Here is a 115,343-nt window from a genome sequence, read left to right on the forward strand (position 1 = left end):
ACCCTGAACTGAGCGCATTGGGAGAATGGGCATACGGCCAGTTTGGCGCAGTCACGGGCGGCAACGGGTTCCAACGGCCCAGGAAAGTCTGGAACCTGCTCACTACTTCCGAATTGAAGCAGGATCAATCCAAAACATACAAACAAGTAGCGCAATCGTGGCTTTCGGACATTGAAGTGCTCACCGCCCGTTCTGACAACGGCCTGTACCTCGCCACGCACGCCGGCCACAATGCGGAAAGCCATAACCATAATGACGTCGGTGATTTCATCGTGTATGCCGACGGCGAACCGGTGATCGTCGATGCCGGGCGCGGCAATTATACGGCGAGGACGTTTTCCCCGAAGCGGTATGAGCTCTGGTTTACGCAATCGAAATACCACAATCTTCCCGTTATTAACGGATTAGGACAGCCAGCCGGGAAGCAATTCAATGCACGGAATGTAAAAAGTAATGTAACTGAAAAAGAAGTGTCGCTGGCCATGGACATCGCGCCCGCGTACCCGCAGGAAGCAGGGGTGCAAAACTGGAACCGGCTCGTGAAGCTCAACCGCAGCAAAAATGCAGTGGAAATCTCCGACGATTACGCGTTGAAACAAAAGCCCGACTCATTGCAGCAGATATTCATGACCGTCTGCAAAGTCGATACCGGCACACCGGGCAAAATCATTCTGACCACTTCCGGTAAAAAAGCGGTATCGCTCTCTTATGACCCTAAGAGCTGGACGGTTTCCACCGAACTTCCCTCCACCGAAGGCATGGAATACAACAGCTTTAAAACCAAATGGGACGGCGCACCGGTCACGCGCATTGTCCTCACCAGCAAGACGTTGAAAGCCAAAGGCAAACACAGTTTCATTATTACTAAATCCTGAACAGGCCTCATGAATTTATCCCGCAGAGATTTCCTCATTAACAGCGCCCTCGCCGGCAGCATGATCCCTTCCCTGGCGCAAGAATCGTTTGCAGGCCCCGCCAACGTCGCGGCGGGCGATCTGAAAGTCAATATTTTTTCCAAACATCTGCAATTCCTGAACTACCAGGATATGGCCGAAGTGGCGAAAGAACTTGGTTTCGATGGCATTGATCTAACCGTGCGTCCAAAGGGCCATGTGTTGCCTGAAAAGGTAGAAACAGACCTGCCATTGGCCGTGGAAGCGATGAAAAAAGTGGGTTTGGCGCCCCAAATGTTCTGTACGGCCGTCGAAGATGCAACGAACCCGGTTGCCAAAAAACTACTTGAAACGGCGGCCAAACTCGGTTTCAAGTACTACCGCATGAACTGGTACAAGTACAATGAGCAGAAAGCGATCCCCGAACAGCTTGGTGAGTTCGGCAACAAAATGGCGGGACTGAGTCAGCTGAATGAGCAACTGGGCATTTATGGCTGCTATCAGAATCATTCGGGTAGAATGGTGGGCGCGTCGATGTTCGAGATCTGGAATATTCTTCAAAAGGCCAATCAGAAGACGATGGGCGCGCAATACGACATCCGCCACGCTACCGTGGAAGGCGGCCTTTCGTGGCAAACCGGTTTCAACCTGATCCGTCCGCATATCAAGACAATCGTGATCAAGGATTTTTATTGGGAGAAAAACAATGCGGGGAAATGGGCGGTGAAGAGTGTGCCGCTGGGCGAAGGAATGGTGGATTTTAAAACCTATTTCAAACTGCTGAAAGACCTGAAAGTGGATGTACCGATCTGCCTGCACCTCGAATACCCGCTGGGCGGTGCCGATCAGGGCGCGTTTCAGATTACTGTGGACAAAAAAGTGGTTTTCGACGCGATGAAGCGTGATTTACAGAAACTGAAAGAACTCTGGGCAGCCGCTTAACAATCCGCCGCATTCATGAAATTAACGCCCATTCTCCTGTCGGCCTCATTCGCCGCGCTGTGCGGTTTTGTGATCAGCACGGATTCCACCGACCAGAATTGGTCGGAATACAATGGTAACGGCGCAAGGAGCCACTACTCGACATTAAACCAGATCACAAAAGATAATGTAGCACAACTCCAAGTCGCCTGGACCTACGCGTCCGGCGGTGCAGATACGGCGCGTAATCGCACCCAAATGCAATGCAACCCGATCGTGATCGACGGCGTTCTGTATGGCGTATCGGCGGGAATTCAGGCATTCGCTGTGAATGCCGCTACCGGCAAGGAGTTATGGAAAACGAATGTGAAAGACAATGGCGGTACGCTGAGCCGCGGCGTCACCTATTGGTCGGACGGGAAGGAGAAACGCATCTTTTTCGGAGCGGGGAAATACATTTATGCATTAAATGCCACCGATGGCTCGCTCATTCAGTCTTTTGGAGAAAACGGGCTTATTGATCTCCGGATAGGCCTCGAACGTCCGGGCGCCGACGACTACATTACTCCGAATACCCCTAACACCATTTACAAAAACCTGCTGATCACCGGCGCGCGCGTGAATGAAAATGAAACCGCCCTACTAGGCGATGTGCGTGCCTATGATGTGCGTACGGGAAAGCTGGCCTGGACGTTCCGTACCATTCCCGCGAAAGGGGAATACGGCTCTGAAACCTGGCCTGCCAATGCACGAGCGCATTTTGGCGGCGCCAATGCATGGGCCGGTATGGCTATCGATCGCGAACGGGGCATTGTTTACATTCCTACCGGCTCGGCGGCTTATGATTTTTACGGCGGCAACCGGCCCGGCAATAATCTTTTTGCCAACTGCCTCATAGCCCTCGACGCCGCAACCGGCAAACGCCTCTGGCATTTCCAGCTCGTCCACCACGACATCTGGGACCGCGACCCGCCCTGCCCGCCTAACCTCGTGACCGTCACGCACAAGGGCAAGCGCGTAGATGCGGTCGTGCAGGTAACCAAGCAGGGGTACGTCTTCGTTTTCGACCGTGTTACCGGAAAGCCATTGTTTCCAATTAAAGAAACCGCCTTCCATTTCCCGGCCATCGAAGGCGAGAAAGTGAGCGCCACGCAACCTATTCCCACATTACCGCTCCCATTCACGCGCCAGACTTTCAGTTCGAAGGACTTCAACCCATTCGTATCCGACCGGGATTCGCTCGCCGGGTTGCTTTCCAAAGCCAAAACCGGCAGCGCCTACATCCCGATCACTTCCAGCATGACCATCTTCTACCCCGGCACCGACGGCGGCGCACAATGGGGTGGCGCAGCGACCGATCCCGGCGGAATCATGTACGTTCCTGCCAAGGAAATACCTGTTTACACGTCTCTCGTTAAAAAAGAAATCCCCAAAACTACCGCAGGCGTAACCGGTGCGCAACTGTACCAGATCAACTGCGCCGCCTGCCACGGAGCCGACAAAATGGGTAATCATGACGGCTCCTACCCCTCGCTCGCCAACCTCGAAAAACGCCTGAAACCCGCGCAAATAGAAGCGATATTGCAAAGCGGCCGCGGTATGATGCCATCGTTCACGCACATTTCCGACGCCGAACGGAAAGCGATTATTGCTTATCTCAGCAATCAGGATAGTAACGAAAGCATTCAAATCGATTCCAAAACACAAGTTCCCTACCAGCACACCGGCTACAACCGCTGGTACGACCGGAACGGCTACCCGGTAAGTCAGCCGCCCTGGGGCACATTGACAGCCATCGACCTCAATACCGGCCAAAGAAAATGGCAGGTACCGCTCGGCGAATACAAAGAACTGACCGCCAAAGGCATCCCCCCGACCGGCACCGATAACTACGGCGGCCCGCTTGTCACCGCCAGCGGCCTGATATTCATCGGGGCCAGCCGCGACGAGCAGTTCCGGGCATTTGACAAAGAGACAGGTAAAATATTGTGGCAAGCTACTCTACCAGCCGCGGGCTACGCTTCTGCAAGCACCTATTCGGTGAATGGAAAGCAATATGTCGTCATAGCATGTGGCGGCGGGAAGTTGAATACGAAATCGGGAGATCGGTATGTGGCGTTTGCGCTGCCCTAGTGAATATTTCTTGACAGGAAATGTCGCCAGGCATACAATGTAGAAAGTTACAAGCTTGGCACAGACGTTAGAAATGCCCTTGGGCATATAATATTGGTAGCAAAACCAGCACGCCGCCCTTCGAAAAATGCCCTTGGGCATGTTACGGCAATGCATCGCTTTTGTATTTGTTGTTGCATCCCTGACGGGATTTTGGCGTCGATTGTAGCTCGACGTTGCTACCAATATTACATCGCTACGCGATTATGTTGGTGATGATATCGTCATTGTATCTGAAATCTAAGTGCAATGCAGTCGCCGAAATTTTCTTTTTCTCCGTTGTCATGGCAAATCGCGTTGATGCTAGTCAAATACAATGTAATGCATTAATCTCCTGTCAATCCTAAACATCCTGCACAAGTGCCTTGCCCAGTTTTCGGGGAAGATTACCTTTGTGACAAAGCAAAATCTAAAACTATGCCTTCAAAAATTCTCAATGTCGGTTTAATTGGCTTCGGCCTTTCGGGGCGGTATTTTCACTCGCCGTTCCTGAGTACCAATCCGAATTTCAAGATCAAAACGGTGGTCGAGAGATCCAAAAACGAGGCGCAGGAGTTCGACCCGACGATCGGCAATGCACGGTCGGTGGAAGAGCTGCTCAGCGACGAGGAGATCGACCTGGTTTTTATATGCACGCCCAACGATACGCATTTCGAGTATGCGATGGACGCCCTGCAAAACGGCAAGCACGTCGTGATCGAAAAACCGTTTTCGGCTACCGAAGATGAGGCCCGTCAATTGGTAAAAGTGGCCAAAGAGAAAGGCCTGATATTGACCGCCTACCAGAACCGCCGCTGGGATTCCGACTTCCTGACCATTCAGAAACTGCTCGACGAAGGCAAACTGGGCGATGTGATCGAATACGAATGCCGCTACGACCGCTACCGCGAGGCGGTTGCCGGCTCATGGAAAGAGCGCGCGGTGCCCGTGGGCGGCAATGTATATAACCTCGGCCCGCATTTGATCGACCAGGCATTAGTGCTCTTCGGCGAGCCCCAAACAGTTACCGCGGATATCCGTATCGTCCGCCCGAACAGCGAGATCGACGATTATTTCGACATCCGCTTGGGTTATGCCGACAAATCGGTGATCGTGAAATCGAGCCTGATGGTGTATGAAAACCACTTACGTTATGTGCTGCATGGCACGAAGGGTTCATTCATTAAAGGCGGCCTGGATCCTCAGGAAGAAACTTTGCGTAAGAATGTGCTGCCTACCGAAAAGCCGTGGGGAGTGGAACCGGAAGATCGCTGGGGTAAGCTTTACAGCTCGGACTTTACCGGCATTGTGGAAAGCGAAGCGGGTGACTATATGCCGTTTTACCAGAATGTGTACGACGCTATCGTAAACGGAGCAGAACTTGCCGTGAAGCCCGAAGAAGTATTACGTACCTGCCGCGTGATCGACCTCGCATTCCAGAGCAGCAACGAAAAGAAAGTATTGGCTTATTAAACGGCCGTTATAAAATAGCAAAAGGCAGTCCGAAATATCCGGACTGCCTTTTTTATTGCCAAATTAGTAGGCTTATGTTATTTGATAACCGCTGTTACCTGACGTTTTGTTTCAGTCGAGATCGCGAATGGCTTTGTAGAGATTTCGCTGCCATTGTTGATTACGAAGCTGTAATTTCCGTCTGCAAGGTTCGACAGGTCGAAGATCTTAGTGTAGTTTTCAGACTTAGGAATCGATGTGCTGTAAACGATTGTTCCTGTGTAGTCTTTGATAACCAGTGAAGATCTTTCTTTTACGCTTTCAAGAGACAATTTGAATTTCAATTCTGCACCTGAAACCAGCTCGATAGAAGCGTTGTTTTCTTTTACTTTGTCAGCAGCGATTGAAAGATTTGCAGTTGATACTCCCACCAAAACTGCGATTGCCAAGATAGTCTTTTTCATTTTATTCTTAATGTTTTAATGTCTGATTCAATGTTACCAATTTGCACTTTTCAGGCATCTACCTGTTCAAGTTCTCTGAGCTTTCGGATGTTCTTCGCTTTTGCTCTTTGGACAATACAAAGGTACCCAACATTGTGATTAAAAGTCAATAAGGGCGATTTAGACAAGCCAAAGTTCTTTTTTCAATGGTGGGTAAATATTGGAATAATACTATGTTTCTAGAAAAAGTACAGCAAGTCGTTTGAAATTTGCCAGTTCTATTGGAATAGTACAAATTACTAAAATTGCACTATTTCTATATATTAAAATAGTATACTTAGTTGGTAGGTTTTTGTGACAAAGACACGAAGAAACACGAAGCACCTGAATTCGTGTTTCTTCGTGTCTTCGTGGCAAAAAAATCTGCAACCAGTTAAAGTATTTCCGAAAGCCAGCCGTCTACCCATCTGTAATAGCATTAAAAGTCCGTTTGTCGCAGAAAAAGCCAAATATCATCCAGACCGTCGCATCCTATGGCAAGCAATTGCTGGGGTTCATCCGGCAGCGCGTGAATACCGATGAGGATGCGGAGGACATTTTGCAGGATGTCTGGTACCAGCTGAGCACCGTGCCGGAGATCGAGGCGATAGAGCAAATGAGCAGTTGGCTGTTTCGCGTTGCCCGTAACCGGATCATCGACAAATACCGCAAACAAAAGCCGGAATCCCTCGAAGATCATGGCTATGAAGACGAGGATGGCGAATTTCATTTCAAAGACATCCTGCTCGCCGACGACAATACACCAGAAACCGCCTATTTGAAGGACCTTTTTTGGGAGCAATTGAACATTGCCCTCGACGAGCTTCCGGAAAATCAGCGGCAGGTTTTTATCTGGAACGAACTCGAAGATCAGACGTTCCAGGAAATCGCCGATCGTACCGGAGAGAATATCAAAACATTAATATCCCGCAAGCGCTACGCCGTCCGCCACCTTCGCGAGCGGCTCGAAAGCGTGTACCGGGAGTTTGTAAATTATTAAATTTGTTGACCATGATGAACCCGCAAAACAGAGGTAGGAGGTTTCGGCTTGCGCTACCGGTTTTTATCCTGATCGCAGCCCTCGGTCTCGGCGCTATTGTACAATGGCTCTGGAACGCCATTCTGCCCGCTGCCGCCAACTTTAACACCATTACCTACTGGCAGGCGGTAGGGTTGTTTATCCTGTGCAAAATACTGTTCGGAGGCTTCCGCGGGGGGCCAGGTCACCACCGGCATCACGACAAATGGCAAAGATTCAACCGGCGTTTCGGGCGTGGAGGGCGTGAAGAAATCATGGCCTGGAAGAACAAATGGATGCAAATGACCGACGAGGAGCGGCGGCGCTTCCGCCAGGAGATGCGTAATCGTTGGCGAAAACCACCTGAGAATATGTAATGTATACCAAACCCGGCCCGCCAGCCGGGTTTTATTTTTTACTGGACTTTTAAAGTATTTCTCCCGACTGTACGTCTGCAATGATGTAGGCGCAAACGACGCGCCGTTATTCATCAAAACCAGACAAAATCATGTTCATCGTCATTCTAAAATCGATAGGGGCCGCGGTCCTGGCGGGCTTGTTTCTGCTAGCGCTCCCGTTCCTGATATTCAAAGCTATATTCTTCTTTTTCTTCGTCGGACTAATTTTCAGGCTGTTCGCAGGAAGAAGCCGCTACCGCAGATGGCGGCATTACCATTCGGGCTATTATGGTTATCCAGAGGCCGGTTTCGGTGGCCCGCAGCGGGAATACCTGGCCGATCCGTTTGGTCCGGCACCTCAAAAAGTTTAAAACAATATTTCATCCAACAAACAATTAAATACCATGTGTGATAACAGATTCGGACGTCGCGGCTTTGGAATGCGCCACGACCATTATGGCCGCAACTTTGGCCCGCAGCGCGAGTTCCGCGTACCGGTGAACATCGTCAAAAACGATGATAGCTACGAAATGCTCATCTTCGCGCCCGACCGCAACAAGGAAGATTTCAAAATCAATGTGCAGGGATTGGAACTCACCATTTCCTATGAACTGAAAGACAACCTGGGCGAGAAGCGCAACTGGGTCAGGCAGGAGTTCAGCAAAAGCTCGTTCCAACGGACATTCATGATCGACAACACCGTCGATACGGAAAATATCAGCGCACAATATATCAACGGCATCCTGCAACTTACGCTGCCGATTGTGCCCGGTTCGGATAAGCCTGCGCAGGAGATCAATGTAAGTTAAGCTATTTAAAATACTTCATCAACGAAGAAAGCCCCTGCATAACCGCAGGGGCTTTTCTGATTACAAACGCTTAACAAATACTGGTTTTAACTAACCAAAAGTCATTTATACGCAGGGTCTTGTGTGAGCGTAGCCGCTCCCGCTTTGTACGACCGGTCGATGGCCTCCTGCGGAATAGGGAAAAACTCGTTCTTGCCTTTTGTGAAGGTCGAACCCTTTTTGTAAACTCTCTTATTACCTTCTACTGCCGCGTAGGCATTCAATACCTCCGCCGCAATGCCCCAACGTTGGAGGTCGAAGAAACGGTGGCCTTCCATCGCGAATTCAAGCCGGCTTTCGAAGCGGACTGCTTTACGCGCGACAGCCGCGTCTGCCCAGGCCTGATCATAAGTTTTGATCACATAGTTTGCCGCAGGCTCATTCAACACAGAATAATCGTCCCTCGATTTTGGTCCTTGCACCGCTTTTTTCACAAAACCAGCCGGATTCATTGCCCGTGTACGCACCTGGTTCACCAATTTCCGTGCATTTTCGAGGTTACCCAGCTCTACGTCGCATTCAGCCAGCCAGAGCAGGATCATGCCGTAGCGCATAATGCGGTAGTTGTTGCTCGAAAGGTTACCCCAGCCATTGATACCAAAGCCCGCTTTCTCTGAAATGTGTTTTTTGGGAGAATAAGGTCCCGCGTAAGTCTGGTCGCGGATGAAGTCGCTGCCGTGGATTTTGAAATCCTTGAAAAGAATGCCGCGGCGACCGACTGTCTGATCGAGGCGCGGATCGAGTGTTCCCGTATACGGCTCGAAAGGATCGCTGTATTTCAAACCCTGGTCGTTTTTCACGTCGCTTTCGTTGAAATTATCCAGCATCGGAAGGCCAGCGGCAGTCGTTTTAAATGCATTCACGAGGTTCTGAGAAGGCTGATAAAATCCGCAACAGCCCCATGGGTCAATGTAAGGGTGAGCCAAACCCACGCCCGCGTCGGCCGCGTCACCGGATGCGCTCGAAACGGCATACTGGATTTCGAAGATCGATTCGGCATTGTTACGGGTCGCGATCAGGAAGTTATCTTCGAACTTCGGAGCGAGCGAAAACTTGCCCGATGCGATGATTTGTTCCAGAATAGGTTTCGCTTTTTGCAAAACAGCCACATTAGCCGCACCGGTGGAGACATTCCAGCCCTGGTACATGTAGGTTTTGGCGAGAAAAGCGAGCGCAGCCCATTTGGTAGGACGTCCTACCTGTGATTGTGCTTCGGGAAGCCCTTCCGACGCCGCTTTGAAGTCGGCCTCGATCATCGGCCATACGTCCTTGTCGTTAGGCACCTTGGTACTTTCCAGGTCGTCGAGTTTGTAAATCGTCTCGTCGATGTACGGGATGGTTTTCCACATTTTCTTCGCCTCGAAGTGAAACAGGCCGCGCAGGAACCGTGCTTCGGCGATGATCTGCTTTCTGCGGGTATCGCTTACCTCTGGCACTTCCGCCAATGTATTAATCACATCATTGGTACGGGCAATGCCTTTGTACAATCCGCGCCATTTGTTTTTGATGTGGTTGTTGGTAGGCTGAAAGTCCCATTTCTCGATAAACGATTGCTCCGGCTGGTCACCGGCGTCGGTACCTTTGTAGGAATCATCGGAAGCAAGCCCGCCGAAAACCCAGCTCTGAATGTCGTTGTTCCACGAATCCTGACCGTCGAGGCCTTGTCCGTCGATCATCGCGTAGGCGCCCACGAGCAAGCCTTCCACACCCGAAGGTGTTTTGAGGGCCGTCGGGCTGTATTGTCCCTGCGGATCGCGGCTCAGGAATGAGTCTTTGCAAGCAGAGACAATCCCGATTGCCAGCCCCACCGATAGCATGTATTTTACAAGTCTTGAATTCATATATATTGAATTTTTAAGATCAGAAGAAAAAAGAACCGGTTTTCAGAACGACACATTAAGGCCCACCAGGAATGTCCGCGACACGGGCATATAGCCGCCGTCGAAGCCCAGCGTGCGGTCTTCGCCTGTCTGGATTTCGGGGTTCAGACCGCTATATTTCGTAACTGTGAACAAATTCTGCCCCTGCACATAGATCTGCGCATTGCTGAATCCGATTTTTGCAGCGACCGGCTTAGGCAAACTGTAAGTGAGCTGCACGTTTTTCAGACGGAAGTAGGTGCCTTTTTCAACAAAATAGCTGGAAGGACGGCTGCTGATCTGGTCATCCGCATCCATAATGGGCACGGTACCCTCTTTGTGTGTCGGCTGCCATGCATCGTACAACGCACGTTTGGCGCGGTTACCCTGGAATGTGTTGAAATCGGTGAAATAACGCAGGTAGCTGAAAATTTCATTACCCACCACACCATTACCGAAAACGGTCAGATCAAAGGCTTTGTAGCCGATATTCACATTCACACCGTATACAAAATCAGGGTGCGGGTTACCGATAACAGTCCGGTCGTCGTCCGTAATTTTACCGTCGCCATTGGTGTCCGCCACTTTGAATTTACCAGCCTTATTATAGGTACCGTAAGGCGCCCAGGCTTTGGCTTCTTCGTCGGACTGGAAGATTCCGAGCACTTTATAGCCGTAGTAGGACGAAATTGGAAGCCCCGCCTGTGTGAGCGTCACCGCAGGTACGCGTGAACCGGCACCGAAGTATTTGGTATTCTCGCTTTCATCGAGTTTATCCACCGTGTTGCGGTACATAGAGTAGTTGACAGACGCTCCGTAGCGCAGATCACCTTTCATGGCGGTGTTGCGGTAGGAAAGCCCGAGGTCGATACCCTTGTTGGTCATCTGGCCTACGTTGAACGAAGGCGCGCTTGCATCACCGGCTGTAAATGTAATCGGTGTCGAGAAGAGCATATCCGTCGTCTTACGGTTCCAGAAGTCGAGTTCGAGGGTTAACGCGTCGTTCAGGAATGTCGCGTCGAGCCCGATGTTGTTGGAAGTAGTGGTTTCCCATTTCGCATTCGGGTTACCGAATGAAGAAGCGTCATAACCGATGGTCGGCTGACTTCCCGATCCGTCGATCGGATAACCTGCGTGGAAAATATCGGCGCGGTAAGTGGTAAAGGCATTGTAGTCACCGATTTTCTGGTTACCCGTTTTACCCCAGCCGTAGCGCAGCTTCATGTCATTGATAAAGCTTAACGATTTCATAAAGTTTTCATCCGACAACCTCCAACCCACGCTGAATGCCGGAAATACCGCGCTTCTGGAAGCCTGCTGGAAACGCGAGGAAGCATCGTTCCGCAAAATGAACTGGAACAGGTACTTATCCGCAAATGCGTAGTTAACCTTTCCGAACTGCGAATAGAGGCTGTAATCGCGGTTCACGCCACCATAGTTAGTCGCTTTGGTCGCATCACCGAGGTTCAGATAATTGATAATAGACGGTATTTCAAATGCATAACCCGAGCGCGCGGCACCGAATTCTTCGGCAAACTCGCGGATCGCTTCAATTCCCACGTACGCATCCACTTTATGATTTGTACCGAAGTTATGGGAATAGCTCAAGGTATTCGTCCAAACCCATTGATAGGAATATTTACTAGTTGATCTTGACTCGTTGTTGAAGCTACCTTCCACATATTCAGGGTTGGCGCGACCTATGTAACGCCCACGTTCGCTAACCCCATCAATACCAAGGCTCGTTTTGATCGTCAGATTGGGAATAATGTCAAATTCACCATACACATTACCAAATGCACGCAGCCGGTAAGTCCTGTTATCCTTTTGCCGGTAAAGCGTCGAGTATGGATTGGAGTTGTTACCCAGGTTTGCACCACGCGAACCGGCAAAATTGCCTTTGATATCATAAATAGGTAGCAAGGGGTGGTGCTTAAAGCTACCCGAAACCGCATTTTGTTCATCATTATTACCAAAACCTCCCTTTCTGTTATCGAACGATACCGCCAGGTTCTCCCCTACGCGAAAACGTTTGTTGGCAGTCGAGAACTCGGTATTGGCGCGGACGGTGTAGCGGTCGTAACCGATAAATTTCACGACACCGTCCTGGCTGAAATAACCAACCGATAATGCATAACGACTATTTTCGGTACCGCCGGTTGCGGATAGCTGGTAATTTTGAATGGGTGCCGAGCTAGTCAGTTCTTTCCACCAATTGGTATCTGCTGCTTTCGTAATGGCATAAATATTGCCCGGTACGAGGGAATATTTGGCGGGATCTACGTCTGGCGTACCCTCCTTGCCTTTGCTCGGAAATACATAATCCGGCACGGTCACCTCGCCATTCGGACCGAATGTGTACTGCCCGTGGGAAGGTGTTTTACCTGCATATTTGTCTGCTAGATAGAGGTACTCACCCAATTCCTTCGCATTCAGCGCCTCTACGTCGTTATAAGCCTTCTGTGTTCCATAATAAGCATTAAAGGAAATCACCGGCTTACCGATTTTACCACGCTTGGTCGTGATGATTACCACCCCGTTCGCCGCGCGTGAGCCGTAAATGGAGGCCGAAGACGCGTCTTTCAGGATTTGGATCGTTTCGATGTCGTTGGGGTTGAGGTTACCCTGGTTTTCGGTAGGTACGCCGTCGATAATGAACAGCGGGTCGTTGTTACCAATCGTACCGAACCCCCGTATACGCACGGTCGCGTTTCCGCCCGGCGTTGCGTCGTTCACAATGTTCAAACCCGACGCGCGACCTTGCAGCTGTTGTGCAAATGTCGTGGCCGGAACAGACTGCAAGTCCTTCGCATTCACGGTAGTTACCGACCCGGTAATGTCCCGTCGTGACTGCGAACCATAACCGGTCACAATCACCTCTTCGAGTGCACTTACGTCACTGGTCATCGAAACATCGATGATAGTCCTGTTGCCAATCGCCACGTCCTTGGCCGTATAGCCGATAAATGAAAAAACAAGGATTTGAGCGCTGGAAGGCACTTTAATGGAATAATTGCCGTCCGCGTCGGTGGTGACCCCAATGGTCGTCGAACCTTTTAGTGTGACAGAAGCTCCCGGCAAGCTCGACCCGGATTGCTCATCCACGACCTTTCCGGTAATGGTGATATCCTGTGCAAACGCTGTTAGGGAGATGAGAAATAGGAGCACGCAAAAAAGCAGCCTGCTTCCCAGGTGAAGGTAGTTTTGTTTCATCGTATTTAGTCAGGTTAATATAGTAACGCATCCCAAAAATATTCATTTGTAATCATTAAATAATCTAATAACTACAAAATATATTCAATCCAATATACAATTGTACTATTTTAATCAAATAAGTGAATCAGGATTGATCTTTTCCAAGAAACGCACCAGCAGGTTAAATGATTTTTAATCCAATTTTAATCTCTAACATTATAAGTGTCACACCTACAAATAACACTAAATCAAGCATTTAATGTAAAAAACAGGTTACAAACTGTTCGAAACGTTAGACAAGACGAGAAGATAAAATATCTGGATCGGCCGACTCGGGAGATAAATGGCTTAATTTCAATTAATTTATATAATTAACTTAAATATCCATATTAATTAATCTCACACTAAGCGTTTAAAATTGGAAAATTTATATTTCAATAAAAAAGCCGCTGCGGTGAGTCAGCGGCAAAATAGTATTGGAATTGAAATCTATTTCGAATGTCGGCGGGACTATTTCAACTCCCTCTTAACTCCTTTCGAATTGGTAACGGTTACAGATGATACGTAATCCGGCAAGAACAATGCGTGGCTCGATTGTGAAAGGAATGACGAGCCGTACCCCGGCTCTTCCTTCCGCGATTTACCGTTCTTTAAATGCACCAGCACCGATGTTTCGCCCGCACCCAGCTCGACCTTTCGCATTGGCCTTGCTGCTCTGTGAAAACGCAGCAAATTACGATTTTGCGAGGTTACCGAAAGCCAGTTGCCGCCCGTTGAAGCCACGCGCACAAGCCCCTTCATGTTGCCCGCAGCCATATAACCGCTTTCCGAAATGCTCAGCGGGCGGAAACCGCCCTTACCGTCACCTTTGAGGATGAGGCCGTACATGGCGTCGTAGCGCCCCACCGACACCTCCGAGCCATAATCATTCCCCGAAATCATCACATCGAGGTTCCCGTCCTGATCGAAATCATCGGCGATCATACCGAAAAGCGGGGCAAACTGCGCCTGGATGGGCAACTCGCGAATGGCAAACTTACCGCCGCCCTGGTTTTCGATGTAACTGCTTCGCATCCAGGTAGCCGACAAATGCAATGCGTCTTTCAATTCTTCCGGTTTCAGAATATCCGGCAACCGCGATTCCGCAAACTTCCCGTATTCCTGGAAGCGCTGGCGCACCTGGATCACCTGCTTGCCCATATCGTCGCGTGTGTTGTAGGGAAACTCCTTGTAGGTATCATCCTCAGCTTTGTAGAAAACCGTCGGGATGGCGTCGAAATAGCCGTCGTTGTTGAAATCCTTCGCATATACGCTCACGGGGCGACTTTCGGAAGCCCTGGTAAGCGTGTTTGTCCCGAGGTTTCCGCCGATGTAGTCCATATCGCCGTCGTTATCGAAATCTCCGGCGACAAGGCTTCCCCACCACCCTTTCTTCGCATCGAGGCCGGTAGCAACCTTTTTGAATTTGCCTTTATCGTTTTTCAGGAAAGTCAATGGCATCCATTCGCCCGCGAGCAGGAGGTCCGTCCAGCCGTCGTTATCATAGTCCGTCCAAAGTGCGTCGCATACCAGGCCGATACCTGCCAATTCCGGAGCAACTGCATTCGTGACGTTGGAAAAACGCACATTACTGCCATTGGAATCATTGCGTAAAATATAGCTAGAAACCGGCTTTGGATATTTCCCCGCTTCCACCCGTCCTCCAACAAACAAATCCAGATCGCCATCCCGGTCGTAATCGACGGCTTTTACACACGAACCATTCACCAGGAATGCAGGCAATGCGGCCGTATCGCGGGTAAAATGCCCCTTCCCGTCGTTGAGATACAATGCATTTTTCAATGCATCAGACCCTTCCTGCAACTCGTAGCTCCCGCTGACAATATATAAATCCAGATCCTGGTCACGGTCGGCGTCGAAAAGCAGCACGCCCATGTCCTCGGAAGGCTTCTCAAAGCCTTCCGGCCCCGGCAATAAGTCGGCAACCGAGAATTTTCCATCCGGCTTTTGAAGCAAAAATCTTCCCTTATGCAGGCTTGCACCTCCTACGAACACATCTTCCAGTCCATCCCCGTTCACATCTCCTGCCGCAAGTGCCGGCCCGAATTGTGACATTTTGTGCGGCAGCAGCTTCTGCACATTGAAATCAATGATATCCATTTCCTCGTGGCGGTACGGCACATTCAACTCGCCCGTAATATCGGTAAACAGCGGTGCGGCAGTTGGCTTGGCTGGCGTCGGCACCAGCGCCGCGTCTTTTTCCCTCACAACCAGCACCTGATTGCCCCGTACATTTTTCAGAACCTGACTTTTCCCGCCCGGCCACGTAATTTTCACTTCCTGCAAAGTCTTTTCTTTGCCTAAACCGAAATGCAAAACCGGCTCAACGGTCGACAGATAGCCACGGTAAGGCGAGTTTTCAGCCACCTGTTTTTTTCCATCCGCGTAGGTGATTTCCGCAATCGCGCCAATCCCCGCACCATTGTAACGATCCCCTTTAAACGCAATGCGCAAATAGTTGCTTTCCGCGGGTTTCAGCTGAATCCTGTTGTTGCGGTAAACCATCGCGGAATCATTGATATTGTTGACAATGTAATCCAGGTCGCCGTCATTATCCAGATCCGCATATGCAGCCCCGTTCGAGAACCCGGGTGTTTCGATGCCCCAGTCGGTGGTGACGTCGTCGAATGCGAGGTTACCTTTGTTTTTAAATGCAAAATTCCTGATCCTGACGCTCGGAATGTAGTCCAGCATCATCATGGAGGCCATGATGCTCGATACTTCGTTGCGATAAGCAATGAAGTCGAGGTCGGTAATGTCCCTGGGGAAGCCGTTTGTAATGATAATATCCCTCAGGCCGTCATTATCAAAATCGGTCACCATCGGCGTCCAGCTCCAATCGGTTTCGGCAATGCCGCTCAGCAACCCTATTTCGCTGAATACCGGCGATTTATCTCCCTGCACGGGGCTTCCCATATTGAGTTGCAGCGTATTTCGGGCTACCTGGTACTGGTAACCGAAAAGGTCGTTATTCTGGTAAGTCACATAGCTGTTCGCAGGCGTCATCATTTTCTTTCTACGGTTAGTAGCCGGCATCATATCCACGGCCACCACGTCTACCAGCCCGTCGTTGTTGATGTCGGCCACATCGTTACCCATTGCCGAATGCGAAGTGTGCTTAAAAGAAGTCGGCGCCTGATCGGTAAATGTGCCATTCCCATTGTTGATGTAAAGAAGGTCGTTGGTAAGGTAATCGTTGGTAATGTACACGTCCTTCCAGCCATCCTGGTTCACATCCGTCACATTGATTCCCAGGCTGTAACCTTCGATCAGGATGCCCGCTTCTTTGGATACATTGGTAAAAACCGGGTGGTTCAGCTTTGCGTCCCAGTCGTTGCGGTAGAGCCTGTCCGTGCGGCGCGACGAGCCGTCGACGATCTTCTGGTGGTATTTATTGGGAAAATTGTTGTCGTCCATTTCGTTCACGATCAGGAACAGGTCCAGGTCGCCATCGTTATCATAATCAAAAAACGCCGCATTAGTCGTGTGCGTCGTGTCCGCGATCCCGTATTCTTTACCCATTTCTTTGAAAACCGGCACTTTATCCTTCCCAAGGCCCTGGTTTACATAGAGCAGGTTCTCACGCTGCTGCGCTACCTCCCGCACGGACGCGCACACGTAGATATCGAGCAGGTTATCATTATTAATATCTACCAATGCCACACCTGTCGACCATTTGTTCTTAGGCGCAACGCCGGCTTTTTCCGTCACATCCTCGAATTTGAAATCCCCTTTGTTCAGATACAGCCTGTTCGGAGCGGTATTTCCCGTGAAATACACATCGGGCAGGCTGTCGTTGTTGAAATCACCCAGGGCCACGCCTCCTCCGTTGTAGACGTATTCAAATGCCAGGATGTTCATCGTATCGTTTTCAGCGATCCGGTTCGCAAACTGGATACCTGTTTCACCGGCGGGCAGCTCGGTAAAAGTTTTGAGTTCTTTTTTGCAGGATACGAGCAGGACCGAGCCCACCAACAGAGGAAGTAAGCGCTTAATGAACATTTGCCAGGTGCAATAAATTAGTAGAATCAGGATATTTCGAAATTAAGAAAAGGAGATGGTAAATACATACCATCTCCCATAAATTAGTTAGGTTATAATAATTTAAAAACCGGGGTTCTGCTTCAAAACATCGGCGCCTTGAAGGTCGATCTGCCCCTGTGGTATCGGCAATAATTCGTATTTAGCTGCAAACTTCGCGCTACCTAATGCACCTGTGAGCTGTTTCGATTCGAACGTCAGGTATGCATTCAACTCCTTATCGGCCACGCCCCAGCGCACGAGGTCGAAGAAACGGTGGCCTTCCAGGTTCAATTCAAGCTTCCGTTCAAACCGGACAGCCATGCGCGCCGCTTCTTTGTCAGTCCACGCAGTTTTATAAGTACTGATCACGTATTTCGCCGCAGGGGTAGTGCCCTTCATTACGAAACTTTGCGGATTAGCGGCACGCGTGCGCACCATATTCACATATTCGCGCGCTTTTTCGAGGGTACCAGCCTCCACTTCCGCCTCCGCGGCCATCAGCAGCACATCTGCAAAACGGATTACAGCATAGTTAATCGCCGTGTAGCCGGGCGTCCAGGAGCTGTTGTCCTGCAACGAACCTACATCGGTTTTGTAGTAAGCAAATTTTTTCGGGCTGTATGGGCCACCATTCGCCTGATTACGGATCCAGTCGGCACCGGGGTGATCGATCCAGTCGAGGAACGGAATTCCGCGACGGCCCACCGAGTGGTCGAGGCGTGGATCGAGGTTACCGGCATCGGGGGTGAATTTATCTTTGGAAAGCAAACCCATATCCGACGCCACTGCATTCTTGTCTGAGTTGTATGAACCGTCGAGCAGCGGCAAACCATTGGCGTCGGTGCGGTGCGAGTTCACCATTTCAAAACTCGGTTGAAAGAAGCCGCAGCAGTTACCCGGACCATTCGCACCGGTGTTGTAGGGCCAGTTAAGGTCAAATTCAGGGTTTGCATTGTTTACGCTACCCGTGTTGGCGGCTGCCTGGACGGCGAAAATGGATTCCGCATTGTTGTCATTCGAAGCCCGGAACGCATCGGCATACTTGGGCACCAAGGCATATTTTTTACCGTTGGTGGTCTGCCCGCTGGCGATGATCTGGTCGAAAAGCGTTTTGGCTTCCGGAAATTTTTTCTGGTAGAGAAGCGCTTTGGCGAGATAAGCTGCGGCCGCCCATTTGTTGGCACGCCCTACTGCATCCTGGGTTTCCGGCAGGTTATCGAATGCAAATTTGAAATCTGCCTCGATCTTCGGCCAGAGGTCCGCGTCGTTTTTCACCTTTTCGATCCCTGCGTCGTAATCCACGGATTCATCTACATAAGGTGTGTTGCCAAATGCTTTTTTCAGCTCGAAGTAGTAATGCCCACGTAAAAAACGCGCCTCCGCGGTGATCCGCGTCTTGGTCGCATCTGTCACTTCGGCATCGGCCTTGGCTATGAGGCGGATCACCCCATTGGCACGGGAAATACCTTCGTAGTTGCCCTGCCATTTCTCAGAAATCACGCCCTGTGTGCTCTGATACTCATAGCGCTGGATCGGGTTGATGTCGCTGTAATCGCCGGGGTCGGTACCTTTATTGGCGTCGCCTCCGCGGATACTTCCCCAAACCCAGTTGCTCGGACTCGCCATCCGGCCGCCCGCACCTTTGCCATTGATCTGGCCGTACACGGCGATCAGCGCACCTTCAAGCCCTTTTGTAGAGGTAAGAAGCCCTTCGCTCACCGCGCCCGTTGCCGGTTTTTCCAGAAAACTTTCTTTGCAGGAGAAAAACACCGTCATCAGAGCGGTGATAATCACCATACTATTGGTTAATATCTTTTTCATCAGTTCAGAATATTAATGATTCATTCAATGTAGAAACTGCCTGTTTGTTGACTAAAAACCGAGGTTTACACCGAAAACCCAGCTTCTTGTGACAGGATAGTTACCTACATCGATCCCGAATTGCGTGTCCGCATTACCGCCTACGCCGGGGTCGAGACCCTGGTATTTGGAGATCGTGAAAATGTTGTTGGCTGAGGCGTAGAATCTCAGTTTCTGCATTTTCAGTTTGGCCAGCAAAACCTTGGGCAGGTTATAGCCCAATGAAATATTCTGCATTCTTACATAATTGCCGTTTTCCACATAAAATGAATTGGCTTGCGTATTGGTACTGAAATTGGAAGCGCTTTCAAAAATGGGGATGGTAGCACCGGTGTTCGAAGGCGACCAGGAGTCTTTCACCCTTTCGCTGATGGCTGCGCCGGCAAATGAAGGATAGAAGTCGGTGAACCATTTCGAAGCATTGAAAATCTTGTTGCCCACCGAAGTGTACATATAAGTTTCCAGCTCGAAATTCAGGTACGTCAGTTTCAGGTTCAAACCGCCTGTGAATTTCGGAACCGGGCTGCCGAGATACTTACGGTCATCGGCATTGATGAGGTTATCACCATTGATATCCTCGTAACGGAAGCGGCCAATGCCTTTACCATCCTGCGCGGGCGCGCGGTCCACTTCTTCCTGGGTCTGGAACAGGCCCGTCACATTGTAACCATAGAATGCAGAAAGCGAATAACCGAGCTGGTTACGGATCGGTTGCAGTCCGCGGTAACCAGGGTTGATACCCGACAGGTATTTGTCGCCGCCCAGATCTCCGATTTCGTTTTTGAGGACGCTACCCGTCACGTTCAGTTCATAGCCGAGTTTGCTGCCGGCTTTGCCTTTGGTAATGACCTGGAAATCGATACCCTTGTTGGTGATCGTTCCCGCATTCACGTACGGGGGCGTCGCGCCCGAGCCTACCACGGCAGGTATACCTTTCTGGAACAGCAGGTCTTTGGAATCTTTCTGCCACAAATCGAGGATCAGGTCCAGTTTGCCATTGAAGAATGTCGCGTCAAAACCGATGTTTTTCGTTACACTGGTCTCCCATTTGGCATCGGCATTGCCGAGTTTGCTGCGGTAGTAACCTTCGGCAGCGCTGGTATTGGAGCCGGTAATGTCGTAGGCCGATGTTCCGATACCCGCCGAGTAAAGGCTGTACTGGTTGTCGGGACGAACGGCGTTGGAGTTACCCATTGTACCGTAACCTCCGCGGATTTTCAGGTCGCTCAGGAACGTAACACCTTTCATGAAGTTCTCCGAAGTAACCCGCCAGGCCACCGACACCGCCGGGAAGACCCCGTAACGATTCGCAGCACCGAAGCGTGACGAACCATCGCGGCGCAACACCCCGGAAACGATATACCGGTCATTGAATATGTAGTTCAAACGGCCGAACAGCGAGTAGAAAGTCACGCCGTTATCGAGCTGGCTGTTGGTCACTTTCGACGACACGTTCGACATGTTCACATAATTAATGTCGTTCGAGAACGGGTTCAGACCGGATGCCTGCAAATCGCGGCTTTTACCGGTATTCAATGCTTCCTGGCCGATCAGCACGTCCACATTGTGCAGCCCGAATGTCTTGCGATACTGTGCAGTATTGGTCAATGTCCACGCAAAACGATAGCCCGAACCTTCGCTGTAACCTACTGCCGAGTTGTTTTCGGAGTTCTCGTACTGCCGGCGTGAATAGCCCCAGTAAGTATAGTTGTTATACTGCCCCCCGAGGCTCGACCGCAATGTCAGGTTTTGGATCGGATCGAATTCCAGGTAAACATTACCAAAGCCGTTGGCATTGAATGCATTGTTGTTTTTCAAACCGTCCCGGGTAGCTACCGGGTTTCTCGGGTTGTTGAAACCTTTTGCCGCCGTTCCCGCATAGCCGCCAAACTCGTCGTAAACCGGGATAATCGAAGGCATCCGGAATGCGCTGAGAATGTCGTTTTCGTCATTCGCTACGCCCTGGCCGTTATTCAATCCACCAATACCCAGCACCTGGCGGTAAGTACCCTGGATGTTTTCCCCGAATCTCAGGTTTTTCAGGATATTAAATTCCGTATTCACCCGGAAAGTGTAGCGTTTGAAACTATTGCTTAACAGAATACCCTGTTGATCCTGCAAACCCAATCCCACAAAGTAGCGGCCGTTTTCACCGCCGCCCGAGAAGCCCAGTGAATGCCGGGTAACCGGCGCCGTTCTCGTGATCGCGTCGTACCAGTCGGTACCGGCACGGTTTGCTCTCACCACCTGATAAACCGTTCCTGCCGTAGGATCAACGTTGTATTTTTTGCGTTCTGCCGCCAGATCGACATTACCTGTCACCCCATACGTTCCGCCCACCATCAGGTAGTCGGGGATCACGGGCGTTGCGCCAGTGCCGAATTGGGGGTGCGTCCAGTTTTTGTCGCCCGGTTTCCAGCCCGAATTGCGGAATGCATTCCAGGTCCAGTCGGCAAAATCCGTCGGGTTCATCATTTTCTGGCCGTCGCCAGGGGTCGTAAAACCGACCAGACCATCGTAGGTAACGCTCAGCTTCCTGTTACGGGTACCTTTCTTGGTTGTATAAACGACCACGCCCGCTGCGGCCCGCGCTCCATAGATAGATGCTGCGGCAGCATCCTTCAACACGGTGGTCTGGTCGATATCGTCGGGATTGAGGAAGTCCGTGGAACCCACAGGCACCCCGTCCACAATATACAAGGGCTCATTTGCCTCGAAAGAACCGAATCCGCGCACACGTATCTGGCTGTTGGTACCGGGCTGGCCATTCGTGATCACCGTCACACCCGCCACGCGTCCCTGCAATTGCTGCTCCACGTTTCCGGATGGAACCGCGGTAAGGTCTTTCGCTTTTACGAGCGCTACCGACCCGGAAGTTTCACGGCGTTTGTCGGTCGTATAACCGGTCACCACCACTTCTTCCAATGCCGCTACGTCGTCTTCCATTTTCACATCGAGCACCGATTGGTTTCCCACGGTGATCTCCCTCGTCTTGTAGCCGACAAAGCTGATGATAAGCACATCATTGTCTGATCTGACATTCACTGCAAAACGCCCTTCCGCATCTGTATTCGACCCGATCTGCGTACCTTTTATCAGAATGGTAGCTCCGGGAATTCCTGTGCCAGCGGGATCTGTTACAACGCCAGTCACCCTCCGATCCTGTGCAATAGCTGAGAAAATTGTTAAAAAAAGCAGGAGGAAAGTGAGGCAATCCCACCGGGGATTCTTGTAGATTATTTTCATTTTTTCTAGTTAGGTTAATATTTTATTAGGCATATCAAATTTATCACTATTTGAGCAAATAATTATACATATAAAGTATATGATTTTATTTTTTGACAGAATAGTACTAAAAATGGATAAAATAGTGTCACTAGAAATCACTATTGGTTACATATTGTCTTTGACAGCAAAAATCACCTTAATCGATTAAAGTGCTCAATATTGTACAATATTATCCTATATTAATTATTTAACGGTTACAACAATGCAAGAAGCAACCATGCTTTTACTTGTGTGAATGCATTAACTCACAAAGAAATGAGTTCGCCAGGCAGAAGCTACGGGAATGACTATACGCAATGAGAACCGAAGTCACTCGTCGCGTTTCCAGTCGGCGGGGAGAAGGCTGGAAAAACGGTCGTTGCCGAGGTCGCCGGCGATTTCAAAACCCATCGGCATCACTACCCAGCCTTGCGGCGTCGTGACCATGTAGCCTTGCGGAAATGTGATCTGGGTGTAAGCGTAGGGCATATCGGCATACGGCGACCGGCCGTGCCTGTTCATATTGAATACTTCCAGCTGTGTAAGCGAAACCACCAGCCGCTCGGTAGGCAACTCGCCGGGGCGCACCAGGCGCATTCCACGTACAGGCTCTATCCGGTTGTGCACGTGATTAGCAATCGTATTGTACCCATTCACGCTCCTCACCGATTTGAAAATGCGGAGCGAATCGGGAATCACCTGGAAAACTTTGAAGCCCTGTTCCTGCAAGCTGTCGGCTACCATGCTTGTCAGCAAATGTTTGAGCGAGCCTTTGTAGGCTTCCTTTTGGTTAGCCCGCCACAGTTTGCGTTGCGCATCGTCTTTAGGTACGAGCAGCTCGAACCGCGTGGCGCCGCCATAGTAGACCTTTCCATTGAAATAATCGAAGTCGTCCAGGTCCTGGTGAATGCGGTAGCCCAATGCATAGTTTTCGATGATCAGCGGCTTGACAGTTTGTGCCCCAAGGTGCCCGTCGTCGTCTTCCGAAATCCGCAGTGCTTCCGGGTTCAGCACTTTGCACAACTTGCTGAATTTACCTTTTCCAAGCAGCTCACGGATAATGATTTTCAAATGCTTTTCCCGCTTTTTGTTCTTTTTCGCTACAATAGTCACACCTTTTAGCTCCTGGCCTTCCCGCAGTTTGAAAACTACGGTTTTCGTGCCCGGCTGCTCGAAACGGAGCGTTTGCTTCACCGTTTCATAGCCGAGGAACGACACCACCAGTTCAAGGTTCCCGACTGCCAGATTGGGCAAACGATAGTTACCGTTTTCGTCGGAATTCGTTCCTATGGTTGAATTATTGATAAAAACATTGGCAAAAGGCAGCGGTTTACCGGTTTTCTCATCGGTAACCTTGCCGGTAAGCGTCACAGTCCCTGCCTGCTGCGCGTACGTGCGTGTACACACGAGGGTAATCATGACCAATATCAGCAAGTAACGGGTAAGGGATATGCAATTCAGGACCGGGCGCATCGAATGTTCAAAGCTTTAAACCTCAAAGATAAATCAGGAGTTTGTAAACTTTGAACTGGTACCCGAAATACCCGGTGTACGTTGCATATCCCTTGTACTTCCCTACGGCTTCGTTTTCAATGTAGCGGTCTTTTGCGACGAGGCGAATGCATTTTCAGCAATCACTTCCGCAAAAATCGTAACCGTCTCATTCTTGCCTTTGGGCGCCGTAACCGGCACTTTCATGACATAGTTGCGAAGCTCGGCGTCGTATTTCTGAACGCCCGCGGGCACGGTAGCCAGCAGCGTCTGCGTGCCGGTTGCTGTGGGTGCCGAGTACACCTTAAACTCTTTCACAGCCACTTCCGAGGTATATTCGATATTCACATTCACAGTACTGAGTGAATCGACAGTCGTGGTGGTTTGCAGTACTCCTGCCGCATTGTAAACCTTCGCATCGCCCAGCCACACCACGGCTATCTGCGCCACTTTGCCATCGCTGACGAGCAGCTCTTCAAACAAATCGGGCTCTTCGTAGCAACTAGTGAGCAGCAGCGGGGCCGCCAGGCAGGCAATGATATATTTCAGGATCAGTTTCATATTGTTTCAGTTAATGGAATGCCTATTTAGTGATCAGCCACATTTTTACTTCCGGGTCTTTCTGGTTGGCCAGCACGGTTTTGGAATTGCGTGTAATCTCCGTATCGGGATATTTCATGCGCTGAATGCGCTGGCCCTGCAAATCGGGGTTCACGTTTGCAGGCATCGGGAAGTCGAAGTAATCGTATTTGCGGATGTCCGTCCAGACATCGCCGATCAGCAGCATCGATTTAAACTTCTCGGTCACAATCTGCTTTGCCGTCAGTTTGGCAGCGCCTACGTTTACCTTCGGATCTTTCAAAAACTGATCGATATCCGATTGCTCCACGCCCACCTTCTTCATATTGGCCGCGATCATTTCCTGATAGGCCGCATACCCGGCCGCCGACGTACCCGCATTACCCTGCTGGGCCAACCGGGCTTCCGCCTCGATGCCTTTCAGTTCCGAGTAGGTCATCATCACCAGCGGAGAATTAATGGTCGAATGCCAGGCCTTGCTATTCAGGTCGACCGTGGAACCGCTGCCTGAGCCCGGAATAACTCCCGAGTATACCGTTTGATTGTTCTTCAACCCGATCACTTTCGTCAAACGCGGGTCGGTAATGCCCTGCGTGGTGCCATTGAAAAGATCCACGACCGTATTGGTGAATGTGACTGAAAGGTTGCCGGTCGTATTCGGGATTGCCACTTTGCTGTACCACGGGCTCAGGTTTTTGGAATTGTATTGCAATTGAAAATCATCCTCATTACCCTTCATTCCTTTATCTAATGCCGCCAACACGGTTTGCGCGGCTTGCTGGGGATTGCGTACCGAGCCATGCCAGGCGTAGCGGGCGCGCAGCGAATGCGCCAGCCGGGTCCATTTGGCGAGATCGCCCTGGTAGATGAGATCGTCCTGGCCGGGCTTGGTACCTGTGTTGCCGCCGAGCTCGGTCACGGCCTCATCCAGCAGCTTGTTAATAGTTGTATAAATCTGCTCCTGCGTGTCGTACGCGGGCGAGAAGTTCTTTTTGTCAGCCTCGCTGTACGGCACGTTCTCCCAACTGACGGTTGCGATGCCGAGGTTGTAGGCCGTCAGCACTTTGGCAATCCCCACATACGCGGGTGAGCCTTCCTCCTGCCCTTTTTTGATAATCTCATTGAGCTGCGGCAATGCATAAAGATAGAGGTTCGACCAGCCTAATGTGTTGTCCGTCTCGGCATAGGTATCGATACCGTTGGCACCCAGTGCGCTCCCGAGCTGCTGCGCGTACTGGCAAGCCACAAATGCCTGCTGGAAACTCGCCTCGCCGGTGTAGAATTGCGCAGTCGGCAGGAGCTCCTGCATGGTAGCGTCGCCTTTGAGAGTTTCATCGGTGTTGACATCCAGGAACTTGTCGCAGGCCGTCAGCAGCAAGCCCAGCAACGGCAGTATTTTGAATATGTATCTGAAATTTTTCATGTTTTCTAGAAATTGACATTAACCCCCAACTGGAAACTGCGCGTAGCCGGATTGTTCCGTCCTACAAAACCGATGATATTGGTCCCGGAGCCGAATGTGAGCGCTTCCGGATCGTACCCGCGGAAAGGCGTATTCAGAAACAGGTTGGTACCCGTAAAGTTGAACCGAACACCGCCCTTGAACACCGATTTGGCCAATGCCGCTTTCGGAATAGCGTACGAAAGGCCCACCGTCCGAAGCCGGAACCAGGAGCCGTCCTGGATATTGAACTGGGCTGAATTGCCCATGTACCGCGCCGTCGACGGGTTGTAGAATGCATCATCCAGCACCACCGACTTGGTATTGGGCACATAGGTCACCGAGTTATCGGCGCCTTTTTGCTCTACTACCCCCTTGAATACCACCCGCTCGTAGCGCCTCTCGGTAATCGCGATCGACCCCGCACGAAATGCATTTCGTTCACCGAGATCGACCACGTCGCCGCCCTGCCGCCATTCGAGCAGAAAGGAAAGGCCTATTCCCCGGTAGTTGAATGAGTTGGTAAGGCCGGCGGTCCAGTCGGGCAATGCATTGCCCCAGGGCACGGTTACCTGGCTGGTGAGCGGGAAGCCATTCGACTGAATGAGCAACTGGCCGTCCGGCGCGCGCAGGTAGTCGAGTCCCCAGAGCTCGCCGAGTTTGCTGCCTTCCCGCACTTTCAGCACACCGCGGCTGCCATTATCGAAATAGGAAATTTCTTCGAGCTCATCCGGCATTTCGATTACCTTACCCGACATTTTTGTGAAATTCAATGACATATCCCATGTAAAGCGGGCCGTCGCCACCGGCTTGAAAGTCGCCAGCAATTCGACGCCCTTGTTACGGATCAAACCGATATTGGTATAATAAAATGAATATCCCGACACATTCGAAACCGGCGCACGGACGATCTGGTCCTTGCTGTCCATTGTGAAATAAGTCGCATCGAGCATCAGCCTGTTCCTGAAAAACCGCAGTTCGGTACCGAATTCAATGGAAGTGGTACGCTCGGGCCGGAGGTTGTCCGCAGCGGTGGTGGATCGGCGAATGTAGCCCGGCACCGTATTTCCGAACGGAAAGTTGTCGGCGAGCTCGTAATACACGCCTATCACGTACGGGTCTGTACCCTTGCCCACCTGCGCCCACGAGGCGCGAAGCTTTCCGTAGCTGAGGATATTGTTTTTTGGGAGATTTTCGGTAAAAATGTAACCGGCGCTGAATGAGGGGTAAAAGAACGAGTTATTGGCCGTCGGCAGCGTGGAAACAATATCGTTCCGGCCGGTCGCATTCAGGTAAAGCACGTCCTTGTAACTCAGCTTGGCATCCGCGAAAAAGCTCACGATCCGGTATTCGAGCGGTGAGTAGAAGCGCTTTTGCTGGTTCCGGTAGCTGGCGATCTCGTCGGTGAACGGCGCTTTCCAGCCTTCTCCGCGTTCATAGTAGCTATCCGGCCGCTTGCTGCCCACCACCGAATTGCCGACCATCAGCGAGCCGTTCCAGTTTTCGTTGAGCTGCTTCGTGGCCGTTACATATAAGTTGGAGTTGATTTCGCGGTAGTTGATATTTTCTTCGATTAAAAAGCCCTTCACCGCCGTACCCACATCGAAAGTACTGTCAACCTGCCGCTTCCGATGCTCGTTGAATGCATCCATGGTGACCTGGTACTTGGCCGAGAGCCAGTCGGTAATGTTGTAATTCAATGTTATGTCGGCGATGTAGCGGTTCACGGCATCGACGCGCGGACTCTTTTTGACGAGGTAAACCGGGTTATCCGTAAAGCCCGGCAGCAGGTTTTTGTAAGATCCGTCGGCATTCAGGTAATCGTTTACGTCGTAGGTATTCGGCCAGTAGGACAATGCGCTGAATATCGATTTATCACCGGCAGGCGGGCGTTTCCCATCGGAGCGGATGTAGTTGAATGAGCCTGACGCCGAGAAGCGTTTGGTGAAATTATAGGTACCGGCAATTTTCGCGGAAGTTCTTTCGAAATGCGTAGCCGGTACAATGCCCTGCTGGTAATTGTGCGCCGCGGAGACGTAAATGTTGCCCTTCTCGCTTCCCTTGGTCAATGTAATGCTGTTGTTGGTACGGAAGCCTGTCTGATAAAATCCCCGGAAATTATCGTAAATGCGGTCGGTGGTGTTACCGATGACCGACGGCCCGAACGACTGGTAGGGCGTCCGCTGGCGCACTTCCGTAGGCGAAATAAACTCCCCGAAACGCCCTTGCAGGAAGCGTGTTTGAATGTTGGGTGACTTGCCGAGTACGTCCACCCCGCCCGACAGCGATACCGAAACATTCAGCTTACCCGATTTTCCACGCTTGGTGGTGATGATAATGGCGCCATTGGAAGCGCGCAGCCCGTAAAGTGCCGTCGCCGCCGGACCTTTGAGTACCGAAATACTTTCGACATCGTCGGGGTTAATATCCGCAGCGCGGTTGGTGTTGGCAAATTGCTCGGCCGCGCCTGGTGAAGCGGAGCCTGCGCTCGGCAGCGGGCTCCCCGCCGTGGTGGCATTACTGATGATAATGCCGTCGATCACAAAGAGCGGCTGGTTGTCGGCGCTTCCGCTGAGCGAGGTAATGCCCCGGAGGATGATATTCACCCCCGCACCCGGCGCGCCGCCCGAGCCCGTGATCACCGCACCGGCAATCTTGCCCTGCAATGCGGCAACCATATTCGGATTACCCGATTCTTTGATTTCATCGGCCCGAACCGACTGCACCGAATAGCCGATCGCCCGCTTTTCCTGCGTCTGCCCGAGAGCGGTCACTACCACCTCGTCGAGCATGGATACATCCGCTTCCATTCGCACATTTACATTCGCCCGTTGGCTGCCCAATGCAACCTCCTGCTTTTTGAAACCGATAAAACTGAATACTAATACGGCTCCCTGCCCAGCCTGTAAGGAGTATTCTCCCTTTTCGTTGGTGGAAGTCCCCTGCGAAGTTCCTTTGACGCTCACGCTGACACCGGGTATCTCTACCCCGCCCTTGTCCGTGACTCTCCCGGTCACCGACGCGTTTTGTGCCTGCACCAAATTACAGCATAATGCGATCAGCAGGCACAGCAACTTCAAGTTGTTGTGAAGTAGTTTTTCCATCATAATTAGTTAGGTGACGTTACATGATACTTGTAAGTTACTATCCATTCTTTAAAAAGTATCACTTTAAGTTTCATCAAGACAACAAAGAGTAACATATCGATTAGCCTGCGGCACGATTTCAAGTGTGTGTTGTACATTATTCTTTTCAAATTTTTATTGAAAAAATATCTTCACTAGAAAAATAGTTTGTTAACTATAAAAATAGTTTCAATATTTACGACATGGAACTTGAAAAGCTGACCAACAAGGAGGAAGAAGTCATGCAGGTGCTATGGAAGCTGGGCGCCGCATTTGTGAAAGACATGCTTCCGGTTTTCACCGAACCGAAGCTTCATTACAACACCGTTTCGACCATCATCCGGAATCTGGAAGAAAAGGGTTATGTATCGCACCGGCAGTTCGGCAATACGTATGAATATTTCCCGGTCGTGAAGCAAGAGGATTACCAGAACCAGTTTGTGCTGGGCAAGGTCGTTGGAGGCTATTTCAACGATTCTTACAAAGACCTCGTGGCCTATTTCGCGAAGCAGGAAAAAGTGACGCCGGACGATCTGCGCGAGATTATCCGGATGATCGAAGAAGGAGCGTAGAGTTTTGATGTACCACATTAATCCGCCGACTTATGCTGATCCCTTACCTTATGAAAGTCAGCCTGGTGCTTGCTGTGCTCACCCTGGCGTACCGCTGGCTAATCCAGTTTGAAACATTCTCTAAACTGAACCGCGTGCTGCTATGGCTCAACGCATTGGCTTCGTGGACATTACCATTGATCAGCCTTCCCAGCTGGGGACCATTGGAAATGCAAACAGAATTTCACCATAGCATACCGAAAGTGGTAGGAAAGCTGCCGATACTCGCTGAGCCGATCACCACCATTCAATCGCAATCGGTCACAGCAACGGCGGAAACGGCAATGCGTCAAATGACAGCAGCCGATTGGATCAATGCCATTTACCTCTCGGGCATGTTATTAATGGCTGTTTTCTTGCTATTCCAAATGGGGCGACTGTTAATTATCGTTGCAAAAGGCTGCAAAGAAAAGTACCCGGGCGGTGCTTCCATCCTACATGTGGCCGGCGCTTCGCCTTTCTCTTTCTTTAAATGGATTGTTCTGGACCTATCGAAACATTCCGGCAACGAATTGCGCAATATCATCGCGCACGAGACGGAGCATGCGCGGCAGTGGCACAGCGCGGACCTTTTGCTGGCTGAAATACAGCGTATTTGTTTGTGGTTCAACCCATTTGCATGGATTCATCAAAAACTGGTACAGGAAAACCTCGAATACCTCGCCGACCGCGCCGTGCTGGACAATGGTTTTGAGAAAAAACAATATCAATACAACCTGCTTAATGCAGTCATGCACGCACATAAGCTGCCGCTTACCAATTCATTTGCCCAGTCATTACTCAAAAAGCGCATTAAGATGATGAACCGGAAACCTTCGCATTACCTGGTTTGGGGCAAATATGTGGCCGTATTGGCATTGATCTATGTTTCATCCGCATTCGTGGCGCCGTATCGCGAGGAAATTGTGGAGCTGGCGCCGGAGGTGATCAGGCCGATTGTGAAACCGCTGATCGGAGAAGTGATCGCCCCAGCAGAAACGGCCGAAGATTCGGTTACGAGTACCGTAGCAAAAGAGGAAGTCAGCCCGGTTCCGTTACACGCGCAACTTGCCGGTGAAGCGTCTGATACTATTCAAAGTGCACAGCTCAAAGTAAAAGGCGTGCTGATCGTAAATCAAACTTTGTATTGGGCTATCACGCCGATGATGAACTGGGAGGATATCAATGCACTCAGGGCGGAAGTTCAAAAGTTCGGACAGGAGTTTCAGATCAATCAACTGCAATTCGATCCATTACAAAAATACATTACCGACGTATCCGTTCGCATCGACGCAAAAAATGGTTCCGGAACGGGAGAAGAACATGGCGAAGCTGAATTTGCCCCTATGAAAGGTTACTCGGGATATATATCCGGGCAGGGAATTGGAATGGGGCAACTTCCTCCCGATCCGCTCAGCAAGACAATGGAGCAGGATTACCAGCAGGCCGTTGCAATCGCGAAAAAGAATGAAGTAGCCTATTTCGAATACAAGCTTGGCAAGGGCCTGGGAGGTCATACCGCAACCACATTTACGCGCCAACTTCTCACGGGGCCGTCGGCCGAAACTTTTTACAACAAGAATGGCTTTGGCAAATCGGCTGAAAATACGTTGCGGATATCAGAATACCACAAAAACGCAACCTTCTACCTGAATACAAAGCCATCCACATTTATCGAACTAAATGAAGTTCCGTTTTCAAAGATCGAGCGGGTGACGCTGCTGGAAGACAATGCCAGGCGGAAATACATCGTCGTTTATACCGAATAAAGACAGAAGGCGGCCCATTCGAGCCGCCTTCGTATTTTATCTACCCCATTAATAAGGTACTATTTCAAATTCAGCTCCTCGCCGATCGCTTTCACTTTGTCTTTCAACGAAGCGTAAACGCTGTCGAAATCCTCGTTCTTTTCCAGCGCAGCGCGTACGCCCACGTAGAACTTGATTTTCGGCTCGGTACCGGACGGGCGGCAGGTGAATTTCGTGCCGTCTTCGGTGAAGAATTGGAGCACATTCGACGATTCGATACCCATTTCGCCTGACGGGATTGACGTCGTTGCATTGGTTTTGAAATCGGTCGTGGTCAATGCTTTGTAATCGTCCATGCGCACTACCGGCGATCCTGCGATGGTTTTCGGCGGGTTAGCGCGGAAATCCGCCATCATTTGCTGGATTTCGTCAGCACCCGATTTGCCCTTTTTGGTCAGCGAGATCAGCCCTTCGTAATAGAAACCGAACTGTTTGTAAATTTCCATCAGCATGTCGAACAGGCTCAGGCCTTTGTCTTTGGCATAAGCCGTCAACTCGGCGATCATCGCGCAGGAAGCGATCGCGTCCTTGTCGCGCACGGCATCGCCGATGAGGTAACCATAACTTTCCTCACCGCCGCCGATAAATTGCTCCTGGCCTTCCTTCTCGCGGATTACCTGGGCAATGTATTTGAAGCCGGTGAGCGTGTTGTAGCATTTCACATCGTAAGCTGCCGCCATCTTGTCGATCAGGTCGGTGGTAACGATGGTTTTACAAACGAACTGGGTTCCTGTCAGTTTGCCGGCGTCTTTCCAGGCATTCAGGAGATAGTAAATGAGCACGCTGGCGGTCTGGTTACCGTTCAGGAGCTGGATTTCGCCGTGGTGGTTTTTCACCGCGATACCTACGCGGTCGGAATCCGGGTCGGTACCCATTACCAGGTCCGCATCGATTTCCTTCGCCTTTTCAACGGCTTTGGACATGGCCTCGCTCTCTTCCGGGTTTGGGTAAACTACCGTCGGAAACTGGCCGTTGCCTTTCGGTTCTGCCTGTTCTTCGATCATCGTCACCGCTTCGAAACCCATTTTCGCGAGCAACTGCGGCACCAATGTCACACCGGTTCCGTGCAAGGGCGTGTAAACGATTTTGAGGTCCTTCTGGCGCTCCAATGCACCTTTCGAAATCGAAAGTGAAAGGATGTGGTTGATATATTTCTCGTCCACTTCCGTACCGATTTTAGTAATTTTCGAGGCATCGCCGTCAAATTTCACCTGGTCGATCGACGTGATCGCATTGACTTCATTGATAATGTTGGTATCGTGCGGCGCCACCACTTGTGAACCATCATTCCAGTAGGCCTTGTAGCCGTTATATTCTTTCGGGTTGTGCGAAGCAGTTACCACTACCCCGCTTTTGCAACCCAGCAAACGGATCGCGAATGAAAGCTCGGGCGTAGGGCGCAGACCTTCGAAAAGGTATACCGAAATGCCGTTAGCCGAAAAGATATCGGCGATGATTTTCGCAAACTCGTCCGATTTGATGCGGCTGTCGTAAGCCACCGCAACACTTTTTTCCTCGTTCGGGAATGCCTGGTTGAGGTAATTGGCCAAACCTTGCGTCGCGGTACCCACAGTGTAACGGTTCATGCGGTTGGAACCGATGCCAATCAGCCCCCTCAAACCACCTGTTCCGAATTCGAGGTCTTTATAAAATGCATCCGTCAGTTCAGTATCGTTGCCTTCATCGATCAGTTGTTGAATGGATTGTTTCGTATCGATATCATAATCACCGTTGAGCCAGCTGCTCACTTTGGTCATCACATTCGGTTCCAATTTTGCAGTCATAATCAGTTTTAAATAGAATTAATTGAGAGTATTAAAAGATTTGTGTGCCGTCCTATTTATCGATTTCCACCGGTTCCTTCTCGATCGCCGAATATTGCTCCTTGGCTGTTTTGTGGATCAGCTCCGCAACGAGGCCTGTCCAGCCCGTTTGGTGGCTTGCCCCGCAGCCGCGGCCATTATCGCCGTGGAAATATTCGTAAAAAAGAACGTGATCGTTGAAATTAGGGTCTTTCTGCATTTTCTCATCCTGACCGTACACCGCGCGCCTTCCTTCCGAATCCTTCTTGAAAATGTCGATCAGGCGGCAGGCAATGGCCAATGCTGCTTCTTTGATCGTCGTGAGGTTGCCGGAATTGGTCGGGTATTCGATCATGAAATCCTCGCCGTAGTAGGTGTGGAACTTCATCAATGAGTCGAAAATGAGGTAATTGAGCGGGAACCAGATCGGGCCCCGCCAGTTGGAGTTACCACCCATGATGTCGGTCAATGCCTCGGCAGGCGTGTAATCTACCTGCAAAACCTCGCCATTGATATAAAACTTGTAAGGATTTTCCTCGTGGTATTTGGACAATGCCCGCACGCCGTAATCCGACAGGAATTCGCTCTCGTCGAGCATCCGTTTCATGATCATTTTCATCCGGTGGCCGCGCAGGATCGATAGCAGCCTGTTTTCCCCTTTGCCGGATTCAAACCAGCGGGAGATCAGCCGCGCCAGGTCGGGACGGTTCGCCAATACCCATTCCACACGCCGTTTGAAAACCGGTAGCTTGTCAAGATTTTGAGGATCAAGAATTTCCACGGCAAAAAGCGGTATCAAACCTACGATCGAACGGACTTTCAAAAGAATGCTCTGGCCATTCGGAATGTGGATTACGTCGTAATAGAACTGGTCTTCCTCGTCCCAAAGGCTGATCGACGAATTTTTACCTCCAATCGACTCCATCGCACCCGCAATGTGCAGGAAGTGTTCAAAGAATTTGGAAGCCATATCCTGGTAAACGCCATGCACCAGCGCGATCTCTACCGAAATGCGGAGCATATTCAGCGTGTACATCGCCATCCAGCCCGTCGCATCGGCCTGTTGCAGCTTTCCGCCGAACGGCATAGGCGTCGACCGGTCGAATACCCCGATGTTATCGAGCCCTAGGAAGCCGCCGCTGAATATGTTGTTACCGGTATCGTCCTTCTGGTTTACCCACCAGGTGAAGTTGAGCAGCAGTTTATGGAATATCTTTTCTAAAAATTCAATATCCCCTACCCCGTTGTTCTGCTCACGATCGATTTCGTACACTTTCCAGGTCGCCCAGCCGTGTACGGGCGGATTTACGTCGGAGAAGTTCCACTCGTACGCGGGTATCTGCCCGTTCGGGTGCATATAGTACTCGCGCAGGAGGATTTCGAGTTGTCTTTTGGCAAAATCGGCATCCACACGGGCGAGCGGCACGCAATGGAAAGCTAAATCCCAGGCGGCAAACCACGGGTACTCCCATTTGTCGGGCATTGAAATGATATTCGCCGCGTACAAATGCTTCCAGCCTGAGTTACGGCCCCATTTCCGGCCCTGGTTCGGCCCCGGTTGCGCGGGATCGCCTTTCAACCATTCATATACATTATAATAGTAGAACTGCTTGCTCCAAAGCATCCCGGCGTACGATTGGCGCTGGATCGAGCGTAGATCGCTATCCGCTACGTCGCGCTGCAAATCGTCGTAGAACTCGTCGGCTTCGCGGATTCTCTTGTTGAAAAGATCTTCAAAACCGCCGAATGGCTCCGAAATCGAATGGTTTACAAACCGTAAACGAAATGTAAAACTCTCGCCGCCTTTAATGGTTTTGGTAAAACGGGCAGCCGCTTTGGTACCGATATTGTTCGGATTGACGGTATTCGATTTCTGTCCGCTGACAATATAATCATTGATACCGTCCTTCGGATAGGCCGTATTATTGGCCGTACCGTAGAGCTTTTTGAAATTGGTTTCGTTCTCGCAGAAGAGCAATTCATCCGCACCGTCGAGGTAAAGGTTGTATTTCCCGTGTTTGCGGTGCGTTACTTCGATCAACCGGTTAGAAATACCGTTCATGATCGGCTTGTAGTTGAATGCTTCGTACCCCCACGACCAGGTGTTGCGGAACATGATTTGCGGCAATACGGTAATCGGCGCTTCTTCCTTGCCACGGTTAAACACCGTTACCTTCATCATAATATCCTCCTCATCGGCCTTGGCGTGCTCGATGAAAATGTCGAAATATTCGTCGTTATCGAACACACCCGTGTCCATGATCTCGTATTCCGGATCCTGTTTGCCACGTCGCTGGTTTTCCTGACGCAGCTTGTCATAAGGAAATAGCTGCTGCGGGTATTTGTACAGCATTTTGGTGTAGGAATGCGTGGGCGTGCTATCGAGGTAATAATACATCTCCTTCACATCCTCGCCGTGATTCGACTCCCGGTTGGTCAATCCAAAAATCCGCTCTTTCAGTATTTTGTCCTTATGGTTCCAAAACCCGAATGAGAGACATATATGTTGCTTGTTATCAGAAAAACCACCGATTCCGTCTTCGCCCCAGCGATATGCTTTGGAGAGGGCCATTTCATGGGTAATATAGTTCCAGGCGTCGCCGTTCCCGCTATAATCCTCCCTTACCGTGCCCCATTGGCGCTCCGACAGGTACGGCCCCCATTTCTTCCATCCTTTGTTTTCCTTTTGAAGACTTAACCTTACTTTTTCAGCTCCTTGTGCCATTAATCCGTCAATTTTTCGAAAGGAATGAATTTCAATAATTACCCAATTTAGAAAACCGGTTTTCAAAAACACCAGAAACCGGCAGAAAATTGAAAAAATTTAACAAACCGGCAGGTGGTTATCAGCGGCTGCAAAATTATGCATAAACCACTCATAATGAGCCACTACAAGTAACCTTCGAATACTTAAATTACAATGCAGGGTTTTCGATTCGGGTAATGTCATAGGAAACTTCGCCTGCATAAAAACGGGTCAGCGCAGCCGCCTTTTGCGAGGTTTCGACCAGCAGCGGATGGCGTTCCGCGTGCAGCAGCTCTTCCACATCCGCAACATACTCTTTGAACATCAATGGATTGGGCAGCTGGTAAAACTGGCCGTCGGTGGCTTTCAATACCGGTACCGGCGTTACTGTTCCACCTGCATTCAGCAAACCGTAGCGGCGCCGCGCTTCGATGTATGCTTCGTCGGTAGCATCGAAAACGATTTGCTCGGCCGGTTTGCCGGCAGCGATGTTGGCTGTAATGCGGGCGTCTAGCTTAGCGAGCAAGGCGCGGAGTACCCACGTGTGCTTGCCTGTACGTATGCGCTCGCGCAGGGACTGGCGCACGAGGTAGGTCAATGCCTGGGTTACGTTTAAACCAATCTCCGCCATTTGCTTGAAAATGAAGGAGGTTGGCGACATGCCGGGTATCGTGTTCGGGTCGTGGAGCAGGATGGTACCGTTTTCGGTGAGGAAACCGTCGATGCGTGCGCAGGAGTCGATGCCCAATTGCTGGAATGTCGCGACGATCATCTGCTGGATCTCCTGGTTCTTTTCGAGCGTGGTTCCTACCGGCGTACGTTTACGGCTGGCGCCGGGTTTATACTTTGTATTAAAATCAAAAACCTGCACCAGTTTGATCACCTCGCTCGGCGGCAATGCCAGCGGCGAACCGTCGTCGAACTGAATGCAGCCGCACGAAAACTCCTGTCCATTCACAAACTCTTCCACCAGCACCTGATCTTCCGCATTGGAGCTGCTCAGCAATGCCTGGTTATTTCCTTCTGAAAAATAGATTTCCAGCTCGCTGATCAATGTCGTGGGATGGTAGATTGTTTTACCATTTAAAATGACCGGAAATCCGATTCCTTCGTCCAGGTTAGCTATTTTTTGCCCCCAGGCGAGTTTCTCAGCCTCATCCAGCTCTTTCCACGTTTCAGCATTCAGCTCGATCTGGAAAAAGCACTGGTTCACAGCCGCCACGAATTCTTCCAGCGAATCGTCCTTCACGATGGCCACGCCGATCGACGAGCCTTGGTGCGGCGCCTTGATCACCAGCGGTAGCCCCAAATGCTTTTTCAAAACCTGGAACAGCAACGGGTAATCCTGCGGAACCCACTGGCTGTATTTGAGTGTCCAGCTTTTCTTCTCCTGCCCGTTTACGAGGGCGATCATTTCATTTTGCAATATTTTATCGATACCAACCGCGGAACCCATCAAACCGGGACCGCTGTACGGGAGCTTGTACCATTCCAGCAAACCCTGTATCGCCCCGTCTTCACAATCGGGGCCGTGCATAGCCAGGAATACGAAATCGAAATGTTGTTTGAATTCGGCAGGACTGATCTCTTTCCCGATCTCAGCGGGAATGCCGGCCGCCGCCAACTCCGGGAAGGACTCGACGTACGTTTTGAAGCCGTCTTTTTGAATGCCCGGCGCAGGGTAAAATTCCCGGATTTCGGACGAATACATCAATTCCTTTTGCAACAGGATAAACCTGCCGAAACTGTCTACAAAAACCGGCACGGGCTCAAAAAGTGACTTATCGAGGTGTTCAAATGCTGTTTTACCGCCTGCAAATGATATCTCCCTTTCGCGGGAAGGACCTCCAAAAAAAATTCCGATACGCATGTCTGATGTTGCTGATTAATGCATTCCAATGATGGCCGCAATATAGCTGACTAATCGGGATGAATCAATTTCCGGCTATTCAACGCGCAGATTTAAACGCAAAAAGCAGCTTCCCCTTCAGGAAACTGCTTTTGACCAATATTTGCTACGTGTTTTCCGCCGTTATGCCAGCTCAGGCACATTCGAGGAAACCACCTTGTTAATGTAAGGCACTGCCTTGCGGATCGATTCTTCCAGACCAGCGCGGAAAGTCATGGCGCTCATCGGGCAGCTCTGGCAGGAACCTTGCAGTTCCAGCTTCACAATCAGGTCGTCCGTCAGCTCCACCAATTTCACATCACCTCCGTCTGCATGCAGGTAAGGACGCACCGTTTCGAGCGCCTGCTCGATCAATTCTATGGTTTTTTCTTTTGAATCCATTGTTAAAAAGTCTGTCTGCTAAGATGCAAGATTATATCCAAAAAGTCAAATCATTCAGTTACTAACTGCTAAACCTGGATTTCCACGGCTTTCGTTTTCTCACGCGACGCATTGCGGATGGCTATCTGCTGCGCCAATGCCTCGGCCGCTTCCATGAATGCATCGTTCACGATCGGGTTGGTATCCATTACGGCAGGACGACCTTCGTCACCTGCCTCACGAATGCTCTGTACCAACGGGATCTGTCCGATCAATGGTACTTCGAATTTATCTGCCAGCGCCTGTCCGCCTCCTTTACCGAAAATATGGTATTGGTGATCCGGCAGCTCTTCCGGCGTGAACCAGGCCATGTTTTCAATGATACCCAGCACCGGCACATTGATTTGCGGCTGCTTGAACATCGACAAACCTTTGATCGCATCCGCCAGGGCCACTTTCTGAGGCGTCGTTACCACCACCGCACCGGTTACGGGAACGGTTTGTACCAATGTCAGGTGAATGTCGCTGGTACCGGGAGGCAGGTCGATCAAAAGGTAATCCAGATCGCCCCAATCGGTATCGCCGAAAAACTGGCGCAATGCCTGGCTTGCCATCGGTCCGCGCCAAACTACTGCGCTGTCCGGCGGTGTGAGGAAGCCGATCGACATCATTTTAATGCCATACTGGCGGATCGGGTTAATGTAATTTTTGCCGTCTTTCGGTGTGATCGTCGGCTGCATATCTTCCGCGCCAAACATCACCGGGATCGACGGGCCTGAAATATCCGCATCGATAATACCCACTTTCGCGCCGGAGCGGTGCAATGCCATCGCGAGGTTGGCCGTCACTGTCGATTTCCCTACCCCACCTTTGCCGGATGAAACCGCGATCACGTTTTTCACGCCGGGAATCAGCGGGCCTGTGTGGCGGGTCGTGGTTACATTCGCTGTGAGCTTGATAATCACTTCTACCTCCGGGCTCAGATGCTCGTGGATCGCATTCTCGCAATTTTTCCGGATCAGTTCTTTAAGAGGGCATGCGGGGGTTGTAAGCACTACCGTAAACCTAACCTGGTTTACACCGATTTCTATATCCTGGATCATACCGAGCGTCACCAGATCCTTTTTAAGATCGGGCTCTTCGACAGTACTCAATGCCTGCAATACTTTGTCTTTATTGATTGTAAATTCTCCCATTATTATGGTTGGTACTTTGACTATATTATGCAACACGAAATAGCGCCGATGAGTTTGTCACATTCCCGGAAATTCTCCGATCCTGCGCTCCACTTCCTCCATTTCGCCGGAAACATCAATATTTCGTGAAAGCGCATTGAGCCGTGCCCACAACGATTTCAGCATTTTCAGATGTCCGGGCGTGTGGCCGTGCAGCGGCCTATGCGCCAGCGTGTCGCGAACGGACGCCCATTCGCTCATGAATTTCACTGAACCGGCATCGATATAATTTCGTGCAAATGCATTGAAAATGTATTCTTCCGCGACGCTGCTCGGATGGATCATATCTTCCTTATAAAAGCGGTAATCCCGCAATTCGTCGATCATTATCTCGTACGACGGGAAGTAGTCGACGTGCTTGTATTTTTCGGAAAGCCGGTGGCAAACGAGCCGCAATGTCGATTTACTCACCTGGTTGAGCGGAAGCGTGTCACGCGTGTGCCGCACGGGGCTCACCGTAAGCATGATGCGCAGCTTGCGGTTGTAGGGTATCAGCTTTTGTATTATTTGTTCAAATGCGATCGTGATCTGATCGAAATGCAGGAGCTCTTTGATGAAACGGTCGCTGGGAACCTTGTGGCAGTTTCCGACGATCAGGTTGGTTTTCCGGTGACGGTAAGCATAAGCCGTGCCTAGTGTGATCACCAGCAAATCTGCTTCTGCGAGGAATTCGCGGATTTCGTCCAGCTTATCCGAAAGCTGCGCATCCAGCGCGCCCTGCCCGTTTGCCCATTGCGAAGAATGGAAATCGTGGTGCAGCCAGATATGATCCGGGGTTTGCAGGAACAATGAAGGATTAGGTCTCTTCTCCTCCACCGCGCTATCCAGGATTTTGCAAATGGTAAGGGGATTAAACACCGTACCCAACGAGTTATTGAGCACATCAAACTTGAAATCAGCCAGTTGCCCACCCAGCACTTCGGCAAAACAGGAGCCGATGGTCAGTATTTTGGTTTGATGATCAATCTTCCAATCAGGGGCATCCAGGGCAACTTCCGTACTCAACTTAATATCCTTCATTACATAAAAACGACAAGCGAACCACAAAATTAAGCATGAAAACCACACGATTTCACTAAATGCTGTGGTTTAGCAATTTATAATTTGGGTTATAGGATTTTTTTATATGTTTGGCGCAGAATATCAGGCACACTATAAATCGTTTAATGTATGGGTGAAGGGAGCTATCCGTTTGAGATCAGCGTTGACGGGCTGATCTATAAATTTGAAAGTATAAGTACGAAAAGAACAATCGTAAAAACTGTTTCATTTGAGCGAATTGGTAACAGCAATGTATTCAACGTGGCATTGCTTGGTCCCTTGGCAAACGGTGCATTTAGTGATCAGGTGGAAAGTAGAAACGGCGACCTCCAAACAGTGCTGGCCACAGTCTTTCAAATAATCTGTGATTTCTTGAACCAGTTCCCTGACTCCATTGTCAGTTTTCGTGGGAGCGACACTCGCAGGCATAGGTTGTACAGGATTGCCATTTCGCGTGAGCTCGACAACGTCACTGGGAAATACGAAATATACGGCACCACGGCAAGCCAGGAAGTGGTTGTCTTTACGCCGAATGTAGATTACGAACATTATTTTATCAAAAAATTATAGCTATGAACAAGCGACAAGACTTCAAACTGACCCCGGAACAACAGAAAGTAGTTGATGAAAAAGTAAGGGTCCTTGGGGAGGCCGTCAAAAACATTGACTTCAATAACCTACCAAAGCGCGAAAACCATCCAGATAATTCCAAACCAGCGGATGGTTCAAAACATACCCAAAAGGCATAAAGCTGTTTCATAACCTTTTAGGAGACCATCACATTGTTTCGACGACTCACATTAGCGGCATTCATCACAGCAATTTCAACAGCTGTCAGCTGCGCCCAGCCCACCGAAAAGCCAAAGGCAACTACGCCCCAATACGAATTCGCCCCCACCCCATCCTGGCAGGACGAATTTAACACGCCCGGCAAGCCCGATGCCGCCAAATGGAGCTACGACCTCGGCGACCATGGCTGGGGAAATAATGAGCTGGAAAACTATACCGATAAGGTTGAGAATGCCAAAGTCGAAAACGGCAATCTGGTAATCACGGCCATTAAGGAGCCTTCGGGTAAGCAGCAGTATAGCTCTGCACGGTTGATTTCGAAGGGTAAGGGAGATTTTACCTATGGCAAATTCGAGATCCGCGCGAAATTACCCAAAGGACGCGGCACGTGGCCTGCCATCTGGATGCTGGCGAGCGGAAGCGAATATGGTAACAAAGGCTGGCCGGATAATGGCGAGATCGATATTATGGAGCACGTCGGATTCGATCAGGACAAGTTGCATGGGAATATTCACACGAAGGCATTCAACCATGCTATCAAAACGAACAAGGGTAACAATATCGTCGTGAAGGGTCTCTCGGAGGATTTCCACGTGTACACCTGCGAATGGACGCCCGAGGCCGTCACAATCCTGGTGGACGGCAATGCCTATTTCACCTTCAAAAAAGAAGTCAACTACCAATGGCCGGAATGGCCGTTCGACAAGCCTTTTCATTTAATTTTAAATATCGCAGTCGGAGGTAACTGGGGTGGGCAAAAGGGCGTGGATGACAGCATTTTCCCGCAAAAAATGGAGGTCGATTACGTGCGCGTGTACCCGCTTGTGACGAAGTAGCGGCTTTGAAAATCCAGTGCCCGGAAGTATCTTGCACCATGGATCATTTCGTTGTTTCGGCCAGGAAGTATCGTCCCGTCACCTTTGATTCGGTGGTGGGTCAGTCACACATCACTACTACATTAAAGAATGCCATTCGCACCAATCACCTCGCACAAGCTTTCCTTTTCTGCGGTCCCCGCGGTGTAGGGAAAACGACCTGTGCGCGGATTCTTGCTAAAACCATCAACTGCCAGAACCTGGGCGACGATGTAGAAGCATGCGGTGAATGCGAATCTTGCGTGAGCTTCCAGAACAACGCTTCCTTTAATATCCATGAGCTCGATGCGGCTTCCAACAACTCGGTAGAGGACATTCGTAACCTGATAGACCAGGTGCGTTACCCACCCCAAACCGGCAAGTACAAGATCTATATTATCGATGAGGTGCACATGCTCTCGCAGGCTGCATTCAATGCATTCCTGAAAACATTGGAAGAGCCGCCTTCGTACGCGATTTTCATCCTGGCTACGACGGAGAAGCATAAGATTCTTCCAACGATCCTGTCGCGCTGCCAGATCTTCGACTTTAACCGCATTCAGTCGAAAGACATTGCACACCATTTAGCGGATATTGCCAAAAAAGAAGGCATTAATGCCGAACACGAAGCACTCGAACTGATCGGCCAGAAAGCCGACGGCGGTTTGCGGGATGCGCTTTCGATGTTCGATTTGAATGTGACGTTTTCTACCAACAACCACCTCACCTACGCGGCGGTGCTGGAAAACCTGCACATTCTGGATTATGATTACTATTTCAAAATCACCGATGCGCTTACAGCCGGCAGCATTGCACGCTCGCTGGTGCTTTTTGATGAAATACTCCGGAAAGGATTCGACGGGCACCTGTTTGTGATCGGCTTGCTGGAACACTTCCGGAACCTGCTAGTGTGCAAAGACCCCGCGACGGTTACCCTGTTGCAGGTTTCCGAATCGGCCGAGCGTAAATACCTCGAACAGTCCCTGATGGCCGATCTCAGCTTCCTGCTTTCGGCGCTGAGCATTACCGGGCAATGCGATATCAATTATAAATCGGCGAAAAACCAGCGGTTGCATGTGGAGATCTGTCTCATGAAACTCGCCAATTTGCCCCAGGTTCTTCAACTTCATTCTCTTGCAGCCGTTGATGAAACGGCAAAAAAAAAAGTTGAGCCCCAACAATCCCTGAACCAATCAGGCGCGGTGGCACCGGCAGTTGCAGCACCAGCCCCGCAACCCGCCGCACCGACTAACGGCCAGCCGTCGAATGGCAATGCCTACGCGAATGCGCCCGCACAACCCATAGCCGCATCACACCCAACAACACCACAGCAGAGCGCTCCCCAGCAAGCAGCACCTCAGCAAGCTGCTCCATCGAGACTCAAGACAACCGTTTCACTCACCCAGTCGCTCACGCCGCCTACGCAGCAGCCTGCAAAGCAAACTAATGCCGAGCCTTCGACAGATTATGCATCGGTTCCAAACGGAGCGAAAAAGGAAGAGTTGACGCTCGCAAACTTGCAACGTTTTTGGTACGAATTCTCTCAGAAACGCCTGCAAACCGGCAATTCCACGACGGAGCAAATCACATTGAACCGTGAAATTCAGCTGAACGGCAGCACAATCGAAATTGCGCTCGATAATGATCATCAGCAGGATGCGGTAATGAATATGCGGTATGAGTTGCTGGGTTTCCTGAAAGCACGGCTGGACGCGTCGAAGCTGGACATTAATCCCCGTGTAGCGCCCCAGGAGGTGAACAGGCTCCCCTACACACCGGCCGAGAAATTCAACTTCATGGCTGAAAAGAACCCCTATCTACTCGAATTGAAGCAGGCGCTGGGGCTGGATGTGGATTTTTAATACTTTGAAGATCTTGCTTTCAGAAAAGTGCTGTGCAAATGCAGCACTTGCGGTATCAGCTCGGAAGTATCATCGTTGTTAACAATATAATCGGCTATCTCTCGCCGGGAGTCATCCGAAACCTGCCGCTCGATAATCGCCCTGATTTCCTGCTCGGTACGTTTGTCGCGTTGCAATATTCTTTGAATGCGCAACCCGACCGGCGCTTCCACTACCACCACATAATCCACCGAATTGGCCTGTCCCGCTTTCGCCATGATGGCCGCCTCCTTTACCACGTAAGGAAGTCCTGCATTTTGCGCCACCCAATCTTTGGTATCGCGCAGCACAACCGGGTGGATAATGGCATTCAATGCTTTAAGCAAAGGCTCATTATTGAAAACACTGGACGCCACAAACCGTGTATTGTAAAGCCCTGCGCTATCATAAGCTTCCGGCCCAAGCAAAGCTGTCACCTTTTCGCGAATTTCCGGATCGTTATTGGTAAGCCATTTTGCACGGCTATCGGCATAGTAAATAGGAACATCCAGGCATTCGAACAGCCTGCAAACCATACTTTTGCCAGAACCGATCCCACCGGTGACACCTATCAAAAGCGGAAGTTCCATGCGGTCGTCAGTCAAATGAGGATTAAACTATTCCTGCGGCGGGGCAGTAAGGAATTGGGCCACTTCGAAGCTCACGTACACGTCGCGGTGGCTCACTTCTACGAGCGGGGAAACCGGGAGCGGAATGGGCAGGCTTTCGTCGTAATTGTTCTGGATTTTCGGTGTCGGTACGCGTACTTTGATCGTATCCGGGAAAGTTTTGATCAGCGAAACCGGCCCGTCGACCGAAATAAGCGACGGCGAGACATTGATAAAGCTGGAAATCACATAACCTTCACGCACATCGATGCCCACGCTATCCACGCGGATTGGAATGATTTTCCTGATTTTGGGCTCGAAATTCAGTTCAAATGTATCGGCCACCACATAGTTGACGTGCAGGTTCGGAAACATGTCCGTAATCTGGTCGGTAAGTGTGGTAGAGTTGATGAAGCTCGATACAGTCGGGTTCTGGACACGGTACACAACCGGATTGGCATTGAAATTCAGCCACGACTTTTGAAGCAAAGTCCAGCCATCCCCTGTTACATTCACCGAAATCCGTTTGGGAAGCGGCTGCATCGGCACATAAGCTGAATTATCGTACTCGATCGATAACGGGTAATTCAGCTTTAGAGAATAATTCTCTTTGTTGAGAACATTCATTAACCAAAAAAAGGATGCTGCAAGCAAGCATCCTATGAATGTTTTGATCTTGTTCTGATTGGGTGGGACTTGACTCACAACAATGATTAGTTTTACCCGGCAATGGTACGCGAAATAGCTGATTTCTCGACCGTTAGCTTCACTCCTTTATCCAACTCAAGCGTAACCGTCGCTTCTTCCACAGTGTAAACTCTCGCGTGGATACCGCCGATCGTTACCACCTGGTCGCCCTTTTTCAGGTTATTAAGCAATTCTTTCTGTTCCTTTTGCTTTTTCTGCTGCGGACGGATCATGAAGAAATAGAATACCCCGATGATGCCGACCCACATTACGACCTGATAAATCATACCTTGTGAGCCGCCGGCTGCTTGTGCTAAAATAGAATAATTCATTGTAGTAGATGGGTTGTAAAAATGTTACTTCTTCGCCGTTACCGAATCAGCTGCTACCGGCTGCGGTGCCGCATTTACGATGCCTTTCAGCCTCAATTCGGTATTGGCCGGGTCGGTATTGGCATAAACAGTGATTGTTTTAACCTGCGGACCTGCCTTGTGCTTACTATCGAAACGGACTTTGATACTCGAAGTCTGGTTTGGTTCGATCGGGTCTTTCGGCCATTCTGGCGTCGTGCACCCGCATGATGAACTGATATTGTTGAGGATCAGCGGGTATTCGCCATCATTGCGGAATTTGAATTCGTGCTCCACAATGGCGCCTTCCTGGATCGTCCCGAAATCATATTCGGTGCTATCGATCAAAGCAAAAACAGGCAGTTTTGAATTTGCCTGTTTTTGTTCACCATTCTTTTCATTTTTGGAGCAGCCAGAAAAAGCCACCGCTAATCCCAGAAACGCGAAAAGGGCTATTTTTTTCATAGGTCATTCACTGGCCTGGCCCTTGATCTGCGCCATCAGGCGATCCACATCTTCCAGCAATTTTTCAGCTTTCTCGCGGGCATCGTTCACCACACGTTCGCCTTCTGTTCTGGAAAAGTTATCGGGCTGGTCTTTTTTATCAACCAGGTCCTGGATGACCTCTTGCAGTTTTTCACGGTATTTGGACAGTCTGTATGTGAGTTGTGTCCTCAAAACCTCCCCCTTGTCGGGAGCATAAAGGATACCCAATGCTGCGCCGGTGGCACAGCCTGTCAGGAAAGCGATTAAACTATTACTCGTTTTACTCATGGTTTCTGCTGTTTTTTGCTGCAAACGGGTGTCAGCTCATGTATTTATAATGGCTTCCAAAAATTGTTCCATTATACCCGGCCCCAATTTCGGCAGCTTTTACTTATTATCAATCAATCCACGCCCGCTTTTTCTGATCACGCCTTCTTTGGCAAGTTTCACCGAAAGCACGTCCAGGACGCCATTCACAAACTTACCACTTTTTGGGGTACTGTACCTTTTTGCGATCTCAATAAACTCATTAATGGTGACTTTCACGGGGATACCCGGAAAATGAATGAGCTCGGCAAGGGCTGTTTTGAGGATAATAAGATCTACCAATGCGATCCTTTCCAGCTCCCAGTTTTTCAGCTGGTCATCCAGATAAACATCGTACTGGTCGCTTTCCTTCACCACGATTTTGCAAAGTTCTTCCACAAATGCCCGATCTTCTTCCCAATCCTTGGTCAGAGGTGCAAGCTGAAATGTATGTGCTAAATCGGCAGTACGCAAAGTTTTGATCGCAAGGCTGCGGATCAGCTCGCTGTGGTCTGCCCAGTAAAGGTCGCGTTGTTCGAGGTAATCGAGTGAAACCTCGTGTTTGAGGATAATCTGACGCAGAATGTGCTGAATGAGCTCCTGGTCCTCCTCCGGCGTATGCGTCGCCGATTTGCAATATGTTTCGTAGGTTTCGTCCTTCCGCAAACCCTCCCGGTAAATCTTCCGGATAAGGTTCATTTCGTTGGTCCAGTTGATACCGCTGCGGATAATCTCCTCTTCCAGCGCCTTATCTTCCTGCAAAACCTTGATCACCCGGTTGGTATCCAGTCCTGAATCTTTCGGGAATGGCGCCTCGGGGTCTTCGTACCTGCGCTCGCGGTCGATTTTTGCCTGGTGTGCTAGTTCAATCAGCATCGACAGGATTCTGATAAAGTCGACGTAAATCGTCTCCGTTTCATTCAAAACCCTTCTAACGAGTTTTTCTCCATCCGTATTCGTCTGCCGGTTGTATGCTTCATAGGCCGATTGGGCCACTCTCAGCACCCGATCGGGAAGTTCTTCGTCGCCGTTCGGCTTACCATTCTTGATAAACTCGTCGAGCGTCATGTTCGCGAGCCGCTTCATGCCCGAGAGCTTCTTTTTGTCCTGAAACTCCATCGAGTTCAAGTCGGGAGCAAATGCCTCTTCAATCTGATCGAGTGCCAGTAAACGGTTCGCATCGGCTGTAAGTTGCCGCGCATAAAGTGCCTGAACCGCCTTGGTTCTTAGTAATCTTCTATTCAGCATAAGCCGGAATACTATTTGGATAAAAGGTACAGTAAATCAAAGAACGTGTCTGCATGTATTGCAAGGCCATTCTGTGCTGTACCCCGCATGGATTGTTTTTAAAATCGACCGCAAAATTAGACTATTTTGTTCACAATCGGAAAATTGGGACGCGTCGTTTTAATTTTGCAACGTTTTGGTAAAATAGGATGTTGGCTAGAAAGCGTCCAGCACGGCTGATCAAAATCTGAACCGGTGAAAGCATTAAAATCTCTCAATAAATATTTGTGGAAATATAAATGGTACCTCATCCTGGGTATCATTTTTACGATCATCTCGAACCTTTTCGGCATTATCCCCGCCCAGCTCGTGCGTTATGCGCTCGACCTGGTGATCGAGACATTGGATATTTATTACCTCTACAATGGCGTATCGCTGCAAAGTGATATGTATGACATTTTTGCGTTCAGCATTCTGCTCTACGGCTTCCTGATCCTGCTCATGGCACTGCTCAAAGGGATATTCCTTTTCCTGGTGCGGCAAACGATCATCGTCATGTCACGCCACATCGAATTCGAGCTCAAAAACGATATTTACAAGCATTACCAGACGCTTCCCGCCGCCTTTTTCCGCCGCCACAGCACGGGCGACCTTATGGCGCGCATTTCGGAAGATGTCAGCAACGTCCGCATTTACGTCGGCCCGGCACTGATGTACGGCATTAACCTCATCGTGCTGTTTTTCCTGGTGATCTCTTATATGGTCTCCGTCAGTCCGAAGCTGACGCTCTACGTGCTACTGCCATTGCCTGTACTTTCGGTGAGTGTATACATAGTCAACAGCATGATTATGAAGCGTTCGCAGGAAATTCAAAAGCAACTTTCCGCATTATCGACCTATGTACAGGAAGCATTTTCAGGTATACGCGTGATCAAATCCTTCGTACAGGAGGACCGGTCTTATACCAATTTTCAAAAGGAGGCCGAAGTTTTCAAAAACAAATCACTCGGTCTTACCAAAGTCGATGCATTCTTCTACCCGATGATTGTCCTTTTGATAGGTCTGAGTAACATCCTGGTCATTTTTATTGGTGGTCAGGAAATTATCAACGGCCGCCTCACACCGGGTAACATTACCGAGTTCATATTGTATGTGAATATGCTTACCTGGCCGGTAATGGCATTGGGCTGGACTACGAGCCAGATCCAGCGCGCCGCATCGTCGCAGCTCAGGATCAATGAATTTTTGGATGAAAAAACGACGCTGGTATCTGAGAAAAACGTCAGCAGAACTGTGAATGGCAAGGTCACCTTCCGCCACGTTGGCTTCGTTTACCCCGATTCGGGCATTAAAGCGTTGCATGATTTTGATCTGACAATCGAAGCGGGTGAAAGCGTAGCAATCCTCGGCACGACGGGCTCGGGAAAAAGTACATTAGCGCATTTAATGTGCCGCCTTTACGATCCTACCGAAGGCCAGATCCTGATCGACGACATTCCGATGAAGGACTACGAAGTCCGCGGCTACCGTCGCCAGATCGGTTACGTCCCGCAGGACGTGTTCCTCTTTTCGGACAGTATTCAGAACAACGTCCGGTTCGGCACGGAAGATATGCCTTTTGAAAGGATAGAGCAGGCTGTGAAAGACGCCGATTTGTATAACAACATCAAAGACTTCCCGCAAGGCTACGAAACCATGCTCGGCGAAAGGGGCATTACGCTTTCCGGTGGCCAGAAACAACGCCTTTCGATCGCCCGCGCCATTGCCCGCGACCCAAAAATTCTTGTCCTCGACGACTGTCTTTCAGCGGTAGATACCAACACCGAGAACATCATCCTCAACAACATGAAGCGGATCATGGACCAGCGCACTTCCGTGATCATTTCACACCGCGTCTCCTCCGCTAAGCTCGCCGATAAAATCGTAGTTCTGGACGACGGCCGCATTGTCGAACAAGGCACTCATGCAGAGCTCATGGCATTGAATGGCGCTTATAAAGAACTGTATGAGAAGCAGTTGATCTCAGAAGAGGTGTAAATTACTTAATCAGCTTCTTCATTTCCTGCCGCAATTCCCGCATTTCCAAATGCAGGCTTTGCAAACTCACTTCCGTTTTATCTTCTTCCAAACCGAAGGATAATTTGCTATTCACCTGCCATACTTCGCGGATCTCGTTGCGGTCGACGCGGATCGGAGCGTAATCGGGGTTCAGCGAAATGAGGTTCACAAAAGACGAATCCTTCTCTTTCCGGATCTTTTTGACCAGCACGCTGTCGACCGTCACCACTACATACATATACTTGTCATTCAGCGTGTCCCAATCATCAACCGCGCGCGCCCAGATCCATTCACCCGACTGCAACGCGGGCGTCATACTGTCCCCATCCACCTGAAAACCTCTGAATGTAGCATTGCGGTATTCCGGCAGCGGGATCGTGAAGGCAGGCAATGCTTCAAACCATTGAGCGTCGCCAATATTGTTGGGATAACCGGCGGCAGCCTTCGCGCTGACCAGCACAATGTTATCCTTACCGGCCTGATCGACCGTCACAACCTTTGGATTGACGAAGACCTTATCCGCATAAAGGTACTTCTGCGGACTATCCCCAAACAGCCAGAGCGGATTGATATTGTATTTTTTGAGCAGCTCTTTCACTACCTGCCCGGGTATGCGCGTACGCCCGCGTTCGATGTCCGCAGTGGTGGCGCTGATCCCGAGTTCTTCGGCAAATGCCGCCTGGGTCAGATTGAGCTCCTCCCTGATTTGTTTGAAACGCCTGAATTCTTCATCAATAGCCATAAGCATGTGCGATGATTACCGGTTGACAATGTCTTGACTCCTCAAACATACAAAATATTTTGGAATATTTCCTTTTACTAAATGGATATGATCCATATATTTGGATTAAATCCATAATTTTGTAAAAACTCCAAACAGCAGTGGACCGTGCGATATTACATTTTGACCTGGATACCTTTTTCGTATCCGTAGAGCGCAAGCAGGACAGCCGGCTTGAAAACAAGCCCATTCTCGTAGGTGGCACCGGCGACCGTGGCGTGGTGTCGGCTTGCAGCTATGAAACGCGGCAGTTTGGCGTGCATTCGGGCATGCCCATGAAGATGGCCCGTATGCTCTGTCCGGAGGCGACGGTCATTCGCGGGAATGGGGAAACGTATTCCAGGCACTCGAAAGAAGTGAGCGAGATCATCAGCCAGAATGTGCCGGTGTTTGAAAAAGCGAGTATCGATGAGTTTTACGCCGATTTGTCGGGCATGGAGAAATATTTCGATTGCTACGGCATGGCCACCGACCTGCGGAAACGCATTATCCGGGAAACCGGCCTGCCAATTTCGTTCGGGCTATCGACCAACAAGCTGGTATCCAAGGTAGCGACCGGGGAAGCTAAGCCGAACAATCAGCTTAAAGTAGACCCCGGTACGGAAAAGACATTCCTGGCGCCGATGGAAGTACAGAAAATACCGATGGTAGGCGAAAAAATGGATCAGACGCTTCGAAACCTGGGAATTAGGTACGTGAAGACGATCCAGGAAATGCCGATGGAGATCATGGGACAGGTGCTGGGTAAAAACGGCATCGCACTCTGGAACCGCGCCAACGGGCTCGACAACTCTCCTATTGTCCCATTTCACGAACGCAAATCGATTTCCAGCGAGCGGACTTTCGGGAAGGACACGGGTGATGTCCGAAAAATGCGGGAAATGGTACGGGCAATGGCGGAAACGCTGGCGTTTCAGTTGCGTACGGGCGAAAAGCTCACTTCTTGTGTTTCGGTCAAAATCCGGTATTCCGATTTCAACACTTTCTCCAAACAGCTGAAAATCGCCTACACCTCGGCTGATCATGTGCTCATTCCGCATATCGAACGGCTCTTCGACCAGCTTTACAACCGGCGGATGATGGTGAGATTGGTAGGGGTCAGTTTCAGCGACCTGGTGACGGGAAACTATCAGATCAACCTTTTCGACGATACCGAAGAGCGGCTGAACCTCTACCAGGCTATGGATTACATTAAAACCAAATACGCGTACAACAAAGACGGCGACCAGATCCTGACCTGGGCCAGCACAATGGGAATCTCGGACATCGGCGCTATGGGAAACTCCTTCAACGGCGAGCCGCCTATTATCCCGGCGCATAGGAATGCCTAGCGACGTTTCCTTTAAATACTCATGTTACTCAACTGCCACTCTTATTTCAGCCTTCGATTCGGGACGATTCCTGAGGATGAACTTCTTGCGCTTTGCAGGGAGAATGGGTACGACTGTGTCGCGCTGACGGACATTAACAACACGTCGGGGTGCCTGAACTTTATCCGCATGGCGCCGAGGTTCGATATCAAACCTATTATCGGGATCGATTTCCGGAACGGGGTAACGCAGCAGTTTGTGGCATTAGCCAAGAATAACAGTGGTTTCCAGGCATTGAACACCTATTTGTCGGCCCAGAAATTGGCGGATGCCCCATTCCCCGACCGCGCGCCGGAGATGGAGAATGTGGCATTTATTTATCCTTTTGAAAAGATCAACAAAGAACGCCGCGAGCAGTTCCGGCCTAACGAATACATCGGCATTTCGATGCAGGAGCTGGATAAACTGCATTATTCGCCGCTGCACCGCTTTATGGACAGGCTGGTGATCCAGCAGCCGGTTACGTTTCGAAACAAAAAAGATTTCAATGCACACCGCTTGCTGCGCGCGATCGACGGTAATACGCTATTGAGCAAGCTGGCTGTTTCCGAAACCGGCAAAGAGAACGAGCAGATCGTACAGGCGAAAGTCCTGGAATATCATTTCAAACAAAAAGACTTCCGCGCGATCCTTGAAAACACCCGAAAGCTGATGGACGAATGCAATATCCGTTTCAGTTTCGGCAACGAACGCGAGCATCAGAACCTGAAAGTGTTCAGCAAAAGCGAAGAGGAAGATTTCAAACGGCTGAGATCGATGAGCTACGAGGCGCTTGGTTATCGGTATGGCGACAATATCACCGACGAAATTTTCGACCGCATTGCCAAAGAGCTAGACATGATCCGGCAACAGAATTTCGTACCGTTTTTCCTGGTCAACCAGGACATTGTGAACTACGCCCGCCGCAAGGGCTATTACTACGTCGGCCGTGGGAGCGGGGCGAACAGCATTATCGCCTATTTACTCAACATTACCAATGTCGACCCTATCGAGCTGGACCTGTATTTCGAGCGGTTTATCAATTTGCATCGCAAAAACCCGCCCGATTTCGACATCGATTTCTCCTGGCGCGATCGCGAGGATGTGACGCGCTATATTTTTGATACTTATGGCAAAAATGGTCAGGCGGCATTGCTGGCGACGTACAGCACTTTTCAGCACAGTTCTGCCGTACGCGAGCTTGGAAAGGTATTCGGTTTGCCCGCATATGAGATCGATGCATTGAGCAACGGCAAGTACGATCCTAAAAAGCTGGATCAGCTTTCCGGGCTGGTCGTCCGGTACGCCGATTACTTTCAAGGTAACAACCAGCCGAACCATTTGAGCATTCACGCGGGCGGCATCCTGATTTCGGAGCGGCCAATGCATTATTTTACGGCAACCGACGTCCCGCCGAAAGGCTTTCCGACGACGCAGTTCGATATGGTGATCGCGGAAGATGTCGGCCTGAACAAATATGACATTCTGGGTCAGCGCGGGTTGGCTAAGATCAAGGAAACACTTGAAATCATCCGTTATAACCGGCCGGAAGCTGCTGACTTCGATATTAATGACGTAAGAAAATTCAAAACCGACCCGAAGATCAATGACCTGATCCGGCAGGCGCAATGCATTGGCTGTTTCTACGTGGAATCACCGGCCATGCGGATGCTTTTGAAAAAACTGGAAGTGGACAACTACCTCGGACTCGTGGCGGCGAGCTCCATTATCCGGCCGGGCGTGGCCAAAAGCGGTATGATGCGCGAGTACATCCTGCGCCATCGCCATCCCGAAAAACGGAACGAAGCACACCCGCGCCTGCTGGAACTGATGGAAGAGACTTACGGCATAATGGTGTACCAGGAAGACGTGATCAAGGTGGCGCATTACTTTGCGGGCCTTACGCTCGGGGAGGCCGATGTGATCCGGCGCGGCATGAGCGGCAAGTTTCGCGGGCGCGAGGAGTTCGAGCGGGTTAAGAAGAAGTATTTCAAAAACTGCCGGAGCAAGGGTTATGATGAGGAAATGACTATGGAAATCTGGAACCAGATCGCCAGTTTCGCCGGATTTGCATTCGCCAAAGGGCACTCCGCGTCGTATGCCGTCGAAAGCTACCAGACATTGTTCCTGAAAGCCTATTTCCCGTTGGAATTCATGGTAGCCGTTCTCAACAATGGCGGCGGCTTTTACGCGCCCGAGCTGTACATACACGAGGCGCGCATGCTCGGTGCGCTTGTACATGCGCCCTGCGTAAACCACAGCGAAGCGCAGGCGACCATCGAAGGCCATGAAATTTACCTCGGTATGCAGTTTTTGAATGCATTGGAGGCCAAAACCATTGAAAAGATCCTTAGCGCACGTACACAAGACGGCCCGTTCACCTCGCTGAACGACTTCCTGGACCGTGTACCTATTTCGATCGAACAATTGACGATCCTCATCCGGATTGATGCATTCCGGTTTACAGGTATCGGCAAGAAAACGCTGCTTTGGAAGGCACATTTCCGGCTCAGTACCACGCCTGTGAAGGTACCGCAAAAGCAATTGTTCCACACAGAAATCAAAGATTTTGAACTGCCTGAGTTCCATTCCTCTATTCTCGACGATGCTTATGACCAGATCGAGCTGCTCGGCTTTCCGCTTTGCAGCCCGTTCAATCTGCTCAAAAATGCATTGCCGAAAAGCGTCATGTCGCGCGATCTGCATGATTACGTGAACCAGGAAGTGGTGCAATACGGCTATCTGGTGGCGCTGAAAAATACCCGAACGGCGCGAGGCGAGTCGATGCAGTTCGGCACGTTCCTGGATTATGAAGGGCAATTTATCGATACCGTGCATTTCCCTACGGCTGCCGCCAAAGTGAATGGATCGGTGAAGGGTGTTTACAAAATCCGCGGTGTGGTGACGGAAGAGTTCGGTTTTTTAACGGTGGAAGTAGCGGAAATTACACGGATGGAGTCGGCCGAGCGGTAGTTCCGCGCCTGTTGCACAGGGGAGCGACTTCCAGAAGTAATTCCATAAAAAGCCATATCAACAGGCCGTTACGGATATTCAGCGTAACGACCATTAGCAATTGTTTTGAAATGAGGTGATAATAATGTCCGGGAAATATCAGGATCGTGAGCATCAATGCAGCCATGAAGATCAGCGACGCCCTGAACCTGCAAAAGGGTATCAGCGGTAACAGCCAGATCAGGTACTGTGGCGAAAGGACTTTATTGAGCAGTATGAATAGCAGTATTTGTGCCGCCGCCGCTGCATTCAATTGCCGGAATGTAATGCTGCCGCCCGCCGAAGATATCTTATAGAATGCAAAACAGAGAAAAATCGCCATCCCTACGAAGCAGGCCGGCATAACCAAATTGATACACTTTAAAACAAGGCCCGATAGCGGCGTAACGAGGTGCATCGCTCCGAAATTATGCGCTACATCGAGCTCGACGATCCCTGTCTGCTCTAAAAGCAACAAAATACCACCGGCAAGGCTCTCGATCTGAATGCCGCGCAGCAGGTGGTAGCGCATAAAATCCGGGGCGGTGTCCATTTTAGCCCAGGCGATGCAGCCGAAAATCAATGCGCCCAGACAACCGGCACCAGCGGCTAATCGAAGCATTTTCCTTAATTCACTATTGAACAAATAATATAGCCCAAACACCGGAAACAATACAATGCTGTAAAGTTTCGCAGCCACGGAGGCGACCAGCGACATTCCCGAAAAGAACGGTTTACCTGAAACGTAAGCCACGGCAAGCGTCGTCAGCATTGCCGGGAAAGGGTCAAAGCGAAAAAGGAACACCGGAAAAGCGAAAAGCGTCGCGATCAGGAAGCGGGGAAGCGCTTTGCCGCCGGCGTCCGACTTGGCTATAATTCGCGCCATAAGAGCGCCCAACGCGAGGTTTTGCAATACAAACCAGCAAACATAGCTTTCAAACGAGCCTCCCGCCAGCTGGCTCAAAATACCCGGAAGTAGAATTGGAACAAGTGAAAAAACGGGGTAATCGACGCGAAAATCACGAAATGGGATTTGCCCGTCCAACATTTTCGAGGCGACGCTTTGATAAAAAGCGAGGTCCTGGATGTGGCTGTGAAAGCGAAAAAACAGGTAGTAGCTTTCCAGTGCCAGGTAAACCAGCACCACCAATAGCGCGAGAACGTGGCGCGGGCTTTTGGTAAGGTATTTTCTGAGCACAGCATTGTGGGCGACAAGCTGCACGCCGGGAATCTTGAATTCAGACATAAATCGGACGTGTTGCGGGGGTTACATCCTTCGGGTAGTGGGTATGCAAATTGATTATGCAGCCAGAATACTTCTCCGGTTACATTTCCGTTTTTAGTCTGTTTTTGAAGAATCGTATAAAACTAGCAACTTCCGGTTATTTTACAAACTATTCATTGTTAAGCCATTATGACAATACGTAACACACTCGCATTATTCGCAGCCGTATTTATCTGCTCATGCTCGGGCAAATCCGGTTCAGAAAACAATGCATCCGACGATACTTCCTCGATCAAAAGTACGATCGCAATAGGTCCAACTAACCAATGTTTTGCGTATCAAGTCCGGAAGGATTCGGCTTTTCTTAACCTCGAAATCGCGGGCCAGCGCGTTTCCGGCAAGCTTTCCTATGCTATTTTCGAAAAAGACCGCAACGAAGGGAAACTGAGTGGAACAATGTCGGGAGATACGATTTTTGCGCATTATACATTCGCATCCGAAGGCACACAGTCGGTGAGGGAAGTGGTGTTTCTGAAAACAGGCCAGAATTGGGTGGAAGGTTTCGGCGATGTGAAAGATTCAGCCGGGGTAATGATTTTCTCGGATCGGTCGAAACTGGATTTTAAGAAAGGTCTCAGTTTCAAGCCTGTTGAATGTCCGTCGGCTGAATAATTTTTAAGGTTGTTGCCATACCGTTGTCAATGAATGGTTATTTATTGCCGTCATTATCAACCTGAAACCACGACAGCCATGGAAAAACTGGATCTTGCCAAACAATTCAAACATTACTACACCGCGAAACCGAAACCCGAACTGGTCGACATTGAAAAAGCGCAATACCTGTCCATTCAGGGCAAAGGCGACCCATCCGGCGAGGAATTTAGTCAGAAAATCCAGGCGATTTACCCGGTCGCTTACGCATTGAAATTCGCGTTCAAAGCAAAAGGTAAGGACTTTGTGGTGGCCAAACTGGAAGGTTTGTGGTGGTACGACGAGAGCCGTTACCAGAATGCAACCATCGACAACGCTCCCCAGACCATTCCGCGCAGCGAATGGGAGTACCGGCTGCTGATCCGCATTCCGGATTTCATCACGCAAAAAGATGTCGAGTCGGCGGTGGCAGAGTGCTACGCTTCCAAAGGCATGACGGAAATCAGGGAAGTGTCGTATTTTGAAATGGAAGAAGGGAAAGCTGTGCAAATGCTTCATACCGGCCCGTTCGATACGGAACCGGCGACTCTGGCAAAGCTGATGGAGTTTATGACGGCGCACAATCTGGGGCGGAATGGGCTGCATCATGAAATTTATTTGTCGGATTTTCGCAAGACCTCGCCCGACAAATTAAAAACCATTTTGCGCGAGCCGGTTAAATAGATTATTTCAATATCTTTCGCCCCTCCTGAATTCATCAAATTTAAAATCAGAAAAATGAAAAAGGCGTTCATAGCATTATGCTTGGCCGGATGGGGTGTGGTTTCTGTCGCGACTGTACACGCGCAAGGCCTGAGCACTCAAAAAATCCCTCTCGATCCCAGTGTAAAAACAGGAAAACTGAAAAACGGAATTACCTACTACATTAAAAAGAATGCGGAACCGAAGAACCGGGCGGAGCTCCGGCTGGCTGTAAAAGCGGGTTCGGTGCTGGAAACCGATGCGCAGCAGGGGCTGGCGCACTTCATGGAGCACATGAATTTCAATGGTACCACGCATTTTCCCAAAAATGAACTCGTCAATTTCCTGCAAAAAACCGGGGTCCGTTTCGGAGCGGATTTGAATGCTTATACCGGCTTCGATGAAACTGTTTACATGCTTCCCATCCCGACCGACTCGGCCGGCTTGCTCGAAAAGGGCATTCAAGTGCTGGAAGATTGGGCGAATGGCGCATTGCTCGATCCTTCCGAAATCGAAAAAGAGCGTGGTGTGGTGCTCGAAGAATCACGCATGGGCCGCGGCGCACAGCAGCGTATGCGCGACAAATTCCTGAAAGTAATCCTCAACAACTCACGTTACGCCGAGCGGCTGCCGATAGGGAAAGACAGCATTCTGAAAAGCTTCAAGCCGGAGACGATCAAGGCATTTTACCAGGATTGGTACCGTCCGGATCTGATGGCCGTCATCGCGGTAGGTGACTTCGATGTCGCGAAAGTGGAAGCATTGATCACACAGAAATTCGGTTCCATTAAGCCGCCTGTTAATCCTAAAAAACGCATTCGCTACGATATTCCGCTCGACGGCTCCACGAAAGTGGCGATCGTAACCGATTCTGAATATCCGCAGAACCTCATCCAACTAATTTACAAACAGCCTAGTGTCAAGGAGAAGTCGTTGCAGGATGTGCGGAACGACTTTGCGCAGGAGCTGTACAATGCCATGATGGGCCAGCGTATGCAGGAACTGACCCAAAAGGCCAATCCGCCATTCCTGTATGGGGCCAGCCAGTATGGCGATTTCCTGGGAAACCTGGATTCCTACACCTCCATTGCGCTCGCCAAAGACGCTGCTTCGATGAAAACCGCGTTGACGACCTTACTCGAAGAGAATGCAAGGGTTCAGAAATTCGGTTTTACGCAGCCCGAGCTCGATCGTGCTAAAAAGGACTTTTATAATGCCGTCGAAGAAGATTACAAAGAGCGTGACAAGACGAAATCGGCCAACCACGTGCAGGAATATTTGAACCATTTCCTTCACGAGAAAGCATTCATGGGCGCCGAGGCATATTTCGAATTTGTCAAGAAGCATCTCGACGGCGTAACGCTGGCGGAGATCAATGGTCTTGCCAAAAAATACATTACCGATAAAAACAGGGCCGTGGTCATTATGGGGCCTGAAAAAAGCAAGGACGCGCTTCCCACAGAAGCGGAGATCCGCACATTGCTGAATGAGGCCGGCAAGGATGTAACTGCTTATGTAGACGACGTTGTCGATGCACCGTTACTGAAAGCGGAGCCTACGCCCGGCAAAATCACAAGCGAAAAGACGCTCGACAAACTGGGCGTCACCGAACTTACGCTTTCAAACGGGGTGAAGGTTTTGTTGAAACCCACCGATTTTAAAAACGACGAAATCCTGATCAAAGCGACGGCGAAAGGCGGCTATTCCCTTTTCCCCGATGAGCGCGAAACGGGTATTTTTACCAGCTATCTCGTACAATCGGGCGGTGTGGGGCCCTACAACCAGACACAGCTCCAAAAATTCCTCGCGGGCAAGACCGCCAGCGCGGGCCCGTACGTGAGCGAGCTTACGGAAGGCATTGGGGGCAATACCAATCCGAAGGACCTCGAAACCACCATGCAGCTGATCTATGCCTATTTCACGGAACCGCGGAAGGATGCCGATGTGGTAACCGGCATATTGGCCAACCAAAAGGCCTATCTGGAAAATATGCAAAAAACATTGACCCCGGAAAAAGTTTACTCAGACTCCCTGAATGCGGTACTGACAAGCCACAATCCGAAACGCCAGCCGCTGAAACCCGAGAGCGTCGACAAAGTGAGTCTCGACCGGGCATTTGAAATTTACAAAAACCGCTTCGCCGACGCGTCCGATTTTGTATTTACAATTGTAGGGGCATTCAAACCGGAGACCATCAAGCCATTGATCGAGAAATACCTGGGCAGCCTGCCATCCAGCGACCGCGACGATACGTTCAGTCACCCGAATATTTACCCGCCGAAAGGCCGTGTGGAGAAGGTGATTTACAAAGGATTGGAGCCAAAAAGCCGGGTAACTCTCGTTTCTAGCGGCGAATATGACTATAACCCGGAGAACAACATCCAGATCGAAGCATTGCAGGAGATTTTGCAGATTAAACTGATCGAATCGCTGCGCGAGGAGGAAAGCGGCGTGTACGGTGTGAGCGTTTCAGAAGGTACCGACAAATTCCCGACCGGTCATTACAGGTTCTCCATCGGCTTTGGCTGCGCGCCCGAGAATGTGGACAAACTGGTAAAAAGGGCGCAGGAGGAGGTCAGCAAGATCAAAACAAATGGTGCGGACCAGAAGGATATTGAGAAATTCGTGGCCGAAACCCAGCGCAAAACAGAAACCGCACTCAAAACCAACGGCTTCTGGCTCGATTACCTCGACGATAACACATTCCTCGGCGACGACCTGAATGAAATCTTCGAACAGGACCGGTTACTCAAATCGGTAACCGTGGCAAGTACCAAAGCCGCAGCGCAGAAGTATTTTAATGATGACAATTTCATCAAAGTGGTGCTGATGCCCGAGAAGAAGTAGTTGGCCCTGAGACTTTGGCTATCCCGGCCACACATGATACCCATATATACAAAGCGGACCCGGAGCATTGCCCCGGATCCGCTTTGTGTTGTACCTGTATCTGATATGATGCTACGCTACCTTCCGCAGTCCCTGGATCAGAGATTCCAACCCATTCATCTTGATTTCCAGCATGGTACCGAGCAGCATGCCCAGCTTGCCGGATGGAAAACCCTCGCGGTAGAACCATTCGAGGTAGGATACGGGGAGGTCGGCGATGACGCAGTCCTTGTATTTGCCGAAAGGCATTTTGTAGTTAATCAGATCTTTGAGGATCTCGCTGTTCGGATGTGTTAACTCTTGCATACGCATGGTTTCACGCCTCGTTGCCGGCGCGAAGTTTAAAAATCAGGTTGGTTTTTAAATCAAATAATTCCTTTTCTAGCCCTACCGGATAGGTATGCGGGTTTACAAATCTTTTAATTCCCTTATAAAAATGTGCCAGCTGCTGTTGCAAACGCGCCCGCGTGTCGTGTACGGACGGCAATTTGTAGATCAGCTGACCTTTCGCGAAAACGGGGACGAGCAAATCCTCGTAATGCACTGACTCGTCGAATGACCTATTTTTTGTAAAATCATACGGATCCACCATCGTCGCTTTGCCGATCAGCGGCGTTTCGGTGTTGAATATCATATCGGACACAAAACCATTCGCATCCCTGAACCGCCGAACCTGCTGAATGCCAGGCGTCGATACCTTGATCGCCTGCTCCGACAATTTCAGTTTGTAATCCCACTCGCCGGATTCCGTACGGATCGCCGCGAGCTTAAAAACTCCGCCCAATGCCGGCTGATCATAAGCCGTGACGAGTTTTGTACCGATTCCCCACACATTTATTTTCGCTCCCTGGATTTTCAGGCTGTCCATAATGTATTCGTCGAGGTCGTTGCTGGCCACAATATTGGTCTTTTCAAAACCGGCTTCGTCCAGGATTTTCCTCGCTTCGATGCTCAGATACGCAAGGTCGCCCGAATCGAGGCGGATACCACCCAGGTCGTGCCCTTGTGCGCGGAGCTGCTTTCCTACTTCCACCGCATGGCGCACGCCGTTAAGGGAGTCGTAGGTATCCACGAGCAAAGTCACATTGTTGGGCATGTGCTTCGCGTAGGTTTCAAAAGCTTCCAATTCGCTATCGAACGACATTACCCAGCTGTGCGCATGCGTGCCCTTAACGGGAATGCCGTACAATTTGCCCGCCAGTACATTGGAAGTGGCATCAAATCCACCGATATAGGCCGCACGGCTGGCTGTGACGCCTCCGTCTGGCCCCTGGGCGCGGCGCAAACCGAATTCGAGCAAAGCATCTTCCTTCGCGACCAGGCGCATGCGGGCGGCTTTGGTGGCCACGAGCGATTGGAAATTAATGAGATTTAAGAGTGGTGTTTCCAGTAATTGGCATTGCAAAATCGGCCCCTGAATGCGAAGGAGCGGCTCATTAGGAAAGACTACGGTGCCTTCCGGAATGGCGTCGATGCTGCATTGAAGCTCCATTTTTCGCAGGTAATCGATGAAACCGTCGTCGAAAAGCCGGTTACCGTCGCTGCCGGTGAGCGAGGCAATGTAGGCCAGGTCCTCGTCATTGAAACGGTATTCCTGTAAATATTCGATCACGCTGCTTAGGCCGGCAGCAACGGTAAATCCGCCCTGAAAAGGGTGTTTTCTAAAATAGAGGTTAAAAACCGCCTCCTGCTCCGCCTTGCCCGATTTCCAATAGCCGTAGGCCATAGTGAGCTGGTACAAGTCCGTCAAAAGGCTCATCGACGTGTCGTATAGCTGGTTGATCATTTCCCCGTGAGGTTGGTGTCTAAAAGCCGCGTAGTTACTAAATAATCGGCATTATAGCTACCAATAATGATTTACCAGCCCGATCATTGACCGAATGGCACGCCGTCAGTTTACGCTTTCCAGCGAAGGAAACTGCTGCGTCCACATGCCGTGATACTTGCCCTTCTTCGACATCAGCTTCTTATGGCTTCCCTCTTCGATGAGTTTTCCCTGTTCCAAAACCACGATTTTATCCGCATTCATCACGGTACTCAACCGGTGGGCGATGAGGATAATCGTCTTCTGCCGCTTGCGCAATGCCTGTACCGCCAGCTGGATATGCTGCTCCGATCGTGAATCGAGCGAGGACGTTGCTTCATCGAGGATCAATATCTCGGGGTCGCGGTAGAGCGCGCGGGCGATCGCGAGGCGCTGGCGCTGCCCGCCCGAGAGACTGGTACCATTCTCGCCAATGTAAGTATTGAAGCCATTGGGCAGGTTTTCGATGAATTTCATGATATCCAGCTCCTGGCAAATAGCGATGATCTTCTTCATATCCGGCTCAAACTCCCCTACCGCGATGTTGTTGATCACATTACCCGCAAACAAATGCACATCTTGCGGCACAGCCCCTACCATTTGTCGCAGGCTGTCATTAGTAAGGTATTTAATATCAAAACCGCCGATGTGAATGTTGCCTTTTTCAATACTGTAAATATTTTGAAGCAATGCGAGCAATGTCGTTTTACCCGAACCGCTCTCTCCGACGACAGCCGTAATTTTACCTTTTGGGATCGTCAAGTCCAGCCCTTCGAACACTGTTACCCGCGTGCCGTAACGGAAATGCACGTTTTTGAAATGAATATCCCCGATCATATCCGGCGTCATCACCGCCTTGTTCTCATAAGATTCGCGCTCGATATCCATGATTTCAAAAAGCCTGTCGGCGGCGATGGACGCGTCCTGGATAATCTTGTTCATACCGATCAGGCTCGCTACGGGCCCGGTGAAATAGCCGATGATAGCGTAAAATGAGAGCAGTTCACCAGGTGTAATAATGTTATGCAAAACAAAAACCGACCCTGCCCAGAGCAGCACAATCGTGAATGCGCTGGAAACAAAACCGCTGAAATCACCGATCCACAGGGAATTGGTATTGGATTCGTAGACCGAACGCAGCATACCTACAAACCGCGTTTCTGTACGCATATTGGTAAAATCTTCCAGCCCGAACCGCTTAATCGTACTCACCGAATGGATCGATTCCACGAGTTGCGCTTCCAGCTCCGCCGAGCTTTCCATCAATTTCCGCTGCGTGGCTTTGTTCATGCGATTGGAGAAGTAATAAATCACCGCGTACAACGGCACCACGCCGAGCATGATCAGCGCAAGCTTCCAGTAATATGTAAACATGAGCGCGAACGAAAACAGCAGGATGAATATATTCACCGCAAACCCGATGAGCACATCATTGATAAACACCCTGATCTTCACCGCATCGTTGATCCGTGAAATAATCTCCCCGACACGCATATTGTCGAAAAACTGCTGCGGTAGGCGGAGCAAATGTTTATAGTAGCCCAAAATCAGCCGCGCGTCGATCTGCTGGCCGGTTTTAATGGTTAAAATGCTTTTGGCATGATTGATCACCACCCTGAACAGCAGGATACCGATCATTACCACGCCCATCAGGTTAAGCAGGTTGCGATTACCTTCCGGCAACACATTATCCACTATTTTTTGCAGGAAAATGGAGGTCGAAAGGCCAAGTATCGTGTAAATGATCGCCCCGAGCAACACTTGTAGCAATGTCGACCGGTGCGGCATGAGCAGGTACCAAAACCGTTTGGTAACAGAAATCTTTTCATCACCCTCCATAAACGAATCTCCTGGCTGCACGAGGATCAGTACGCCCGTCCAGATGCTCCGGAACTCTTCATGCGACATCTCGATCAGTTCGCCCCGTGCCGGGTCCATCACCTCTACCATGCTCGCATTCACGCGGTATACCACCACATAATGATGCAGAATGCCCTTGATAATTACGTGTGCGATCACGGGTACGGGTACGTGCGGGAGCTGTTCGAGGTCGGCTTTTACGCCTTTTGCATTAAAACCCAACTTGGTTGCAGCCTCGATGAGCCCCAGCACATTCGTGCCCTTTTTATCGGTGGAAGCGTATTGACGGATGCGTGCGACGGGAATCGTAAGCTTATAGAATGCGGCCGCCGACGCCAGGCAAGTGGCGCCGCAGTCGGTGAAGTCATGCTGCTTCATGATCACCGATCGCAGGTTTCCCCTGCCGTTTAAAAACGGCAGTTTTCGCATTAATACAGCCCAAAAATGTGATATGGCGGCTGCTATTCGATGGAGTACCGGGTTTTTCATAGGACTCAGTTCAGCGGTGGTGTGTCGGTAGTGGCGATGAGATTCGGGTTCAGCCAGTCGTCGGCTTTGTCGTAGAGCAGCTGGAATAATGTGCGTTCGGTTACGAGGAAACGCGCTTGCAGCGTCATACCCTTTTTCAATTTTCCGACGTAACCGTTTTTGAGTGTCAGCGTGTTTTTGTCCAGTTTACAGCGGACTTTGAAGAATGGCGGTTCTTTCCCATTGGTATACACGTCGTTGGAAATCGAAATAACCTTTCCGGTTACGAGGCCCCATTGGTTGTAATTGTATGCATCTACCTGCAAGCGCGTCTTCGTGCCGGGGTGAATGAGCCCGATGTCTTTCGGTAGCACGTACATTTCGGCCACCATGGCCTCATCAGGTGATATCTCGGCCAATAGCTCGTTGGCCGTAACAATACTCCCGGGCTGTAAACCTTTCAGTTGCTGGATCGTGCCGCTGATCGGCGCTTTCACCTCATAGAAATCCTTTTCGCGCAAGTACTGCTGGTCCTGTGATTCCAACTCGCGGGTTTTCATGCGCAATTGGGTAAGCGCGGCTTCCCAACGGGCTTCTTCCTCCTCCATAATCGTTTTGATGCGGCTGGTAGCAGAGCTGTGCAGCAATACCGCGCGGTCATACTCTGCTTCGGAGATCGCCTTTACCTCGTGGAGTTTTTTGCTTCGTTCGAAATCTTTCTCGACCGTCGCCAGGGTCGTTTTGGCGTCGTTGATACGTTGCCAGAACAATGCAAAGTCCTGTTTGTACAGCCCGCTCGCGAGCCCCGGCTTTTTACTCCAATTGTTGGTGCGGCTTAAATGGAGGAGAATATTAAGGTCTTTGATCTGGTTGAGGTAGTCGTCCTTCTGAGCTTTTACAAGCTGGTTTTGTTCGCGCAGAATGCCGGCTTCGATTTTCAATAATGTCTGCCCCTTGCGTACCCGCTGGTTTTCGGAGACGAAAACCGAGTCGAGGCGGCCGCTGACCAATGCTTTGATTTCATTCCGGTCGTCGGTGGCGCGGATAATGCCGGTACTTTTCACGCTCACATCCACGGCAATGACGAACAGGCCGATGAATGCGATGATCGTCATCAGGATCATGACCCGGTACACCACCCCTGAGCGCGTGTGATGCTTGTGAAAGTGGTAATCGGCGGTGTATTCCAGAATTTCCGGGGGGAATATCCTGTTTTTGTCTGGCTGAGGATTGTTCATAGTGTGATCGTTCTGGTGGGGCTGTAATGCTCAAAAAGCGGGAACAGCCGTGCCGTTCCCGCTCTTATATCTGAATTCAGTTCTATTCTGTGATAGAATTCAAAATGGCGCCCAGGTCAAGGCCAAGACCGAAGCTGGTTTTCTCCCAGGATCCGTCTTCGTCTTTCGACTCATTGCTGAAATTCAATCCCAGCGCGCCGGTAATTCCGCCTGTCGACGACGAGTCGCCGCCAAGGCCCAACAAACCACCATTGATTTCTCTCATTTCTTGTGCATTCAATTCTTGGAGTTTCATAATGCAAAAAATTTAATTGAAACATAGCCTACTCTTTTTCAGGTTTTCAGCGTCCCCTGCTTGAACGTTGAGGTTCGGTGACGTTTGTTAAAGCACTATGCCATTGGCGGCACAATGAATTGACAATCAAACAACTAACAGGAATAAAATACAACTCAGAAGAGTAAAGTGAAGTAATCCGAACGCAGAAGCGATTCGTATCATGCGCGCGGTTCCATATACAACGGGCACGAATATGACGGCACGGAACGCGGCGTCGCAGAGGCGTTGTGACCTCGATTTGGCAAAAATACCGGTGAATGAGATGGTCGGAATGTCCGGTCGAAAATCAAAGCAAGACAATGGGGAAACGCTTGTGTCGATTTAGTCTACAATCGGAGAAAGTAGTTCGGCATACTCCCCGATTTCAGTTTACAAGTAATCGGTCCGGTCCGTTTGATGCGTATGTTTTAAATAATTAACCTGCTACACACTTATATATTCATTTCATGAGCAACACGATAGAGGCTAAAATGCGGGCAGTGGCGACAAATATCAGGAAGATCAGGGAGTACCGCGATTATACTCAGGACTACCTCGCCATGAAGCTTGGCATTTCGCAGAACGCGTACAGTAAGATCGAACTCGCGTACACGCGCATTACGCTCGAACGCCTGGTGCAGATTGCCCAGATCCTCGAAGTAGACTCGGTAGATTTGCTGAACGGCAATGCGGAGGACCTGGTGAGGCTGCATGCCGGCAAATGATTGAATGATTGAATGATTGAATGATTGAATGATTGAATAAAAAACTATTCGGTCATTCGGTCATTCAATCATTCAAAATTAATCAGCTCAGATCACTTCGAGAATCCGCTCGATAGCCACCTGATAACCAATTTTCTCCTTTAACTCATTGATATGAACACGTTCCTGCTCCATTGAGTCGCGGTGGCGGATGGTTACGGTGTCGTCTTCCATAGTCTGGTAATCCACCACGATACAGAACGGCGTTCCGATCAGGTCCTGCCGGGTATAACGTTTGCCGATCGCCGCATTGTCGTCGTAAACCGTACGGAATGACGATTTCAGAGAGCTAGCCAACGCCTGTGCTTTTTCAGCCAAACCATCCTTTTTAACCAACGGCAACACCGCCGCCTTGAATGGCGCCAATGCAGGGTGTAGTTTCAGGAATGTACGCTCTTTCGCAGCGTCGCCCTCGCCTACCGATTCCACGGTATAAGCATTGCAGAAAGTCGCGAGGAACAGACGGTCGGCGCCCACGGATGTTTCCACCACGTAGGGAATGTAGTTACCGTATGGCTTGCCGTTCTCGTCGAGGTCGGCGTCGAAGTATTGTTGTTTTTTCTTCGAAAGCTCCTGATGGTTGCGCAAATCGAAATCCGAACGGGAGTGGATACCTTCGATCTCGCGGAAACCGAACGGGAATTCGAATTCGATATCGACAGCCGCCTTCGCATAATGCGCAAGCTTTTCGTGGTCGTGGTATTTCAATTTCTCGGCAGGTAGTCCTATCGCCTTGTGGAACTTCAACCGCGCCTCTTTCCATTTGTTATACCACTCTTCTTCGGTGCCGGGGCGAACGAAGAATTGCATTTCCATTTGTTCGAATTCGCGCATACGGAAGATAAACTGGCGCGCCACGATCTCATTACGGAATGCCTTACCGATCTGTGCGATACCGAAAGGCACCTTCATACGGCCGCTTTTCTGCACGTTCAGGAAGTTGACAAAAATACCCTGCGCGGTTTCAGGACGGAGGTAAATCATGCTGGTATCTTCGGCCACCGATCCTACCTGCGTGCTGAACATGAGGTTGAACTGACGAACCTCCGTCCAGTTGCTCGTGCCCGACACCTGGCATTTGATCCCTTCCGCGATGATCAGCTCGCGAACCCCGTTCAGGTCTTCGGCGCTGAGCAAGCGGCCCATTTCAGCGAGCAACGCTTTCGCTTTTTCTGGCTCGCCATCCTTTTCATATTGTTCTGCCTTGCCTTCCAGAAGCTGGTCGGCGCGGTAGCGTTTCTTGGAATCCTTGTTATCGATCATCGGATCGTTAAAACCATCGACATGGCCGGATGCCTTCCACGTGAGCGGATGCATGAAAATCGCCGCATCGATACCGACAATATTGTCGTTCAACTGCGTCATAGCCTTCCACCAGGCCGCTTTCAGGTTGTTTTTCAATTCGACGCCGTTCTGACCATAATCGTAAACGGCTTGTAATCCATCATATATTTCGGAAGAAGGGAATACAAAACCGTATTCCTTCGCGTGCCCAACAATGTCTTGCAGAGAGGTAGCAGGTGCCTGGCTCATTCTATTCGTTTAAAATCAATAAGAAAAAAGACTATTAAATCCATCAAAATCATGAATTTGGCAAAATTAGGGATTTTGACGGCATTGCGCATTGGTACCCGGCGGGAAATCCGGCGTTAATTTTTCTTTAAATCGCGTGCGCCGCTGAACAGGGTTGTCCGTTAGCGAACAGCAAAACGGCTATTTTTAAGTGTAAATCATTAATAATCAACAAAAAACACGATTGGCATATAATTTATTCGTGTAATAGCACTGACTAACAAACCTTGACTTATGCTATTCAACTACCTCAAAATATCGATCAGGAACTTCCGCAAGCAGCGGTTGTTCAGCGCGCTGAATATCCTGGGCCTCGGCATCGGCATCGCCGCCGTGTGGCTCATGGTGCTGTATGTGGCCGACGAACTCAGCTACGACCGCTTCCACACCAAAGCCGACCGCATTTACCGCGTTACGCAGCAATCCGAATGGGCCACTGGCAGTTTTAATCTGGCATCCACCTCCGCGCCATTCTCGCCGGCATTGCAAAATGAATATCCTGAGATCGAAAAAGCCGTGCGCATCAGCGCCGAGGGCGGCGGCAAAATCCGGTTTGGCGAGAAGCAAGTCGATGCCTACGACGTCTTTTTTACCGACGCCTCCGTTTTCGACATTTTCTCCTATTCATTTCTGTATGGTGATCCTAAAACCGCATTGCGCGAGCCACAGAAGATCGTGCTGACCAAGACCCTGGCTACCCGCATATTCGGGGACGCGGCAAAGGCAATGGGACAAACCGTGTTCTTCTCCAATAATTTCCCGAATGTCGTAACCGGCGTAATCGAAGACGTTCCTACCAACTCTCACCTGGTTTTCAGCGCATTGAGGTCACTACCTCCCGACTTTACCGGCGGCTGGCAGGACGGCGATATTTATACTTATCTCCTCTTGAAGGAAGGCACAGATGCCCGTAAGCTCGAAGCGAAATTCCCTGCTTTTTATACCAAATACCTCAAAAAAGAGATGGGTGATGCCGATTATCGTATGAACCTGCAACCGCTGACGTCCATTCACCTGCATTCGCATCTGGGTTTCGAGTTCAGCACGAACGGCAATATCAAAACGGTTTACATTTTCTCCGCCATTGCATTGCTCATCCTGGTCATTGCCTGCATTAATTATATGAACCTCTACACCGCCCGCTCGCTCAAACGGGTGCGCGAGGTAGGCGTGCGCAAGGCCATCGGATCGCAGCGTTTCCAGCTCATCGGGCAGTTCCTGACCGAGTCATTTATGATGACGATACTGGCAGGTTTTGTAGGATTTCTTTTAGCGAGTGCCGCATTACCATTTTTCAACCGGCTTGCAGAAAAATCGTTGAGCCTGGATTTTCATGACAACAACATCGCCACTATTGCCATCGCGGTGGCATTCCTGCTGCTGATCGGGCTGCTCAGCGGGTTGTATCCTGCATTAATGCTCTCGGGGTACCGGCCGGTTATCGCATTGAAAGGCCAGCTGGGCAGCCAGACAGGCGGCGCGGGTTTCCGGCAATCGCTGGTGGTGTTCCAGTTTGCAGCCACGGTGGTGATGATCGCCTGCTCGGGTATTGTGTACCGGCAGATCCGGTATGTCAATCAGAAAGATTTAGGTTTCAACAAAGACCAGGTCCTGACTTTTCATATCGACAAAAGCGAAGTAAGAACGCAGGTAGGCGCGTTGAAAGAGAAACTTGGCCAGAATCCGCTGATCGAAAGCTCCGCAGCTGCAAGTAACCCCATCGGCAACAATTTTATAGGCTCTACCGGTTTGCTCATTGAAACCAGCAATGGCGAAATCCCTTCGACCACCCAAATGACCCAGCGTTTCATGGCCGACGCCGATTACCTGCGGACGATGGAGATCAAACTGCTGCAAGGCCGTGATTTTATCAAAAATTCCCCCGCTGACCTGGCCGGTTCCGTGCTGGTGAACGAAGCATTGGTTAAAAAACAAGGCTGGACAAACCCCATCGGCAAGAGAATGCGTTATCCTGCGGACAAGGACGGCAATGTAACGGAGCTGACCATTGTAGGTGTGACCAACGATTTTCACATTTATTCGCTGCAACATAAGATCGAGCCGCTGGTCATCCAGTTCGCTCCGCCGACAGAACAGGACAATATGTATGTGCGCATCAACGCCGCCAAAACCCCCGAAGCGCTCGCGTATATCAGCCAGGTATACAAAACTTTCGACGCCGAAGCACGCCCGGAATTCCAGTTCCTGGATGAAAATTTTGCCAAACAATACCAGGCGGAGCAACGCCAGGGCAATGTGCTGCTGGCATTCGCGGTACTGGCCATCGTCATCGCCTGCCTCGGCCTTTTCGGCCTGGCTGCATTCGCTGCCGAAGCGCGCACGAAAGAAATCGGCGTACGCAAAGTGCTCGGCGCCAGCGTCCAGAATGTGGTGCTGATGCTTTCCAAAGATTTTATTAAGCTGGTGCTCATTGCGATTGTCATAGGGACGCCCATTGCCGTCTACTCCATGAACAAATGGCTGGAAAACTTCGAATACCGCGAAACACTATCCTGGTGGATCTTCGCCCTGGCCGGCATCATCGCCATCGTGATCGCGTTGGCAACCGTCAGCTCGCAAGCATTGAAATCGGCACTGACCAACCCGGTGAAGGCGTTGAGGGCGGAGTGAGGGAGGAAAGGAAGGATGGAGGAAGGGGACGGAATTTTCGCCTTCCTCCATTCCTCCTTACGGGAATCACTTTTATCGCGAATCGCGTAACGATGTAACGTTGGTAGTAATGCAAATCACCAGCAATCCGAAAAATCCCGTCAGGGATGTAACAACATATCACACGTTTGCGTTGGCGTTGTTGTTACATGCCCAAGGGCATTTGAACACTTGACTGCTACAATTTTGCTACCAATATTACATGCCTAACGGCATTTCTTGTGCCCCTTACTCCTTTCCGACATCCTCCCTTCCACCCCATCCTCCCTTTCCTCCCTTTTCTCCCTTCCTCCCATTCTTCCCTTCCTCCCTTTCCCTCCCTGTTAAAAAAAGTTAAACAAAACCCACCTGACGCCCAGCATGTTAATTTTGAAACATGCTGAAAAACTACTTTAAAATCGCCTGGCGTAATTTGTTGAAACGCCGCTTTTACGCGTTGGTGACGATCCTCGGGCTCACTGTCGGGATGACGTTTTCGTTCCTGATGATGAGCTACATCTGGGGTGAATGGCAGGTCAACAGCCACCTCGCTAATGCGAAAAACCAGTGCATTATCCGCAGCAAGTGGACTAACCCAAACATGGGCCTCGACCTGACGACCCTTGGTCCGCTTGGGAAAGCATTGAAAACGGATTATCCTAACCTGGTCGCCAACTACTATCGCTACGATGCCATTACCGTCGCCGTATCGCACGGCGACAAGCATTTCAGGGAGGACGTGCAGACAGGCGATTCTACGCTGCTGGCGATGTACGGCTTCCCGCTCCTGCACGGCCACGCGCAAACCGCACTGAATGCGCCTAACTCGATCGTGATCACCGAAAATAAGGCGATGAAATATTTCGGCCAGACGGATGTGGTAGGCGAGTCGCTCACGCTGCATAATTTCATGGGCGGCAAGCAGGAGTACCAAATCACCGCGGTCATCAAAAACCCGCCGTTCAATTCCGTTACCCATTTGCTGAATACCGAAGCGGAGATCTTCTTTCCGTTCAGCAGTCTGGAAGGTCGGAAGGGCTCGGAAGACAATTGGAACTTTCCGATTATGGTCACTTACATTGAGTTGAAAGACGGCGTAACGCCCGCCGACCTCGCCAAGCCGATGGCGCAGGAGATCGCATCGAATGCACCGGAGGCCATCAAGGCCAATCTCAAACCGTACCTGACACCGCTCAGCGAATACTATCGCGAGGCGAACGATGGTGTCGTCAACAAAATGATCCTGACGCTTTCGGGCATTACCCTGTTCATTTTGGTAATGGCAGTCGTCAATTTTGTGAACATCTCGATTGGCAGCTCCTCGTCCCGGCTGAAAGAAATAGGCGTCCGCAAAGTGCTGGGTAGCCTGAAACGGCAGTTGATCGGGCAGTTCCTGGCTGAATCTGTCTTGCTTGCACTTCTGGCGATGGTCATTTCACTGGGGGTATACGAGTTACTGCGACCGGTTTTCAGTGATGTTTTAGGTAAAAAAGTTGCCTCACTGTGGTCGCTGAACACTTATGCGGTGTTCGTTCCGCTATCCATTGCCATGCTCGTCGGATTGCTGGCCGGCCTGTACCCTGCCCTGGTACTCTCGCGGATACCGTCGGTGGAGTCGATGAAAGGGAAACTGAAATCGGTCAGGGACAACGTCCTTTTCCGGCGCTCGCTCATTGCCGTCCAGTTTGTGATTGCATTGTTTGTATTTGCAGGGGCCCGCATTGTAGCGCGGCAGGTGGACTATTTTTTCAACAAAAACCTGGGTTACAATAAAGAATCAGTGGTTACCCTCGGCGTCCCCCGCGACTGGACGCCTGACGGACTGGCGAAAATGGAACAGGTACGCGATAACCTCGCCCGGCTCAAAGAGGTGAAAAACATTTCGCTTTCGTATGAAATCCCCAATGGAAACGGAGGCGGCAGCGCATTTTATAAGCCCGGGCAGGATTCCACGGAAGCTGTCCAGGCCACGCTGTTGCGTACGGATGTTGCCTATGCCAGTACTTACAACATGAAACTGATCGCGGGCGAATTTCTTCAATCCCCGAACACCGCCTACCAGCCCGACCGCATTGTGATGAACGAAACGGCTCTCCGATCGCTCGGATACGCGAGTGCGCACGAAGCATTAGGGCAGCAGGTCCGCGTGCATTTTTATCCAAAACCTTTGACGATTGTCGGCGTAGCGCAGGACTTCCACTTCGAATCAATGCATCAGTCCATCAAACCACTCGTATTCGCGGACGTGCGAGGCACCAACTTCTACCGTTACCTGAGCATCCGCCTCAACCCCGGCAACATTGGCAATTCCATGGCCGCCATCCAGCAAAAATGGCGCGAGCTCATGCAGGACGCGCCTTTTGAATATGTGTTTATAGATGCAACCCTTCAAAAATTATATCAATCTGAAATACAACTGAAAAAAGCCGCGCGTGTGGCTACGTTTCTCTCCATAGTCATCGTGCTGTTAGGCATTCTGGGCATGGTTTCCCTCAATGTCGCCCGCCGCACACGCGAAGTAGGAATCCGGAAAGTGCTGGGCGCTACCAGTTTGCATGTGGTAATGCTGTTTTTGAAAGAATTTCTGGCAATCCTCGTCGCGGCTATCCTGGTTGCGTTTCCGCTAGCGATTCTGTTGGGAAATCAATGGTTGAAAACCTATGCCTACCGTGTCGAAATTGGGTGGGAGGTTTTCGCAGGAATTGTGATGGTGTTCGCGGTGATGATTACCGTGCTTGTATGTGCGCAGACTTACAAGGCGGCGGTGACGGATCCGGTGAAGAGTTTGAAGGGTGATTGATTAGGACTTGAAGATTTCATAAATATCGAAATCGTCATCGCTAATAAATTCCCTGATCATTTGAACCTTCTCTCTAAGTAATGCAGAAAGTACTCGGGTGGAACAATTGCCCGTTCTGATCCAGACAATTTTAGGAGGTTCGGAAAATTGATTGATAAGCTTTATAAAATCTTCGTCTGCTGTAATGATTGCCTGATAACCGTTATTACGGGCGAACATAAAAATGTCGTAATCCTCAGCGTCAGTAAGGTCCAGGTGCCTTACGTGTTTCAAAATATCAAATTGATGTGCCAAGGATGGCAAAATACGTTGTGAGATATTCTGATCGATCAGCACTTTCATGCAGCTACATCATAAAGCGTTCTTTTCAGTTGATCCGCAGAAAACTCCAAAGCTACTGTAATATCTTCTCTCGTCAGCTCCGGAAAATCCTCTAAAATTTCTTCAAAAGACATTCCCGAAGCCAGCCAGCGCAAAATATCCTCAACTGTGATGCGCATGCCCCTGATACACGGTTTACCGCTTCGTTTACCAGGTTCCAGCGTCACGATGTTCTTGTATATATACATAGCGGTATGGAATTTGTTGATTAACAAAAATAGCGATTTCTCCCTGCATTCACCAGTTCAATGGCTAACTCAACCTAACCGAAAACAAATCCTTCGAACGCAGATACACCCAGGTGACGACGACGAGCGTCAGCACGCCGCCCATCATGACGGAGGGGACGGTGCCGAAGGCTTTGGCCATGACGCCGGATTCGAAGGCGCCGAGTTCGTTCGAGGAGCTTACGAACATGCCGTTGACGGCGGCTACGCGGCCGCGCATTTCGTCGGGTGGGTAGATTTGCAGGATGGTTTGCCGGATGATGACGCTTACGCTGTCGAACACGCCGGTGGCAAAAAGGGCGCCGCAGGAGAGCATGAAATTGGTGGATGCGGCGAAAACGAGCGTAAAGACCCCGAAACCGGCCACGGCTACGAGCATATTGCGCCATGCATTATGTGTGGGCGGGAAGTAAGCCATTGCGAACATGGTCAGCATGGAACCGATGGACGGCGCGGCGCGGAGCAGGCCAAGCCCTTCCGGCCCGACTTTCAGTATATCTTCCGCAAAAATGGGTAGCAATGCGATTACACCTCCGAAAAGCACCGAGAACAAATCCAACGTCATAGCGTACAGCACAATGCGGGTTTTGAAGACGAATTTGAAACCTTCTTTCAGGCTTTCCATCATCGGCGTCACAATCTTCGGGAACTCGGGACGCGTCTTGACCATACCCAGTAATACCCAGCAGACCAGGAAGTTGACGATCACAATTAGTAATGTGTGGGTAAGGCCCATGTAAGCATACATGAAGCCCGCAGCCGCCGGGCCGATAATGGCGCCGGCCTGCGAAAAGGAACTGCTCCAAGTAGACGAGTTATGATAAATCGTCCGCGGTACGAGGAAAGGTTTCAGCGAGCTTGCCGCAGGTGAGTAAAAGCCTTTTGCAAAACCGATTATTCCAAAAACAGCATAAATAACCGCCAAATGCTGCATCTCCGACAGTTTATTGTAAACGCCCGGCTGAAAAGCGGTATAGAGTATTCCCGAACCCAGCAGAATCACCACCAGGCTAATGTGCATGATGGTAATCTTGTTCTTCTGATCGGCCACGTAGCCGCCAAACAACGACGTAATAATGAACGGAATCGCCTCTGCAAGTCCCACGAGGCCCAATGCGAGTGGGTCGTGCGTGGTTTTGTACAGTTCATAGCCTACGATCACTTCCTGAATGCGAATCGTGGCGGAAAAAAGAAAGGAATTGGATACAAAAAACCGGAAATCAGAATAGCGGAGTGCTGCGTACGGATCGTTGGATGCTACTGTTTTCAAGTGAGTGTTTGGGAGTTATGAAAAGTGAACAACCGAAATCTCCGATAATGTTCTGTTTTAACTGAAAATTAATTCGATTACCCGTTTCTATTCAATAAAACACCGGTTAAATGCCAAAACCAATCTTTTACATTTCGTTTACAATGTTTTACAGCGGCAATGCAAAGGGTCAAAAGGCACCCGGGTATTTTTGAACAAGGTTCTTTTCATCACCCAAAACCATGCCTTATGAAATCGCAAACCATCAGAATTACCCTTGCCGCATGGCTGTTTTTTACCTTGCAGGCCTCAGTTGCATTGCCGGAAACGACCGACTCCTACGAAAGCACCCTGCTGCTGAATGGAACGGAGGTCAACACGGCGCAGTTCAGCCACGTGGTGCGCGGCGTTATCTCGCTTGCAAAAGGTGGTTCGGACCGCAAATCCCTGGTCCCGTTCCATATTTACCTGAAACGTCACGGACGGATCATTAACGCCGAGGGCTACTCCCACAACTTCGCAGTACAGCAGTGGGAAATCGCCGACATCCTGAAATGGGCCGAGCCAGGCGATCAGATCATTATCGATCCCACCGAGCCCCGGAATGCCGCGGGCAGAAAGGTTATCACGGTTAAAAAAACGCAAATCCTGCCGCAATTCCAGTGGTTTTTTGGTGTAAAGTCAAAGAAAGACAATTGCTGAAAATCATTAAATTTGATCATTGGTTCCAGGCTGTATGAAAAGGTATATCAAAGCAACTTTCAGGGTATTAACATTGCTTACCGGCTTGTGTGCAGCGCTTTCGGGCGTTGCAGTTGCCAATAGCGACGCAGTGCGTTTCTCTGAAAATGTGAACCTGTCGCTCAGGCGTACGGTCGATATCCTGCTGCGTGCCAATGGCGATTCGCTTTCGGAGATCCCGCCGGTGAGGCAGACGGACGCCCATACCTTTTCGGTACCCATGAGGCGGATGTTCGATTATGATAAACTGCCGGAAACCTTGCAGCAATCTTTCGACGCGTACCATATCGACCGCCCCTATACCGTCACCGTGCTGGATTGCCGGACCGGCGAAATAAAGCTCGGATACCAGTTTTTCGACCTGAAACAGCCCGGCGGCATTCCGTGCGGCGGTCGCTCGCGTGCGGAGGGTTGCTATACGCTGCAAATCCGCTTCGATCCGGCGGCTCCGAAGCCGAAAGCAGCCGGTAATACCTGGCTTCTGATTTCGTTAGGCGGCACTTTGGCCGGGCTCGGTTTCGTTGCCTGGACGAGGTCACGGCATAAAAGAAAGCCGGAAACCGAGCCGCGGGAAGCCCCCGCCTTGCATAGGGTTGCATTCGGTAATTCCTGGCTGGATACCGCCAATCAGACGCTTTATAACAGTGAAACGAACCAGACGTTGACATTCCGCGAGGCCAAATTGCTTGCATTGTTTGTCCGGAATATCAACCAGGTACTGGAAAGGGACGCTATTTTGAAGTCCGTTTGGGAGGATGAGGGTGTTACGGTCGGGCGGAGCGTGGATGTATTTGTTTCGCGGCTCCGTAAAATGCTGGCAGCCGACCCGCACATCAAAATCACCGCTATTCACGGCGTAGGCTACAAAATGGAAGTTCATTCCTAAAAATCCATGTTCAAAACATTTCTGAAAATAGCAGCGCGTCAGCTCTGGCAGGGACGGCTGTATGCGGTTATCAACGTCACCGGTCTGGCCGTCGGCACGGCTTGTATGCTTTTCGCCGCCATTTACCTCACCGACGAACGCAGCTTCGACTGGTTTCATGACAACAATCCCAATCTTTACCGCATCACCAGCACCTACCGCGAGCGCGGCGAGTTGATTGCCAGCGGCGGCACGGGACAGGTGCAAGGCCCGGCGTTCCAGGCGCGCATGCCCGAGATCACGCATTATGCGCGTGTGATGGGCGGGGACATTTACGGTGATGTGCGGCATGGGCACAATGCATTCAAATTGCAGCTGCTGTTTGTGGACAGCTCGTTTTTCAAGGTCTTCACCTTCCCGCTGCTGCATGGCGATGGCCGTACGGCATTGCAAAACGTCAATTCGGTGGTCATTACCCGGCGCACGGCCCTGAAATTCTTCAACCGGACGGATGTCGTCGGCGAGCTCCTGCATATGGACGCCGACCCGTCTGCAATGCGCATCGGGAAGCCGCTGGTCGTCACAGGCATAGCGGAAGATCCTCCCGCAAACTCTTCGGTGCAGTTCGATATCCTCTTTCCATTCGAGTTCATGAAGGTCTCGTTCGATGACACAAGCTGGCTGAATGCGTATCTGGGGACATTCGTCGTGCTGCGCCCTAACGCCGACCCGGGCCAGGTAGTGCGGAAGTTCAACCGCATTGCAGCGGCATTGTCCCAAACCCAGCGAAAAGACCATCCCGAGGCTTCGGTCATCACATATGGCTTGCAAGGCATGACCGACATTCACCTGAACACACAGGCCATCCCCAACCAGAATGGCGAGTCCGGCATTGTGAACACGAGCAGGCCCGTTTACGCATACATTTTCATCGGGATAGCAGGCTTCATTTTACTGATGGCGAGCATCAATTTCGTCAACATTCACATCGCTTCCTCGATGAAGCGGGCGAAGGAAGTGGGCATACGCAAGGCTACCGGCAGCAGCAAAGGCGCAATTATCGTTCAATTTCTAGGCGAATCGGCCATTCTGGTCGGCATTGCGATGGTACTTGCAATCATGCTGGTTATTTTATTAATGCCTGCATTTAATCAATTATCCCAAAAACAAATAGCACTTACGCAACTGTGGAGCCCCAACCTCATGGGCTGGCTTGTATTCATTTTCGTGACTAACATTGCTTGCGCGGCGCTCTATCCGGCATGGTTGATTTCCAGGTTAACGCCGGTTGAAACCCTGTATTCTAAAATCCGCCTCGCAGGCAGAAATCCGGCAGGGAATGTGCTGATGGTCTTCCAGTTTGCAATGGCGGTGCTGCTGGGCATTGCCAGCGTGGTGTTTTACAGGCAAATGCATTTTATCAGGTCCAAAAACCTGGGCTACAATCCCGACCAGATCGTTAAAATCGCCATTCAGGGAGTGCGGGATGTTCAGCAGGTACATCATCGTTTCCAAAACGAGCTGGCCGGCGATCCTGCATTCGGGGCGATTTCCCTCGCAGGTGAATTTGGGAACCGTGATGTTGTGGTGAAGGGGCAAAAACTCTTGGCAAATGTGCGTACGGTCGATGCGGATTATCTTCCGATGTTGGAAATGAAGCTCACGCAAGGCCGCAACTTCTCGCGCGCCTTTGCATCGGACAAAACTTTCGGTGTATTGGTCAATGAGGCTTTCGTCAAAAAAGCCGGGATTTCTGATCCTGTCGGCAAGACATTAATGCCTGACGACTATTTCGGCAAGCAAAGCTTCACTATTCTCGGCGTCGTCGGCGATTTTCATTTCAATTCACTGAAAGAACGCATCGGGCCAATGATCATGCCGATGAGCACGCATTATGGCGGTGGTGAATTGTGGGTTAAAATCGCGCAAAACCGCGAGCATTACGCCATTAGCAAACTTGAAAGTACTTTCAGGAAAGCGTTACCCGGCGCCGTTTTTGAATACACCTTCCTGCACGACGCCAACGCCAGCGCCTACGCGACAGAGCTTCGATGGCAACAGATCGTCACCATAGCGACCATCGTGGCGGTCATTATCTGCGGTCTGGGATTGTTCGGTCTGTCGCACCTCGCCATCGCGCAGCGCAGGCGCGAAACGGGCATCCGGGTCGTGCTGGGCGCCACCGGTTATGACATTGCCATCGGCTTTTCCAGGAATTTCGTCCGCATCATTTTCACGGCTATTCTCATCGCCTCCATTGCCGGGCATTACCTGATGCATTCGTGGCTGGCTCATTTTGCCTACCATACGGGCCTGCCGTGGTGGGTGTACGCCGGCTCGGGCGCCATGGCCCTGATCCTCGCATTACTGACCGTTTTTACACAGGCTTTAAGGGCGGCAATGGCCGATCCGGTGACGGTTTTACGCTCGGAATAGGCTCCTTTTCGCACGCTTGAACGCATGTCCGGCGCGCGTCCGATTGCGTACACATTTTGTACGGTATCGGACGCGCTCATTTAGTTATCAATATTAAACACACTAAAAATCAATACATTATACTTTTGGCAAGGCTTTTTAAAATAGGACTGGCATAAGAGAGGCGGATGTAAGCATTTGTTTTTAAAACAGGTTGTCCGTAATTACATACCAAATCTCAAACTCCAAATTTTTTATGATCCAGTTAGAAAAGATATCCAAATATTACCCGGCAGGTTTTGGCAAAACTTACGTGCTGCGCCACATTGATTTGAACATTAAAGAAGGTGAGTTTATATCGATCATGGGCCCGTCGGGCTCCGGTAAATCCACCCTGCTACATATATTAGGTTTGCTTGAAGAGCCGTCCGAAGGCGAGTATCTGTTCCTGGACGAGCCTGTTCAGAAACTCTCCGAAAAGAAACGCACCGAATTGCACCGTCACCACATCGGTTTCGTGTTCCAGGCCTATCACCTGATCGACGAGCTGACGGTTTATGAAAACATCGAAACACCACTTTTGTACAAGGGCACCTCGTCGTCGGAGCGCAAGAGCCGCGTCGCGGAACTACTCGACCGATTCAATATGGTGGCCAAAAAGGATTTGTTCCCGCACCAGCTTTCAGGTGGTCAGCAACAGCTGGTGGGCGTTGCCCGGGCGATCGTACACAACCCGAAAGTGATTTTCGCCGACGAACCGACCGGTAACCTGCACTCGGAGCAGGCGATCGAGATCATGGAATTATTTCAGAAACTTAACCAGGAAGACAAAGTCACCATCGTACAGGTAACCCACTCGGAATTGAATGCGGGTTACGGCAACCGGATCGTACGGTTGAAGGACGGATGGCTGGCGTGACCTAACTCAATCTATTAGCCATGAAACGCATTATTTTACTTTTATGCCTCCTGCCTTTACTCGGGCAGGCACAAAACAAGCTGAGCCTCGCCGAGTGCGTGGACCTGCTGGCCAAAAACAACCTGATTTACCAGCAAGGGACATTGCAGGCGGAGGCAGCGCAGGCGCAGCTCCGGCAGACAAAGTCACAAATTCTCCCGCAGATCTATATTTCCGCCAACCAGAGTCTTAACCTGGGTCGCAGCATCGACCAGTACACCAACGAGTATATCGATCAGCTTTATACCTATAACTCGGTGAGCACGGGATTCCAGGTGCCTGTTTACCAGGCGGGCCGGCTTGCAAACCAGGCACGCCAGGGGACATTGCTCAAAGAGTCGGCGATGGAAAACCGCGTTGCCGTGCTGAATGCGCAAACGATCCTGCTCATGCAGGGTTATGTAAATGTGCTCGCAACCAAGGCATTGCTCGAAGCGGCCGACCAGCAACTTGCCTCCTCACAGCAGCAAGTGGATAAGGTACAGAAACAGGTGGATGCCGGAACCGCAGGCAACAACCTTCTCGCGGAGATTAAAGCACAGTTTTCCAATGACAAATACTTACAGGTAACGGCTCTTAGCAATTACCGTACGGCGCGCCTCGCATTGTTCCAGCGGATGAACATCACGCCCGACGATAATGTCGAGTTCGAACCGCTGCTGCCGAAGGAAAACATTGCGCCTGCTGCCGCCAATGCAATGGAATTGTACGAGAATGCTTCGAAATCATTCCCCGAAATCCGCAGCGCGGAGCTGAACCGCCAGAGTTACAAGTACCTCGTAAAGTCGATCAAAGCGCTGAATTATCCGTCGCTGGATCTGAGCACCAATGTGCGGGCATTCTACGCGTCGACCAACCGTAACCTCGACTATTTCAACCAGTTGAATGCGACCCGGAACGGCTCCATTAACCTCGGCCTGAACATCCCGATCATGGGCCGGTGGGTAACCCGGCCACGCGTCGAACTGGCCAAAGTGCAGGAACGCCAGGCACAAAATACGCTTGACATTACCAATCAACAACTCCGCCAGGCGATCGAAACAGCGGTACTAAACCTAAGCGCCATGGCCGACAAACATGCCGCGGCCGAAGGACAGGTGGAATCGCTGACAGCGGCATTCGCCGTAGTGGAAAGCAAGTTCAATGCAGGGGTGTCGAGCATTTTCGAATACACGCTTTCCAAAGCGAACCTCGCACAGGCACAAGGCATTGCGATTCAGGCAAAATATGATTACCTGATGCAACAGAGATTGTTACAATACTTCCGCCAGGGAAACTGGGAAGGGGTGTTTTAAGATATGAAAGATTGTTAGGTTAAATTTGGTATCGGTAATTCTTAGAGGCAGCCAGGCGCATTGGCTGCCTCTTTTTGTTAAATAAACCTAAATAATTAGGTGGTTACATTATGGTGTGTAAATTAGGTGCGAACTAATTTAATGGACCATGAAAAAAACTCTTCTATTGTTACTGCCAGGGCTGATGTTACTGGCAGGGACTGCGGAGGCGCAGTTTGAGAAAGGAACAGCCCATTGGGGGGCGACGATCAGTGCGGAAGGAACGGAAACGCATACAAAAGGGAATTCTACCGATTACAAAAACGGTAATCATTCTGTGTCTCCATCGATCCAGGCGGGATGGCTGATCAAAGACAACCGGATGTTTGGTTTGCGGCTTACGTCAACGATTGGACTTTCGAATTCGAAAATCGAGGGATCCGGCCCGCTCAATCACTTTGCCGACAACACCTACTCCCTGCGGTTATCGCCTTTTATCAGGCATTACAAAACGCTCAATCCCAAATGGGCGCTTTTCTTGCAAACTGGCGTGGAAGGGGCATACATATGGTCCGTCAAAGAAGTAGATGACTTCACGGAAAAGAACAATGGTTACGAGGCGGGGCTGTATGTTTTCCCGGGTATCAGTTACCGGATTTCTCCCAGATTCGCACTCGAAACGGATTTGCAATTGCTTTCGCTGAACGTGGGATACTCCAATTTTGAAAAATCGGAGGGATTCAATTTCAACGCCGGTATTACATCGGGCATCGGCAGCTATTTCGGCGTCCGGGCGGCGTGGTATCTTCAAAAATCTAACTAAAATCAGCCATGAAAGCCATTTACTATATACTTATTCTGATTTTATGCCCGGCAACGGCCGCATTGGCCCAGCTGGAAGGCAAGCGATTCATCTCAGGTGGTGTTTCCACGAATTTCAATTCATATAGTCCCGCAACAGGAAAGAATTCGAACAACTATGGCTATGGCATCAACCTCGGCCTCGGCAAGTTCAAAACCAACACCCGGGCAGGTGTGTGGTCGGTATTCAGTAATATGATTGGGGCAAAACAAAACATCCCGGGTAACACTGATACAACTACCCTATCGGGTGTTAACGCCTTCGTGATCGGTACAGGTTATCGTTGGAGCTTTTACAAACACTTCGGCGATAAATTTGGGATTTTCGGCGGGCCAGGCGTCTCCCTGAAATATGCTTATGGCAGATCGACAGGCGGCGACGGAGACAATTTATACGTGTATAAAACTAATGAAATTGCTGCATCGCTCGACCTGAGCGCCGGCGCCTACTATGCCCTGAACGACCGTTGGTGGCTGACCGCCTCGCTGGCATTCTCAAATCCTGTTTACCTCGCCTACACATTCGGACGTTCGGAATACCGCAGAACCGGCGAGGGAGCCGATAACAACGGATTGAAATATCAGCTCTCACCCACTTTCAATTTCCCGTCTGTCGGCGTGGGACTTCGTTATTTTTTCAAGGATTAATATCCAAAATCCGCAAGTCTATCATTAAAATCCCCGTGGATATGGCTTTTAAGGCCATATCCACTTTTTGTTTGTAATGAAAAAACACCTTCTGATTGTCCTTTTCGCTGCGTTCAGCGCTTGCCATAAACCACAAAGTACCAACCTCGCCGGCCCGTGGGAGCCGGATTACGATGTGACCCGTTCCGAAAATGCCATTAAGGAATTCGAGAAAAAGGATGCCGAGCAAATGCCCGCGCCGGGCGGAATAGTGTTCACCGGCAGCTCTTCATTTACCAAATGGCAAAATGCGGTGAACGATCTCGCCCCGCTGCCGATTATTAACCGCGGCTTCGGCGGCTCTACATTACCGGAAGTGATCCACTACTCCGACCGCGCGATTTCGAAATACAAGCCGAAGACGATCGTGATTTATTGCGAGAACGATATGTTCGGCAAAAAACCGAAGTCGCCCGAGCAGGTACGTGATGCGTATGTGACGCTCGTGCAGAAGCTCCGCGCGCAGCAGCCCGACGTGCAGCTCTACGGCGTGTCGCTCAAACCTTCGCCGTCGCGGTGGGCGAAGCGCGAGGATGTGATCAAAGCCAACAAACTCATTCAGGATTACATTAAAAAAGACAAGAACCACCATTACATCGACGTGTGGCCGGTAATGCTCAAAAACGGCCGCCCCGACGGCGCTATCTTCGTGAGCGACAGCCTGCATATGAACGAGGAAGGTTACAAAAGATGGACGAAAGTGTTCCGCCCGATACTGGAAAAATCAGTCTGAAAGTATCCTGCACTTTACGGTTTTTTACAAAGATTTTAAAAGAACAGATAAGGGTATTGGTTTTAACGTAAAGTCACTATATTGACCGAAAAAATACATTTCCGGGTAAAAAAGTGATATTCCAGTAATGAAAGTAACAGCGGTTTTTGATATTGGCAGGACCAATAAGAAGTATGTACTTTTCAACGAGAAGTATGATATCGTTCATGAGTTTTCAGAATCCCTCCCAGAAACAGTTGACGAAGACGGCTTCCCTACCGAAGATTGTGACCTGTTGACCAAATGGGTGCAGGACCGCTGGGCTGAGCTTCTGGCCAATCCGGAATTCGACATCAAGGCGGTGAATGTGGCCGGCTATGGTGCCAGCCTCGTGCACCTCGACGCGGCGAACCGCCCGCTTACCCCGCTGTATTCGTATCTCAAACCGTTCCCGGAAGAACTTTTAAAGGAATTTTACAGCACCTACGGCGACCCTACCCGCATTTCCCTGCAAACCGGCTCCCCGGCCATGGGAATGCTCAACTCGGGCATGCAGCTTTACTGGCTTAAACATACCAAACCGGAGATTTACAGCCAGATCGCCACGACATTGCATTTACCGCAATACATATTATACCTGCTTACGGGCCGCAAAGTGAGCGATTACACGTCGCTGGGCTGCCACACCGCATTATGGAGCTTCGAAATGTGGGATTACCACGAGTGGGTGAAGCAAGAAGCCATTCATAAGAAACTCGCGCCGGTGCTGGCGTCGTCGTCGTTTATTTACCGCCATGGCGACAAGGGCATTCAATCGGGTTTCGGGTTGCACGACAGCTCTTCGGCATTGATACCTTACCGCATGGCCGTCAAAAAGCCGTTCGTGTTGCTTTCGACCGGAACCTGGTGTATTAATTTCAATTCTTTCGCGTCAAAACCACTGACTTCCTACCAGCTCGAACGTGATTGTATGAACTACCTTACGCCGGAAGGCAGCGGCGTTACCGCGTCACGCCTGTTTCTCGGCCGCGAGCACGATTACCAGGTCGCGCGCATTGTGGAATACTTCAAGGTAGATCCTGATTTTTACAAAAAAGTAGCCTTCGACGAAGAAATCCTCAAACAGGACACGCCAAAATTCTACACTGCCTGCATGACCGGCAACGGGCCATTCCCCGAACCAAACACCCAGGAGTGGCAGGTCAGCGCATTTGCTTCGGCGGAAGCAGCTTACCACCATTTGCTGAAAGGTCTTACCGAGCTGCTGTTTGTTTCGCTGAACCTGGTAAATATCAACGATGTACATGCCATTTACGTGGACGGTGGTTTCGCGCGCAATGAAATTTTCACAAAGCTGCTGGCAAGGCACTATCCTAACCACAAAGTTTACGTTTCGGATCTCCCGTACGCGACTTCGCTCGGTGCCGCATTACACGTGACGCGCCCGCAGACGTACGAGTTTGCGAACGAAATCAGAGAAATAAAACCTTGATGATCAACTGATCCGACTCCAGTTGGTTTCTTCCTTGCGCAGATTCTCGAGATGGTTGCGTATGGGATGGTGAACCGGCTGGAGCAGATCGGGATCGGCTGTCAGAATTTCTTCCGCAGACGCCCGCGCAGCCTTCAATATCTCACCGTCCTGGGCGAGATTGGCTACTAATAAATCCACCAGCCCGCTTTGTTGTGTGCCCGAAATGTCGCCCGGGCCTCGCAGCTGCAAATCCACTTCCGCTATTTCGAAACCGTCGTTGGTAGTACACATCGTCTCGATACGCAGCTTAGTGTCCTTGCTGAGCTTATAATCCGTCATTAAAATACAATACGACTGCTCCGCCCCGCGCCCCACCCTGCCGCGCAGCTGGTGCAATTGCGACAGCCCGAAGCGCTCCGCATTCTCGATCACCATTACCGAGGCATTCGGCACGTTCACACCTACTTCAATCACGGTCGTCGCGACCATGATTTTCGTCTCGCCGCGCACGAAACGGGCCATTTCGAAATCCTTGTCCTGCGAACGCATTTTACCGTGCACAATGCTGAGCGGAGTACCCGGAAATGCGCGCGCAACACTTTCATAACCGTCCATCAGGTCCTTCAAATCCATTTTTTCGGACTCTTCGATCAGCGGGTACACCATGTAAACCTGCCGCCCTTTCGCGATTTCTTCTTTTAAAAACCCAAATACCGACAGCCTGTGCTTATCGAACCGGTGTACTGTTTTAATGGGCTTGCGTCCGGCGGGGAGCTCGTTAATAGCCGAAATGTCGAGATCGCCGTAGAGCGTCATCGCGAGCGTGCGCGGGATGGGCGTGGCGGTCATTACGAGCATATGCGGGTTAATGCGCGGATTTTTAGCCCAAAGGCGGGCACGCTGCGCCACCCCGAACCGGTGCTGCTCGTCGATAATGCAAAGTCCCAGGTTCTTGAACTGTACCGCGTCCTCGATCAATGCGTGCGTGCCGACGATAATGTGCAAAGTACCGTTCAGCAAGTCCCGGTGAATGACTTCGCGTTCCTTTTTCTTCGTGGAACCCGTGAGTTTAGCGATGTTCACGCCGAGCAAGTCTGCAAATTTTTTGAGGCCCTGGTAATGCTGGTCGGTGAGGATTTCGGTAGGCGCCATGAGGCAGGCTTGCGCATCGTTATCCAATGCAAAAAGCATGGTAATGAATGCCACGATCGTCTTTCCCGAGCCTACATCGCCTTGCAGCAGACGGTTCATTTGCTTGCCGGTTTTCAGGTCCTCATGAATCTCATGCAGCACGCGTATCTGCGCGCCAGTGAGTTTAAAAGGCAAATGCTGGTCGTAGAACTCTTTGACCAGCATGGTTTTATCAAAAACCATCCCAGGGTACTCGGTCTTATGGAGGAGTTTGTTTTTGATTAATCTGAACTGGTTGTAAAACAGCTCTTCGAATTTGAGGCGCCGCTGTGCCTGGTGCAGCGTCCGGCTATCCTGCGGCAGGTGGAAATGCCACAGTGCCTGTGCTTTGGAGACAAGCCTGTATTTTTCGACGAGCGTTGCGGGCAATGTCTCGCGTATATGCGTATGCGCGATTTCGAGCAGGCTGCGCATCATTTTGCTGATCGCCTTGCTGTCGAGAAACTTCTTGCGCAGTTTTTCGGTAAGCGGGTAAATGGGCTGCCAGTAGCCGGCAGAAGCATTCTCCGGCGTCAACACCTCAATTTCCGGGTGGGTAATGCTCCATTTCCCCCCGAATTGCACTGGATTTCCATAAACAATGTATTCCCCGCCGCGTTTCAGCCATTTTTCGTACCAGGTAATGCTCTGGAACCACACCAGTTCGAGAAAGCCCGTGCCATCCTGAAATGTACCGACGAGTCGCTTTTTACTGCCTTCTCCAATTACCGAAAACTCCCGCAAACGCCCTTTTACCTGTGCCGCTGACATTTGCTCGTTCAGGTCGCTGAGTTTGTGGAAAACGCTGCGGTCCTCGTGCCGGAAAGGGTAATGCTGGATAAGGTCGCCGAAGGTAAAAATATTCAGTTCCTGGTTCAGCAAGGCGGCTTTTTGCGGCCCTACGCCTTTCAGGAATTCGATTTTGGTATCGAAAAAACGGGTTCTAACGGATGGGTTTGTTTCAGAAGTCATTATTCAAATATAAACCGAAATCATAAAAAACACGGTTTGGAGGCTGCAAATGTTAATCTCTGTTAACGGAGTAGCTATTCCGAAGCTTTTGGCTACAACCCGCTTGATTCCCAACTTCCGAATGCTTTACTTGCTGCTTCGTATTTCTTAAACCACCAATCAATTCCAAATCTACACGACTTATGAAAACCACATTGTTATCGCTTTTCCTCACCCTGATCGCATTCACCTGGGCATCCGCACAAAGCCCGCACGTTACTGCCGACGGCAAGAATTTAAGCGTACGATACGGCCAGCCATCTAAAAAGGGCCGCGTATTGTTTGGTAAAGCAGGAAGCGGCAGCCTCGAACCATACGGCAAACCATGGCGTATCGGTGCCGACAGCGCCACTACCATTACCTTCAAAAAAGACGCTACATTCGGCGGAAAGGCTATCAAAGCAGGCACTTATACCCTATTCGCAACGCCTAACGAAAAGGAATGGACCATCATTCTGAACAGCCAGCTCGGCCAATGGGGCGCCTACAAATACGATGAGCACAAAAGCAAAGACGTAGCGCACATCACCGTTCCCAACAAGGCCTACCCATCTTCCCAGGAAAAACTGACTTTCACCGTGAAAGATGCATCATTGGATTTCCAATGGGATAAGGCAGGATTTTCGGTGCCTGTGAAGTTCTGATAACTTAAAAACGAAACGAGGCTGGCAAACACCAGCCTCGTTTCGTTTTTAAGCAATTCAGGCTATTTTCTTGATTTCAGATAAATGCCTACTCCCAAAGATTTCTGATCCGTAACCCTGTGCAGCTTGTTGTTCAGCCAATAACACACCCGCGGGGCTCCTTCACCGGAAGCAGTGCCTGAACAGGTCCCCAAAACATATTGGTTATTTAAGCTGAATGCAATGTCATTCGCGCCCGACAAGCCTCTACCTGGTGTATCCAGAACAAGTTTCCCGCTTCCGGCAACCAACATGGCGACATCAGTAGCTGTGTTGACAACTCCGTTTCCTACCAGGAACACCTCGCCGCGATCTACTCCGATATTCCAGATATAGCAATCATTACCCGACGATTGAAATGATCCGTTTTTCCAGTAACCTCCCAGAAAATAGCCACCGTTCGACGGGCGGTATTCTCCTCCAACATATACGTCGTTACCGATTACCTCAATCCCATAACCATGTCCGAAATGGCTGCTTAGTTCCGTTTTCAGACCATTTTTCCAATAACAGGGCCGTTCAGAATCCATCCCGGAAACGTAAATATCAATCCCACTAAATGCGATGTCGCTGGCATATCCTTTAAAATCGTTCAGAAAAGTCATTTTGCCTTCCGTCCAGATAAATGCGCGAAAATTGGTTTGCGTTTCATACAGCTGTCCGACCAGATATAGCTTGCCATTCAGTACGCCAATTGCTTTCACTTCCCCATCCCTGTTTTCATCCAGCATTGTTCGCTTCCCGTCTCTCCACAAACAGGGCTTACCATCATACTTCCCCGCTGCCACCACTTTACCGTTTAACACGACGACGTCATGAGCGACGGAGTAATTCTCATCCAGCAAATAGAGCGAATCATTTTTCCAGTAGCTCGCCCTCCATTGGTCGCCGGCCAGATTGACCGCTCCCGCAATATAAACGTCCACAGAATCGGTCATAAACGGCTTTACATCCACATCATCCGACTTCTCGACAGAATTTGGCGCGCTTTCAATTACATCTTCATTGCAACTTAACAATGAGGCGAAAACAGCAACCAGTAAAAGTATCAATCGATATTTCATAGTTAAAGAGGTTAATAGTTAACAATCTGCCTCAATTAACCCTGCCCATATCCGCTCACCAAAACCGTTTATCAACGAGAAGCTATTAAAAATTAAACGGTCGAAAACAAAAAACGCAGACCCGGCCAACGGCCTAGTCTGCGTTTATTTTTTCATCCTCCCTTTCCTCCCTACTCCCCTTCCTCCCTTCTACAAATTCTGCTTGATCATATTCTCCAACACTTGCAAATGCTCGGTGAATGCCTTATGACCATCGTCCGTGGCTTTGTAGGTGGTAAGCGGCTTGCGGCCGTTGAATTGTTTCTGGAATTCGATGTATTTAATTTCTTCCAATGCTTTCAAATGCGAGGCCAGGTTGCCGTCGGTGAGCTGCAACAGTTCTTTCAGTTCATTAAAACTCAGGGAATCGTTTACCACGAGCACGGACATGAGCCCAAGCCTGATTTTACTTTCAAATACCTTATTAAACTTTTCTAACCACTCCATTACAAGTTCCTGTTACGAGGGACGTCGGGCTCCGTGCATCAGCTGACGGGCTCCGTTATTGATTGGCTTCCAGGAACAGCATGGCATCGCGGTTGCGCATCCATACGGCCTGGTCACGTTGATTGTTGGCCGCCATGGTAAATCCCGAGCCTACGAGGCCAGTTCCTACCGACACCCAGAAAAAGGTTTTCAGATGATCGCGGTTACCCGAGAGCAGCGATATGATCGAGCCTGCCGAGCCGGCCAGCGATATCACCAGCCCGATACTGCGCGTTCTTCTGGATTTCAGGTAAAGGCCAAGCCCTTCCGGCGAAATCATAAATTCTTTCCGCAAAGCCTTCTGCCCGGTGTATATGACGTTGTTTTTGACAAAACTATTCCCATTTCTCAAATAAATGGTCTCCTTATCGTACCATTTTCTCGCTTTTGCCGTGGTACTGTCGGAAGGAATGCGCACCTGCGCCGAGCAAACCGAGCCTGTGAAGAGCAATAATAGCACCACCGCAACACCCGATTTTCCACTCAGCCCCTGGCCTCCCGGCAATCCTCCGCCCGGCACCTCGTCACCTGTCACCTTCTCTCTTTCGTAGCGGTTATACATGGTGAGGCCGTAAAAAATATGCAGCAAACCGAACCCTATCGCCCAGAATATCAGCGAATAACCCGTCAGAAACAATGCAACGCACCCGATCCCGATTTCTGAAATGCCCATGTAAAATACTTCGGGGTAGGTGAATCGGCTCGCATTCACGAGCGCGAGGCCGTAAAACAGCAGCGTAACCGGGAAAACCAGCCAGACGAAGCCATAATGCAGCATGGCAAGGCAAAATATGCCGCCTGTCGTGAGTGGGATGAGCATGGCGATCAGCAGGCGTTTGGAGCTGCCATTCCATACGGTAAGGCCTTTTTTGCGGCCCCTGCGGACGGTGAGGATAATGCAAACCGCGAGCGAGCATACCAGCACGCAAATGCCGTCGGCCAGCAAGAACCGGATCACGTCGCTGCGCGTATGCCCGTTATAAGTCCCGAGCGGGATCAGAATGTCGGCCATCCAATCGGTTTTGAAGCGGATGTGGGCCGCCGCCGCTCCGATGAGGGCGAAAATCCCGGCAAAAACTCCGCTTAACCCGCTGAGGGACAGAAATTTGGACGACCGCTCCATCAGGTTGCGGATCTCGTTCAAAGTGTGCAAAGAATCCTGATTCGGGTTCATAAGCGTATCAAAATGTAAAGTAACGGTCAGAAGTTGTTAAATAGTCAGGTGCGGCCAGGCATTGTCAGATGTTGTCAGACAATGGCGGGGCCAGTGTTAAAATAGCAGCAGGATTTTTGGGATAAACACAATTCCTCCTACTATGACTGCCGAAATGGCCAGCAGTAATACGCCGGCGGCGGCTGTGTCTTTCACTATTTTAATGACCGGATGGTAATCGGCCGAAACCAGATCCGCCAGTTTTTCGATTGCTGTATTGAATGCCTCACCCGCCCACACGAGCGCGATCTGGATCACTATAATGCACCATTCGGTAGCCGATATATTGAAAAATACGCCTGCGATGGCAACTACCAAACAGGCGATCAGGTGAATGCGTGCATTGTTTTCGTATCGGAACAGGCTGTAAATCCCCGCACCTGCGTAACGGAAGCTTCGGAGGGCTTTAAGAATATCGATGGGTCCGTTCATGTTGTTTCATTTCGGCAAAAATATGGAACGCAAAGTACAACAACATGAGCACGAACGAAAACGTAATGGTGTGTTTGATCGCCAGCGGATCTCTCATGCTATGGTAAATGCCTCTCGCGAGTGCGCCGGGCTGTGTGATGATGTCCCAGCTGTTCCAGCGGCCGTAGCGGCCCAAAAATATACCGAAACCACTCAGTACCATCGAATTGAGGATCGCAAACCAAGCCAGACGCTCGTTCCAGCGATGGGCGATGATCCGGTGAACAATGCGAATGCTGTAAAGACCGGTCATAAATCCTGCCAGCGAGAATGTGAAGATCATCAATGCGTCGTACCAGATCATATTCTCGGGTACCACACGCAAATGTTTCAGATCGGTGATGATGTAGGGCGCATTCGGGAAAAATAGCAGCCAGACTGCCAGGTATACCATCAGAATCCCGAATGGTGCTTGCCGGCGTTTCTCCATTTCCCAAACCCATTTAATGAAAAGCAAGGGTACCCAGGCCAGGAACAGGTTCCAGGCCAAAAAGATGAAACCCATGTCTTGCAGGAGAATCCTGACTGATAATAGCGCCATCGCAGCGGCGGAAACAAATGCAAGGAGCGCAACTTTCAAATTGCCTTCCAGATAGTTGACCAGGTTTCTCAGCATCGTTTAAGTTAGTTTAAAGTACTTTGAAATACAAAGTTACTATAAAACGATTGGAAACTCCAAGTGCAGGAAGGGCATTAAAATTTAAAATTGGTTACTTAAAGAAAGGCTACTTCTTATTATTGGCGGCGAATGCCTTCATCATTGCCCACTCGCGACCCGCCGTTTTGGCCTTGAACGTTTCCAGACAGCCCCGATCCTGCAAAGTAATGTAGCAGGTCTTACCGTTTTTGCCGCCGAAGCAGATATTGGAAACCTTTTTTCCGATTGTTTGAATGGTATGGATCACTTTTCCTTCGGGAGAGAGCACGGCTACTTCGCCTTTGCCGTGGCGTGCAATATAGATATTGCCATGCACATCGCAGCGCATGCCGTCCATGCCGCCGTCCTCGAAATGGTGCAGGAGTTTCTTGTTGGACAACGTACCATCCGGTGCCAGGTCGAACGACCACACATTCCGCTGAACGCTTTCGTTCACGTACAGCTTCTTCTCGTCGGGGCTCACGTCGATGCCATTGGTAGTACCCATATTTCCAAAGGCCAGGCTCACTTTTCCTTCGGGTGAAATGTGCCAGATTTGCCCGGTACCGTCTTTCCAGTTGGGATCGGAGGCGAAAATGTGCCCATTGGCCGTTACAGCGAGGTCGTTGGGTTGGTTCATCTTGGGCTCGTTGGCGAAAACCGAGACATCCTTCGTGATCATATCCACTTTCAGGATATTGTGACCTGTGAAATCGGCCACGTAGAAAGTGTTTTTGTCCACAAACCGGATACCATTGCCCGTGCTGCCTTTGGGCAAAGTCACGAAAAAGCTTGCATTACCTTTCTTGCTGATCTGCGCGATCGTGCCATCCCGCGCGAAGTTGACGGCGTAGACATTTCCATCTTCATCCACCGCGGGACCTTCGCAGTTACTGGTAAATTCCCCTTCATTGGAGAATTTTTTACTTTTGATCTGCGCCTGGCCGATGGCCGGCAACAATAAAGCTATGGTGAGGAGGAAAGCTAAAATTCTGGTCATAGGGCAATTTTTCTTCGAAAATCACTGATTTTTCCACTTGATGGCGCAACCTACCGGCTTGGTTATCGTGGTTACGACGGGCTTACCGCCCACGAGATTGGTAACCGCCTCGTCGACGTACAATTTGGTGACGCCCGAAGCATCCTGCGGGTTATCGTCGATCATCCCCATGTACCGCACCGTGAACTGCGCACCATTTTTTTGCAATACAAATGCCTGCGGCGTACGGCCCGCCCCGAATTTGCGCGCTACCTGCTGCGTATCGTCGACAAGATACGGATAACCGTAATGCTTGGCATTGGCACGCTCCTTCATTTTTTCGAAAGTATCGTCCTGGTGCGTGCCCGGGTCGCTCGGGTTTATAGCAATAACCGGATAGCCCTGGCCTGCGAACTTGTTGTTGAGGGCGATAATACGGTCCTCGTAAGCTTTCGCGAACGGGCAGTGGTTACTGGTAAAAACCACGATCACGCCTTTTGAATTACCAAAGTCCGAGAGTGAAACCATATTTCCGTCGGTGTTTTTCAAGCGGAAGTTCGAAACGGCGTCGCCCACCTGGTAACCTCCCTGCCCCTGCATACCTCCTTCTTCGATTATCCGCGCATGAGCCAGCTGCCCGAACAATGCGAAAAACAGGACCATCAAAACCCACCGACTGACTTTTATTTTCATGTTTTCTATATCTACTGTCTCTTAGACCCTAATACTAGGTAAAAGTAAAGGCGTTACCTGTTAAATATTGTTAAGCTGGTTCGTCACGCTCCATGTCTAAACGCGGCAGCTAGCCCGGATCATATAAAGGTAACTTTTTGCGCATTTTTTACCACATCGGTCACTTATTATTCAAATTCGGGAAGCACATGCTCATGACAACCCAGTGGTGCATTACCCTCGTTGCCGGCGTGCCCGGTTGCGAGATATTAAAAAAACAGGAATATTCCTCCTAATGCGTTGTGATTCTGCCACTCTCTTTTTATCTTTGCACCTCAAATTTTGAATCCAGTTTAATTTAATTATTAACATGTACGCAATCGTAGAAATCGCAGGTCAGCAATTTAAAGTTGAAAAGGGTCGCGAAATCTTCACGCATAGGCTTGAAGGTGACGTGAACGCTGCACTTGTATTTGACAAAGTCCTTCTCGTTGATAACGGAGGCACAGTACAGGTAGGTCTTCCGACAGTAGCAGGTGCTTCTGTAAAAGCAACCGTTCTCGAACACCTGAAAGGTGAGAAAGTGATCGTTTTCAAGAAAAAACGTCGCAAAGGATACCGTGTGAAAAACGGTCACCGTCAGTATCTGACAAAGATCAGCATCGACGAAATCGTTGCCTAATTATTGGGCGGAAGCCTGAAACAGTTCAAAAAGGAAATTACAATTTAAGTATAAGATATCATGGCACATAAGAAAGGTGTAGGTAGCTCGAAAAACGGACGTGAATCGGAAAGTAAACGTCTTGGTGTAAAATTATTCGGTGGCCAGTTGGCAAAAGCAGGTAATATCCTGGTTCGTCAGCGTGGAACCAAGCACAACCCAGGTAAAAACGTTGGTATCGGCCGCGACCACACATTGTTCGCATTGGTTGATGGTAACGTAGTGTTCCGTAAGACCCGTGAAAACAGATCTTACGTTCACATCGAACCGATCGCGGTTGAAGCTGCTGCGGAAGCGTAATCAACGCCCGATAGCATCACTTCCAAAACGAAGTTAAAAGAGCCCGTCAGACCAATGTTTGACGGGTTTTTTATTGGTTAATGCGCCCGCCGCCAAACCAAAAGGCGCATTCCGGTGTTCTCTTAACCGGAAAGCTGTTTTACCCTATCATTATCGACTATCCCAATGTTGTCACGACCTATTTTCGTATATACCGAATTGAGCCCCAACCCCAACTCGATGAAATTCGTTCTGAATTTCGAGCTGGTACCCGACGGGCTTTCTTTCGACTACCCTTCACTGGAAGCGGCCCTGGAAGAAGGCAGGTCCTCGCCGCTGGCAGCTGATCTGTTCCAGTTCCCGCACGTGAAGCGCGTTTTCATCGCGAGCAACTTCATTACCATTACCAAGGGCGACGATGTTGCCTGGGAAGAGGTTTTGCGCGACACGAAGCAGTTTATCAAGATTTATTTTGAAGAAAACCACCCGGTATTCGAGCAAAAAACGATCGATAGCAACACTTTGATCGTCGATGCACGGGATTCCGATACGGTACAGAAGATCAAGGCCGCATTGGATCAATATGTACGGCCGGCGGTTGAATCGGACGGTGGGGCGATTAACTTCCATTCGTTCGACGAAGGCTCGGGCGTGGTGAAAGTGCTTTTGCAAGGCTCTTGCAGCGGCTGCCCGTCATCGACACTCACATTGAAAGCCGGTATCGAAAACTTGCTTACCCGCATGGTACCGGATGTAAAAGAAGTAGTAGCAGAAGGCGTTTAATGCATCAAACATACACATTACAAACCCTGTCGTAACCCGACAGGGTTTCTTTTTATAATGTGTTTTGTTAGTTTCGGCGCATGAAGGCACCGCTGGAAGCATTTTTAGACCGTATCGAGGCATTACAATCTACCGGTAATGCATTGTTCCCCAAAGGCATCTTCCCGGCGCAGCGGTCCAACTCCATGATCGGTTATCGGCGCCCCGATACCACGATGTTCTTTTCCGCGATCATTGCATTCACGCTTCAATCCATCCGAAAGCATTGCAGCACGGAAAGCCAGGCGCAGATAGATTCCATCATCGCATTGGTAACCGCCAATTATCCTGATTTTCAAAATAAGGACGGTTTAAAAACCTATAATTTCTGGAAAACAAAACCCTCGCGTCACTTCCCTAACGGTCGTTGGTTCCGCCGTTTCGAGCATTTCCGCATTCCCGACGACATCGACGACACCGCATTCGCCTACCTGACCACGAGCCCTTCTCAAGAGGAATTGTTTTGGCTAAAAGAAAAACTGACGCTCCACGCCAATGGCACCAAACTCTGGATCAGGAATACGTATCCCGAGTACCAGCAGCTGCGCGCCTACTCTACCTGGTTTGGCAAGAATATGTATGTGGAGTTCGACGTGAGCGTGCTGAGCAATATGCTGTACTGCATTCTGCATTATAAGTTACCCTTGAATGTGCATGACGAAGCCAGTTTGGAATACATCCGTTCGATCATCGAAACGCGCCGGTACGTTCATGCGCCTTTTCGCTGCGCACACCAGTACCCGCGCACGCCGCTGATCATTTACCACGTATCAAGGCTTATTGCGGCATTTGATCCGCCTGCATTACGGTCAATCAAAGCGCAATTGATCGGCGATACCGAAAACCTCTTGAAAACTACCCGCAACCACATGGACCGGGTTTCGCTGGCCACGTCGCTCATGCGGTTTGGCATCCGGACGGAACGCATTCCAGTTGAATCGTTTACTGCAAATGATTTCAAAGGCTTTTACTTTTTCATAGCCGGGCTGCTTACCGCTTACGAAAATCCGGTGCTCTACAAATTGTCGGTGAACCCGCTGGTACACATGCACTGGACCTGCGAGGCGCATTGCTGGACGCTTTTAGCGGAATACGAGGCGCTTTGGAACCAGCAACAGGTAAATGGCGCTTTACCATTATCCAATCCCAGCTAGCGAATGGCAGACCACACGATATCCTTAAAGCTCCGCGAAATCATCCGCGAAACCGACGACGCCAAGACATTCGTTTTCGAAACCCTCGACGGCAGCGCGTTGCATTACAAGGCCGGCCAGTTCCTCACCTTCCTCATCAACATGCACGGGCACGAGGTACGCCGCTCCTACTCGATGAGCTCGGCGCCGGGTGTGGATGCATTTCCTGCCATCACCGTTAAAAGGGTACCTAATGGCGAGATTTCCCGGTTCTGGATCGATCTCGTGAAAGCAGGCGACCTTTTCACGGTACTGGCTCCTTCGGGCAGGTTTGTATTGGAGAAAGAAGACGCCGGAACCCGCGACATTGTGCTTATAGGCGCCGGCAGCGGCATAACCCCGCTATTTTCACTGTTAAAACAAACCCTCACCCAGGAAACGCAGAGCCAGGTAACCCTCATTTACGCGAGCAGGAACATACGCAACACGCTTTTTTGGAAAGATATTATCCATTGGCAGGAACGGTTTCCCGAACGGCTTCGGGTAATCCACATTCACAGCCAGCCTACCGAAGAATGGACGGGCATTCAGGGGCGCATTAACAACACGCGGCTGGAACAGCTGGTAAATCAATCCATCCGTTTCAAACGTGAAGACGCCCGCTTCTTCATTTGCGGGCCGTTCGAACTGATGCGTTCCGCAGGCATTACCCTGCATTTCATGGGTTTCCGGGGCGAGCAAATCCGCAAAGAAAATTTCGTGATCCCCTCTCCGCCTCCCCCGCCACCGGTTTCCTACCCACATTACATTAAACTTGATTTTCGCGGCTCGACGCACAATCTGCTCATTCCGGCGCATTCGACAGTACTGGATGCCGCATTGGCCGAAGGTATACAGCTCCCATACAGCTGCAAGGGCGGGCGCTGCGCCTCATGCGCGGCCGTGTGTACGAGCGGGAAAGTGCATATGAGCGTGAACGAAGTTCTCACCGACCGTGATCTCGCAGAAGGCTGGATTTTAACCTGTTCGTCCTACGTGGACAGCGACGATGTAGCGATCGAAATCAGGCAGGAGTAAAACAAAGAAGCGTACAGACGATGCCGTACGCTTCATTAAGGTTTAGGATTAAAGGAATTTCAGTGAAAGAATTCCTGAAAAGGTTAAGTGTTAGGAATATTAAAGAATAAAATTTTCTTTCTTATCTTATTTACAAAATTACTTGCCAAATCGGTTTTTCCTAATAAAATTTAAAAAAGTGTTCGAGCACGCAATCGAAAAGGTTCGTTGGGTTCGTGCACACCATTGATTACAAATAGTCGTTTATAGTCAGGTAAAACTAATGGCCAGCGCTTAAAATCTCAAATTTATTATAAATAAAATTCGAAAAATTTTGTTCAGCATAGTTGCCTTTCACTAAAACACACTATTTAGTCCATCTTCATAATTACTTGTTAGATTTGCTGAACGGAACTGAAAAATCCCTTGAATAATAGTCGAGTGTGAAAAAGAAAATTGTCAGAATCAAAGATATAGCGGAAAAGGCGCAAACCTCCAAAGGCACCGTCGACCGCGTGTTACATAATCGTGGAAGAGTGGCCGACGATGTGCGCGAGCGAATCCTGGCCATCATCAAAGAGCTGAATTACGAGCCTAACCTGATCGCCCAATCGCTGAAATCACAGCGCGCTTTCAACCTTGCAGCCCTTATCCCTGACCCCAGCCTCGACTCGTATTGGGAAGCGCCGCATAATGGTCTTGAAAAAGCCGAGAAGGAGCTCCGGCAATACGGCGTACACATTACCAAGTTCATATTCAATTCGCATTCCGAGCCTTCCTTTATCGCGAAAGCCAAAGAAGTGGGCCGCGAACATCCCGACGGCCTGCTGATCGCGCCGATATTTTACAAAGAAGCATTGCCGTTCTTCCAGGAATGGGCCGAAATGGGCATTCCTTATGTGCTTTTTAACACGCAGATCGAGCATGTGAACCCGCTGTGCTACATCGGGCAGGATTCGTACCGAAGTGGGTCGCTGGCGGCTAAAATCCTGCGTTTCGGACTGCATTCACCGGGTACGGTACTCGTGGCGCACGTGAATGAGGACATTTCCAACTCCGCGCATTTGATCACGAAGGAAGAAGGTTTCCGCGATTATTTCAAAGGCGAGCAGCTCGAAGAGACGTTTAAGGTGATCAGTAAGGAAATTAATTTCCCGGAAGAAGAAGGCCTGGACAAACAGCTCGACGATCTCCGCAAACAATATCCCGACCTCGCTGCGGTATACGTTACCAATTCCAAGGCATTCGAAGTAGCCGCTTACCTTGAAAAGAATGCATTGACGGATATTAAACTGGTGGGATATGACCTCATCGGCCCGAATCAGCAATATCTCAACAAAGGCGTCATCGACTTCCTGATCAACCAGAACCCGCTCGGGCAGGGTTACTGGGGCATTCACCAGTTAGCCAACCACCTGATCTTCAAAAAGGAGATCCCGGCGATCAAGTTCCTGCCGCTGGATATTATTACGAAGGAAAACCTGGATTACTACCTCGATCCGCAGTAGTCATTTGTCAGATTTGGTCATTTGTGGTCAGGTGTTGTCACTTGTGGTCAGGAATTGTACAGTAAGAAATGCAGCAAATCGCGTAGCGATGAAACGTTGGTAGCAATCGAACCGAATAATGTATTCGAAAATGCCGTCAGGCATGTAACAACAATGCGCTGTTGTTGCATGCCTGACGGCATTTTTTGGCGTAATCTATCGGGTTACATTCCTACCGATATTACATGCCTAACGGCATTTAGCTACCGACCAATTTAATAATTGAACGTACCTGACCACTACCTGACTATTCTTGACAAAACCTGACAACTTTTCCTCCAAGCTCCAAATACGTCGCAGCGTTACAAATCCCCAAACTGGCTATACATTTCTTTCAGCTTCGGTTCGGTTTCCTTCGCGCGTATGTCTTTCCGGAGCGCTGTCACGCCCTGAATGTCGGTCAGCAGCCCCAGCGCCTGGAATGCGCCGAAACGTACGAAATAGGAAGAATTGTCGCGCGCGAGGCCTTCGAGTACCGGAATGCTTTTGCGCTGGATATCCTGCTTCGATTTAATAAGGTACTTACCAAAAACTTGCAGGAAGTTGTATTTCTCGGTTGGTTTCATCGCCTTCATTTTGGTCAGGAACCAGTCGAAGCGCTCTGGCTGGGCGAGGCCGGCGTAATAGTTGCCTACCGAGGTAATAATGGCGTCGTTAGGCGAATTTTCGAACTGCGCCGCTACTTCCGCGGCATCGTTCGGCTGGCTCATCAGGTATTTCTCGATGGCTACCGAGGCTACGAGGTAGGAGCTGTCGGTCAATGCGGCTTTGAAAATCGGATCACTGTTGTTGTCTCCAAATGAAGCGAGGGTAATGATCGCCTCCGAGCGTACCTGCGGGTGCGGGTCTGTTTGCGCGCGGTTTTGAATTACTTTTTCAATGTCTGCAAAACCCTCTCCCGCATATTCCGCAAAGTTACTGATCGCCATCTGGCGCAGCTTCCAGAACGGATCGTCCATGGCCTTTACCAGGATTTTACGGGCAGTAGTATCGGCCAAGGCACCTTCCAGTGAGGCTAATGCTTCGTATTTATGGAGAAAACGTTCGGAATTGACATATTGAAACTCCATTTCCGGCCTGTTTTTGTCATGCTCGATCACCGCCAGCAGGTTCGCGTCCGCATCAAATACGACCAAATCCGGTTTTTTCGCAGCGGGGAATTCGAGTGTCTGGGTCACTTTATCCACCACCACGTCGTAGCGGCTCTTTTTGCCTGAAACCCACACATCTACTTTCACCGGCAGGCGGTAAACGGTCGTGGCGGTGGTATCCTGCGCCTGTTTTACCTTCAAAACAACTTTTGACTGCGCAGGCACAAATTGCTGGTCGATCTTCAACACGGGGTGGCCCGGTCTGTGGAACCACTGATCGAAGAACCAATTCAAGTCCTGCCCCGTCACTTTCTCGAACGAAATGCGCAGGTCGTCGATCTCTGCGGTACCAAATGCATGGGTTTTGAGGTAATGCTGCAATGCGGCAAAGAAAGCGTCATCGCCCACCTGTGACCGCAGCATGTGCAGAATGCGGCCTCCTTTGGCATAGGAATGCGCATCGAACATATTTTCGCGGTCCTTGTAGAAATACCGGATCATCGGTACCTGCTTCGTTTCCGATTCAGCCAGGTACTCTTTCATTTCCTGCAAATTACCCCAATCGGCTTCAAAACGGCCGTCGTTGTATTCGCTCCAAAGGTATTCCGAGTAATTCGCAAATGACTCGTTCAAAGGCAATTGACCCCATTCTTCCGCGGTAACATAATCACCGAACCAGTGGTGCGCCAATTCGTGGGCGATCACGGCGTCGGAATTACCGTCCACCAGCGAGCGGGCGTCGTTTTGAACGCCTTCTTCATGCACTGTGGCTGTGGTATTTTCCATGGCGCCGGCTACAAAGTCCCGCACGGCTATCTGCGCATATTTCTCCCACGGATATTCAACCCCGAAAATATTGGTAAAAAAGCCCATCATCTCCGGCGTACGGCCAAATATGGCCTCCGCGTCGGCACCGTATCTCGGCTCCACGTAATAGCTCAGTTCGAGGCCGTTCGGCATCATATCCTTCGCCACGGCGAAATCTCCCACCGCTATCATGGCGAGGTAAGGCGCGTGCGGGCGGGTTTGCTTCCAATGGTCGGTGCGAAGGCCTTTTTTGCCTTCTTCCTGCCCAACGAGCAAGCCGTTTGACAGCGTTTTGTAAGTACTGTCAACGGTAATGTAAATGTCCTGGGTAAACTTCTGGTTCGGCGCGTCGATCGTCGGGAACCAGCACGAACTGCCTTCTGTCTCGCCTTGCGTCCATACCTGGCGCGGCTTGCCTTCGTCGAGGCCATCCGCATTGATAAAATAGAGCCCTTTGTCGGAAGCGCTGTCGTCCTCCTTGCCTCTCGGAACGTCGTTCGGCTTGGCGGTGTAATCGATTTTTACAAAAAGCGTGTCTTTGCGGGTATATTCCTGCCCCAGCTTGATGATCAGCTTCCGCTTGTCGTAGGTGAATTCCAGTTTGCCTTTAACCTTTCCCGCTACCTCTTCCGTGGTCAGGTCTCCGTATTCGGTATTCGCTTCGAGCAATGCGATGCCTTTCACATCAAACCCTTTCGCATCGAGTTCGAGGGTATTCTGCGGATAAAAATGCGGTGTAAACTTCAATATCGCCGACGCGGGCACCTGCTGTTTGACCCAATCCAGTTGTACATCCAGCCTGGTATATAAAATGTCGCTTTTGCGGGCTCTTTCCGGCCGGTAAGGACCTTGCTTGGTTACGGTACCGGGGTTTCTTCTGTAAAGTGTGTCGGCATCGGCGCCGGGCATTGCCAGCGCGCTGTATGAAAGAGAAAGTATGCCAAAAAGTGTAAAGATCAATCGGTTCAAAGAAGGCCTTTTAATATTACCGGTCATATCCGCTTTCTGATTGATTGCTAGGAAGTAAGTCAATGTAAATAAGTTAATAAACGATTTTCTGATTGCCGGGACATCGTTACACCCGCAGCAGCGCACCCGCTTCTGCGGCCCTTCTGGCCGGGATGTACGAAACAACCATAGTTATCATAACGACAATCACGCCCGTGTAGAGTATGTCTTCCCAAATTAATTTAACCGGGTAAGCATCCACCAGCGAGGTGGTCATACCCATCGAAACAAGTCCGTACCGTATTTGCAGCCAGCAGATTGCAACTCCGCCCAAAAGCCCCGCAATCGCGCCCGAGAATGCCACAATCGCCCCCTCGGCCAAAAAGATCTTCCGGATCAGCGACTGCGTTGCGCCCATGGCATACAGCATCGACACATCGTTCTTCTTCTCGATCGCTAACATACTGAGCGAGAAAAAGATATTGATTGCGGCCACTAAAATAATCAGCGAAAGGGTCACTGCCACAAAAAGCTTTTCCATTTTTATTGCGCGGAGCAGATCCGCATTCAGCGAATCCCGGTCTTTCACTACAAAAGCCTTGCCCAGCTTCGCGCCAATTTCCTCGCTGATATCCTTTTCGGCATAACCCGGCGTGAGATAAACTTCCAGCGCCGACAGCTCGCCGCTGTAGCCCATCAGGCCAGCTACCTGTTTCAATGGGGCGATAATGTAGTCGTCGTAGCGCGATTCAATGGAAAACACGCCGCCAGGACGCAGATTGAGCTGGTTGAATGCTTCGGGGGAAGTCAGGTTGAGCGTTTTGGTACCGGTGCGCGGGTAGAGCAGTTCGAGCGGGGTAAAAATGTCTTCCAGGGAAATCGACAATGCATTCCGGATGCCCTCCGCAATAACCGCATAGGGCGTGCCATTGCTGCCGATCAGCTGCAATGTCCCCTCAACCATGGCGGTATCGAGCTGTTTCTGCTGCTCGAATGTGCTATCGACGCCTTTGAGGCGGATAATCGTTTGCTGGTTGCCATACCGGGCCAGTGCATTGTCTTCGATCACTTGCGTCACCAGCCTCACGCCTTGTACCGATTTCAATTCGCCCATCAATGCAGGCGTCATTTTGAACCGCTTGCCTTCCGCGGGCACAATGCGCACATCCGCGTCGAAAGTTTTGAAAATCTTCCGGTTGAGGTCTTCCATGCCGTTGAACACCGACAATACCACTACCATAGCCATCGTCCCGACCGCCACGCCGGCCATGGCAATGCGCGCGATCAGACTGATGAAACTTCTTTTGTTACGCGAAAAAAAGTAGCGAACGGCAATCCGGTAGGAAATGTCCATGATAGCTCAGCCTTGAAATCAGTAGGTTTCCTCCTCCTCGTCGGGCTGTGCGGGCGGGATCACCAGGTCGGCGAACAACTGATCCATTTTGGCTGCGTATTCGGCAGTGTCGTCGATATAAAATTGCAGGTGCGGCACGATCCTCAACTGGTGACGGACGCGCTCGGCGAGCTTCTGGCGAATGAAACGGGTATTTTCCCGGATCGTTTCCAGCAGCATGGTTTTATTTTTATCCGGCAGGAAGCTCAGGTATGCCCGGGCAATGCTCAGGTCGGGCGTTACCCGCACGGCAGTGATCGTCACGAAGGCGCCGTGGGTAAGGTGCTGTGCATCCTTCTGAAAAATCTCGCCCAGGTCCTTTTGTATCTGCCTGCCTACTTTTTGTTGTCTTTTCGATTCCATATTGTGAACGTCGTTCCCTCTCTCCTTTCAATAAGTACAAATATCCATACTTATTTTGTTTTTGTGGAACCCGGCATTGTAATTTCGTGAAACTTATTTCCCGTCAGAGATTTAATCCACCTACCGCTTGCTTAGTTTTTTTCGCGTAAATGCACGGTACCAGACCATCAGCTTAGTAGTATTCTTCCTGCTGCTCCGTCTCCCCTTTTTCCTGGGAGGCGCGCCGTTGCTGATACCCGAACTGAGCTGGATGCTCGTAGGCGAGCAAATGGGCCGCGGATTTATGCTCTACCGCGATGTGTGGGACAATGTAAGCCCGTTTTCGGGCCTCACCTACTGGCTTATCGACAGCCTCTTCGGCCGTGCGCAATGGGTATACCAGCTGGCTGCCATGGGCGTTTCGCTCGTGCAGATATTGTATTTCAATTACGTTATCTATTCCCGCGACGTTTTCCCTGAGCGTACTTACCTGCCCGGCGCGTTGTATGCGTTGTTTCTGAACATTTCGTTCGATATGGGCACATTATCGCCCATGCTGCTTGCAAATACATTCCTGCTTTTTGCATTCGGTTCTATCGTAAAAATGCTCGTAAGAAGAGAGGTGACGACCCAGGTTTTCGAGCTGGGGCTCTATATCGGTATTGCTACGCTGTTCTACCTGCCCGCGTCGCTGTTCATGATCTGGGCATTCCTGGCATTGCTGTTCTATACCGGCTCTACTTTCCGGCACCATTTGCTCGGGTTGTTCGGCTCGGTATTCCCGCTGCTGATGGTGGTGTTGTTTTTCTATCTTAACAACGGCATCGAAAGCCTCAACAGGAACCTCCTTACCTCTGTATTTCAGGTAAAACAATACAACCTCAACGACTTTTCATCCCTGCTCGCCTCGCTCCTGCTGCCGCTGGGCTTCGGGATCATGGGTTTTATGCGGATATTCACAACGCTCCGGTTTGTGAACTACCAGACGCGCATTCAGCAGGTAATGGCGCTATGGTTCATCGCGGCGGTATTCACGATCCCGCTAATGCAGTTTCTGGCGCCGATGCAGTTTGTGATCTTCGTCCCGCCGGCAGCATTCTTCGCCACGCATTATTTCCAGAGTTTCAAAAAGAACAGCTGGGCCGACGAGTTGCAGTTCACCCTCATGGGCGCGATGATCGTTTTGATACAATATCAGGGATTGAGGGGAGTATTACCCGGCGTTGCAATGGGTAAGCTCGAAAACCTGCGTGCCAAGCCGGCCAGTTTGCCGGAGCAGATCAAGAACAAACGCATCCTGGTGTTGGGGCAAAATTCAGGGGAGTATATCAATAATTTCACCGCCACGCCTTACCTCAACTGGGAGCTGGCGAGCTACGATTTGCAGAACCTCGACAATTTCGACAGCGTGATCCACGTCTATGACAATTTCCGCAAAGACCCGCCTGAATTTGTGATTGATAAGGTGAATATCATGCCGAAACTCCTGAACCGGGTTCCGGCATTGAAAAAGCAGTATATCCAGAGCCCCTGGAAAGGTGTATACCAAAGGGCTTACTAGCAGGAAATCTTGTCGACACGCGTCTGGTGACGGCCGCCTTCGAATTCAGTACTTAAAAATGCTTCCAGGCTGGCCAATGCGGTTTCCAGCTCGATAAAACGCACGGGAAAGCAAATCACATTCGCATCGTTATGCTGGCGGGCCAATGGTGCCAGCGGCAGGTCCCACACGAGTGCGGCGCGTACGCCCTGATGCTTGTTCGCGGTAATGCATACGCCCTGCCCGCTCCCGCAAAGCAGCACGCCTTTTTCGAACTCCTTGCTTTCCACACCACTCGCCACCGGATGCGCAAAATCCGCGTAATCCGCCGAGTCGGCACTGTATGTCCCGAAATCCTTCACGTCGAAACCGTTGGTGGTAAGCCAGTCGATAACCGGTTGCTTGTAGGGGAAACCTGCATGGTCGGAGCCGATAGCAATTTTTCTCATTACTTTTTTGTTAATTACAGTCCACCGTTCGTTAACCACAGCGGACATGGTGAAAAGTTTTTTATTATTGGTGTTAATGGTACAAAGTTACCATTATACTGATCAACAACTCAATTGAATGCTAAATATGAGTGAAGAAGTAAAACCAACCAACGGAGAATTAGTGGACGTTTCTCTCCTCAACCCGGCGGTCCCGGAAGATGAGAAAAGGATCAAGGAGGCGTTTGAAGACCGCAATTGGAACGAAATCAAGAGTGCCGACTCATGGGTTGTGTTCAAGGTAATGGCCGAATTCGTGGAAGGATTTGACAAACTGGCCAAAATCGGCCCGTGCGTTTCCATTTTCGGTTCTGCCCGTACTTTGCCCGACAATCCTCACTATAAAACAGCGGAAGATATCGCGGCGAAACTGGTACGTCACGGCTATGGTGTGATCACCGGTGGCGGCCCCGGTATCATGGAAGCGGGTAACAAAGGTGCATTCGAACAGGGCGGAAAGTCCGTCGGACTGAATATCAAATTGCCCTTCGAGCAGCACAGCAACCTGTACATCGACCACGACAAGAGCATTAACTTCGATTTCTTTTTCGTACGGAAAGTAATGTTCGTCAAATACTCGCAGGGCTTCATCGTCATGCCGGGCGGCTTCGGCACGCTCGACGAGCTTTTTGAGGCGATGACGTTGATCCAGACTAAAAAAATCGGCCGTTTCCCGATCGTACTCGTCGGTACCGATTATTGGTCGGGCCTGATCGAGTGGATCAAAGGAACGATGCTTACCGAGCACAATATCAACCCGGAAGACCTGAAACTGATCAGCCTGGTAGATACACCCGATGAAGCGGTGCAGGTAATCGATAAATTCTATTCAAAATACCTGCTGAAACCCAACTTCTAGCAATGACATTTGCTCCAAACTGGGTTCTCCAAACGGGGTTCTCCAAACTGGGTTCTCCAAACGGGGCCATACTCCTCAAAACGAGAGGTATGGCCCTATTTTTTGTATCGTCGCTTCGTCCAGCACCTTCACATTCCGCAATTCTTCCAGCGAACGGAACGGCCCGTGCTGCGTTCGGTAATTCACCAATACCTGCACCTGCTTTCTGTTTCGCAAATACGGATGTCTTCCCAGCTCCTCGCCGGTAGCCGCATTTACGCTGATCTTTTTAACATTACTCAAAACTTTCGCATTACGCCTCAATTCCGACAATGCCAGCGAATCCAGCCCGTAAACCTCACTGAACTGGTCCGCGGAATGAAAACCGCCGAGCCCATCGCGAAATTTCAGAATACGCTGCGCCAGTTTGGTGCCGATACCTTTCAGACGAATGAGGGCTGTTGTATCGCATTGATTGATATCGAATACCTGGATGCTGCTTTTAAATTCCTGCCGGGCAGGCGTTTGTGAATTCGTTTTGGAAGACTTGATTTGAATGCCCTCGAAAACCGGTTTCTGATCTTTTATGGAAATGTATCTTTCCAACCGGGCGTACAGTTCAGGCGGGAAATCGTAAATCTTCATTAAATCCTCGTTCTGCCGGAACTTCCCACCCTTACTTCTGAATTTTTCAATGCGCCGCGCGATAAATGCAGGAATACCGACACCCCTCAGCTCCCGCTCCGAGGCGGTATTCGGGTCAAAGCTGACCAATTTTATTTGCTCGGGTTTGAATGCGGTCGGCCCGTTCGCGGCAGCTCGTGCGCGCGGCCTGTATTTCGTCTGCTGCTGTTTTTCCAACAGTAATGCAATGCTATCGAGTACCCTGCGCTCAGGTGGCGGGCTGCCGGCGGGGACAAAAGGCAAAATCCAGCGCCTGAAAAAGAAGGGCGCCCAGATCATTATCGCGCAGCATACCATCATCACCAGCGCACCGCGCGCTTCTTTCCGGGATATTCCGAAGAAGTCCTGCAAACCATTTAAAATTTTCTGATACATAAGTCAGGGATTTGTTTCCCATTGTTACGTAGCATCGGTGATTTGGTAACAGGTTTTAAAACACAAATGAGCAGACGGTAAGCCGCCTGCTCATTTGCACGATTATTAATACTGTTTCTTATTGATTCACATACACGCTGCCTGCGCTGGCCGACAATGTTACCGGGATACCACCGCCATTCATTTTGCCTTGTACGCGGTCTTTTTCCACCGAGCCGTCGAAGTTTTTAAGCGGTATAGCCACTTTGTTACCTTTCAGGTTCAGGTCGACGCCCTTATCCAGCGGCATGCTCACGCGCACACTGCCGGCTGATGTGGAAAGGTCTACATATTTACCCAGCGATTTCAATTCCAGTTCGATGCTGCCCGCGCTGGTGCTGGCGCGCACGCTGCCCGAAACACCGGCCAACCGTACCGAACCTCCCGAGGTACCTGCATCGAGCGAACCATCTACACCCTCGCCGCGAATGCTTCCGCCGCTGGTATGCGCCACGATGTCCCCATTGAGTTTGTTTAGTTCAATGCTTCCACCGGAAGTTTTAAGCTCGATCTTACCTTTCAACTCATTGGCCCTGATACTGCCGCCGCTGGTATGCAGGTTGATATCCTTACTGCAATGCGCCACATCGATGCTGCCGCCCGAAGTCCGGCCGTTGATTACGCCGTCGAGGTCGTCAATTTTCAGACTACCGCCGCTGGTGGTGAAATTCTGCTGGCCGGTCAATGCGGCAATTTTAATGCTGCCGCCGCTGGTTTTGAGGTTGGTAGCCACATTACGCGGCGCCATTACTTTGAACGCGATCGAAATGTTCCGTTTCTCGTTCCATTGCTGGTTATTTTTCCTTTTTGCCGTGGCAATCACCTTGCTGCCTTCGGTGCCGATCAGGATATCGTAGTCTTCGAGGCGGTCTTCGATTTCTTCTTTGGTGAGTTGTTTATTGCCGTTCCAGCCATTGCCGCGCACGTACATTTCCACTTTGAAACCGTCGGATTGCCCGCCTGTGACGGAGATCGAGCCACCGGAAGTTTCAACCTGTAATTCTTTTAGGGATGAGCCGTTGAAGTTTTTTGTAACGTAAGGTTTGTCATCATCGCCTTGTGCATACGCACTCACGAAACAAAGCGCGGACAGGACGAAAGTTAGTAGTTGTTTAATTTTCATGGGATTCTGTGATTTGTTTGACCAATGATGTAAATCCCGGAACCCAGGTTGCATGCAATGCTTTTAAAAGTTACATTCAGGTACAGTTTTTGCTCATAACAAACCAAAATCAGTCATTATCATGAAAACATACCGCGTAAAAGCCGTCCGTGAATCAGAGGAACAACTGGTACTGGAAGTCCTCCAAAACCTCCAACGAAAAGGAACGATTGTATTTGAGGAAGAGCAGGATGGAAAGCAGGCCTGGACCAGCCCTAAAGCAGCTACACCTGCCACGGAAGAGCAGGTGCAGGAGATTATTGATGAAGCGGAGTTGATTCCTTATTATTCCGAACAAGAGGCTAAGAAAATCCTCAATTTGTAGGGATTATTTTTTGTGAATTTCAATGACTTTAATTTCGTCGAACGTTGCAGTGCGGCCCCAGCCGCATTGTACGGTACTTTTCGAGCCTGTCAGGCTGTATTTCAAACGGACGGGCGTAAAGCTGTAATATTCTTCGATCTTGCCCAGCTCCTTTTCGATTTTCGCAAGGGACGCTTCGCTCGGAAGCAGCGATGTGGTAGAATCCTTCGCGTTAATGGCGAAATGCCATGAGCAACCGTCGGTGGCTAGCATATTCGTCCAGGTAGCATCTGCTTCGTAAACCTGTTCGTTGATATCGCCGCTCTCGTCGTGGCAGCCGATCCAGGCCAGCAAACCGAATAAAACAATCAGACCTTCATCGTTATGGGGTTTAATGTGAGGGAGAGACACGCCCTTTTCCGAATTAGTTGGAAGCAAATTACATTTCAGGCTTTTTTAGAAATCCTGCAAACCATTTCCCCGATTCCTTCACCGTACGTTCCTGGGTTTTGAAATCCACAAACACCAGGCCAAAGCGCGCCGAGTACCCATGCGCCCATTCAAAATTATCCAGTAACGTCCACGCGAAATAGCCGGTAATATTCACCCCCTCATTTTTTGCTTTCAGAACGGCATCCAGATAGGCCTGGTAATACGCTTGCCGGCCCGGGTCGTCCACCTTTCCGTCCTTCACTTTGTCTTTGAATGCGGCGCCATTTTCGGTAATGATCAGTTCGCGGACGCCGTTGTAGCGCTGAAACTGTTTCAATATTTCATACATCCCGGCCGGACTGATCTCCCAGCCCAAACCCGTCGTAGGTACATTCCGCAGCGTGGCCGGTACCTCTTTCAGCCACATTACCGGCGCGAGGTAAGAATGCTGGACTACCACACTGAAATAGTTTTGCAGACCCCAGAAGTCGAAATCGAATTTCAGTCGCTCGCGGTCGCCTTCGCGCATGAACCTTTTGATATTGGACAAAAAAGGAAACGCGTCTTTGGGATACCCCAACCCTAATGCGGGCTCGATAAAAAGCCGGTTCATGAGCGCATCCGCCCGCCGGGCCGCCCTTACATCCGCGGCACTCTGACTGTTCGGTACCACATAAGAACAGGAAATGGCATTGCCAATGCGTGCATCCGGCAGCAGCCGGCGCAACACCCTGCCCCCTTCCGCCTGGCTCAGCGCCAAATGGTGCACCACGGGCAGAAAATTATGAATGCCGGTGTTGCCGGGCGCATGCTCACCGGTGGTGTAGCCAAGTCCTGCAACGGCCATCGGCTCGTTCAGCACGATCCAGTGCCGCACGCGATCGCCGAATGCATGGCCGCATATAGCGGCATACTCGGCAAACCACTCCACAATACGCCGGTTCTTCCAACCGCCGGATTTTTCCAACACCTGCGGCAGATCCCAATGGTACAGCGTAATCCACGGCTCAATACCCAGCGCAATGCATTGGTCGATCAGCCGGTTGTAATAATCTATCCCCGCCTGGTTCACGCGCCCGTGCCCGTCGGGCAATATGCGCGACCATGAGATCGAAAACCGGAACTCCTCAAACCCCAGCTCCTTTACCAGTTCCAGGTCCTGCTTGTAACGGTGGTAAAAGTCACAAGCTTCCCGCGCATGGTCGCCGTTCCGGATCTTGCCTTTTTTCCTGGCAAAAACATCCCAGACACAATCGCTGCGGCCATCCTCATGCACGGCGCCTTCTATCTGGTATGCGGCGGTTGCCACACCCCATTTAAAATTACTTCCGAAATCCTCACGCGATAAGGAGCCCGGCGTTGCCGGTGCATACCCGGTTTCTTTTTTATGTTGGTTAGTAGTCGTTGTCAAGCCTGTGCCTGTTTCATTGAGGTACGAAAGTTAAAACTAATATGTAAACAAAAACCCTTCGTCCGGAAACTGCGGACGAAGGGTTTTTGAAATGACCGGTGGGTTGGCTCCGGGAGCGCTTACCGCACAACCAGGATTTTACGCATCAGCGGACCGTTGTTGATCTTCACGTAGTAAGTTCCCTGCGACAGTTTTGTCAGGTCTACTTCGTTGGATGAATCCGGTGTAGCGTTCAGCACCAATGCACCTGTCTGAGCGTAAACTTTCACGTTCGTTACCAACTGGTTGCTGGTTACCTTGATACGGTCCACAGTCGGGTTAGGATACACATTCAGCTGCTCCTGGCCGTCGAATTTCAGGCTCTTGATCGCGCTGTAAGCGAATGTTTCGTCCAGATCCACCATTTTCAGTCGATAAAGGTTCACTGCCAATGGATTAGTGTGGGTATAGGTATATGTTTCGAGTTCTTTGCTTTCGCCTTTTGCGTCAACCTGTGCGAGTGCAGTCCAGTTCTGGCCGTCTTGGCTGTGCTGTACTTCGAAGTAAGCAGAGTTGCTTTCCGAGGTAGTTGCCCATGCCAACTGTGCCAATGCTCCTTCTTTTTTCGCAGAGAATGATGAGAGCGTTACAGGCAATGGAGGACCAGAGAAAGTAAGACATGCATTGTCTACCAGAAGGTCGTTTCCATTGGACGACAGCAACACACGTACATATTTACTGCCCGACGGAACGGTTCCGCCCAAAGTATATTTCTGAAGACCCCAGGTTCCGCTGTTAAGTGCCTTTGTAACGTCTTGTGTGATTTGACCAAGTTCTGTCAGAGCCTCGTTCAGGAACACCAGCTGGATTTTCTGACTGTTTGAACTGCCATAAGCCGCATAGATAGTCAGGGAAACCTGATTTCCTGTGGTTGTAAACAATTCAACATCCTGCCAGAACTTGCCTGCTCCGCTCAATTTCGCGCCATTCACACCGCATACCGCATAAATAGACTCTACTGACAGTGAACCTGTTACTGACCAGTTGTCCGTACCGCTTTCGAAGCTTGGGTTTTTCAGGGTATTACCATTACATTCCTGGCAAGTCACCGGTGGCGTAACAGTTGTACAGATTGCATCTACTTTGAAGTAATCGCCTGTGGACTCAACTGTAAAGCGGGCTTTCACAGCACCGGCAGGAGCAGTTGCCGAGAGATCGAATTTTTTCAATTGATTGTCTGTCACGATGTAATCCATCAGAACTCGCGATGAATCTCCCAGCAAAGTACCGGCACCGTCATAGAAAGTAATTTTGAAGTAATGTCTGTTTGAAGAGTTATTGACGTGTGTACCGCCGTAAGCGCTTAATTGAATCTGTGTTCCTGGCACCATTGAAATATCCTGCCAGATTTTTCCTTTTTTGTAAAGCAAGCCGTTGCTCGAACCGCACATTTCGTATGCTCCGTCTTTGGAGAAGGTAGCACCCGAAGTTCCGGCAGCATATTGCCAGTCAGCCGTGCCATTCTCGAAACTTGCATTCTTGATATATTTGTTGCTGTCAACGCAATCGCAAGCCACAGGGACCTTCACTTTCAAACAAGCGCCGTCGATTTTCAGATAGTTCTTCTGAGCATAGGCCTGAACACGCACTTTCACGGTATTTGCAGGCGCCGTTCCGGTCAGCGTATATTTTTGCAAGCTACTGCCATTACCAACTTCATAGTCTACCTGCTGAACTACCTTATCACCCACCTGCTGGCCGCTTGAATTAAGAAAAACCAGGGTGATAGTATGGTCATACTGGTTTTTGTGCGTACCTGCATATACGGTGAGGGTCACCTCGTTCCCCGGCGTAACATTCACGTCCTGATAAATCTTCGCGGCGTTGTCATTCTTATCGCCGAGCAAACCATTTTTTTCACCGCACACGTCGTAACCTGTGCTGGTGCTAAACGTGCCGTAGGATTTCGTCCACCCGGTCAAACCACTTTCGAAGCTCCCGTTGGTCAACTTGTTACCATCACAATCGCAACCGCTGGTTGCATTGGCCTGGAAGGCGAAGCCCAGGCTCAATATTAAAAGGGTAAAGAGAAACGTAAAATTTTTCATAACGTATTTGATTTGTAATTGATTAGCTGAATGGCTTGTCAACAAAATGTACGCTACAAAGGTAAAAATTAGATGTTCAGAAAATAGCACTTTTTTTATATGACAAAGTGAGATTAAATATGTTTATCTCAAATTTTTAACTATTTCTAAATCGATTTTAAGAATTATTTCTACAAGTTTAAACCTAATTAATTATCCAAAATAAGCACTTTTTGACCAAAAACTATTCTAATACAGTTTCAAACTGATTGCATATACGTTTAAAATTAGTAATATCACTTTTTCAATATACTACATAGATTGTCCATACATTCCCCGCACCCGGCGGTTACATGAAAACAAAAGATAATTTTGCCGTAACCCCGGTCACAGACGGTTTTCATGCAGCCACCCCGACATGATCTTCGTTCACCCCAAAATCATCGTTTAGTCACAATCGTGACGGGGCTTCAAGTAAAACTTCTACACTTACTAATTACGAAAGGGCTGTTTTGGGCGACCAAATGCCCATTTTGACGAACTAACGGCACTTGCTGGAAATGTCCGTTTCTGTGGCTATCAATGAGTTTTCACTGAAGAATTTCGACAAAACTTTTTTTCATAAAAAACCCGGCTTCTACAAGCTTTGTTTTGAATGCGAATAAAATGCAATCATTTTATTACTGTATTACAGCAGTTTAGCTACATTCTATTCGGATTAATGAAGGATTAGCCCCAAATAAACTTAGAATGAATAAGAATAAGGCGATAGAAAATACCGCAGGATAGCGGCCCTGGCAGAAGAAAGAGTGAGGTAAAGCACCTCCAGACCAAATAAGTCTCGAGTTATTTTTACAAATGCATTCAAACCTGAAATAGGATTCTAGGCACGTTTTTGTTGCATTACGGGCATAAAAAAGGCTGCGCGGAGCTCTTGAAGGCCTTTACGGATGCGCGATTTCACTGTTCCCAATGGGACCGACAGCTTTTCCGCGGCTTCTTCGTGGGTGTAACCCTGAAAGTAAACGAGCTCGATCGGTGTGCGCCGCTCGGAAGGAAGCCCGGAGACGGCGGTCTTTACATCCATTTCAAAGACAATTTCGCTCCAATTGTCGCCCCACACCTGCTCCATCTCCGTCACTACATCCATGCGGATAACCTTTTGCTCTGTTTTGGAATCGGCCCGGAGCATGTCTATCGCCCTGTTTCGGGCGATGTTCAGCATCCAGGTAAAGAGTGTGCCTTTTTCGGAGGAATAGGATGCGATATGCCGCCAGACTTTCAGAAAGCTTTCCTGTAACACATCAGCCGCTTTCTCCTCGTCCTTGACGATTTTCAGGATCACGCCATACAGCGCAGCCGAATAGTGGTCGTACAAGTACTCGAAAGCACTCCGGCTATTGGTTTTAAGCTTGGCTACCAGCTCGGCTTCCCGGTATCGGACATCATTCCCGCTCATTGTTTCACATTTGCAGATTCACACTACCAGATATCTGGCGTTAGCGGCTGGTTAATATTTCCGTTCCAGCGCAGCTTTCCGGATAACGTGTGTATTTTAAGCGCGAATTGGGGTCTCGGGCCGGAACTACGGGCCTTCGCAATCCCGTATTCTACAATGTGAGAACCATGCTAGGCAATTGAAATTCTTGATGTTATGCTAAAAAAACCTTTTGCAGTACTCATGCTCGCATGCGCAGCAATG

Annotated in this window: 94 protein-coding genes (2 of these 94 cut by a window edge); 43 read left to right on the forward strand and 51 right to left on the reverse strand. The window is 50.2% G+C overall.

Annotated elements, in window-relative coordinates:
* The 4 genes from BLQ88_RS14210 to BLQ88_RS14225 form a co-directional block, all read left to right on the forward strand.
* On the forward strand, window positions 1-875 hold the 3' portion of the coding sequence (locus BLQ88_RS14210; protein WP_090150976.1) for a heparinase II/III domain-containing protein. Its footprint begins 1,090 nt before the window's first position; 875 of the gene's 1,965 nt are visible here — the last part of the coding sequence; its start codon lies beyond the left edge, outside the window; it ends in the stop codon at window positions 873-875.
* Window positions 876-884: 9 nt separating this feature from the next.
* Complete coding sequence (locus tag BLQ88_RS14215) at window positions 885-1,835, forward strand: sugar phosphate isomerase/epimerase family protein (protein ID WP_090150979.1); 951 nt, start codon at window positions 885-887, stop codon at window positions 1,833-1,835.
* A 15-nt stretch (window positions 1,836-1,850) separates the two neighbouring features.
* Window positions 1,851-3,947: an outer membrane protein assembly factor BamB family protein gene (locus BLQ88_RS14220; RefSeq protein ID WP_090150981.1), complete on the forward strand. Its 2,097-nt coding sequence runs from the start codon at window positions 1,851-1,853 to the stop codon at window positions 3,945-3,947.
* Between the two features lie 456 nt (window positions 3,948-4,403).
* Entirely contained in the window at window positions 4,404-5,438 is a 1,035-nt protein-coding gene (locus BLQ88_RS14225) for a Gfo/Idh/MocA family oxidoreductase (RefSeq protein ID WP_090150984.1), read from the forward strand.
* A gap of 77 nt (window positions 5,439-5,515) precedes the next feature.
* On the opposite strand, the gene BLQ88_RS14230 is transcribed toward BLQ88_RS14225, so the two are convergent.
* The gene (locus tag BLQ88_RS14230; protein ID WP_090150987.1) at window positions 5,516-5,881 is read right to left on the reverse strand and encodes a T9SS type A sorting domain-containing protein; all 366 of its coding nucleotides are present in this window, start codon (window positions 5,879-5,881) and stop codon (window positions 5,516-5,518) included.
* 469 nt (window positions 5,882-6,350) lie between these two features.
* Here BLQ88_RS14230 and BLQ88_RS14235 point away from each other — a divergent pair, with 469 nt between their 5' ends.
* From BLQ88_RS14235 to BLQ88_RS14250, 4 genes are all read left to right on the forward strand, one after another.
* Window positions 6,351-6,899, forward strand: coding sequence for an RNA polymerase sigma factor (locus BLQ88_RS14235; RefSeq protein WP_090150990.1), 549 nt, complete (start codon window positions 6,351-6,353; stop codon window positions 6,897-6,899).
* Between the two features lie 11 nt (window positions 6,900-6,910).
* The gene (locus tag BLQ88_RS14240; protein WP_090150993.1) at window positions 6,911-7,294 is read left to right on the forward strand and encodes a hypothetical protein; all 384 of its coding nucleotides are present in this window, start codon (window positions 6,911-6,913) and stop codon (window positions 7,292-7,294) included.
* Window positions 7,295-7,425: 131 nt separating this feature from the next.
* On the forward strand, window positions 7,426-7,686 hold the full coding sequence (locus tag BLQ88_RS14245; RefSeq protein ID WP_090150995.1) for a hypothetical protein: 261 nt from the start codon (window positions 7,426-7,428) through the stop codon (window positions 7,684-7,686).
* Between the two features lie 33 nt (window positions 7,687-7,719).
* Entirely contained in the window at window positions 7,720-8,124 is a 405-nt protein-coding gene (locus BLQ88_RS14250) for an Hsp20/alpha crystallin family protein (RefSeq protein WP_090150997.1), read from the forward strand.
* Window positions 8,125-8,225: 101 nt separating this feature from the next.
* Here the strand turns inward: BLQ88_RS14250 and BLQ88_RS14255 are convergent, their stop codons facing one another.
* The 9 genes from BLQ88_RS14255 to BLQ88_RS14295 form a co-directional block, all read right to left on the reverse strand.
* On the reverse strand, window positions 8,226-10,004 hold the full coding sequence (locus BLQ88_RS14255; protein WP_090150999.1) for a RagB/SusD family nutrient uptake outer membrane protein: 1,779 nt from the start codon (window positions 10,002-10,004) through the stop codon (window positions 8,226-8,228).
* A 42-nt stretch (window positions 10,005-10,046) separates the two neighbouring features.
* A complete protein-coding gene (locus tag BLQ88_RS14260) occupies window positions 10,047-13,235 on the reverse strand; it encodes a SusC/RagA family TonB-linked outer membrane protein (RefSeq protein ID WP_090151002.1) in 3,189 nt (1,062 codons plus the stop codon).
* 492 nt (window positions 13,236-13,727) lie between these two features.
* Window positions 13,728-17,279, reverse strand: a complete 3,552-nt coding sequence (locus tag BLQ88_RS14265; RefSeq protein WP_090151005.1) for a VCBS repeat-containing protein — start codon at window positions 17,277-17,279, stop codon at window positions 13,728-13,730.
* A 102-nt stretch (window positions 17,280-17,381) separates the two neighbouring features.
* Entirely contained in the window at window positions 17,382-19,121 is a 1,740-nt protein-coding gene (locus BLQ88_RS14270) for a RagB/SusD family nutrient uptake outer membrane protein (RefSeq protein WP_090151008.1), read from the reverse strand.
* 51 nt (window positions 19,122-19,172) lie between these two features.
* Window positions 19,173-22,406 (reverse strand): SusC/RagA family TonB-linked outer membrane protein, encoded by a 3,234-nt coding sequence (locus BLQ88_RS14275; RefSeq protein ID WP_090151011.1) that lies wholly within the window; start codon window positions 22,404-22,406, stop codon window positions 19,173-19,175.
* A gap of 351 nt (window positions 22,407-22,757) precedes the next feature.
* Window positions 22,758-23,846, reverse strand: coding sequence for a carboxypeptidase-like regulatory domain-containing protein (locus BLQ88_RS14280; RefSeq protein WP_229212695.1), 1,089 nt, complete (start codon window positions 23,844-23,846; stop codon window positions 22,758-22,760).
* A 156-nt stretch (window positions 23,847-24,002) separates the two neighbouring features.
* Window positions 24,003-24,479: a hypothetical protein gene (locus BLQ88_RS14285; RefSeq protein ID WP_090151014.1), complete on the reverse strand. Its 477-nt coding sequence runs from the start codon at window positions 24,477-24,479 to the stop codon at window positions 24,003-24,005.
* Window positions 24,480-24,501: 22 nt separating this feature from the next.
* On the reverse strand, window positions 24,502-25,920 hold the full coding sequence (locus tag BLQ88_RS14290) for a SusD/RagB family nutrient-binding outer membrane lipoprotein (protein ID WP_090151017.1): 1,419 nt from the start codon (window positions 25,918-25,920) through the stop codon (window positions 24,502-24,504).
* A gap of 5 nt (window positions 25,921-25,925) precedes the next feature.
* On the reverse strand, window positions 25,926-29,045 hold the full coding sequence (locus BLQ88_RS14295; protein ID WP_090151020.1) for a SusC/RagA family TonB-linked outer membrane protein: 3,120 nt from the start codon (window positions 29,043-29,045) through the stop codon (window positions 25,926-25,928).
* A gap of 221 nt (window positions 29,046-29,266) precedes the next feature.
* Between BLQ88_RS14295 and BLQ88_RS14300 the strand changes: the two genes are divergently transcribed.
* Entirely contained in the window at window positions 29,267-29,635 is a 369-nt protein-coding gene (locus BLQ88_RS14300; RefSeq protein WP_090151023.1) for a BlaI/MecI/CopY family transcriptional regulator, read from the forward strand.
* A 32-nt stretch (window positions 29,636-29,667) separates the two neighbouring features.
* A complete protein-coding gene (locus tag BLQ88_RS14305; RefSeq protein ID WP_090151026.1) occupies window positions 29,668-31,422 on the forward strand; it encodes a M56 family metallopeptidase in 1,755 nt (584 codons plus the stop codon).
* A 59-nt stretch (window positions 31,423-31,481) separates the two neighbouring features.
* Here BLQ88_RS14305 and BLQ88_RS14310 read toward each other — a convergent pair whose 3' ends face one another.
* The 6 genes from BLQ88_RS14310 to BLQ88_RS14335 form a co-directional block, all read right to left on the reverse strand.
* Window positions 31,482-33,245, reverse strand: coding sequence for a phospho-sugar mutase (locus BLQ88_RS14310; RefSeq protein ID WP_090151029.1), 1,764 nt, complete (start codon window positions 33,243-33,245; stop codon window positions 31,482-31,484).
* 52 nt (window positions 33,246-33,297) lie between these two features.
* Complete coding sequence (locus BLQ88_RS14315; protein ID WP_090151031.1) at window positions 33,298-35,988, reverse strand: MGH1-like glycoside hydrolase domain-containing protein; 2,691 nt, start codon at window positions 35,986-35,988, stop codon at window positions 33,298-33,300.
* A gap of 190 nt (window positions 35,989-36,178) precedes the next feature.
* Complete coding sequence (locus BLQ88_RS14320) at window positions 36,179-37,879, reverse strand: D-alanine--D-alanine ligase family protein (protein WP_090151034.1); 1,701 nt, start codon at window positions 37,877-37,879, stop codon at window positions 36,179-36,181.
* Between the two features lie 162 nt (window positions 37,880-38,041).
* The gene (locus BLQ88_RS14325; RefSeq protein WP_090151037.1) at window positions 38,042-38,299 is read right to left on the reverse strand and encodes a NifU family protein; all 258 of its coding nucleotides are present in this window, start codon (window positions 38,297-38,299) and stop codon (window positions 38,042-38,044) included.
* Window positions 38,300-38,367: 68 nt separating this feature from the next.
* On the reverse strand, window positions 38,368-39,474 hold the full coding sequence (locus BLQ88_RS14330) for an Mrp/NBP35 family ATP-binding protein (RefSeq protein ID WP_090151040.1): 1,107 nt from the start codon (window positions 39,472-39,474) through the stop codon (window positions 38,368-38,370).
* Window positions 39,475-39,531: 57 nt separating this feature from the next.
* Window positions 39,532-40,533, reverse strand: a complete 1,002-nt coding sequence (locus tag BLQ88_RS14335; RefSeq protein WP_090151043.1) for a GSCFA domain-containing protein — start codon at window positions 40,531-40,533, stop codon at window positions 39,532-39,534.
* A gap of 150 nt (window positions 40,534-40,683) precedes the next feature.
* On the opposite strand from BLQ88_RS14335, the gene BLQ88_RS14340 reads away from it, so the two are divergent.
* Genes BLQ88_RS14340 through BLQ88_RS14350 form a run of 4 tightly spaced genes read left to right on the forward strand, consistent with a single transcriptional unit; the run spans window position 40,684 to window position 44,059 of the window.
* Entirely contained in the window at window positions 40,684-41,124 is a 441-nt protein-coding gene (locus BLQ88_RS14340; protein WP_090151046.1) for a DUF6934 family protein, read from the forward strand.
* Window positions 41,125-41,126: 2 nt separating this feature from the next.
* Complete coding sequence (locus BLQ88_RS36740; RefSeq protein WP_176884994.1) at window positions 41,127-41,303, forward strand: hypothetical protein; 177 nt, start codon at window positions 41,127-41,129, stop codon at window positions 41,301-41,303.
* A gap of 33 nt (window positions 41,304-41,336) precedes the next feature.
* The gene (locus tag BLQ88_RS14345; RefSeq protein ID WP_229212696.1) at window positions 41,337-42,179 is read left to right on the forward strand and encodes a glycoside hydrolase family 16 protein; all 843 of its coding nucleotides are present in this window, start codon (window positions 41,337-41,339) and stop codon (window positions 42,177-42,179) included.
* 38 nt (window positions 42,180-42,217) lie between these two features.
* Window positions 42,218-44,059 (forward strand): DNA polymerase III subunit gamma/tau, encoded by a 1,842-nt coding sequence (locus tag BLQ88_RS14350; RefSeq protein ID WP_090151053.1) that lies wholly within the window; start codon window positions 42,218-42,220, stop codon window positions 44,057-44,059.
* On the opposite strand, the gene coaE is transcribed toward BLQ88_RS14350, so the two are convergent.
* The 6 genes from coaE to nusB form a co-directional block, all read right to left on the reverse strand.
* On the reverse strand, window positions 44,056-44,667 hold the full coding sequence (coaE, locus tag BLQ88_RS14355) for a dephospho-CoA kinase (protein ID WP_090151056.1): 612 nt from the start codon (window positions 44,665-44,667) through the stop codon (window positions 44,056-44,058). The genes BLQ88_RS14350 and coaE overlap by 4 nt on opposite strands.
* Before the next feature lie 27 nt (window positions 44,668-44,694).
* Window positions 44,695-45,312, reverse strand: a complete 618-nt coding sequence (locus BLQ88_RS14360) for a YbbR-like domain-containing protein (protein ID WP_090151059.1) — start codon at window positions 45,310-45,312, stop codon at window positions 44,695-44,697.
* A 92-nt stretch (window positions 45,313-45,404) separates the two neighbouring features.
* On the reverse strand, window positions 45,405-45,704 hold the full coding sequence (yajC, locus tag BLQ88_RS14365) for a preprotein translocase subunit YajC (RefSeq protein WP_090151062.1): 300 nt from the start codon (window positions 45,702-45,704) through the stop codon (window positions 45,405-45,407).
* Between the two features lie 24 nt (window positions 45,705-45,728).
* Window positions 45,729-46,187, reverse strand: a complete 459-nt coding sequence (locus tag BLQ88_RS14370; RefSeq protein WP_090151065.1) for a DUF1573 domain-containing protein — start codon at window positions 46,185-46,187, stop codon at window positions 45,729-45,731.
* A 3-nt stretch (window positions 46,188-46,190) separates the two neighbouring features.
* Window positions 46,191-46,496, reverse strand: a complete 306-nt coding sequence (locus tag BLQ88_RS14375; RefSeq protein WP_090151559.1) for a YtxH domain-containing protein — start codon at window positions 46,494-46,496, stop codon at window positions 46,191-46,193.
* Between the two features lie 99 nt (window positions 46,497-46,595).
* Window positions 46,596-47,762: a transcription antitermination factor NusB gene (gene nusB, locus BLQ88_RS14380; protein WP_090151068.1), complete on the reverse strand. Its 1,167-nt coding sequence runs from the start codon at window positions 47,760-47,762 to the stop codon at window positions 46,596-46,598.
* A gap of 234 nt (window positions 47,763-47,996) precedes the next feature.
* On the opposite strand from nusB, the gene BLQ88_RS14385 reads away from it, so the two are divergent.
* Window positions 47,997-49,778, forward strand: a complete 1,782-nt coding sequence (locus tag BLQ88_RS14385) for an ABC transporter ATP-binding protein (protein ID WP_090151070.1) — start codon at window positions 47,997-47,999, stop codon at window positions 49,776-49,778.
* Window position 49,779: 1 nt separating this feature from the next.
* Here the strand turns inward: BLQ88_RS14385 and BLQ88_RS14390 are convergent, their stop codons facing one another.
* Window positions 49,780-50,541, reverse strand: coding sequence for an XRE family transcriptional regulator (locus BLQ88_RS14390; protein ID WP_176884999.1), 762 nt, complete (start codon window positions 50,539-50,541; stop codon window positions 49,780-49,782).
* A gap of 140 nt (window positions 50,542-50,681) precedes the next feature.
* On the opposite strand from BLQ88_RS14390, the gene dinB reads away from it, so the two are divergent.
* Window positions 50,682-51,911 carry a DNA polymerase IV gene (gene dinB, locus BLQ88_RS14395; protein ID WP_090151076.1) on the forward strand — a complete coding sequence of 410 codons (1,230 nt, stop codon included), beginning with the start codon at window positions 50,682-50,684 and terminating at the stop codon, window positions 51,909-51,911.
* A gap of 21 nt (window positions 51,912-51,932) precedes the next feature.
* Window positions 51,933-54,902 (forward strand): DNA polymerase III subunit alpha, encoded by a 2,970-nt coding sequence (locus BLQ88_RS14400; RefSeq protein WP_090151079.1) that lies wholly within the window; start codon window positions 51,933-51,935, stop codon window positions 54,900-54,902.
* On the opposite strand, the gene BLQ88_RS14405 is transcribed toward BLQ88_RS14400, so the two are convergent.
* A complete protein-coding gene (locus tag BLQ88_RS14405) occupies window positions 54,874-56,166 on the reverse strand; it encodes a glycosyltransferase family protein (protein WP_090151081.1) in 1,293 nt (430 codons plus the stop codon). The genes BLQ88_RS14400 and BLQ88_RS14405 overlap by 29 nt on opposite strands.
* A 168-nt stretch (window positions 56,167-56,334) precedes the next feature.
* Here BLQ88_RS14405 and BLQ88_RS14410 point away from each other — a divergent pair, with 168 nt between their 5' ends.
* The 3 genes from BLQ88_RS14410 to BLQ88_RS14420 all read left to right on the forward strand — a co-directional run bounded on the left by BLQ88_RS14410 (window position 56,335) and on the right by BLQ88_RS14420 (window position 60,384).
* A complete protein-coding gene (locus BLQ88_RS14410) occupies window positions 56,335-56,817 on the forward strand; it encodes a hypothetical protein (protein ID WP_090151084.1) in 483 nt (160 codons plus the stop codon).
* Window positions 56,818-56,895: 78 nt separating this feature from the next.
* Window positions 56,896-57,519: a GyrI-like domain-containing protein gene (locus tag BLQ88_RS14415; protein WP_090151087.1), complete on the forward strand. Its 624-nt coding sequence runs from the start codon at window positions 56,896-56,898 to the stop codon at window positions 57,517-57,519.
* A 54-nt stretch (window positions 57,520-57,573) separates the two neighbouring features.
* Window positions 57,574-60,384 (forward strand): M16 family metallopeptidase, encoded by a 2,811-nt coding sequence (locus tag BLQ88_RS14420; RefSeq protein WP_090151090.1) that lies wholly within the window; start codon window positions 57,574-57,576, stop codon window positions 60,382-60,384.
* Window positions 60,385-60,495: 111 nt separating this feature from the next.
* Here the strand turns inward: BLQ88_RS14420 and BLQ88_RS14425 are convergent, their stop codons facing one another.
* The 5 genes from BLQ88_RS14425 to BLQ88_RS14445 all read right to left on the reverse strand — a co-directional run bounded on the left by BLQ88_RS14425 (window position 60,496) and on the right by BLQ88_RS14445 (window position 66,088).
* Complete coding sequence (locus tag BLQ88_RS14425; RefSeq protein WP_090151562.1) at window positions 60,496-60,729, reverse strand: DUF3820 family protein; 234 nt, start codon at window positions 60,727-60,729, stop codon at window positions 60,496-60,498.
* 10 nt (window positions 60,730-60,739) lie between these two features.
* Window positions 60,740-62,209 (reverse strand): nicotinate phosphoribosyltransferase, encoded by a 1,470-nt coding sequence (locus BLQ88_RS14430; protein WP_090151093.1) that lies wholly within the window; start codon window positions 62,207-62,209, stop codon window positions 60,740-60,742.
* A 105-nt stretch (window positions 62,210-62,314) separates the two neighbouring features.
* Complete coding sequence (locus tag BLQ88_RS14435; RefSeq protein WP_229212697.1) at window positions 62,315-64,465, reverse strand: peptidase domain-containing ABC transporter; 2,151 nt, start codon at window positions 64,463-64,465, stop codon at window positions 62,315-62,317.
* A gap of 116 nt (window positions 64,466-64,581) precedes the next feature.
* A complete protein-coding gene (locus tag BLQ88_RS14440) occupies window positions 64,582-65,793 on the reverse strand; it encodes an HlyD family secretion protein (RefSeq protein ID WP_090151098.1) in 1,212 nt (403 codons plus the stop codon).
* 82 nt (window positions 65,794-65,875) lie between these two features.
* Window positions 65,876-66,088, reverse strand: coding sequence for a hypothetical protein (locus tag BLQ88_RS14445; RefSeq protein ID WP_090151101.1), 213 nt, complete (start codon window positions 66,086-66,088; stop codon window positions 65,876-65,878).
* Between the two features lie 488 nt (window positions 66,089-66,576).
* Here BLQ88_RS14445 and BLQ88_RS14450 point away from each other — a divergent pair, with 488 nt between their 5' ends.
* Window positions 66,577-66,834: a helix-turn-helix domain-containing protein gene (locus BLQ88_RS14450; protein ID WP_090151104.1), complete on the forward strand. Its 258-nt coding sequence runs from the start codon at window positions 66,577-66,579 to the stop codon at window positions 66,832-66,834.
* Window positions 66,835-66,921: 87 nt separating this feature from the next.
* Here the strand turns inward: BLQ88_RS14450 and BLQ88_RS14455 are convergent, their stop codons facing one another.
* Window positions 66,922-68,406 carry a glycine--tRNA ligase gene (locus BLQ88_RS14455; RefSeq protein WP_090151108.1) on the reverse strand — a complete coding sequence of 495 codons (1,485 nt, stop codon included), beginning with the start codon at window positions 68,404-68,406 and terminating at the stop codon, window positions 66,922-66,924.
* Window positions 68,407-68,679: 273 nt separating this feature from the next.
* On the opposite strand from BLQ88_RS14455, the gene BLQ88_RS14460 reads away from it, so the two are divergent.
* Window positions 68,680-71,076, forward strand: a complete 2,397-nt coding sequence (locus tag BLQ88_RS14460; protein WP_090151113.1) for an ABC transporter permease — start codon at window positions 68,680-68,682, stop codon at window positions 71,074-71,076.
* A gap of 415 nt (window positions 71,077-71,491) precedes the next feature.
* Window positions 71,492-73,894, forward strand: a complete 2,403-nt coding sequence (locus BLQ88_RS14465; RefSeq protein WP_090151116.1) for an ABC transporter permease — start codon at window positions 71,492-71,494, stop codon at window positions 73,892-73,894.
* On the opposite strand, the gene BLQ88_RS14470 is transcribed toward BLQ88_RS14465, so the two are convergent.
* From BLQ88_RS14470 to BLQ88_RS14480, 3 genes are all read right to left on the reverse strand, one after another.
* Window positions 73,895-74,236: a DUF5615 family PIN-like protein gene (locus BLQ88_RS14470; RefSeq protein WP_090151119.1), complete on the reverse strand. Its 342-nt coding sequence runs from the start codon at window positions 74,234-74,236 to the stop codon at window positions 73,895-73,897.
* Window positions 74,233-74,463 carry a DUF433 domain-containing protein gene (locus BLQ88_RS14475; RefSeq protein WP_090151122.1) on the reverse strand — a complete coding sequence of 77 codons (231 nt, stop codon included), beginning with the start codon at window positions 74,461-74,463 and terminating at the stop codon, window positions 74,233-74,235. Before BLQ88_RS14475 ends, BLQ88_RS14470 begins: the two co-directional genes overlap by 4 nt.
* Window positions 74,464-74,527: 64 nt before the next feature.
* A complete protein-coding gene (locus BLQ88_RS14480) occupies window positions 74,528-75,772 on the reverse strand; it encodes an MFS transporter (RefSeq protein WP_090151125.1) in 1,245 nt (414 codons plus the stop codon).
* 228 nt (window positions 75,773-76,000) lie between these two features.
* On the opposite strand from BLQ88_RS14480, the gene BLQ88_RS14485 reads away from it, so the two are divergent.
* From BLQ88_RS14485 to BLQ88_RS14525, 9 genes are all read left to right on the forward strand, one after another.
* Entirely contained in the window at window positions 76,001-76,453 is a 453-nt protein-coding gene (locus tag BLQ88_RS14485; RefSeq protein ID WP_090151128.1) for a hypothetical protein, read from the forward strand.
* 34 nt (window positions 76,454-76,487) lie between these two features.
* Window positions 76,488-77,378: a winged helix-turn-helix domain-containing protein gene (locus tag BLQ88_RS14490; protein WP_090151131.1), complete on the forward strand. Its 891-nt coding sequence runs from the start codon at window positions 76,488-76,490 to the stop codon at window positions 77,376-77,378.
* 6 nt (window positions 77,379-77,384) lie between these two features.
* Window positions 77,385-79,793 (forward strand): ABC transporter permease, encoded by a 2,409-nt coding sequence (locus BLQ88_RS14495; protein ID WP_090151135.1) that lies wholly within the window; start codon window positions 77,385-77,387, stop codon window positions 79,791-79,793.
* A gap of 235 nt (window positions 79,794-80,028) precedes the next feature.
* Window positions 80,029-80,691 (forward strand): ABC transporter ATP-binding protein, encoded by a 663-nt coding sequence (locus BLQ88_RS14500; RefSeq protein ID WP_090151138.1) that lies wholly within the window; start codon window positions 80,029-80,031, stop codon window positions 80,689-80,691.
* A gap of 20 nt (window positions 80,692-80,711) precedes the next feature.
* On the forward strand, window positions 80,712-82,025 hold the full coding sequence (locus BLQ88_RS14505) for a TolC family protein (RefSeq protein ID WP_090151140.1): 1,314 nt from the start codon (window positions 80,712-80,714) through the stop codon (window positions 82,023-82,025).
* A 148-nt stretch (window positions 82,026-82,173) separates the two neighbouring features.
* Window positions 82,174-82,827 carry a hypothetical protein gene (locus BLQ88_RS14510; protein WP_143016850.1) on the forward strand — a complete coding sequence of 218 codons (654 nt, stop codon included), beginning with the start codon at window positions 82,174-82,176 and terminating at the stop codon, window positions 82,825-82,827.
* An 8-nt stretch (window positions 82,828-82,835) separates the two neighbouring features.
* Window positions 82,836-83,513, forward strand: coding sequence for an outer membrane beta-barrel protein (locus BLQ88_RS14515; protein ID WP_090151145.1), 678 nt, complete (start codon window positions 82,836-82,838; stop codon window positions 83,511-83,513).
* Window positions 83,514-83,589: 76 nt separating this feature from the next.
* Window positions 83,590-84,285 carry a GDSL-type esterase/lipase family protein gene (locus BLQ88_RS14520; protein ID WP_090151147.1) on the forward strand — a complete coding sequence of 232 codons (696 nt, stop codon included), beginning with the start codon at window positions 83,590-83,592 and terminating at the stop codon, window positions 84,283-84,285.
* Window positions 84,286-84,412: 127 nt separating this feature from the next.
* Complete coding sequence (locus BLQ88_RS14525; protein ID WP_090151150.1) at window positions 84,413-85,756, forward strand: FGGY-family carbohydrate kinase; 1,344 nt, start codon at window positions 84,413-84,415, stop codon at window positions 85,754-85,756.
* A 3-nt stretch (window positions 85,757-85,759) separates the two neighbouring features.
* On the opposite strand, the gene recG is transcribed toward BLQ88_RS14525, so the two are convergent.
* Complete coding sequence (recG, locus tag BLQ88_RS14530; protein ID WP_090151153.1) at window positions 85,760-87,880, reverse strand: ATP-dependent DNA helicase RecG; 2,121 nt, start codon at window positions 87,878-87,880, stop codon at window positions 85,760-85,762.
* Window positions 87,881-88,062: 182 nt separating this feature from the next.
* On the opposite strand from recG, the gene BLQ88_RS14535 reads away from it, so the two are divergent.
* Window positions 88,063-88,563 carry a DUF2911 domain-containing protein gene (locus BLQ88_RS14535; protein WP_090151156.1) on the forward strand — a complete coding sequence of 167 codons (501 nt, stop codon included), beginning with the start codon at window positions 88,063-88,065 and terminating at the stop codon, window positions 88,561-88,563.
* 62 nt (window positions 88,564-88,625) lie between these two features.
* On the opposite strand, the gene BLQ88_RS14540 is transcribed toward BLQ88_RS14535, so the two are convergent.
* The 7 genes from BLQ88_RS14540 to BLQ88_RS14570 all read right to left on the reverse strand — a co-directional run bounded on the left by BLQ88_RS14540 (window position 88,626) and on the right by BLQ88_RS14570 (window position 94,184).
* The gene (locus tag BLQ88_RS14540; protein WP_090151159.1) at window positions 88,626-89,666 is read right to left on the reverse strand and encodes a hypothetical protein; all 1,041 of its coding nucleotides are present in this window, start codon (window positions 89,664-89,666) and stop codon (window positions 88,626-88,628) included.
* Between the two features lie 189 nt (window positions 89,667-89,855).
* Entirely contained in the window at window positions 89,856-90,152 is a 297-nt protein-coding gene (locus BLQ88_RS14545) for a winged helix-turn-helix domain-containing protein (protein ID WP_090151162.1), read from the reverse strand.
* Between the two features lie 55 nt (window positions 90,153-90,207).
* Window positions 90,208-91,365: a hypothetical protein gene (locus BLQ88_RS37450; protein ID WP_090151164.1), complete on the reverse strand. Its 1,158-nt coding sequence runs from the start codon at window positions 91,363-91,365 to the stop codon at window positions 90,208-90,210.
* Window positions 91,366-91,461: 96 nt separating this feature from the next.
* Entirely contained in the window at window positions 91,462-91,836 is a 375-nt protein-coding gene (locus BLQ88_RS14555) for a diacylglycerol kinase family protein (RefSeq protein ID WP_090151168.1), read from the reverse strand.
* Window positions 91,811-92,491, reverse strand: a complete 681-nt coding sequence (locus BLQ88_RS14560; RefSeq protein ID WP_090151171.1) for a DUF1361 domain-containing protein — start codon at window positions 92,489-92,491, stop codon at window positions 91,811-91,813. The genes BLQ88_RS14555 and BLQ88_RS14560 overlap by 26 nt, the downstream gene beginning before the upstream one ends.
* 109 nt (window positions 92,492-92,600) lie before the next feature.
* Complete coding sequence (locus BLQ88_RS14565; protein ID WP_090151174.1) at window positions 92,601-93,512, reverse strand: SMP-30/gluconolactonase/LRE family protein; 912 nt, start codon at window positions 93,510-93,512, stop codon at window positions 92,601-92,603.
* Between the two features lie 21 nt (window positions 93,513-93,533).
* The gene (locus BLQ88_RS14570) at window positions 93,534-94,184 is read right to left on the reverse strand and encodes a thioredoxin family protein (protein WP_090151177.1); all 651 of its coding nucleotides are present in this window, start codon (window positions 94,182-94,184) and stop codon (window positions 93,534-93,536) included.
* A 349-nt stretch (window positions 94,185-94,533) separates the two neighbouring features.
* Between BLQ88_RS14570 and rplU the strand changes: the two genes are divergently transcribed.
* The 6 genes from rplU (at window position 94,534) to BLQ88_RS14600 (ending at window position 99,682) form a co-directional block, all read left to right on the forward strand.
* Entirely contained in the window at window positions 94,534-94,845 is a 312-nt protein-coding gene (gene rplU / locus BLQ88_RS14575) for a 50S ribosomal protein L21 (RefSeq protein ID WP_015814326.1), read from the forward strand.
* Between the two features lie 60 nt (window positions 94,846-94,905).
* The gene (gene rpmA, locus BLQ88_RS14580; protein ID WP_015814325.1) at window positions 94,906-95,184 is read left to right on the forward strand and encodes a 50S ribosomal protein L27; all 279 of its coding nucleotides are present in this window, start codon (window positions 94,906-94,908) and stop codon (window positions 95,182-95,184) included.
* 165 nt (window positions 95,185-95,349) lie between these two features.
* Window positions 95,350-95,946, forward strand: coding sequence for a NifU family protein (locus tag BLQ88_RS14585; protein ID WP_090151180.1), 597 nt, complete (start codon window positions 95,350-95,352; stop codon window positions 95,944-95,946).
* Between the two features lie 80 nt (window positions 95,947-96,026).
* Window positions 96,027-97,139 carry a hypothetical protein gene (locus BLQ88_RS14590; RefSeq protein ID WP_090151183.1) on the forward strand — a complete coding sequence of 371 codons (1,113 nt, stop codon included), beginning with the start codon at window positions 96,027-96,029 and terminating at the stop codon, window positions 97,137-97,139.
* 3 nt (window positions 97,140-97,142) lie between these two features.
* Entirely contained in the window at window positions 97,143-98,195 is a 1,053-nt protein-coding gene (locus BLQ88_RS14595; RefSeq protein WP_090151186.1) for a ferredoxin--NADP reductase, read from the forward strand.
* Between the two features lie 422 nt (window positions 98,196-98,617).
* Window positions 98,618-99,682, forward strand: coding sequence for a LacI family DNA-binding transcriptional regulator (locus tag BLQ88_RS14600; RefSeq protein ID WP_090151189.1), 1,065 nt, complete (start codon window positions 98,618-98,620; stop codon window positions 99,680-99,682).
* Window positions 99,683-100,023: 341 nt separating this feature from the next.
* Here BLQ88_RS14600 and BLQ88_RS14605 read toward each other — a convergent pair whose 3' ends face one another.
* From BLQ88_RS14605 to rbfA, 3 genes are all read right to left on the reverse strand, one after another.
* Window positions 100,024-102,588, reverse strand: coding sequence for a M1 family aminopeptidase (locus BLQ88_RS14605; protein WP_229212699.1), 2,565 nt, complete (start codon window positions 102,586-102,588; stop codon window positions 100,024-100,026).
* Window positions 102,589-102,694: 106 nt separating this feature from the next.
* Window positions 102,695-103,921, reverse strand: coding sequence for an FtsX-like permease family protein (locus BLQ88_RS14610; protein ID WP_090151195.1), 1,227 nt, complete (start codon window positions 103,919-103,921; stop codon window positions 102,695-102,697).
* Window positions 103,922-103,939: 18 nt separating this feature from the next.
* Window positions 103,940-104,323: a 30S ribosome-binding factor RbfA gene (rbfA, locus tag BLQ88_RS14615; RefSeq protein WP_090151198.1), complete on the reverse strand. Its 384-nt coding sequence runs from the start codon at window positions 104,321-104,323 to the stop codon at window positions 103,940-103,942.
* A 127-nt stretch (window positions 104,324-104,450) separates the two neighbouring features.
* Between rbfA and BLQ88_RS14620 the strand changes: the two genes are divergently transcribed.
* Window positions 104,451-105,863, forward strand: coding sequence for a hypothetical protein (locus BLQ88_RS14620; RefSeq protein WP_090151201.1), 1,413 nt, complete (start codon window positions 104,451-104,453; stop codon window positions 105,861-105,863).
* On the opposite strand, the gene rpiB is transcribed toward BLQ88_RS14620, so the two are convergent.
* A complete protein-coding gene (gene rpiB / locus BLQ88_RS14625; protein ID WP_090151565.1) occupies window positions 105,860-106,291 on the reverse strand; it encodes a ribose 5-phosphate isomerase B in 432 nt (143 codons plus the stop codon). The genes BLQ88_RS14620 and rpiB overlap by 4 nt on opposite strands.
* Before the next feature lie 127 nt (window positions 106,292-106,418).
* On the opposite strand from rpiB, the gene BLQ88_RS14630 reads away from it, so the two are divergent.
* Window positions 106,419-107,189: an LOG family protein gene (locus BLQ88_RS14630; RefSeq protein ID WP_090151204.1), complete on the forward strand. Its 771-nt coding sequence runs from the start codon at window positions 106,419-106,421 to the stop codon at window positions 107,187-107,189.
* Between the two features lie 75 nt (window positions 107,190-107,264).
* Here BLQ88_RS14630 and BLQ88_RS14635 read toward each other — a convergent pair whose 3' ends face one another.
* The gene (locus BLQ88_RS14635) at window positions 107,265-108,227 is read right to left on the reverse strand and encodes a ComEA family DNA-binding protein (RefSeq protein WP_090151207.1); all 963 of its coding nucleotides are present in this window, start codon (window positions 108,225-108,227) and stop codon (window positions 107,265-107,267) included.
* Window positions 108,228-108,345: 118 nt separating this feature from the next.
* Window positions 108,346-109,389 carry a DUF4097 family beta strand repeat-containing protein gene (locus tag BLQ88_RS14640; protein WP_090151210.1) on the reverse strand — a complete coding sequence of 348 codons (1,044 nt, stop codon included), beginning with the start codon at window positions 109,387-109,389 and terminating at the stop codon, window positions 108,346-108,348.
* A gap of 121 nt (window positions 109,390-109,510) precedes the next feature.
* Between BLQ88_RS14640 and BLQ88_RS14645 the strand changes: the two genes are divergently transcribed.
* On the forward strand, window positions 109,511-109,753 hold the full coding sequence (locus BLQ88_RS14645) for a hypothetical protein (protein ID WP_090151213.1): 243 nt from the start codon (window positions 109,511-109,513) through the stop codon (window positions 109,751-109,753).
* A 3-nt stretch (window positions 109,754-109,756) separates the two neighbouring features.
* On the opposite strand, the gene BLQ88_RS14650 is transcribed toward BLQ88_RS14645, so the two are convergent.
* The 4 genes from BLQ88_RS14650 to BLQ88_RS14665 all read right to left on the reverse strand — a co-directional run bounded on the left by BLQ88_RS14650 (window position 109,757) and on the right by BLQ88_RS14665 (window position 115,100).
* Window positions 109,757-110,170, reverse strand: coding sequence for a hypothetical protein (locus BLQ88_RS14650; RefSeq protein WP_229212700.1), 414 nt, complete (start codon window positions 110,168-110,170; stop codon window positions 109,757-109,759).
* Window position 110,171: 1 nt separating this feature from the next.
* Window positions 110,172-111,575 carry a GH1 family beta-glucosidase gene (locus BLQ88_RS14655; protein WP_090151216.1) on the reverse strand — a complete coding sequence of 468 codons (1,404 nt, stop codon included), beginning with the start codon at window positions 111,573-111,575 and terminating at the stop codon, window positions 110,172-110,174.
* 119 nt (window positions 111,576-111,694) lie between these two features.
* The gene (locus tag BLQ88_RS14660; RefSeq protein ID WP_090151219.1) at window positions 111,695-113,662 is read right to left on the reverse strand and encodes a DUF7850 domain-containing protein; all 1,968 of its coding nucleotides are present in this window, start codon (window positions 113,660-113,662) and stop codon (window positions 111,695-111,697) included.
* 862 nt (window positions 113,663-114,524) lie between these two features.
* The gene (locus BLQ88_RS14665; RefSeq protein WP_090151222.1) at window positions 114,525-115,100 is read right to left on the reverse strand and encodes an RNA polymerase sigma factor; all 576 of its coding nucleotides are present in this window, start codon (window positions 115,098-115,100) and stop codon (window positions 114,525-114,527) included.
* Between the two features lie 195 nt (window positions 115,101-115,295).
* On the opposite strand from BLQ88_RS14665, the gene BLQ88_RS14670 reads away from it, so the two are divergent.
* Window positions 115,296-115,343, forward strand: partial view of a hypothetical protein gene (locus BLQ88_RS14670; protein WP_090151224.1) — the start only. 1,269 nt of this gene lie beyond the right edge of the window; only the first 48 of its 1,317 coding nucleotides appear in the window; its start codon is at window positions 115,296-115,298; the stop codon falls past the right edge of the window.

The organism is Dyadobacter soli, from assembly GCF_900101885.1.
In the GTDB taxonomy this organism is placed as follows: Bacteria; Bacteroidota; Bacteroidia; order Cytophagales; family Spirosomataceae; genus Dyadobacter; species Dyadobacter soli.

What these genes read in the sequence shown, in the direction of transcription:
- BLQ88_RS14215 (WP_090150979.1), top strand. Translation starts at nt 885, where the DNA reads ATGAATTTATCCCGCAGAGATTTCCTCATTAACAGCGCCCTCGCCGGC.
- BLQ88_RS14220 (WP_090150981.1), top strand. Translation starts at nt 1,851, where the DNA reads ATGAAATTAACGCCCATTCTCCTGTCGGCCTCATTCGCCGCGCTGTGC.
- BLQ88_RS14225 (WP_090150984.1), top strand. Translation starts at nt 4,404, where the DNA reads ATGCCTTCAAAAATTCTCAATGTCGGTTTAATTGGCTTCGGCCTTTCG.
- BLQ88_RS14230 (WP_090150987.1), bottom strand. Translation starts at nt 5,881, where the DNA reads ATGAAAAAGACTATCTTGGCAATCGCAGTTTTGGTGGGAGTATCAACT.
- BLQ88_RS14240 (WP_090150993.1), top strand. Translation starts at nt 6,911, where the DNA reads ATGATGAACCCGCAAAACAGAGGTAGGAGGTTTCGGCTTGCGCTACCG.
- BLQ88_RS14245 (WP_090150995.1), top strand. Translation starts at nt 7,426, where the DNA reads ATGTTCATCGTCATTCTAAAATCGATAGGGGCCGCGGTCCTGGCGGGC.
- BLQ88_RS14250 (WP_090150997.1), top strand. Translation starts at nt 7,720, where the DNA reads ATGTGTGATAACAGATTCGGACGTCGCGGCTTTGGAATGCGCCACGAC.
- BLQ88_RS14255 (WP_090150999.1), bottom strand. Translation starts at nt 10,004, where the DNA reads ATGAATTCAAGACTTGTAAAATACATGCTATCGGTGGGGCTGGCAATC.
- BLQ88_RS14260 (WP_090151002.1), bottom strand. Translation starts at nt 13,235, where the DNA reads ATGAAACAAAACTACCTTCACCTGGGAAGCAGGCTGCTTTTTTGCGTG.
- BLQ88_RS14265 (WP_090151005.1), bottom strand. Translation starts at nt 17,279, where the DNA reads ATGTTCATTAAGCGCTTACTTCCTCTGTTGGTGGGCTCGGTCCTGCTC.
- BLQ88_RS14270 (WP_090151008.1), bottom strand. Translation starts at nt 19,121, where the DNA reads ATGAAAAAGATATTAACCAATAGTATGGTGATTATCACCGCTCTGATG.
- BLQ88_RS14275 (WP_090151011.1), bottom strand. Translation starts at nt 22,406, where the DNA reads ATGAAAATAATCTACAAGAATCCCCGGTGGGATTGCCTCACTTTCCTC.
- BLQ88_RS14280 (WP_229212695.1), bottom strand. Translation starts at nt 23,846, where the DNA reads ATGATTACCCTCGTGTGTACACGCACGTACGCGCAGCAGGCAGGGACT.
- BLQ88_RS14285 (WP_090151014.1), bottom strand. Translation starts at nt 24,479, where the DNA reads ATGAAACTGATCCTGAAATATATCATTGCCTGCCTGGCGGCCCCGCTG.
- BLQ88_RS14290 (WP_090151017.1), bottom strand. Translation starts at nt 25,920, where the DNA reads ATGAAAAATTTCAGATACATATTCAAAATACTGCCGTTGCTGGGCTTG.
- BLQ88_RS14295 (WP_090151020.1), bottom strand. Translation starts at nt 29,045, where the DNA reads ATGATGGAAAAACTACTTCACAACAACTTGAAGTTGCTGTGCCTGCTG.
- BLQ88_RS14300 (WP_090151023.1), top strand. Translation starts at nt 29,267, where the DNA reads ATGGAACTTGAAAAGCTGACCAACAAGGAGGAAGAAGTCATGCAGGTG.
- BLQ88_RS14305 (WP_090151026.1), top strand. Translation starts at nt 29,668, where the DNA reads ATGCTGATCCCTTACCTTATGAAAGTCAGCCTGGTGCTTGCTGTGCTC.
- BLQ88_RS14310 (WP_090151029.1), bottom strand. Translation starts at nt 33,245, where the DNA reads ATGACTGCAAAATTGGAACCGAATGTGATGACCAAAGTGAGCAGCTGG.
- BLQ88_RS14315 (WP_090151031.1), bottom strand. Translation starts at nt 35,988, where the DNA reads ATGGCACAAGGAGCTGAAAAAGTAAGGTTAAGTCTTCAAAAGGAAAAC.
- BLQ88_RS14320 (WP_090151034.1), bottom strand. Translation starts at nt 37,879, where the DNA reads ATGCGTATCGGAATTTTTTTTGGAGGTCCTTCCCGCGAAAGGGAGATA.
- BLQ88_RS14325 (WP_090151037.1), bottom strand. Translation starts at nt 38,299, where the DNA reads ATGGATTCAAAAGAAAAAACCATAGAATTGATCGAGCAGGCGCTCGAA.
- BLQ88_RS14330 (WP_090151040.1), bottom strand. Translation starts at nt 39,474, where the DNA reads ATGGGAGAATTTACAATCAATAAAGACAAAGTATTGCAGGCATTGAGT.
- BLQ88_RS14335 (WP_090151043.1), bottom strand. Translation starts at nt 40,533, where the DNA reads ATGAAGGATATTAAGTTGAGTACGGAAGTTGCCCTGGATGCCCCTGAT.
- BLQ88_RS14340 (WP_090151046.1), top strand. Translation starts at nt 40,684, where the DNA reads ATGGGTGAAGGGAGCTATCCGTTTGAGATCAGCGTTGACGGGCTGATC.
- BLQ88_RS36740 (WP_176884994.1), top strand. Translation starts at nt 41,127, where the DNA reads ATGAACAAGCGACAAGACTTCAAACTGACCCCGGAACAACAGAAAGTA.
- BLQ88_RS14350 (WP_090151053.1), top strand. Translation starts at nt 42,218, where the DNA reads ATGGATCATTTCGTTGTTTCGGCCAGGAAGTATCGTCCCGTCACCTTT.
- coaE (WP_090151056.1), bottom strand. Translation starts at nt 44,667, where the DNA reads ATGGAACTTCCGCTTTTGATAGGTGTCACCGGTGGGATCGGTTCTGGC.
- BLQ88_RS14360 (WP_090151059.1), bottom strand. Translation starts at nt 45,312, where the DNA reads ATGAATGTTCTCAACAAAGAGAATTATTCTCTAAAGCTGAATTACCCG.
- yajC (WP_090151062.1), bottom strand. Translation starts at nt 45,704, where the DNA reads ATGAATTATTCTATTTTAGCACAAGCAGCCGGCGGCTCACAAGGTATG.
- BLQ88_RS14370 (WP_090151065.1), bottom strand. Translation starts at nt 46,187, where the DNA reads ATGAAAAAAATAGCCCTTTTCGCGTTTCTGGGATTAGCGGTGGCTTTT.
- BLQ88_RS14375 (WP_090151559.1), bottom strand. Translation starts at nt 46,496, where the DNA reads ATGAGTAAAACGAGTAATAGTTTAATCGCTTTCCTGACAGGCTGTGCC.
- nusB (WP_090151068.1), bottom strand. Translation starts at nt 47,762, where the DNA reads ATGCTGAATAGAAGATTACTAAGAACCAAGGCGGTTCAGGCACTTTAT.
- BLQ88_RS14390 (WP_176884999.1), bottom strand. Translation starts at nt 50,541, where the DNA reads ATGGCTATTGATGAAGAATTCAGGCGTTTCAAACAAATCAGGGAGGAG.
- BLQ88_RS14400 (WP_090151079.1), top strand. Translation starts at nt 51,933, where the DNA reads ATGTTACTCAACTGCCACTCTTATTTCAGCCTTCGATTCGGGACGATT.
- BLQ88_RS14405 (WP_090151081.1), bottom strand. Translation starts at nt 56,166, where the DNA reads ATGTCTGAATTCAAGATTCCCGGCGTGCAGCTTGTCGCCCACAATGCT.
- BLQ88_RS14410 (WP_090151084.1), top strand. Translation starts at nt 56,335, where the DNA reads ATGACAATACGTAACACACTCGCATTATTCGCAGCCGTATTTATCTGC.
- BLQ88_RS14415 (WP_090151087.1), top strand. Translation starts at nt 56,896, where the DNA reads ATGGAAAAACTGGATCTTGCCAAACAATTCAAACATTACTACACCGCG.
- BLQ88_RS14420 (WP_090151090.1), top strand. Translation starts at nt 57,574, where the DNA reads ATGAAAAAGGCGTTCATAGCATTATGCTTGGCCGGATGGGGTGTGGTT.
- BLQ88_RS14425 (WP_090151562.1), bottom strand. Translation starts at nt 60,729, where the DNA reads ATGCAAGAGTTAACACATCCGAACAGCGAGATCCTCAAAGATCTGATT.
- BLQ88_RS14430 (WP_090151093.1), bottom strand. Translation starts at nt 62,209, where the DNA reads ATGATCAACCAGCTATACGACACGTCGATGAGCCTTTTGACGGACTTG.
- BLQ88_RS14435 (WP_229212697.1), bottom strand. Translation starts at nt 64,465, where the DNA reads ATGAAGCAGCATGACTTCACCGACTGCGGCGCCACTTGCCTGGCGTCG.
- BLQ88_RS14440 (WP_090151098.1), bottom strand. Translation starts at nt 65,793, where the DNA reads ATGAACAATCCTCAGCCAGACAAAAACAGGATATTCCCCCCGGAAATT.
- BLQ88_RS14445 (WP_090151101.1), bottom strand. Translation starts at nt 66,088, where the DNA reads ATGAAACTCCAAGAATTGAATGCACAAGAAATGAGAGAAATCAATGGT.
- BLQ88_RS14450 (WP_090151104.1), top strand. Translation starts at nt 66,577, where the DNA reads ATGAGCAACACGATAGAGGCTAAAATGCGGGCAGTGGCGACAAATATC.
- BLQ88_RS14455 (WP_090151108.1), bottom strand. Translation starts at nt 68,406, where the DNA reads ATGAGCCAGGCACCTGCTACCTCTCTGCAAGACATTGTTGGGCACGCG.
- BLQ88_RS14460 (WP_090151113.1), top strand. Translation starts at nt 68,680, where the DNA reads ATGCTATTCAACTACCTCAAAATATCGATCAGGAACTTCCGCAAGCAG.
- BLQ88_RS14465 (WP_090151116.1), top strand. Translation starts at nt 71,492, where the DNA reads ATGCTGAAAAACTACTTTAAAATCGCCTGGCGTAATTTGTTGAAACGC.
- BLQ88_RS14470 (WP_090151119.1), bottom strand. Translation starts at nt 74,236, where the DNA reads ATGAAAGTGCTGATCGATCAGAATATCTCACAACGTATTTTGCCATCC.
- BLQ88_RS14475 (WP_090151122.1), bottom strand. Translation starts at nt 74,463, where the DNA reads ATGTATATATACAAGAACATCGTGACGCTGGAACCTGGTAAACGAAGC.
- BLQ88_RS14485 (WP_090151128.1), top strand. Translation starts at nt 76,001, where the DNA reads ATGAAATCGCAAACCATCAGAATTACCCTTGCCGCATGGCTGTTTTTT.
- BLQ88_RS14490 (WP_090151131.1), top strand. Translation starts at nt 76,488, where the DNA reads ATGAAAAGGTATATCAAAGCAACTTTCAGGGTATTAACATTGCTTACC.
- BLQ88_RS14495 (WP_090151135.1), top strand. Translation starts at nt 77,385, where the DNA reads ATGTTCAAAACATTTCTGAAAATAGCAGCGCGTCAGCTCTGGCAGGGA.
- BLQ88_RS14500 (WP_090151138.1), top strand. Translation starts at nt 80,029, where the DNA reads ATGATCCAGTTAGAAAAGATATCCAAATATTACCCGGCAGGTTTTGGC.
- BLQ88_RS14505 (WP_090151140.1), top strand. Translation starts at nt 80,712, where the DNA reads ATGAAACGCATTATTTTACTTTTATGCCTCCTGCCTTTACTCGGGCAG.
- BLQ88_RS14510 (WP_143016850.1), top strand. Translation starts at nt 82,174, where the DNA reads ATGAAAAAAACTCTTCTATTGTTACTGCCAGGGCTGATGTTACTGGCA.
- BLQ88_RS14515 (WP_090151145.1), top strand. Translation starts at nt 82,836, where the DNA reads ATGAAAGCCATTTACTATATACTTATTCTGATTTTATGCCCGGCAACG.
- BLQ88_RS14520 (WP_090151147.1), top strand. Translation starts at nt 83,590, where the DNA reads ATGAAAAAACACCTTCTGATTGTCCTTTTCGCTGCGTTCAGCGCTTGC.
- BLQ88_RS14525 (WP_090151150.1), top strand. Translation starts at nt 84,413, where the DNA reads ATGAAAGTAACAGCGGTTTTTGATATTGGCAGGACCAATAAGAAGTAT.
- recG (WP_090151153.1), bottom strand. Translation starts at nt 87,880, where the DNA reads ATGACTTCTGAAACAAACCCATCCGTTAGAACCCGTTTTTTCGATACC.
- BLQ88_RS14535 (WP_090151156.1), top strand. Translation starts at nt 88,063, where the DNA reads ATGAAAACCACATTGTTATCGCTTTTCCTCACCCTGATCGCATTCACC.
- BLQ88_RS14540 (WP_090151159.1), bottom strand. Translation starts at nt 89,666, where the DNA reads ATGAAATATCGATTGATACTTTTACTGGTTGCTGTTTTCGCCTCATTG.
- BLQ88_RS14545 (WP_090151162.1), bottom strand. Translation starts at nt 90,152, where the DNA reads ATGGAGTGGTTAGAAAAGTTTAATAAGGTATTTGAAAGTAAAATCAGG.
- BLQ88_RS37450 (WP_090151164.1), bottom strand. Translation starts at nt 91,365, where the DNA reads ATGAACCCGAATCAGGATTCTTTGCACACTTTGAACGAGATCCGCAAC.
- BLQ88_RS14555 (WP_090151168.1), bottom strand. Translation starts at nt 91,836, where the DNA reads ATGAACGGACCCATCGATATTCTTAAAGCCCTCCGAAGCTTCCGTTAC.
- BLQ88_RS14560 (WP_090151171.1), bottom strand. Translation starts at nt 92,491, where the DNA reads ATGCTGAGAAACCTGGTCAACTATCTGGAAGGCAATTTGAAAGTTGCG.
- BLQ88_RS14565 (WP_090151174.1), bottom strand. Translation starts at nt 93,512, where the DNA reads ATGACCAGAATTTTAGCTTTCCTCCTCACCATAGCTTTATTGTTGCCG.
- BLQ88_RS14570 (WP_090151177.1), bottom strand. Translation starts at nt 94,184, where the DNA reads ATGAAAATAAAAGTCAGTCGGTGGGTTTTGATGGTCCTGTTTTTCGCA.
- rplU (WP_015814326.1), top strand. Translation starts at nt 94,534, where the DNA reads ATGTACGCAATCGTAGAAATCGCAGGTCAGCAATTTAAAGTTGAAAAG.
- rpmA (WP_015814325.1), top strand. Translation starts at nt 94,906, where the DNA reads ATGGCACATAAGAAAGGTGTAGGTAGCTCGAAAAACGGACGTGAATCG.
- BLQ88_RS14585 (WP_090151180.1), top strand. Translation starts at nt 95,350, where the DNA reads ATGTTGTCACGACCTATTTTCGTATATACCGAATTGAGCCCCAACCCC.
- BLQ88_RS14590 (WP_090151183.1), top strand. Translation starts at nt 96,027, where the DNA reads ATGAAGGCACCGCTGGAAGCATTTTTAGACCGTATCGAGGCATTACAA.
- BLQ88_RS14595 (WP_090151186.1), top strand. Translation starts at nt 97,143, where the DNA reads ATGGCAGACCACACGATATCCTTAAAGCTCCGCGAAATCATCCGCGAA.
- BLQ88_RS14610 (WP_090151195.1), bottom strand. Translation starts at nt 103,921, where the DNA reads ATGGACATTTCCTACCGGATTGCCGTTCGCTACTTTTTTTCGCGTAAC.
- rbfA (WP_090151198.1), bottom strand. Translation starts at nt 104,323, where the DNA reads ATGGAATCGAAAAGACAACAAAAAGTAGGCAGGCAGATACAAAAGGAC.
- rpiB (WP_090151565.1), bottom strand. Translation starts at nt 106,291, where the DNA reads ATGAGAAAAATTGCTATCGGCTCCGACCATGCAGGTTTCCCCTACAAG.
- BLQ88_RS14630 (WP_090151204.1), top strand. Translation starts at nt 106,419, where the DNA reads ATGAGTGAAGAAGTAAAACCAACCAACGGAGAATTAGTGGACGTTTCT.
- BLQ88_RS14635 (WP_090151207.1), bottom strand. Translation starts at nt 108,227, where the DNA reads ATGTATCAGAAAATTTTAAATGGTTTGCAGGACTTCTTCGGAATATCC.
- BLQ88_RS14640 (WP_090151210.1), bottom strand. Translation starts at nt 109,389, where the DNA reads ATGAAAATTAAACAACTACTAACTTTCGTCCTGTCCGCGCTTTGTTTC.
- BLQ88_RS14645 (WP_090151213.1), top strand. Translation starts at nt 109,511, where the DNA reads ATGAAAACATACCGCGTAAAAGCCGTCCGTGAATCAGAGGAACAACTG.
- BLQ88_RS14660 (WP_090151219.1), bottom strand. Translation starts at nt 113,662, where the DNA reads ATGAAAAATTTTACGTTTCTCTTTACCCTTTTAATATTGAGCCTGGGC.
- BLQ88_RS14665 (WP_090151222.1), bottom strand. Translation starts at nt 115,100, where the DNA reads ATGAGCGGGAATGATGTCCGATACCGGGAAGCCGAGCTGGTAGCCAAG.